The organism is Pseudomonas sp. 5Vm1k, assembly GCF_056161485.1.
This window is the reverse complement of the sequence record NZ_JBSPCZ010000018.1, coordinates 1-115,343: the sequence shown is the minus strand read 5'-3', so window position 1 is coordinate 115,343 and position 115,343 is coordinate 1. Positions and strand designations below refer to the sequence as shown.

At 61.1% G+C, this 115,343-nt stretch carries 71 protein-coding genes and 1 pseudogene (1 of these 72 running past the window's edge); 29 read left to right on the top strand and 43 right to left on the bottom strand.

Annotation, left to right across the window (positions count from 1 at the left end; translation table 11 throughout):
* Nucleotides 1–1,730, bottom strand: the 5' end (the start) of a protein-coding gene (locus ACWIKB_RS27550; RefSeq protein WP_475270661.1) for a hemagglutinin repeat-containing protein. Its footprint begins 2,758 nt before the window's first position; only the first 1,730 of its 4,488 coding nucleotides appear in the window; it begins with the start codon at nt 1,728–1,730; its stop codon lies off the left edge, out of view.
* Nucleotides 1,731–1,822: 92 nt separating this feature from the next.
* Nucleotides 1,823–3,541, bottom strand: coding sequence for a ShlB/FhaC/HecB family hemolysin secretion/activation protein (locus ACWIKB_RS27545; protein WP_475270644.1), 1,719 nt, complete (start codon nt 3,539–3,541; stop codon nt 1,823–1,825).
* Nucleotides 3,542–3,778: 237 nt separating this feature from the next.
* On the opposite strand from ACWIKB_RS27545, the gene ACWIKB_RS27540 reads away from it, so the two are divergent.
* Both ACWIKB_RS27540 and ACWIKB_RS27535 read left to right on the top strand, forming a co-directional pair.
* Nucleotides 3,779–4,900 carry an HlyD family secretion protein gene (locus ACWIKB_RS27540; protein WP_475270643.1) on the top strand — a complete coding sequence of 374 codons (1,122 nt, stop codon included), beginning with the start codon at nt 3,779–3,781 and terminating at the stop codon, nt 4,898–4,900.
* Nucleotides 4,897–6,486: a DHA2 family efflux MFS transporter permease subunit gene (locus ACWIKB_RS27535; RefSeq protein ID WP_475270642.1), complete on the top strand. Its 1,590-nt coding sequence runs from the start codon at nt 4,897–4,899 to the stop codon at nt 6,484–6,486. The genes ACWIKB_RS27540 and ACWIKB_RS27535 overlap by 4 nt, the downstream gene beginning before the upstream one ends.
* Here the strand turns inward: ACWIKB_RS27535 and ACWIKB_RS27530 are convergent, their stop codons facing one another.
* Entirely contained in the window at nt 6,487–6,927 is a 441-nt protein-coding gene (locus ACWIKB_RS27530) for a carboxymuconolactone decarboxylase family protein (protein ID WP_475270640.1), read from the bottom strand.
* 202 nt (nt 6,928–7,129) lie between these two features.
* Between ACWIKB_RS27530 and ACWIKB_RS27525 the strand changes: the two genes are divergently transcribed.
* The 3 genes from ACWIKB_RS27525 to ACWIKB_RS27515 all read left to right on the top strand — a co-directional run bounded on the left by ACWIKB_RS27525 (nt 7,130) and on the right by ACWIKB_RS27515 (nt 11,115).
* Nucleotides 7,130–7,636: a sigma-70 family RNA polymerase sigma factor gene (locus ACWIKB_RS27525; RefSeq protein ID WP_475270639.1), complete on the top strand. Its 507-nt coding sequence runs from the start codon at nt 7,130–7,132 to the stop codon at nt 7,634–7,636.
* Entirely contained in the window at nt 7,636–8,595 is a 960-nt protein-coding gene (locus ACWIKB_RS27520; RefSeq protein WP_475270637.1) for a FecR domain-containing protein, read from the top strand. Before ACWIKB_RS27525 ends, ACWIKB_RS27520 begins: the two co-directional genes overlap by 1 nt.
* A 99-nt stretch (nt 8,596–8,694) precedes the next feature.
* Nucleotides 8,695–11,115, top strand: coding sequence for a TonB-dependent siderophore receptor (locus tag ACWIKB_RS27515; protein ID WP_475270636.1), 2,421 nt, complete (start codon nt 8,695–8,697; stop codon nt 11,113–11,115).
* A 156-nt stretch (nt 11,116–11,271) separates the two neighbouring features.
* Here ACWIKB_RS27515 and ACWIKB_RS27510 read toward each other — a convergent pair whose 3' ends face one another.
* Both ACWIKB_RS27510 and ACWIKB_RS27505 read right to left on the bottom strand, forming a co-directional pair.
* Nucleotides 11,272–12,720 carry a mechanosensitive ion channel domain-containing protein gene (locus tag ACWIKB_RS27510; RefSeq protein ID WP_475270634.1) on the bottom strand — a complete coding sequence of 483 codons (1,449 nt, stop codon included), beginning with the start codon at nt 12,718–12,720 and terminating at the stop codon, nt 11,272–11,274.
* Between the two features lie 204 nt (nt 12,721–12,924).
* Nucleotides 12,925–13,791: a pirin family protein gene (locus ACWIKB_RS27505; RefSeq protein ID WP_475270632.1), complete on the bottom strand. Its 867-nt coding sequence runs from the start codon at nt 13,789–13,791 to the stop codon at nt 12,925–12,927.
* Nucleotides 13,792–13,983: 192 nt separating this feature from the next.
* On the opposite strand from ACWIKB_RS27505, the gene ACWIKB_RS27500 reads away from it, so the two are divergent.
* Nucleotides 13,984–14,523, top strand: coding sequence for a PaaI family thioesterase (locus ACWIKB_RS27500; protein ID WP_475270631.1), 540 nt, complete (start codon nt 13,984–13,986; stop codon nt 14,521–14,523).
* 258 nt (nt 14,524–14,781) lie between these two features.
* Nucleotides 14,782–15,585 (top strand): 2,5-didehydrogluconate reductase DkgB, encoded by an 804-nt coding sequence (dkgB, locus tag ACWIKB_RS27495; protein ID WP_475270630.1) that lies wholly within the window; start codon nt 14,782–14,784, stop codon nt 15,583–15,585.
* 3 nt (nt 15,586–15,588) lie between these two features.
* On the opposite strand, the gene ACWIKB_RS27490 is transcribed toward dkgB, so the two are convergent.
* From ACWIKB_RS27490 to ACWIKB_RS27465, 6 genes and pseudogenes are all read right to left on the bottom strand, one after another.
* Nucleotides 15,589–18,783 (bottom strand): transporter substrate-binding domain-containing protein, encoded by a 3,195-nt coding sequence (locus ACWIKB_RS27490; RefSeq protein WP_475270660.1) that lies wholly within the window; start codon nt 18,781–18,783, stop codon nt 15,589–15,591.
* A gap of 36 nt (nt 18,784–18,819) precedes the next feature.
* Nucleotides 18,820–19,440 carry a response regulator gene (locus ACWIKB_RS27485; RefSeq protein ID WP_475270658.1) on the bottom strand — a complete coding sequence of 207 codons (621 nt, stop codon included), beginning with the start codon at nt 19,438–19,440 and terminating at the stop codon, nt 18,820–18,822.
* 231 nt (nt 19,441–19,671) lie between these two features.
* Nucleotides 19,672–20,049: pseudogene (locus ACWIKB_RS27480) on the bottom strand (response regulator); the annotation flags it as partial.
* Between the two features lie 241 nt (nt 20,050–20,290).
* Entirely contained in the window at nt 20,291–22,996 is a 2,706-nt protein-coding gene (gene mgtA, locus ACWIKB_RS27475) for a magnesium-translocating P-type ATPase (RefSeq protein ID WP_475270657.1), read from the bottom strand.
* Between the two features lie 503 nt (nt 22,997–23,499).
* On the bottom strand, nt 23,500–24,837 hold the full coding sequence (locus tag ACWIKB_RS27470; RefSeq protein WP_475270629.1) for a lysine N(6)-hydroxylase/L-ornithine N(5)-oxygenase family protein: 1,338 nt from the start codon (nt 24,835–24,837) through the stop codon (nt 23,500–23,502).
* A gap of 131 nt (nt 24,838–24,968) precedes the next feature.
* Nucleotides 24,969–25,451: a sigma-70 family RNA polymerase sigma factor gene (locus ACWIKB_RS27465; protein ID WP_475270628.1), complete on the bottom strand. Its 483-nt coding sequence runs from the start codon at nt 25,449–25,451 to the stop codon at nt 24,969–24,971.
* Nucleotides 25,452–25,771: 320 nt separating this feature from the next.
* Between ACWIKB_RS27465 and ACWIKB_RS27460 the strand changes: the two genes are divergently transcribed.
* From ACWIKB_RS27460 to ACWIKB_RS27450, 3 genes are read left to right on the top strand one after another with little or no spacing between them, the layout of a single operon-like run.
* A complete protein-coding gene (locus tag ACWIKB_RS27460) occupies nt 25,772–26,944 on the top strand; it encodes an efflux RND transporter periplasmic adaptor subunit (RefSeq protein ID WP_475270626.1) in 1,173 nt (390 codons plus the stop codon).
* The gene (locus ACWIKB_RS27455) at nt 26,945–28,918 is read left to right on the top strand and encodes a MacB family efflux pump subunit (RefSeq protein WP_475270625.1); all 1,974 of its coding nucleotides are present in this window, start codon (nt 26,945–26,947) and stop codon (nt 28,916–28,918) included.
* A gap of 7 nt (nt 28,919–28,925) precedes the next feature.
* Nucleotides 28,926–30,320 carry an efflux transporter outer membrane subunit gene (locus ACWIKB_RS27450; protein WP_475270624.1) on the top strand — a complete coding sequence of 465 codons (1,395 nt, stop codon included), beginning with the start codon at nt 28,926–28,928 and terminating at the stop codon, nt 30,318–30,320.
* Between the two features lie 108 nt (nt 30,321–30,428).
* On the opposite strand, the gene pvdP is transcribed toward ACWIKB_RS27450, so the two are convergent.
* Complete coding sequence (gene pvdP / locus ACWIKB_RS27445; protein ID WP_475270622.1) at nt 30,429–32,039, bottom strand: pyoverdine maturation tyrosinase PvdP; 1,611 nt, start codon at nt 32,037–32,039, stop codon at nt 30,429–30,431.
* Nucleotides 32,040–32,291: 252 nt separating this feature from the next.
* On the opposite strand from pvdP, the gene pvdM reads away from it, so the two are divergent.
* From pvdM to ACWIKB_RS27420, 5 genes are all read left to right on the top strand, one after another.
* On the top strand, nt 32,292–33,662 hold the full coding sequence (gene pvdM, locus ACWIKB_RS27440; RefSeq protein WP_475270621.1) for a pyoverdine-tailoring dipeptidase-like protein PvdM: 1,371 nt from the start codon (nt 32,292–32,294) through the stop codon (nt 33,660–33,662).
* The gene (pvdN, locus tag ACWIKB_RS27435) at nt 33,659–34,939 is read left to right on the top strand and encodes a pyoverdine-tailoring periplasmic protein PvdN (RefSeq protein WP_475270619.1); all 1,281 of its coding nucleotides are present in this window, start codon (nt 33,659–33,661) and stop codon (nt 34,937–34,939) included. The genes pvdM and pvdN overlap by 4 nt, the downstream gene beginning before the upstream one ends.
* Before the next feature lie 38 nt (nt 34,940–34,977).
* Nucleotides 34,978–35,865: a dihydropyoverdine dehydrogenase gene (gene pvdO, locus ACWIKB_RS27430; RefSeq protein WP_475270618.1), complete on the top strand. Its 888-nt coding sequence runs from the start codon at nt 34,978–34,980 to the stop codon at nt 35,863–35,865.
* A 127-nt stretch (nt 35,866–35,992) separates the two neighbouring features.
* Nucleotides 35,993–37,642, top strand: a complete 1,650-nt coding sequence (locus ACWIKB_RS27425) for a cyclic peptide export ABC transporter (RefSeq protein WP_475270617.1) — start codon at nt 35,993–35,995, stop codon at nt 37,640–37,642.
* A gap of 116 nt (nt 37,643–37,758) precedes the next feature.
* The gene (locus ACWIKB_RS27420) at nt 37,759–40,221 is read left to right on the top strand and encodes a TonB-dependent siderophore receptor (protein ID WP_475270616.1); all 2,463 of its coding nucleotides are present in this window, start codon (nt 37,759–37,761) and stop codon (nt 40,219–40,221) included.
* A 400-nt stretch (nt 40,222–40,621) separates the two neighbouring features.
* Here ACWIKB_RS27420 and ACWIKB_RS27415 read toward each other — a convergent pair whose 3' ends face one another.
* The 5 genes from ACWIKB_RS27415 to ACWIKB_RS27395 form a co-directional block, all read right to left on the bottom strand.
* Complete coding sequence (locus tag ACWIKB_RS27415; RefSeq protein ID WP_475270615.1) at nt 40,622–40,990, bottom strand: DUF6124 family protein; 369 nt, start codon at nt 40,988–40,990, stop codon at nt 40,622–40,624.
* 678 nt (nt 40,991–41,668) lie between these two features.
* Nucleotides 41,669–42,619 carry an alpha/beta hydrolase gene (locus ACWIKB_RS27410; protein WP_475270614.1) on the bottom strand — a complete coding sequence of 317 codons (951 nt, stop codon included), beginning with the start codon at nt 42,617–42,619 and terminating at the stop codon, nt 41,669–41,671.
* A 48-nt stretch (nt 42,620–42,667) separates the two neighbouring features.
* Entirely contained in the window at nt 42,668–57,718 is a 15,051-nt protein-coding gene (locus ACWIKB_RS27405; RefSeq protein ID WP_475270613.1) for a non-ribosomal peptide synthase/polyketide synthase, read from the bottom strand.
* A complete protein-coding gene (locus tag ACWIKB_RS27400; protein WP_475270611.1) occupies nt 57,718–70,095 on the bottom strand; it encodes a non-ribosomal peptide synthetase in 12,378 nt (4,125 codons plus the stop codon). Before ACWIKB_RS27400 ends, ACWIKB_RS27405 begins: the two co-directional genes overlap by 1 nt.
* 236 nt (nt 70,096–70,331) lie before the next feature.
* Nucleotides 70,332–71,063, bottom strand: a complete 732-nt coding sequence (locus ACWIKB_RS27395) for a thioesterase II family protein (RefSeq protein WP_475270610.1) — start codon at nt 71,061–71,063, stop codon at nt 70,332–70,334.
* 132 nt (nt 71,064–71,195) lie between these two features.
* Between ACWIKB_RS27395 and ACWIKB_RS27390 the strand changes: the two genes are divergently transcribed.
* Nucleotides 71,196–72,329, top strand: coding sequence for a cupin-like domain-containing protein (locus ACWIKB_RS27390; RefSeq protein WP_475270609.1), 1,134 nt, complete (start codon nt 71,196–71,198; stop codon nt 72,327–72,329).
* A gap of 110 nt (nt 72,330–72,439) precedes the next feature.
* On the opposite strand, the gene ACWIKB_RS27385 is transcribed toward ACWIKB_RS27390, so the two are convergent.
* The gene (locus tag ACWIKB_RS27385) at nt 72,440–73,612 is read right to left on the bottom strand and encodes an MFS transporter (RefSeq protein ID WP_475270608.1); all 1,173 of its coding nucleotides are present in this window, start codon (nt 73,610–73,612) and stop codon (nt 72,440–72,442) included.
* Nucleotides 73,613–73,878: 266 nt separating this feature from the next.
* On the opposite strand from ACWIKB_RS27385, the gene ACWIKB_RS27380 reads away from it, so the two are divergent.
* From ACWIKB_RS27380 to ACWIKB_RS27365, 4 genes are all read left to right on the top strand, one after another.
* Complete coding sequence (locus ACWIKB_RS27380; RefSeq protein ID WP_475270607.1) at nt 73,879–74,679, top strand: glucose 1-dehydrogenase; 801 nt, start codon at nt 73,879–73,881, stop codon at nt 74,677–74,679.
* Nucleotides 74,672–76,498 carry a glycoside hydrolase family 15 protein gene (locus ACWIKB_RS27375; RefSeq protein ID WP_475270606.1) on the top strand — a complete coding sequence of 609 codons (1,827 nt, stop codon included), beginning with the start codon at nt 74,672–74,674 and terminating at the stop codon, nt 76,496–76,498. Before ACWIKB_RS27380 ends, ACWIKB_RS27375 begins: the two co-directional genes overlap by 8 nt.
* Nucleotides 76,499–77,040: 542 nt before the next feature.
* Nucleotides 77,041–77,430 carry a hypothetical protein gene (locus ACWIKB_RS27370; RefSeq protein ID WP_475270605.1) on the top strand — a complete coding sequence of 130 codons (390 nt, stop codon included), beginning with the start codon at nt 77,041–77,043 and terminating at the stop codon, nt 77,428–77,430.
* 192 nt (nt 77,431–77,622) lie between these two features.
* Nucleotides 77,623–78,525, top strand: coding sequence for an alpha/beta fold hydrolase (locus ACWIKB_RS27365; RefSeq protein WP_475270604.1), 903 nt, complete (start codon nt 77,623–77,625; stop codon nt 78,523–78,525).
* Here the strand turns inward: ACWIKB_RS27365 and ACWIKB_RS27360 are convergent.
* Nucleotides 78,494–79,477 carry a GlxA family transcriptional regulator gene (locus ACWIKB_RS27360; RefSeq protein ID WP_475270602.1) on the bottom strand — a complete coding sequence of 328 codons (984 nt, stop codon included), beginning with the start codon at nt 79,475–79,477 and terminating at the stop codon, nt 78,494–78,496. The genes ACWIKB_RS27365 and ACWIKB_RS27360 overlap by 32 nt on opposite strands.
* A 90-nt stretch (nt 79,478–79,567) precedes the next feature.
* Here ACWIKB_RS27360 and inhA point away from each other — a divergent pair, with 90 nt between their 5' ends.
* Entirely contained in the window at nt 79,568–80,254 is a 687-nt protein-coding gene (gene inhA, locus ACWIKB_RS27355; protein ID WP_475270601.1) for an isonitrile hydratase, read from the top strand.
* A gap of 81 nt (nt 80,255–80,335) precedes the next feature.
* On the opposite strand, the gene acpP is transcribed toward inhA, so the two are convergent.
* The 5 genes from acpP to ACWIKB_RS27330 all read right to left on the bottom strand — a co-directional run bounded on the left by acpP (nt 80,336) and on the right by ACWIKB_RS27330 (nt 85,011).
* Nucleotides 80,336–80,587 (bottom strand): acyl carrier protein, encoded by a 252-nt coding sequence (acpP, locus tag ACWIKB_RS27350; protein WP_475270600.1) that lies wholly within the window; start codon nt 80,585–80,587, stop codon nt 80,336–80,338.
* A 41-nt stretch (nt 80,588–80,628) separates the two neighbouring features.
* The gene (gene darB / locus ACWIKB_RS27345) at nt 80,629–81,780 is read right to left on the bottom strand and encodes a beta-ketoacyl synthase DarB (RefSeq protein ID WP_475270599.1); all 1,152 of its coding nucleotides are present in this window, start codon (nt 81,778–81,780) and stop codon (nt 80,629–80,631) included.
* Nucleotides 81,777–82,730, bottom strand: coding sequence for a dialkylrecorsinol condensing enzyme (locus ACWIKB_RS27340; protein ID WP_475270598.1), 954 nt, complete (start codon nt 82,728–82,730; stop codon nt 81,777–81,779). The genes darB and ACWIKB_RS27340 overlap by 4 nt, the downstream gene beginning before the upstream one ends.
* A gap of 991 nt (nt 82,731–83,721) precedes the next feature.
* Nucleotides 83,722–84,522 carry an aminoglycoside phosphotransferase family protein gene (locus ACWIKB_RS27335; RefSeq protein ID WP_475270597.1) on the bottom strand — a complete coding sequence of 267 codons (801 nt, stop codon included), beginning with the start codon at nt 84,520–84,522 and terminating at the stop codon, nt 83,722–83,724.
* Complete coding sequence (locus tag ACWIKB_RS27330; RefSeq protein ID WP_475270596.1) at nt 84,523–85,011, bottom strand: SRPBCC family protein; 489 nt, start codon at nt 85,009–85,011, stop codon at nt 84,523–84,525.
* A 197-nt stretch (nt 85,012–85,208) separates the two neighbouring features.
* Here ACWIKB_RS27330 and ACWIKB_RS27325 point away from each other — a divergent pair, with 197 nt between their 5' ends.
* The 3 genes from ACWIKB_RS27325 (at nt 85,209) to ACWIKB_RS27315 (ending at nt 87,130) form a co-directional block, all read left to right on the top strand.
* Complete coding sequence (locus tag ACWIKB_RS27325) at nt 85,209–86,153, top strand: ADP-ribosylglycohydrolase family protein (RefSeq protein WP_475270594.1); 945 nt, start codon at nt 85,209–85,211, stop codon at nt 86,151–86,153.
* A complete protein-coding gene (locus tag ACWIKB_RS27320; RefSeq protein ID WP_475270593.1) occupies nt 86,146–86,544 on the top strand; it encodes a GFA family protein in 399 nt (132 codons plus the stop codon). The genes ACWIKB_RS27325 and ACWIKB_RS27320 overlap by 8 nt, the downstream gene beginning before the upstream one ends.
* Nucleotides 86,545–86,728: 184 nt before the next feature.
* A complete protein-coding gene (locus ACWIKB_RS27315) occupies nt 86,729–87,130 on the top strand; it encodes a lysozyme inhibitor LprI family protein (protein WP_475270592.1) in 402 nt (133 codons plus the stop codon).
* A 141-nt stretch (nt 87,131–87,271) separates the two neighbouring features.
* Here the strand turns inward: ACWIKB_RS27315 and peaD are convergent, their stop codons facing one another.
* From peaD to peaA, 4 genes are all read right to left on the bottom strand, one after another.
* The gene (peaD, locus tag ACWIKB_RS27310) at nt 87,272–88,390 is read right to left on the bottom strand and encodes a quinohemoprotein amine dehydrogenase subunit beta (protein ID WP_475270590.1); all 1,119 of its coding nucleotides are present in this window, start codon (nt 88,388–88,390) and stop codon (nt 87,272–87,274) included.
* 24 nt (nt 88,391–88,414) lie between these two features.
* A complete protein-coding gene (gene qhpC, locus ACWIKB_RS27305) occupies nt 88,415–88,738 on the bottom strand; it encodes a quinohemoprotein amine dehydrogenase subunit gamma (RefSeq protein ID WP_475270589.1) in 324 nt (107 codons plus the stop codon).
* A 1-nt stretch (nt 88,739) separates the two neighbouring features.
* The gene (peaB, locus tag ACWIKB_RS27300; RefSeq protein ID WP_475270587.1) at nt 88,740–90,170 is read right to left on the bottom strand and encodes a quinohemoprotein amine dehydrogenase maturation protein; all 1,431 of its coding nucleotides are present in this window, start codon (nt 90,168–90,170) and stop codon (nt 88,740–88,742) included.
* Nucleotides 90,171–90,252: 82 nt separating this feature from the next.
* Nucleotides 90,253–91,833, bottom strand: coding sequence for a quinohemoprotein amine dehydrogenase subunit alpha (peaA, locus tag ACWIKB_RS27295; RefSeq protein WP_475270586.1), 1,581 nt, complete (start codon nt 91,831–91,833; stop codon nt 90,253–90,255).
* Between the two features lie 345 nt (nt 91,834–92,178).
* Here peaA and ACWIKB_RS27290 point away from each other — a divergent pair, with 345 nt between their 5' ends.
* The gene (locus ACWIKB_RS27290) at nt 92,179–92,535 is read left to right on the top strand and encodes a hypothetical protein (protein ID WP_475270585.1); all 357 of its coding nucleotides are present in this window, start codon (nt 92,179–92,181) and stop codon (nt 92,533–92,535) included.
* A 46-nt stretch (nt 92,536–92,581) separates the two neighbouring features.
* On the opposite strand, the gene ACWIKB_RS27285 is transcribed toward ACWIKB_RS27290, so the two are convergent.
* The gene (locus ACWIKB_RS27285) at nt 92,582–92,836 is read right to left on the bottom strand and encodes a DUF1652 domain-containing protein (protein WP_475270584.1); all 255 of its coding nucleotides are present in this window, start codon (nt 92,834–92,836) and stop codon (nt 92,582–92,584) included.
* A gap of 276 nt (nt 92,837–93,112) precedes the next feature.
* Here ACWIKB_RS27285 and ACWIKB_RS27280 point away from each other — a divergent pair, with 276 nt between their 5' ends.
* Nucleotides 93,113–94,603 (top strand): aldehyde dehydrogenase family protein, encoded by a 1,491-nt coding sequence (locus ACWIKB_RS27280; RefSeq protein ID WP_475270583.1) that lies wholly within the window; start codon nt 93,113–93,115, stop codon nt 94,601–94,603.
* Nucleotides 94,604–94,755: 152 nt separating this feature from the next.
* On the opposite strand, the gene qhpG is transcribed toward ACWIKB_RS27280, so the two are convergent.
* From qhpG to ACWIKB_RS27245, 7 genes are all read right to left on the bottom strand, one after another.
* Nucleotides 94,756–96,045, bottom strand: coding sequence for a flavin-dependent monooxygenase QhpG (qhpG, locus tag ACWIKB_RS27275; RefSeq protein ID WP_475270582.1), 1,290 nt, complete (start codon nt 96,043–96,045; stop codon nt 94,756–94,758).
* On the bottom strand, nt 96,042–96,719 hold the full coding sequence (gene qhpE / locus ACWIKB_RS27270; RefSeq protein ID WP_290028647.1) for a subtilisin-like serine protease QhpE: 678 nt from the start codon (nt 96,717–96,719) through the stop codon (nt 96,042–96,044). Before qhpE ends, qhpG begins: the two co-directional genes overlap by 4 nt.
* Nucleotides 96,709–98,427 carry an ABC transporter ATP-binding protein gene (locus ACWIKB_RS27265; protein WP_475270581.1) on the bottom strand — a complete coding sequence of 573 codons (1,719 nt, stop codon included), beginning with the start codon at nt 98,425–98,427 and terminating at the stop codon, nt 96,709–96,711. Before ACWIKB_RS27265 ends, qhpE begins: the two co-directional genes overlap by 11 nt.
* Nucleotides 98,427–100,331, bottom strand: coding sequence for a sigma-54-dependent Fis family transcriptional regulator (locus tag ACWIKB_RS27260; protein WP_054617376.1), 1,905 nt, complete (start codon nt 100,329–100,331; stop codon nt 98,427–98,429). The genes ACWIKB_RS27265 and ACWIKB_RS27260 overlap by 1 nt, the downstream gene beginning before the upstream one ends.
* Nucleotides 100,332–100,648: 317 nt before the next feature.
* On the bottom strand, nt 100,649–101,674 hold the full coding sequence (locus tag ACWIKB_RS27255) for a histone deacetylase family protein (protein WP_475270580.1): 1,026 nt from the start codon (nt 101,672–101,674) through the stop codon (nt 100,649–100,651).
* Between the two features lie 139 nt (nt 101,675–101,813).
* Nucleotides 101,814–103,043 (bottom strand): Zn-dependent hydrolase, encoded by a 1,230-nt coding sequence (locus ACWIKB_RS27250; RefSeq protein ID WP_163913358.1) that lies wholly within the window; start codon nt 103,041–103,043, stop codon nt 101,814–101,816.
* A 23-nt stretch (nt 103,044–103,066) separates the two neighbouring features.
* Nucleotides 103,067–104,377 carry an MFS transporter gene (locus ACWIKB_RS27245; RefSeq protein WP_475270579.1) on the bottom strand — a complete coding sequence of 437 codons (1,311 nt, stop codon included), beginning with the start codon at nt 104,375–104,377 and terminating at the stop codon, nt 103,067–103,069.
* 162 nt (nt 104,378–104,539) lie between these two features.
* Between ACWIKB_RS27245 and ACWIKB_RS27240 the strand changes: the two genes are divergently transcribed.
* Nucleotides 104,540–105,472, top strand: a complete 933-nt coding sequence (locus ACWIKB_RS27240) for a LysR family transcriptional regulator (RefSeq protein ID WP_475270577.1) — start codon at nt 104,540–104,542, stop codon at nt 105,470–105,472.
* Here ACWIKB_RS27240 and ACWIKB_RS27235 read toward each other — a convergent pair.
* From ACWIKB_RS27235 to ACWIKB_RS27210, 6 genes are all read right to left on the bottom strand, one after another.
* Nucleotides 105,469–106,080: an RraA family protein gene (locus ACWIKB_RS27235; protein ID WP_475270576.1), complete on the bottom strand. Its 612-nt coding sequence runs from the start codon at nt 106,078–106,080 to the stop codon at nt 105,469–105,471. The two genes, ACWIKB_RS27240 and ACWIKB_RS27235, sit on opposite strands and share 4 nt — an antisense overlap.
* On the bottom strand, nt 106,073–106,465 hold the full coding sequence (locus ACWIKB_RS27230; RefSeq protein WP_475270575.1) for a RidA family protein: 393 nt from the start codon (nt 106,463–106,465) through the stop codon (nt 106,073–106,075). Before ACWIKB_RS27230 ends, ACWIKB_RS27235 begins: the two co-directional genes overlap by 8 nt.
* A 14-nt stretch (nt 106,466–106,479) precedes the next feature.
* Nucleotides 106,480–107,853: an MFS transporter gene (locus ACWIKB_RS27225; protein WP_475270573.1), complete on the bottom strand. Its 1,374-nt coding sequence runs from the start codon at nt 107,851–107,853 to the stop codon at nt 106,480–106,482.
* A 104-nt stretch (nt 107,854–107,957) separates the two neighbouring features.
* The gene (locus ACWIKB_RS27220) at nt 107,958–108,887 is read right to left on the bottom strand and encodes a 2-hydroxyacid dehydrogenase (protein WP_475270571.1); all 930 of its coding nucleotides are present in this window, start codon (nt 108,885–108,887) and stop codon (nt 107,958–107,960) included.
* Nucleotides 108,884–109,639: a class II aldolase/adducin family protein gene (locus ACWIKB_RS27215; protein WP_475270570.1), complete on the bottom strand. Its 756-nt coding sequence runs from the start codon at nt 109,637–109,639 to the stop codon at nt 108,884–108,886. Before ACWIKB_RS27215 ends, ACWIKB_RS27220 begins: the two co-directional genes overlap by 4 nt.
* Nucleotides 109,636–110,937 carry an MFS transporter gene (locus ACWIKB_RS27210; RefSeq protein WP_475270569.1) on the bottom strand — a complete coding sequence of 434 codons (1,302 nt, stop codon included), beginning with the start codon at nt 110,935–110,937 and terminating at the stop codon, nt 109,636–109,638. The genes ACWIKB_RS27215 and ACWIKB_RS27210 overlap by 4 nt, the downstream gene beginning before the upstream one ends.
* A gap of 156 nt (nt 110,938–111,093) precedes the next feature.
* Here ACWIKB_RS27210 and ACWIKB_RS27205 point away from each other — a divergent pair, with 156 nt between their 5' ends.
* On the top strand, nt 111,094–112,053 hold the full coding sequence (locus ACWIKB_RS27205; RefSeq protein WP_163913340.1) for a LysR family transcriptional regulator: 960 nt from the start codon (nt 111,094–111,096) through the stop codon (nt 112,051–112,053).
* 12 nt (nt 112,054–112,065) lie between these two features.
* Here ACWIKB_RS27205 and mrdA read toward each other — a convergent pair whose 3' ends face one another.
* Nucleotides 112,066–113,958, bottom strand: coding sequence for a penicillin-binding protein 2 (mrdA, locus tag ACWIKB_RS27200; protein ID WP_475270568.1), 1,893 nt, complete (start codon nt 113,956–113,958; stop codon nt 112,066–112,068).
* Nucleotides 113,959–114,234: 276 nt separating this feature from the next.
* On the opposite strand from mrdA, the gene ACWIKB_RS27195 reads away from it, so the two are divergent.
* Complete coding sequence (locus tag ACWIKB_RS27195) at nt 114,235–115,158, top strand: TIGR03571 family LLM class oxidoreductase (protein WP_475270567.1); 924 nt, start codon at nt 114,235–114,237, stop codon at nt 115,156–115,158.
* Nucleotides 115,159–115,343: the final 185 nt, after the last annotated feature.

Genomic DNA, 115,343 nt, shown 5'->3' with positions numbered 1-115,343 from the left:
CCTTTGTCGCTGATGACGCTGGCCTCGGTGGCGCCGCGCACCTGGCTGCCGCTGATGCGTACGTCATCAGCCTTGACGATCAGTTTGCCCGCGGCGTTGACCTTGCTGCCGTGGTTCTGGGTCTTGCCTTGATCGGCGTCGCCAGTCTTGCCGAAGAAACCGCCGCCGACCAAATCGCCCGAATAGCGGTTGTCGCTCTTGCGCTGGGTGCGGCTGGCGCTGGTGATTTCGACGTGTTTGCCCGCAAGGTTGATGTCGCCCTTGCTGTTCAATTCAGCGCCTTCGGAACGCAGCAATGCCGCTGTGGCCAAGGCGATATTGTTGCCCTTCAACTGGCTGGTGACGCTGCGTTGCTCCTCGCTGCTGGTGTCCCAGTCGGCTTTCCACAGGTGTTTCCGGTGGTTGCCCTGATCAGTTGTGATGTGGCTTTCAGTGGCGGCGGTCAGGCGCAGATCGCCGCCGCTCTGGACGCTTAATGTGTTCGCCGCTTCGACTTTGGCTGCTTTGAGTTCGGTGTCGCCGCCAGACGACAATACCGCGTCACGGCTGGCGAGAATCTGGCTGCCGTGCTGGCGCGAGTCGCTGTCGGTCTGGGTCCGGTCGTAGGTTTCCCAAGTGATGCCGATGGTGCTGTTGTTCCAGTTTTCGCGTGTCTGCTGAAGCTTGCGGCTTTCGACGGTGCTCAGGGTCAGGTTGCGTTTGGCGTCGAGTTTGACGTCGCGGCCACTGACGTCGGTGGCGGCCAGGGTCAAGTCCTTGCCGCTGTGCAAGCCGACATCGCCCTGACTGCTGCGCACGCCAGCGCGGGTGACGTCGAGGCTGTCGGGAACGGCCTGACCGCTGATGCTCAAGTCACCCGCAGAACGAATCTGCACGCCATCACGGCCCGCCACTTGCACCGGGCCTACCCGCACGCCAGCACCTTCGGCGGTGCTGACGATGTTGATGCGTCCGGCCTGCATCGCGCCGAACAGACTGGCGTCGATGCGTTGCTCCTGGGTGTGGCCGGCCGGGTCGACGGTTTTCACTTGGCCACTGGCGTAATCCACCTGATTGCGCCCGACCGTGAGGTTCAGTTGATCCCGAGCCGTAAGGCTGCCCTGGCTGTCGATACGCGGGGCGATCAGGTTGATCGAGCCTTCGCGGTTTTGCAGGCCCGCGCCTTGAATCTGCAAGCTGCCAGTGGCGTCGCGGGTGCTCAGGGCTTGCAGTTTGCCGTCGTTCAATTCGGGACGACCGACCACCAGGTTGGCGTTCGGCGTGTTGATGAAACTGCCGCCGTTTACCGAAATACCGTTGGGGTTGGCCAACACGTAATCGGCGGATTTGCCGAAGATTTCCTGGGCGCCATTGAGGGTCGAGGCGTTGCGGCTGATCACTTCGTTGAGGATCACGCTCGCGGCCTGGCCCTGGAGCTGCGGGTTGGCCGCCAGTTGCCCGGCGAGTTGGGATTGCCCGGCCTGTAAGGCATTGTTCAGCACCAGGCCCTGGCGGTCGACGTTGTAGTCGAGAAACTGGTTATGCGACAGGCCGGAACCATTGGGCGCAACGATATTGACGATGGGCACGCCGCCCTGGGTTTGCAATTGCGCAGTGCCGCCGGGACCTGGCGCGACCACCACGCCACCCGCAAAAGCGCTGGGCAATTGCGCAATCAGGAACAGGCTGGCAATCGCCCAACGCAGTTTGCCCCGTGGGGAAAGATGAAACGCAAATGTCTGTGCAGGCATAAAAACCTCTCGATTAAAGTGCGGCATCACGTTGCGCGCCGAGTTGTTGGCCGTGGCTGAGGCGCTCAGGTCCGACGGCTGTTGTTGGGTGTTCACAGGGTTAATCCCACGCGCATCAGCCAGGTCTCGGGCTCATGCTGCAAACCGTCGGGCGTGTTGAGGCTGCGTTGGTAATCGACGTCCACTTGCAGGTTTTTCCAGCTCAGGTTGACCCCGGCACTGGCCCCGCTCAGGCGTTGGCCCTGGGCGCCGTGATCGGCCTTGACCCAGCCGTTGTCCAGGCCCAGGCGTGGGGTGATCTGCATGGGCAAACTGCTGCGCAACGGCAGGCGCAACGTGTTGCGCCAGATCGCGCCGCTGGCGCCCGAAGCACTGTTGACCCGGTAACCGCGCACGGCGGAATCGTCGGTACCCAGCAGTTGTTCAATGGCCGGTAGCGGATCGGGGCTGTATTGCACGTTGAACTGGCTCTGCCATTGCCACGCCTGCTGGCCGAATTGACCATTGCGCCACTGACTGAGGCCGGCGCGGTATTTGCGAAACTGCGCCTTGGGCTGGTTGTTGACCTGACGATTGGCGTCGTCATCGGCACCGAGCCAGCGCAGGCCCTGGGCGACATTGACGTCCAGGTTCCACACCGCGCTGTTGAGCCAGAACAGGTTCAACCCGGCCTCGGCCACGGTGAGGGTCGGGCTCTGAATGCCGAGGCGAACGTTCTCCAGGTAGCTGTCGACGTCCTTGTGCGCCAGTTGCAGGTTGGCGCTCAGTTGACGGCTTTGGTCGCGCCACAGCACTCGGTCGGCGCGCAGGCTGAGCTGGTCGGTGATGCCGGTGCTGTGAAACGTCACGCTGGGGAGTTTGAACGGCGCGCGGTATTCGGCGTGGCTGGCAAAAACGCTCCAGGTCCAGTAGCCGTAAGGGATGGCGTAATACAGGCTGGCGTTACGGCTGTAGCGATCACCGTGATTGAGGGTGTCGCTGGCGCTGAGGTTCAGTGAATCGTTGAGCTCCAGCGGGCTGTCGAGGCTCAGGCTCAAGGTGTCGCGATCACGCCCGGTGCTGGCGCTGCCGAGGTTGTCCGCGCCTAGGCCCAAGGCCCAGCGCGATTGGCCGCTGGTGCGCGAACGCAGGATGATGCGCGAGGCGCCGGGTTGGCTGCCGGGGGCGATGTCGGCGGTCAGGTCCACCGAGCGCAGCCGGTTCAACTGGTCCAGCCCCTGTTCCAGATCGCGCAGGTTCAGCGGTTTGCCGAGCATCCCGGGGAACGCGCCACCCAAGGACACCGGCAGGCTCTGATCAGCCAGCTCGATGGCCTCGACATAACCTTCATCGACCACGATATCCAGCGACTGCCCCGCCGCTGGCGCGCTGCTGAGGTAGGGCCGACTGGCGATATAACCGGCGTCCACGTACAACGCGGTGATGGTCGCCAGCAGATGGTTGATCTGACCGACGCCCATGCAGGCCGACAATTGCGGCTTGATTCGTTCGTTGAGCTTTTTGCTACTGATCAGGGTGACGCCGCCGATGCGCGTACCGCTCAAGGGCCAGCAGCGTTCATCAGGGGTGACTTGGGCGGGCAATGCGGGCGTGACTGGCGGCGCACCGAAACTGCCGCGTTCCAGTTGCCGGCGGCGCTCTTCCAGTTGCAGTTGCTGCAGGTCGCGCTGTTGCTGTTGCTGCTGGCGCAGCACTTCCTGGCCGGGGGCGGAAGGTTCTGCGGCCTGGAGGGACGAAACACTCAGGCTCAACAGCAACGCCGACAACAGCGTGCAACTAAAACGAGGAACAGCGCGAAGCGAATACGACACTCAACATCCTTGCGATCATCAAATGGCTCAATGCCATCCCATCAATTTTCGTGATAGTCAGATCGTTCCTACGCAAATGCAAGACGCGTCCTACAGCGCTTACATTTCTTAAACAATTGGTCAGTTTTCATTTTCTCGATCTTCCCAACTGACGACCGGCAGCAAAAATCAATTGTCAGTAAATATTACATGCGTCATATTACGCCCGTAATAACGATTCCCCCACAGGTATTTCCCATGACCAGCATGCCCACCGTTGAACCCGACCTGGCTGTCCCGGTGAACACCACCAGGCCGCCCGTGCTCAAACGCCTGCTTCTGCTGACCGTGGCCATCGCGGCGCTGGTCGGTATCGGTTTGTACGGTGCCCACTGGTGGACTGCCGGGCGTTTTCTTGAAGAAACCGACGATGCCTATATTGGCGGCGACGTCACGGTGATCGGGCCGAAAGTCGCGGGTTATATCGAAGAAGTGCTGGTCACCGACAACCAGAAGGTCAAGGCTGGCGACGTGCTGGTACGCCTGGATTCCCGGGACTACCGCGCCAACCTGGCCAAGGCTGAAGGCGCCGTCGCCGCCGAGCAGGCCCTGCTCGCCAACCTCGATGCCACCGAACAACTGCAACACGCAGTCATTGGCCAGGCTCGCGCCGGGATCGATGCCGCCGGTGCCGAAACCGCCCGTTCACGGGATGACGATGCGCGCTACAAAAAACTGGTCGGCAGCAATGCCGTCTCGGTGGAAAGCGCCCAACGGGCCAACGCCACATTCAAGACCGCCCAGGCAATCAGCGCCCGGGCCCAGGCTGAATTGCTGGCTTCGCAACGTCAGCTGGATGTGATCGAAACCCAGAAACAACAAGCCCGCGCCGCGCTGATGCAAGCCAAGGCTGAGCGTGATCTGGCGCAACTGAACGTCAGCTACACCGAACTCAAAGCGCCGGTGGACGGTGTGGTCGGCAATCGTCGCGCACGGGTCGGCGCTTATGCCCAGGCCGGTTCACAACTGCTGTCGGTGGTGCCGTCGAGCGGGCTGTGGGTCGATGCCAATTTCAAGGAAGACCAACTGGCGCGGATGACGTCCGGTCAGCGGGTGATCATCCGTGCTGACGTGCTGTCGGGCCAGGTGTTCCATGGTCATCTGGACAGCCTTGCCCCGGCCAGCGGCGCGCAGTTCAGCGTGTTGCCACCGGAAAACGCCACGGGCAACTTCACCAAAATCGTTCAGCGTGTACCGGTGCGCATCGTGCTCGATCCGGCGGATGGTGTGCTCGGTCATCTGCGTCCCGGCTTGTCGGTGACCGCTGAAGTCGACACCCGCGCCGAGGATAAAACCCCAGCCGTGGCCAGCGCACCATGAGCACCGTCGCCGCCCCTGCGCAACCGTTCAATGCCGCCAGCATGGCGACGGCGACCAAAGTCTTCGCCTTCGCCACCATGTGCATCGGCATGTTCATCGCACTGCTAGATATTCAGATTGTCTCCGCCTCGTTGCGCGACATCGGTGGCGGGCTCTCCGCCGGCACCGACGAAACCGCATGGGTGCAGACCAGTTACCTGATCGCTGAAATCATCGTGATCCCGTTGTCGGGCTGGTTGTCCCGGGTGTTCTCGACACGTTGGCTGTTCTGCGCCTCGGCGGTCGGTTTCACCTTGGCCAGCCTGCTTTGCGGCGCGGCCTGGAACATCCAGAGCATGATCGCCTTCCGTGCCCTGCAAGGTTTTCTCGGTGGCTCGATGATCCCGCTGGTGTTCACCACCGCGTTCTTTTTCTTCACCGGCAAACAACGGGTGATTGCTGCTGCGACCATTGGCGCGGTGGCGTCGTTGGCACCGACCCTGGGCCCTGTGATCGGTGGCTGGATCACCGACGTGTCGTCCTGGCACTGGCTGTTCTACATCAACCTGGTGCCGGGGATTTTCGTCGCCGTAGCGGTGCCGATGTTGGTGAAGATTGACCAGCCGGAACTGTCGCTGCTCAAGGGCGCTGACTACATCAGCATGGTGTTTATGGCGCTGTTTCTCGGCTGCCTGGAATACACCCTCGAAGAAGGCCCGCGTTGGAACTGGTTCAGCGACAGTACAATTCTGACCACGGCATGGATCAGCGGCCTCGCCGGTCTCGCGTTCATTGGGCGGACGCTGCACGTGGCCAATCCGATCGTCGATTTGCGTGCATTGAAGGATCGTAACTTCGCCCTCGGCTGCTTCTTTTCATTCGTGACCGGAATCGGCCTGTTCGCGACCATTTACCTGACGCCGCTGTTTCTCGGTCGGGTGCGGGGCTACGGCGCGCTGGACATTGGTCTGGCGGTTTTCTCCACCGGGGTGTTCCAGATCATGGCGATTCCGCTGTACGCCTTTCTGGCCAACCGCGTCGATCTGCGCTGGATCATGATGACCGGCCTGGGGCTGTTTGCGTTATCAATGTGGGATTTCAGCCCGATCACCCATGACTGGGGGGCCAGAGAGTTGATGCTGCCGCAAGCGTTGCGCGGGATTGCCCAGCAACTGGCGGTGCCTCCGGCGGTGACCCTGACCTTGGGAGGCCTGGCGCCGTCGCGGCTCAAACATGCTTCGGGGTTGTTCAACCTGATGCGTAACCTTGGCGGTGCGATCGGCATTGCGGCGTGCGCGACCATTCTCAACGACCGTACCAACCTGCACTTCACAAGGTTGGCGGAGCACTTGAACAGCACCAATGAAGCACTCAATCAGTGGCTGTCCCAGGTCGGCAACAACTTCGCCGCCCTAGGCCAAAGCGGTGACGCGGGTGTCACCGCCAGCCTGCACCAGCTGTGGTTGTTGACCTACCGCGAAGCCCAGACACAAACCTATGGCGACGCATTTCTGATGATCATGGTCTGCTTCATTATCGCCACGGCGATGGTGCCCTTGATGCGCAAGGTGCAACCACCGGCCGCGCCGTCAGCAGACGCTCATTGATCAGGCTTGAGGCATTTTGCGAAAGCCAATCGCCAGGCGGTTCCAGGCGTTGATGGTGGTAATGGCCACGGTCAGGTCGACCATTTCCTTGGAACTGAACTCGGAAACCGCCAGTTCATAGTCTTCATCCGGGGCGTGGGTCTGGCTCACCAGGGTCACGGATTCGGTCCAGGCCAGCGCCGCACGTTCACGCGGGGTGAAGAACGGCGTTTCACGCCAGGCCGACAAGGTGGCCAGGCGACGCTCGTCTTCACCGCCCTTGCGGGCATCGGCGCTGTGCATATCAAGGCAGAAAGCACAGCCGTTGATTTGCGAGGTGCGCAGCTTGACCAACTCGATCAGGTTTTTTTCCAACGGCAGTTTCGAGACGGCGGTTTCCAGGGCGATCATGGCTTTGAGGGCGTCAGGGGAAGCGGTGTAGAAATCGATACGAGGTTTCATGGTGGGGCTCCGTCACAAGTGGGTGTGGAGCTAAGTTAATCCCGCCCACGCCTGTGACAAATAGCCAATATTCGAGAAGACGAGGAGGCCATTGCGGCCAGACCTCAAAAGACAATTGCCAGCGCTCGGTCCGCGCCACTAGAATGCGATCAATTCTTAATTGCACTCAGGCCTGGACGCCCGAATCGAGTATCTGTCCGCCATGCCGTCAGTCGACCAGCCCTTGAATCAGCAAGTCCATCACCTCTACAGCGAACACCACGGCTGGCTCCAGGGATGGCTGCATCGAAAACTGGGCAACCGCTGCGATGCGGCCGACCTGGCCCACGATACCTTTTTGCGATTGCTGACCCGTCAAGTCGTCCGGCCGCTGGGCAGTGAACCCAGAGCGTTATTGACGCACATTGCCAAGGGTCTGGTGATCGATCGCTGGCGCCGCCAGGACCTCGAACGGGCTTACCTGGAGACCATTGCGCATTTGCCGGTGGCCGATGTGCCTTCTCCGGAAACCCGCTTTCTGATTCTCGAAACCTTGTGGCGTATCGAAGCCCTGTTGCGCGAATTGCCGGCCGCCACCCGCGACACCTTTCTGTTGTCACAGATTGAAGGCCTGACCTACGCCCAGATCGCCACCCGCCTGAATGTCTCGCTGATCACCGTCAAACGGCACATGCGCGCAGCGTTCATTGCCTGCCTGAGTGTCGCTTGATGAACTCATCAGTGATCAACCCGCAAATACTGGGCGAAGCCGCCGATTGGCTGGTGCAGTTGCACTCGGGCACCGCAACGCCGTCCGATCACCAGGCCATCGCTCAATGGCGCGCGCGCAGCACCGAGCACGCCCAAGCCTGGCAGCGGGCCGAGGCGATTCTCGGGGACTTTCGCAACGTCCCGGCCAATCTCGCCATCCAGACTTTGCAACGGGCCTCGCGCAAGGACGGCCTCACCCGGCGCCAGACCCTCACGCGCCTGGGCTTGCTGCTGATGGCCGGGCCTTTGGGCATCGCCTCGCAACATGTGCCGTGGCAGCAATGGACGGCCGATCAACGCACGGCCGTAGGTGAACAGAAAAACCTGCAACTGCCCGATGGCAGCCAGATCGTGCTCAACACCGAAAGTGCGGTGGATATCGCCTTCAATCTGCAAGAACGTCGACTTCTATTATTGGAAGGCGAAGTGCTGATCAGCACCGCCAAGGACCCTGCCGCCCGCCCCTTTCTTGTCGAAACCCCGCAGGGCACCGCCCGCGCTTTGGGCACGCGGTTTTGCGTGCGGATCAATGGCTCGCGCAGCCAGGTGTCGGTGCTCGAAGGACTGGTAGAGGTCACGCCACAGTTGCTGCAACAGAGCACCACCCTCAAGGCCGGTGAACGCCAGAGCTTCAAGCTCAACCGTTTCGACTCGCCGGAAAGCTTCGACACCAGTGTCCTGGCCTGGGACAAGGGCATGTTGCTGGCGAACAATATGCGCCTGGATGAACTGCTCGGTGAGTTGAGCCGCTATCGACCGGGTGTGTTGCGCTGTCATGCCGATGTCGCGGCGTTGCGGGTGTCGGGGGCCTTTTCCCTGCGTGATACCGACGCCAGCCTGCGCCTGCTCAGCGATACCTTGCCGCTGAAAATCAGCAGCCTGACACGCTATTGGTTGTCGGTAGAACCGAGAGCCTGATCGCGGCGAATTTTTTTCAATGTCCCCTGATACCTTTCTGCGTTTCGTTCGGTGTGTGGATAGACCTCTTCAATTCCACGCGCTCGACAGGAACGCCGAATGACTTCAACACCCCTGCACGATTTCCCGCTCAAGGCGTTAAGCCTGAGCGTCGCCCTCGCCTTCACGACGTTGCTGCCGTTCAGCAGTCAGGCCGCCGATGCCGTCAGCGAAAGCGCCAGCCGCAGCGTCAACATCGGGCCGGGGTTGCTCAGCCACACACTGGCGCAATTTGCCGTGAGTGTCGGGGTGCCGCTGTCGTTCGATCCGGCGCAACTGGGTGATCGTCAGAGTCCTGGTTTGCAAGGCAGCTACAGCGTGCAATCGGGCTTCGCGCAGTTGCTTGATGGCAGTGGTTTCGAGCTGATCGCCACGGGCGGCAACGGCTACACGACTGCACCTCGCGTCGCGGCTGGCGGCGCACTGGAACTGGGCGCCACCAGCGTCAGTGCGTTGCGTGACGAGAATGCCGAGACCTACGGCGGAGGCCAGGTCGCCAAAGTCGCGCAGGTCGGCATGTTGGGTAATCAGGCGCTGAAAGACCTGCCCTTCAGCGTCACCAGTTACACCGCCAAGACCATCGCCGACCAGCAAGCGCAAACCGTCGGCGATGTGCTGCTCAATGATGCCTCGGTGCGCCAGTCCGCCGGGTTTGGCAACTTCTCCCAAGTGTTCATGATTCGCGGTTTGCCGCTGGCCTCGGATGACATTTCCTATAACGGCCTGTACGGCGTGTTGCCCCGGCAGATCATCGCTACCGAAGCACTGGAACGGGTCGAGTTGTTCAAGGGCCCGAATGCTTTCATCAACGGCGTGACACCGAGCGGCAGCGGGATCGGCGGCGGGGTCAATCTGCAACCCAAACGTGCCAATGATGTACCGACCCGCAGTGTCACCCTCGATTACAGCGCCGATGGCCGGGTTGGCGGGCATCTAGATTTGGGTCAGCGCTTTGGCGAAGACAACCGCTTCGGCGCGCGGGTCAACCTGCTGCAACGCGAAGGTGACACCGCCGTCGATGATGAAGACCAGCGCTCCTCGCTGATCAGCCTGGGCCTGGACTATCGCGGCGATCGGCTGCGCATCTCCACGGATCTGGGCTACCAGAAACAGGTGATCAACCAGGGCCGTTCGGTGGTGTATGTCGATTCCAGCCTGAAAAAAGTACCCAAGGTGCCGGACGCCAACGCCGGTTATGCGCAGAGCTGGAGCTACTCGCAACTGGAAGACACCTTCGGCATGGCCCGCGCCGAATATGACCTGAGCGATAACTGGACTGCCTACGTGGCCGGCGGCGCCAAGCACACCCGGGAAAACGGCGTTTACTCGTCCCTGACCCTCACCGACCTCAACGGCAACGCCCGTGGCGGCATGCTGTATCCGCCCCACGACGAGGACAACCAAAGCCTGATGGCCGGACTCAACGGCCACTTGAACACCGGCCCGATCAGCCATCAACTCAACCTCGGTCTGGCGGGCATCTGGGGCGAACAGCGCTCGGCCTTCGAAACCATCGGCACCGCCGGGCGCTACAGCACCAACATCTACAACGTCACCGACAAGCCACGGCCACGGGCGACCTCGTTCGGCAGCGACATCCACGACCCGCGCATCGTCGGCAAAAACACCCTGCGCAGTGCGGCGGTCTCCGACACCTTGGGCTTTATCGATGATCGCGTGCTGCTGACCCTCGGCGTGCGGCGCCAGGATTTGAAAGTCGACGGCTGGAGCACCACCACCGGCGCACGCACCTCAAGTTACGAAGAATCGATCACCACGCCGGTCTACGGTTTGGTGATCAAGCCTTGGGAGCATGTGTCGTTCTACGCCAACCGCATCGAAGGCCTGGCGAAAGGCCCGACGCCGCCGACCAGCGCGATCAACCGTGACGAAACTTTCGCCCCGGTACGCAGCAAGCAAATCGAGGCAGGGGTGCGACTGGACATGGACAGCTACGGCGCCAGCCTTGGTGTGTATCGCATCGAACAACCGTCGAGCTACACCCAGGACGGGATTTTTCGGGTCGATGGCCAACAGCAAAACAAAGGGCTTGAACTCAACGTCTATGGCGAACCGCTGGATGGCCTGCGCCTGCTCAGCGGCGCGACCCTGATGAAAACCGAGATTGAAGGCAGCGCGAACGGTGTTAATGACGGCAACCGCGCCGTGGGTGTGCCGCGCTTTCAGTTGAATCTGGGGGCTGACTGGGATGTGCCGGGGATTGAAGGTGCGGCGCTGAGTGCGCGGATGTTGCGTACCGGTGGGCAGTATTTGAATGCGACCAACACCCAGAGCATTCCGGCGTGGAATCGCTTTGATGTGGGTTCGCGGTATGCCTTCAAACTGGATGAGAAGGAAATCACTTTGCGCGCCAATCTGGAGAACGTGGCGAACAAGGCTTATTGGGCTTCGGCGAATGGCGGGTACCTGACCCAGGGGACGCCGCGGACGTTGAAGGTGTCGGCGACTGTGGATTTCTGATTGATCCGGGATTTGTTGTGGGGCGGATATCGCCTTCGCGGGCAAGCCCGCTCCCACAGTAGATCTTCGTCGTACACAAATGTTGTGTCCGCTGGAGATCCACTGTGGGAGCGGGCTTGCTCGCGAAGAGGCCCGCCCAGGCGACACAAACCTTCGCTATCCGTGGTTACGATTACGCAACCACTGCAAAAACCCCTTCTTCTGCGCCACCACCGGTTCGTCCTGGGTCAACGTCCGGGCCTTGTGCAAACGGAAATCCAGTAAGGCTTTCATCGCATCGTTGATGTCGTGACGTGCGTCCAGGCACGGTTTCAGGTAAGCCTTTTCGATGCGGTACAGGGCACAGAAAGTCTTGGCGGTAAACGCGGCGGGCACCGAGGTATCGGACAGAATGCCAGCCTCGCCGATCACCTCGCCCGGCCCCATGCGCCCGGATTCGAACGGTGTGCCGTGGCGGATCAGGGTCACCGAAATCACCCCGGATTCGACGATGAACAAGTGATCGCTGACCTCCCCCGCCGCCAGGATCGTCTCGCCGGCGCGGAAAGTTTGCAGGGTCATGTTCTGGCTGAAGGTTTCTTTCTCTTCCTGGCGCAGGGTCGAGAAAATCGCCGAGCTTTCCAGCAGCGCCCGTGGCCGGGACACGTTGCTCGGCGGGTTGGGCTCCACGCTCGACAGCAGATTGATGCCGGACGCCTGCAAGTGCCGGTACGCCAGGTCGAACAGCAGATTGCGCACCGTGCGCTTCTGGTCCATCGAGACGACGAACCCGCTGATTTCGTATTCCACCCCGGCGCTGCTGGAGCTTTTCAGGGCGACATTCGGTGCCGGGTGATCCAGCAGCAGACGACAACCCTGCATCGCCCGCTCCAGGGCTTCGACCACGGTGTTGGGGCGCGCGTGCGGGCTCAGTTGCAGGCAGATGGACACGCCGAACATGTCGCTCGGCCGACTGAAGTTGATGATCTTGGCCTTCGCCGCGAGGGAGTTGGGAATCACCGCCATGCTGCCCTGGGCGGTCTGCATGCGCGTGGCGCGCCAGTCGATGTCGGTGACCCGGCCTTCGGTGCCGTCGATGGAGATCCAGTCATCGATTTGATAAGGCTTGGTGGTGTTCAGGACGATGCCGGAGAACACGTCGCTGAGGGTACTTTGCAGCGCCAGACCGACGATGATCGCCACCGCGCCGGAGGTGGCGAGTACGCCTTTGACCGGCAGCTCGAGCACGTAGGCCATGGCCGCGATGATCGCGATCAGGAAAATCACCGCGCCGAGCAAATCCTGGAGCAGGCGCCCGGTGTGCCCGACCCGCTGCATCATCACGGCGCCGATCAGCACTGTCAGGGTCCGCGCACCGAACAGCCACCAGCCGATCTGCAATCCAGTGGCGGCCAGATGCAGCGGCACATTGTCGGCCCAAGGCGCCGCCTCTAGCGGGTTCAGGCCTTCGTTGAACAGCAGGACGCTGAACAACGCGAAAATCACCAGCCGCACGACCAGTTTCCAGTTACTGCCATTGGTGCTGATCAACCGCCACAGCCCAAGATCGATCAGGATCAGGGCCAGCGCGGCAAGCAGCGGGTGATCGGTGAGCAGTGACAGCATCAAGCAACTCCAGCAAGGGCCAATGGCGCGAAGATCGCACGGATTGGGCACAGTGTAGGAGGATTTGCGGTCCTGAGAACACCGCAAACAACTGTGGGAGCGGGCTTGCTCGCGAAGGCGGCGTGCCCGTCGACATTGATAGTGACTGACACGACCTCTTCGCGAGCAAGCCCGCTCCCACAGGGTATTGCGGTGTTGCGGGATTTAACTGCTCATGCGCCCAAACCGGCCCGACTGGTAATCGGCAAACGCCTGGTGGATTTCCTGCTCACTGTTCATCACAAACGGGCCGTGACCGACGATGGGTTCGTCAATCGGCTCGCCGCTGAGCAGCAACACCACCGCGTCGTTATTGGCTTCCAGGCTGAGTTGCTGGCCGTCGCGCTCGAACAACGCCAACTGCCCTTCGCGCACCAATTCCAGACCATTGACCTGCACCGTGCCGCGCAGCACCACCAGCGCGGTGTTGCGACCTTCGTGCAAGTCCAGCGTCAGCAACTTGCCGGCATTCAAGCGGATGTCCCAGACATCAATCGGCGTGAAGGTGCGTGACGGGCCAGTATGGCCGTCGAACTCCCCGGCGATCAGGCGCAGGCTGCCGGCGTCGTCCTTGAGCGGGATGTTCGGGATGTCGCGGTCGAGAATCGTCTGGTAGCCGGCGTCAGCCATTTTGTCCTTGGCTGGCAGGTTGACCCACAGCTGCACCATTTCCAGGGTGCCGCCGGTTTTGGCGAAAGCTTCGGAGTGGAATTCCTCGTGGATGATCCCCGAGGCGGCGGTCATCCATTGCACATCGCCCGGCCCGATCGTGCCGCCACCGCCGCTGGAGTCGCGGTGTTGCACTTCGCCGTCGTAGACGATGGTCACGGTTTCAAAACCGCGATGTGGATGCTGGCCAACGCCACGCTGCTCGGTGGTCGGGGTGAATTCGGCGGGACCGGCGTGATCCAGCAGCAGAAACGGACTGATGTGTTTGCCCATCGTGTCGTAGGAAAACAACGTGCGAACCGGAAAACCGTCGCCGACCCAATGGGCCCGTGGACTGGTGTAGATACCGATGATGTTTTTCATCGCGCCTCCGAAATAGGTGGGTGAAGCATGAACCCAGCTTAAATCTGATATCAATTCTGCACTAGACAGCAACAACCAGCCTCAGCGTCCCACCAGTAGAACGATCCAGGTAAACGAGGACTGGCAAGGTTTTTATTTCGGACATAATATTGATGAAAATTACAGCCGTAATATCCGCCTAAGGAATTGACTATGCAAAGCCCTACCCGTGAAGCCACCCTCGCCCAATGGATCGCCCAGGAACAGGCGATACGCGCCCGCCTCGCCGGCCCTGGCAGCCTATCCATGACCGAGGTCAGCGCGCTGTCGCCCACCGAGTTTTTCGAAGGCATCGGCAACGGAGAACTGCCCTCGCCGCCGATTGGCACGTTGATGGATTTCATCCCGATCGAATGGTCGGCCGGGCTGTTCATCTTCCAGGGCACTCCGGATTCGCGGCACTACAACCCGCTGGGCAGCGTGCATGGCGGGTATGCGGCGACTTTGCTGGATTCGTGCATGGGGTGTGCGATTCACACGCAGTTGAAAAAAGGCCAGGGCTACACAACGCTGGATTTGCGCATCAGTTATGTCCGGGCGTTGACCGGTGCCAGTGGACCGGTGCGGGCCGAGGGCAAGATTGTGCATCTGGGGCGCTCGACGGCGCTGGCCGAGGGCCGGATTTATGATGTGGATGGGCGGTTGTATGCGACGGGATCGACGACTTGCATGATTCTTGAGGCGCGAGCGTAAAGCTTTGGACCGAGTCGCGGCCTTCGCGGGCAAGCCTCGCTCCTACAGGATGTGTGTCGTGCCGACATTTCGCGGCAAACCTCAAACCTGTAGGAGCGAGGCTTGCCCGCGAAGAGGCCGGACCAAACACCCACAATCTCACCAACCTGTCCCCATTCATGACTTTGAGTAAACATTGCTTTGCCCAACCAGCGGTTTTTCTCAAGGATACCGGCGCGGATACTCGTGCCCATTCCCACTGCAACCCTGGAGTCATCAATGTCTATTCCCGCATTCGGTCTTGGTACGTTTCGCCTGCAAGGCCAGGTGGTCATCGATTCGGTGAGTACCGGCCTTGAACTGGGCTATCGCGTCATCGACACCGCGCAGATCTACGAGAACGAAGCCGACGTCGGCCAGGCCATCGCCGCCAGCGGCATTCCCCGCCAAGAGCTGTTCATCACCAGCAAGATCTGGGTCGCCAACTTCGCCAAGGATCAACTGATCGCCAGCCTCAAAGAAAGCCTGCGCAACTTGCAGACCGACTACCTGGACCTGACGCTGATCCACTGGCCATCCCCGGAAAACCAGGTGCCGGTGGAAGAGTTCATGGGCGCCCTGCTCGAAGCCAAGCAGCTGGGCCTGACCCGCCAGATCGGCGTGTCCAACTTCACCGTGGACCTGATGAAACAGGCCATTGCCGCCGTCGGCGCCGAGAACATTGCCACCAACCAGATCGAGCTGCACCCGTACCTGCAAAACCGCAAGGTCGTCGAATTCGCGCAAAGCCAGGGCATCCAGATCACTTCCTACATGACCCTGGCCTACGGCGAAGTCCTCAAAGACCCGGTAATCCAGCAGATCGCCGAGCGCCTGCAAGCGACACCGGCCCAAGTCACCCTGGCCTGGGCCATGCAATCGGGTTACGCGGTGATTCCTTCATCGACCAAACGCGCCAACCTGGAAAGCAACCTGCAGGCCGTCAACCTGACCTTGAGCGAGGCCGACATGGCGTTGATCGCTGGCCTGGATCGTGGTCAGCGCCTGACCAGCCCTAAAGGCATCGCCCCGCACTGGGATTGATCATCAGCGCTGCCCGAGGCTTTTATCCAGGCGCGTCATGGTCTGCTGCAAGCACTCGACGGCGACGTCGATCAAGTCCGCCCGGCCTTCGGCGCAGGCCTGTTCCAGTTGCTCGCAACACTCGATCAGGCGCACCGCCCGGACCATGCGCGCACCGCCCTTGATGCGGTGCGCCAGGTCCTGGATATCCTGGCGATTACCCGCCGCGTGCGCCTCAAGCAGGTGTTCGCGGTCCTCGCGGTTGGTCACCGCCAGATCATGCACCAGGCGATCGATCAACGTGCGGTCACTGTCGACGTAGCTTTCCAGACCGCTCAAGTCGATGTGCGCCTCAGGCTGTTCTTCCTGCAGCCTCGGTGATTCACCGGCAAACCTGACCGCCAGCCAGGCACTCAGGTCGCCCAGGCGAATCGGTTTGAACAGGCAGTCATCCATGCCGGCTTCCTGGCAACGCACTATTTCCTCGGGCTGGGCATTGGCGGTAAACCCCAGGATCAGTGTCGCGGGCAACGCATAAGCCCGTTCTTCATCACGAATCGCCATCGCCAGTTCATAACCACTAAGCACCGGCATGTTGCAGTCGGTGATAAGCACGTCCAGCGCCTGTGTGCGCCATTGTGCCAGCCCCTGCGCGCCATCCTCGGCCTCCAGCACCCGGTGCCCCAGATAACTGAGCTGACGCGACAACAACAGTCGATTGGCCGGGTAATCGTCGACCACCAGAATCGTCAATGACCGGGTCGGCAGTGGCAATCCGTCTGACGGTTCCTCGTTGGCCAGTAACGGTTGCAGGGCTGGAAACTCTAGACTGACCTCCACCTGCGTCCCCCAACCCAGCTCACTGTGAAGCTGCAACCGTCCGCCCATCATTTCGCACAAGGAGCGGCTGATCACCAACCCCAATCCAGAACCATTACGGTCCGATTGCGGGTTGTTGTCAGCCTGGACAAACGGACTGAACAGCCGCAGCTGATCGGCGGCGCTGATGCCGATGCCGCTGTCTTCAATCGTCACGGTCACCCTCAAATGACCGGTCGGGCCAGGTTCTACGCTCAGGATCAGGCTCACTTCCCCCTCTTCGGTGAACTTGATGGCATTGCTCAACAGGTTGGACAGTATTTGCTTGAACCGCAGAGGGTCGATCAGCACATCACAGTCGCTGTGCTCATCCAGCTCGACCCGCCAATTCAGCGCTTTCTGCCGCGCCAGGCCTTCGAAAACCCGACACACCGACTCCGTCAGTGCGCGTAAATTGGCCCGTTCCGGCGCCAGGGACAAATGCCCGGACTCGATGCGGGCGATGTCGAGGATATCGCCGATCAACACCAGCAGTTGCTGCGCGGAACTGGACGCCACTTCAATGGCGAAACGGTCGGTAACGCCCTCTTCCGAACGTTTGAGCGCGAGTTCGAGCATGCCGATCAAGGCGTTCATCGGCGTGCGGATTTCATGGCTCATGGTCGCCAGAAACGTGGTTTTCGCCCGGTTGGCATCATCGGCGGCGTCCTTGGCGTCCTGCAATTGCTGCAACCACTGCTGACGCTGGCGAATCTGCCGGCGTTGCCAGGCAATCCAGCCCAGCGCCAGCAACAGCAAGGCACCGGCGGCGGCAAAACCCTGGAGAATGGCTTGCCGATGACGCAGCCAATAACTGTCATCCACCGTTACGTCATTGCTCCAGCGGGCCACCAACTCATCCATTTCCTGGGGCGAGATGCCCAGCAACGCCTTGTTCAGGATCGACTGCAACTCCACCGCACTGCGATCAGTGGCCAGGGTGATGAGTGCCGGTTCATTCCCCACCGTACTGTTGATCTGCAGACGGTCGCCATAGTGCCGGGTAATCAGGTAGCGGGTCAGGATCAGTGAGCTGAGCGCCGCATCCGCTTGCCCCTTTATCACCAGTTCCAGACCCTGGGCCGGACTTTGCACGTCTACCAGCCGAATACCCGGTACCCGCGCGAGAATGAACCCGCGCAGTGGAAGACTGTGATTGATCGCCAAGCGTTTGCCGGCCAGATCATTCAGGGTCTTCGGGCTGCCGGGTGAATTTGTGCTGACCAGCACGAACGGGTTACTCAGATAAGCGCGGGTGAAGCGCACGTCAGCCTCGCGCTCGGTGCTGGGAATAATCACCGGCACCAGATCAATCTCTCCGGCCTTGAGTTGCTGGATCTGCTGATCCAGTGAACGACTGCGTTGCACCTTGAAGGTCAAGCCGCTGCGTTGGCTGATCAAGGTCAGCAGCTGCGCCGTCAGCCCGCTGAACCGGCCCTTGGCATCGAAAAACGTCAGCGGTGCGAAGTCCTCGACGACGCCCACGGTGAGTGTCGGATGCTGCGTCATCCAGCGCCGTTCACTGGCGCTCAAGCGTACGCTTTGCTGACCGGAAAGATTGGCCCGACCGGCGCTCCAGCGCTGCTCGATGGCCGTACGCTGATCCATGGGAATCGCCGCCAGTGCCTGATCGACGATGCCCGACAGGCGCGAATTGCTCCGGGCCAGGGCAAACCCGAAAGGATTGGCGTCCAGCCCCGAGGGCCCGGCCAGGTGAACGTTGTTGAGGTAGTTATTGTTGATCAGGTAATTGGCGCTGATGAAGTCGCCGAGGTACACGTCATCCTGTCCGAACGCTACCGCGCCGAGAGCCTCAAGCGTCGACGGATACAGGTGCAACTTCGCCTCGGGATAGAACGCCTCGACGCTCGACGCCGGCAGATAGTCATCGACCATGGCAATACGCTTGTCGGCCAGATCGTCTGGCATGCGCTCGTCCAGCCGGGTGACCAGCATCGGCTGGTCTTCGGCGTAGGCGCGGGAGCGGATCAGTTCGGGATCGGCCACCTCGAAATTATTCGACGTCCCGAGCAGGTCCAGCTCATCGTGTTTGAGCGCCTGCATCGCTTCCTCGCGAGTGGCGTAACGCAACACCTCGACCTTGACGTGCAGCAGCTGCGCCAACAGATCGGCGTAATCGGCGGTGATGCCTTCCAGTTCATCGTGGTTACGCGTCACCTCGAATGGCGGGTAGTCCGGCCCAGATACACCGAGGTGCAAGACCCGTTTGTTGCGCAGCCATTGCCAGTCGGTTTCGTCCAGCCGGACCTCATAACGCTCCACTGTCGAGCGTCCCAGCAGATGAAGGGGTTGCGGCTCCTCAGCCATCACCGCCGCAGCGTGCAGCACCATGAACAGCATCGGCACGAACAGACAGGTACGCACGGTCTGGCCCCTTCAAATCAGACGATTGCGCAAGCAGAATTCGCGCAGGTGCACCGCCGAATGCACCCTGAGCTTTTCGATCAACCGCGTCTTGTAAGTGCTGACGGTCTTGTGGCTCAGGTGCATGACCACGGCGATCTCTTTATTGCTCGTGCCCCGGGCCAGGTGTTGGCAGATGGTCAGTTCGCGATTGGAGAGTGAGTCGATCATCTGTTTTTCACTGTGCTGCATAGTGTCCAGCAGCACCGAAGGCAATCGGGCGAAATAGGTGTAGCCAGCCATGAGTGCCTGGATCGCTTTGTGTAATTGGTCCAAGTCGTTGCTTTTCGAGACATAGGCCAAGGCCCCCGAACGCATGCAACGCTCCTGAAAAAACAGCGGATCGAGGGAGGTGAAGGCCAGCACTCGACAGGTAAAATCACTGAGTTTGATGCGCTCCAGAACCTCCAGCCCATCGAGGGAGGGCATGACCAGATCCAGCACAAGCAGGTCGGGGGTATGCTCGCGAAGCATCGCCATGACCTCGTTACCGCTGGCCACCTCGTAAATCCGTTTGAAACCCTCCTGTTCAAGGACAATTCTGATGGCGGCGCGTACCACCGGATGATCGTCCGCAATCAGTGCTGACCTCATGGCGCGTTGCTGCGCAAACTGCGCGGACTTCATGGCAACTCCCTCTGCAAAAAAAAGACGATTACGCGACACAAGGCCATGGGACAGTCCGGGATAGGCACGACGGCTGCGCTATGACTTTTGCATGGGTGTGCAGACAAAACTACCTGTCAGATCTGACAGTAGCGACGAACGGTCAATCGATCTTTTGCCGTATGGCGGACTCAGCCCGGGCTGATTGTCCTCGTGCATCGGTGGGTCGATGATTGCCATCAACCGCTGAATACAAGGCAGATCAGGCAGCAGCGCATGACTCACCTGCAATTTCTGCCACTCGCAAAGCGGAATCGCTGGTAACCGGGCCTGCTGACCGTTGAAGACCAGCGCGTGATGAACTTGCGGGTTATCGAGGAGAAATCCTTGCAGGTCCAATGCCCCGCTCGTCAGCGACGCATTGATGACCACCAGGTCGAAAGGCTCGTAACCGTATTCGATGACAGTCAGCATCTGCGCAAGGCTCTGCACCGGCGCCACCCGGTAGTAATCGAGCGCATTGAACAGCCGCTCGATTGTCATCCGGTGAAAATGCTGCTCGTCGGCGATCAGGATACGTAAGGCTTTGTTCGGCATCGTGGCCCCCATGAGAGTGACAAACTCGTGAGGGCGCAAGGCTACGGAACACTTGCTGTTGTTTCTGTAGGACCTTTCCTAAAGTTGGCGATTTCTGTAGGAGCTAGGCTTGCCCGCGAAAGCGGAGTGTCAGCCGGCATGCCTGTTGAATGACACACCGCCTGCGCGAGCAAGCCTCGCTTCTACATTCAGAAGTGGGGCGTCCATGAAGGTATTCCCGCGCAAAACGCGGGAATAATCGTCATTGCCAGCCAAACCGGCGGATATAGAAGCCCTTCACTGCCTGAGTCAGGCCCATGTACGCCAGCAAAATCACCGGCAGGAACACGAAGTACAGCGACGGCAGCGCCTGCAACTTAAAGTAGTGCGCCAGCGGTCCCATCGGCAGGAAGATGCCGACGGCCATGATGATCCCGGTCATGACCATCAATGGCATGGCCGCGCGGCTTTGCAGGAACGGAATCTTCGGCGTGCGGATCATGTGCACGATCAACGTCTGGGTCAGCAACCCCACCACGAACCAGCCGGACTGGAACAGGGTCTGGTGGTCCGGGGTGTTGGCGTCGAACACGTACCACATCAAGGCAAACGTGGTGATGTCGAAGATCGAGCTGATCGGGCCGAAGAACAGCATGAAGCGCCCAACATCAGCCGGTTGCCAGCGCTGGGGTTTTCTCAGCATTTCCTCATCAACGTTATCGAACGGGATGGCGATCTGCGAAATGTCATACAGCAGGTTCTGCACCAGCAGGTGCATCGGCAGCATTGGCAGGAACGGGATGAACGCACTGGCCACCAGCACCGAGAACACGTTGCCGAAGTTCGAGCTGGCGGTCATTTTGATGTACTTGAGCATGTTGGCGAAGGTCCGGCGCCCTTCCAGCACGCCCTCCTCCAGCACCATCAGGCTCTTTTCCAGCAGGATGATATCGGCCGCTTCCTTGGCGATGTCCACCGCGCTGTCCACCGAAATACCGATGTCGGCAGCACGCAGCGCCGGGGCGTCGTTGATGCCGTCGCCCATGAAACCGACCACGTGGCCGTTGCCTTTGAGCAAACGCACAATGCGTTCCTTGTGCGATGGCGTCAGTTTGGCGAAGACGTTGGTGGTTTCCACAGCCACCGCCAGTTCGGCGTCGCTCATGCGCTCGACGTCGTTGCCCATCAGCAGGCCTTGTTGTTCCAGGCCGACTTCGCGGCAGATCTTCGCCGTCACCAGTTCGTTGTCGCCGGTCAGCACCTTCACCGCAATGCCGTGGGCCGCCAACGCGCGCAGGGCCGGCGCGGTGCTTTCCTTGGGCGGATCGAGGAAGGCCACGTAGCCGATCAAGGTCATTTGCTGCTCATCGGCGATGCTGTAGACCGCCTGCTCCTTCGGCGTGTGCCGTGCCGCCACCGCCACCACGCGCAAGCCTTCTTCGTTGAAAGAAGCCGTCACTTCGCGAATCCGCGCCAACAGTTCATCCGTCAATGGCTCATCGTTATCGCCATGACGAACCCGGGTGCAACCGGCGAGGATTTCTTCTACCGCACCTTTGCACACCAGCAAGTGATGAGATTGATCGTGCTCAGCCACCACCACCGACATGCGCCGCCGGGTGAAATCGAACGGCACTTCATCGACCTTGGCGAACGCCGTCGCCACTTCCAGTTCACGGTGCACCTCGACGTGTTGCAGCACCGCCACGTCCAGCAGGTTTTTCAGGCCGGTCTGGTAGTAGCTGTTGAGATACGCCATTTCCAGCACGTCATCGGACTCTTCGCCCCAGACGTCCACATGCCGGGCGAGGAAGATTTTGTCCTGGGTCAGGGTGCCGGTCTTGTCGGTGCACAGCACGTCCATCGCGCCGAAGTTCTGGATCGCGTCCAGGCGTTTGACGATGACTTTCTTGCGCGACAGGAACACCGCGCCCTTGGCCAGGGTCGAGGTGACGATCATCGGCAGCATTTCCGGCGTCAGGCCGACGGCGATGGACAGAGCGAACAGCAGCGCCTGCATCCAGTCGCCTTTGGTGAAACCGTTGATGAACAGCACCAGCGGCGCCATCACGAACATGAAGCGGATCAGCAACCAGCTGACTTTGTTGACCCCGGTCTGAAACGACGTCGGCGCCCGGTCAGTGGCACTGACCCGCTGCGCCAAAGCACCAAAATAGGTGCTGTTGCCGGTGGTCAGGATCACCGCGATGGCCGAACCCGAGACCACGTTAGTGCCCATGAACAGGATGTTGTCCAAGTCCAGCGGGTTGCTGGTGTCGCTGTCCTGCTGGCGGGGGAATTTTTCCACCGGCATCGATTCACCGGTCATCGCGGCCTGGCTGACGAACAGGTCCTTGGCACTGAGCACCCGGCAATCGGCGGGAATCATGTCGCCGGCCGAGAGCACGATCAGGTCGCCGGGCACCAATTGCTTGATTGGCAATTCGATGCGCTGCGCGCCCTGACGCATGACGGTCGCGGTGTTGCTCACCATTGCCTTGAGCGCATCGGCCGCCTGGTTCGACTTGGCTTCCTGCCAGAACCGCAGCAAGGTCGAGAGCACCACCATGGAGAAAATCACCACGGCGGCCTTGATGTCTTCAGTGAACCAGGAGACCACCGCCAACAAGGTCAGCAGCAGGTTGAACGGGTTTTTGTAGCAGTGCCACAGGTGCACCCACCACGGCAGCGGCTGCTCATGCTCGACTTCGTTGAGGCCGAATTGCTCGCGCAGGGCCTCGGCTTCGAGCTCGCTCAAACCATCGCTGTGACTGCCGAGGTTATCCAGCAACTGGCCGGTGTCGCTGTTGGCCGCGGACACCAGGGTTTGCGCCAAGGTGGGCGGTACTTCACGGCTGACCGTGGTGTCGTTGATGCTTTCCAGCAACGCCAGGCGACGGAAGTGCCGGGCGATGTGGCGGGTGCGCAGGAATCCGGCGAAGAATTCCTTGAGCAAGGTCAGGTTCATGGCAGTTGCCCCCAGGGTCAGCCGGGAAACCGTCGAGCAGGCGCGTCGAGTCGCCGCGATGACGACTGGCAAGTCGACCATCACGCACGGTTCAGCGTCGATGAGAGGGACGTCGGGAATCGGGCCGCCACTGGCCACGATCGGGATGCCGCTACTCGCTTTTCAGCAAGGTAACGGCACAAAAAAGCTGCGCGTTAGCTTGCCGAGAAGGTGCCGGTTACTGAAACCGGCCGACTACTGTCACTCGAACAAGTACCCACTGTGGGTCTCCGCTATTGATGAAAACGCGCGAAGCTTACGCCCCGATTTCTGGAGAGTAAACGATGCCGGGACGTGTGCAGGGGGAATCGACGGGTTCTTCAGGAAGGGTTCAGGATTGAGCATTTGTAGTGCTCTTGTGGCCCCTATCGCGAGCAAGCTCGCTCCCACATTTGTCCTGTAAACACAGGTCCATTGTGGGAGCGAGCTTGCTCGCGATGACGGCCTTGCAGACGCTGAAGAACTTAGCTGGCTGTGGCCAACAACAAATCCATCACCGAGCGCGCATGCCCGCGGGATTTGCCATGGTCATACAGCGACCCGGCAATCTCATCGGCGCGGATCGGCAGGATCGACAGCAAGGTGTCGCTCAAGCCGTGGCTGGCCTGGCAGAAGCCCTGCATGTAGATGCCGGCCTTGCAGCGTTCGTCGGTGATCAGTTTGTAGTTACGATCGACTTCGAAGTCGCCCAGGTACTGTTCCAGCGGCGCCAGCAGTTTGCGGTGCATCTGGCGCTCGTAACCGGTGGCCAGCACCACGGCGTCGTAATGCCGAACCGAGACTTCGCCGGTGGCGTTGTTGCGCACTGCCAGTTCGATGCCGCGCTCGGTGGCGGTGGCTTTTTCGATGGTGGTCAGGGTGCGGAACGCGTGACGGGCGATCCCGGAAACCTTCTGGCGATAGAAGATGCCGTAGATGCGTTCGATCAGGTCGATGTCCACCACCGAATAGTTGGTGTTGTGGTACTCGTTGACCAGGCGCTCGCGTTCGCTGCTGGCCTGCTGGAACACCAGGTCGGTGAACTCCGGCGAGAACACTTCGTTGACGAACGGGCTGTCATCCGCCGGTTTCAGGGCCGAGCCGCGCAGGATCATGTCCACTTGCACCGACGGGAAGCTGTCGTTCAAGTCGATGAAAGCCTCCGCCGCGCTCTGCCCGCCGCCGATGATCGCAATGCTCATCGGTTGATTGTTCACGCATGGCTGCTTGGCCATCTGCGCCAGGTACTGGGAGTGGTGGAACACGCGGCTGTCATCCTTGAGCGCCTTGAACGCTTCGGGGATACGCGGAGTGCCGCCAGCGCTGACCACCACCGAACGGGCGGTGCGCACGTGTTGCTGACCTTGCGTGTCACGGGAGATCACGCGCAACGCTTCGACCTGCTGGTTGTGCAGCACCGGCTCGATGGTCAGCACTTCTTCGCCGTAACGGCTTTGCGCTTCAAATTGCCCGGCGACCCAGCGCAGGTAGTCGTTGTACTCCATGCGGCACGGGTAGAAGGTGCCCAGGTTGATGAAGTCCACCAGACGCCCGTGATGCTTGAGGTAATTGACGAACGAGTACGGGCTGGTCGGGTTGCGCAGGGTCACCAGATCCTTGAGGAAGGAAATCTGCAACTCGCTCTGGGTCGACAACGTGTTGCCGTGCCAGCTGTAGGTGGCCTGCTTGTCGAGAAACAGTACATCCAGTTCACCCTGGCTCGGCCCGCGCTCTTGCAGGGCGATGGCCAGTGCCAGGTTCGAAGGGCCGAAACCGATGCCGATCAGGTCGTGAACGATGGGCGATGCAATTGCCTGTGTCATTTCCAGTGTCCTCTGGATGAACCCCTCAACAAGGGGAGGAAGCCTAAGTGACCTGGCCGGCCTTGAGCAGGACAGCAGATCGTCTGTTGAGTAGGAACGAGGACAATGAAAAAAAATTTAGCGAGACAGGATCAATGGGCATCCCATTGCTTGATGCGCACCCGGCAATGCTTCATCGCATTAACGATGTGCTTCTCCACCAGCGCCCGGGAAATCCCCAGGTGTTCGGCGATCTCTGGGTGCGACAGGCCATCGATCTTGCGCAGCAAAAAACTCTCGCGGCACAGCCTTGGCAATTCCGCCAGCGCGCGCTGCAGCATGGCCAGGCGTTGGCCGTGATCGAGGCTGGTGTGCGGCGATGGGGTGAAGTAGCGTTCTTCACTATCGAGCACTTCGAGGGATTCGACCTGACGCAAGGCGTTGCGCCGATGGTCATCGATTACCAGGTTGAGTGCGGTGCGATAAAGGAAGGCCCGAGGCTGCTCGATCGGCGTGTCGCTGGAGCGCTCCAGTACCCGCAGATAAGCGTCATGCACCACATCTTCGGCCACCTGACGGTTGCCCAGCTTGGCGTTCAGGAAACACACCAGCTCGCGATAGTAGTTTTCCAACATGACTCCCGGCCGCACAGGGTGCGGTTTCTGTCCTTGAGCCAGATCCGCGACCGCCAAATGGGCGGCGGCACGATGGTGGCAATTTGAGTCGCGTAATTTATAGTAATTCTCATATAGATTTAAAGTGCTGTTTCGGTTTGCCCGATAAATAGTGCTGCTCTATACCTGTAACTCCGTGTTTCCGCGCTTAAATTCCGCCCTTCCCGCCTCGTTTACAGGACAGCTCCCCGTCTCTGTCGGCCCACCGACAGCGCTCAGCTGTCGCCTTATTGTGTGCGTCATCTGGGTGACGGGCCGAATTCCATTGGCCGGAACCCTGCATGAAACGTCCCCGCACCGCACGACGCGCCCTGCTTGTTGCACTGTGTCTGATCCCCGTTATCGCCGTCGCTGCCTGGCAGATCCTCCCGCCCGGCCGCGACCAGTTCGCCACGGTGCAAGTCATCCGCGGCGACATCGAAAGCAGCGTCACGGCCCTGGGCACTCTGCAACCGCGGCGTTATGTCGATGTCGGCGCCCAGGCGTCGGGGCAGATCCACAAGATCCACGTGGAAGTCGGCGATGTGGTCAAGGAAGGCGATTTGCTGGTGGAAATCGATCCGTCCACCCAGCAGGCCAAACTCGATGCCGGGCGTTTTTCCATCGACAACCTCAAGGCCCAGCTCCAGGAGCAAAAGGCGCAACACGAACTGGCCTGGCAAAAATTCCAGCGCCAGCAAAACCTCGCGGCCGGCGGCGCCACCCGCGCCGAAGACGTGCAAACCGCCCAGGCCGAACTGCGCGCCACCCAGGCCCGTGTCGAGATGTTCCAGGCGCAAATCCGCCAGGCTCAGGCCAGCCTGCGCAGCGATCAGGCCGAACTCGGCTACACGCGCATTTATGCACCGATGAATGGAACGGTGGTTGCCCTCGATGCCCGGGAAGGCCAGACGCTTAATGCCCAGCAGCAGACGCCGTTGATTCTGCGCATCGCCAAACTGTCGCCGATGACGGTCTGGGCCGAGGTCTCGGAAGCGGACATAGGCCACGTCAAACCCGGCATGAACGCCTGGTTCACCACCTTGAGCGGCGGCAACCGGCGCTGGAACAGCACCGTGCGGCAGATCTTGCCGATCCCGCCCAAACCCCTGGACCAGACCAGTCAGGGTGGCGGCAGCCCCGCCAGTTCGAGCAAAAGCGGGACCGGGCGCGTGGTGCTGTACACCGTGTTGCTCGACGTCGATAACGCCGACAACGCCTTGATGGCCGAAATGACCACGCAAGTTTTCTTTGTCTCCGATCAGGCGAAAAACGTTCTTACCGCGCCAATTGCCGCATTGCAGGGCGGCCCACAGGCCGACAGCCAGACTGCGCAAGTCGTCGCAAAAAACGGCGCCATCCAGCAACGGCAGGTGCGCACCGGTATCAGCGATCGCCTGAAAGTGCAGATCCTCGATGGCCTCGACGAAGGCGATCACCTGTTGATCGGCCCGGCTGACGGGAGTGGCGGCTGAATGCAGACACCCCTGATCGACCTGCAGGACATCCGCAAAGCCTATGGCGGCGGCGATGCCCCGGAAGTTCACGTATTGCGCGGCATCGACCTGGCGATTCATGCCGGTGAGTTTGTCGCGATTGTCGGGGCCTCCGGCTCGGGCAAATCGACACTGATGAACATTCTTGGCTGCCTCGACCGACCGACCTCAGGCGAATACCGTTTTGCCGGGGAAAACGTCGCCGGGCTCGACAGCGATGAATTGGCCTGGCTGCGCCGCGAAGCGTTCGGGTTCGTGTTCCAGGGCTATCACCTGATTCCGTCTGGCTCGGCCCAGGAAAACGTCGAGATGCCGGCCATCTACGCAGGCACCCCGGCCGCCGAACGCCACGCCCGTGCCGCCGCCCTGCTCGACCGTCTGGGGCTGGCCACGCGCACCGGCAACCGTCCGCACCAGCTCTCCGGCGGCCAGCAACAACGGGTATCGATTGCCCGCGCCTTGATGAACGGCGGCCACATCATCCTCGCCGACGAACCCACCGGCGCCCTCGACAGCCACAGTGGCGCCGAGGTCATGACCTTGCTCGACGAACTGGCAAGCCAGGGCCACGTGGTGATTCTGATCACCCACGACCGCGAAGTGGCGGCCCGTGCCAAGCGCATCATCGAAATCCGCGACGGCCTGATCATCAGTGACAGCGCCCATGACAACCCCGCCGCACAAACCTCGGCCAACCCCGGCGCGTTGCAAGCGGTGGACCTGCGCAAGCGCCTCAGCGAAGGCGCCGAGGCCACCGGTGCCTGGAAAGGCGAACTGGTCGATGCGGTGCACGCGGCCTGGCGGGTGATGTGGATCAACCGGTTCCGCACCGCCCTCACGCTGCTGGGGATCATCATCGGCGTGGCGTCGGTGGTGGTGATGCTGGCGGTCGGTGAAGGCAGCAAGCGTCAGGTCATGGCGCAGATGGGCGCCTTCGGCTCGAACATTATTTACCTCAGCGGCTCGGCACCGAACCCGCGCACGCCGCCGGGCGTGGTGACGCTGGACGACGTCGCCGCGCTGGCCAGCCTGCCGCAAGTACGGCGGATCATGCCGGTCAATGGCGCGGAGGCCGGGGTGCGTTTCGGCAACGTCGACCACATGAGCTATGTCGGTGGCAATGACACCAATTTCCCGGCGATCTTCAACTGGCCCGTGGTCCAGGGTAGTTACTTCACCGAGGCTGACGAACAAAACGCCGCGGCGGTCGCAGTGATTGGCCACAAGGTGCGCAGCAAATTGCTCAAGGACGTGGCCAACCCCATCGGCCAGTACATCCTGATCGAAAACGTGCCGTTTCAAGTCGTCGGCGTACTCGGCGAAAAAGGCGCCAGCTCCGGCGATTCCGACAGCGACAACCGCATCGCCATTCCGTATTCGGCAGCCAGTGTCCGGCTATTCGGCACCCACAATCCGGAGTACGTGGCGATCGCCGCGGCTGATGCGCGCAAGGTCAAGGAAGCGGAAACCGCGATCAAGCAATTGATGCTGCGCCTGCACAACGGCAAGCAGGATTTCGAATTGACCAACAACGCCGCAATGATCCAGGCCGAGGCCCGGACCCAGAACACCCTGTCGCTGATGCTCGGCTCGATTGCTGCGATCTCGCTGCTGGTGGGCGGTATCGGCGTGATGAACATCATGCTCATGACCGTGCGCGAACGCACCCGCGAGATCGGTATCCGCATGGCTACCGGCGCCCGTCAACGCGACATCCTGCGCCAGTTCCTCACCGAAGCGGTGATGCTCTCGGTGGTCGGCGGCCTGGCCGGGATTGCCCTGGCGCTGATCGTCGGCGGTGTGCTGGTACTCAGCGAAGTCGCCGTCGCATTTTCCTTGATGGCGGTGCTTGGTGCCTTCGGCTGCGCCCTTGTTACCGGTGTTGTCTTCGGCTTCATGCCGGCCCGCAAAGCTGCCCGGCTCGACCCGGTCACGGCCCTTACCAGTGAATGATCGACCTATGAAGCCGCCATTGAGCCTGTTAACCCTCTGCCTGCTGCTCAGCGCCTGCAGCAGCCCTGCCCCGCGCCCGGACAGCGGGCTTGCACCGCCTGCGTCCTGGCAATCACCGCACAGTGAAAGCGCCACGGTTAATAACCGGCAATGGTGGACGCAGTTCGGCAGTCCACAACTGGATCGCCTGATCGAACAGGCGCGAGTCGGCAGTTTTGACCTGGCAGCCGCCGTCGCCCGGGTGCAGCAGGCCCAGGCCGGGACGGTGATTGCCGGTGGTTCGCAACTGCCGGAGATTAAAGCGGCGGGGAATGCCAATCGGCAAAAACTGCTGCGGGGCAATGGCTACAGTCAGCTCGATGCCGACAGCAGCAATGAGGCAGTGGACTATTTCGATGCCAACCTCAGTGCGAGTTATGAGATCGATTTCTGGGGCGGCAAACGCGCGTCCCGGGACAGCGCGCAACTGGGCTTGAAAGCCAGCGAGTTCGATCAAGCCACGGTGGAGCTGACCTTGCTCAGCGGCGTGGCCAACAGTTATGCGCAAACCTTGTCGCTGCGAGAGCAAAGTCGTATCGCCGGGTTGAACCTGGCCAATGCGCAAAACGTCTTGAAGCTGGTGCAGACCCGTTTTGATTCGGGCTCGGCCACGGCACTGGAACTGGCCCAGCAGAAAAGCCTGGTGGCCGCCCAGCAACGGCAATTGCCGCTGGTGCAGCAACAAGCCCAGGACGCCTTGATCAGCCTCGCCGCCCTCCTCGGCCGGCCGGTTCAGCAACTGGCCCTGAATCAGGAAACGTTCGATGGACTGCAATGGCCGAGCATCTGCGCCGGCCTGCCCAGCGAACTGCTGAGCCGCCGCCCGGACATTGCCCGCGCCGAAGCGCAACTGGCGGCGGCCCAGGCTGACGTCACCGTTGCCCGCGCGGCGATGCTGCCGACCCTCACCTTGAGCGCCAACATCGGTTCAGGCGCCAACAGCTTCTCCGACATCATGCGCAGCCCGTTCTACAACCTCACCGCCGGGCTGGCCGCCCCCATCTTCAACAACGGCCGCCTCGGCGCCGAGCGCGATAAGGCCACGGCGCGTCAGGAAGAACTGCTGGAGATCTATCGCGGCGCGATCATCAATGGCTTCGCCGACGTCGAAAAAGCCCTCAACAGCATTCGTGGGCTGGATGAACAGCGGCAGTGGCAAAGCGAGGAACTCAACCAGGCGCAGACCGCGTTCAACATCGCCCAAAGCCGCTACCAGGCTGGCGCCGAGGATTTGCTGACCGTACTGGAGACCCAACGCACGCTGTACGCGGCGCAGGATTTGAATGTGCAGCTGAGGTTATCGAGGTTGCAGGCCAGTATTGCGTTGTACAAGGCGTTGGGGGGCGGGTGGCAGAAACTCTGAAGATCAAGAGATCGCAGCCTTCGGCTGCTCCTACAGGTTATGTGTTGTGCCCAAAATATGCGGCAAACATAACCTGGTAGGAGCTGCCGAAGGCTGCGATCTTTTGCTCTAGACCTTGGCCTTCAGATTGCGCGCATACCACGGCCGCTTCGGCACGCGGCGGAACAGGTCGGCAAGTTTCTTTTCGTCCTCGCCAAAGGTGATGCGCAGCGCCAGCTTCATGGTTTCCGGGTCCATTTCCACTGACTTGCCGGCCTGCAACCCCGGCGTGGTGCTGCAGCCGTGAGTGGTCGGGCCCAGCCATGGGTCATCGACCTCGACCCAGCGCCCCGGAGCAAACCAGTGCACGCCGTTGACTTGCAGACGACTGACTTCACCCGGATGAAAACGCTCATGGGCGCGGAACCAGTCTTCGACCCGATCATCGATCCAGCCGTGGAAATGCCAGAACACCGGATTGACGTGGGACGAAAACGGATCACCGAGAAAGTCGTTTTCCGGGGCAAACCAGCGCGCGGCAAAGTCGTCCAGGTCCCGGGCGAGTGGCACCGGCGCGCCATTCGAAGGGTCGCGCGGCACCGAGGCCCAGCGCATGTGCAGCCAGTCGTGCAGGCCCAGCTCCACCTCGGAACCGAACTGCCCCAAGGTTAACTTCGACAGGTACTGCGGATCGCGGTATTGCGATTCCCAGACCTGGAAATTGGTTTGATAGGTCTCGGCGGTCTTGAGATCGGCAACCCACTGGGTGTACTCGTCATCGCCTTCGGCCAGCCAGGTCGGCGGCAGCGCCGTACCGTCGTGGTTATCGAAATAGCGGGCGAAACCGGCGCGGTCACGCACCAGTTCCGGCTGTGGCAGCGGGAAGTACTGCCAGGACGGCAAGTCCTGCATCGAACGCGCCGTGCCAAGCATGTGCCGGTGCATGAAAAAGAAATCGATCCCGGAACCGTTGCGATCCTTGTGTTTGCCCCGGGCATCGCGCTCCTGATCACGGGGGCCGGGCTGCCAGCCGATACCGCGCAGGGCATTGCGCTTGTCCTCGGACAGGGTGTGCCATTTGTCCCGGGAGGCATGCCAGAGCTGGTGAAACAAGCGATGCTCAGGAGACACCAGCCAGGCCAGCAGCGTAGGGTTCAGCGCCGTGCGCTCCCGGGCTTCGGGGAACAGGTGTTTGACGGCGATGAAGCGGTTGTCCTGCATTGGCAAGGCCAATGGGCGATCCAGACGTGAAACCCGGCCACTGAGGGTGCCGCTGCCGGCATTGCCAAACGCGGCCCAGACTTCGTCCAGGCGCATATTGAATTCGTAATCCGTTGCACCACCGGGGCCAACCAGCCGCCAGCTCAGTTGCGCGGCATTGGCGTCGGCCAGGTCGCCGAAGAGCCGGTAACGCGCAGCATCAGCGCTGCGCAAACGCTCGGCGGTGTCGAGAAAACCACTGACCCCGCGGCCCTTGTGGCCAATGTCGATGAACACTTCGAGGCCGTCCCGGGGCAAGCCATCGAGGCCGGCGTCGCTGCCTTCGAAACGAATCGTCCAGACGCCGCGCAAGGCATCCGCCAGTCGCTGACCGGCGACGTCCGCCACATCGAACGACGCCTCACCGGGGGTGATCGTCGGGTCCGGCTTCGTCCATTCGCGATGCCCATAAAAAGCCGCAGGCACGGCGGCGCCGGTCAGCGCCAGGCCCGCCATGAACCATCGTCGAGAAATCGTCATTGCCCTACCTGTGTCAGCCATGAAGCAGGCTTTATCCAAGCTAGAACGTTCGTCCCCTTCATAAATTTATGGTGTTCCCAAAAGATCGCAGCCTTCGGCAGCTCCTACATGGGAATACGTACCCCTGTAGGAGCTGCCGAAGGCTGCGATCTTTTAAGACGCCACCTAAATTCCTGTGCCGATCACTCGTTCTTCCCAGATAGCAAAGGCCCCTGCGCCCGCACCGGGGCGGCGAACCTGACTGAGATGGCAATGACAAAACCACGTTCGAAAAAGGCTCTTTACATCGGCCTGCCGCTGGCCCTGGCGATCAGCGCCGGTGCAGGCTTTGCGGTTTGGGATCACTGGTTCAAGGACAATCCCGGCTACCCGGCCAAGGTGATGCAACAGGCCGATGAGCTGCACGAACGCATGCTCTCTTTCGACAGCCACATCACCGTGCCCCAGGACTTCGGCACCGTCGGCAACGAAATCGACAAGGACGGCACTGGCCAGTTCGACCTGGTCAAGGCCAATCGCGGACGGCTGTCCGGTGCGGCGCTGACGATCTTCGGCTGGCCAGAACTGTGGAACGGCCCCAACGCCCCGCACAAACCCACCGCCGGGTTCGTCGCCGAAGCACGCAACCAGCAGGAGATCCGCTACAAGATCATCTCTGGCATGGTCCGCGACTTCCCCAACCAGGTCGCCATCGCCTACACCCCCGCCGACTTCCGGCGTCTGCACGGTGAAGGCAAGTTCGCGATTTTCATGAGCATGCTCAACGCCTATCCATTGGGCCATGACCTGAACCTGCTGGACCTGTGGGCCGCCCGTGGCATGCGCATGTTCGGCTTCAGTTACGTGGGCAACAACGACTGGGCCGATTCTTCGCGCCCGCTACCGTTCTTCAATGATTCGCCGGACGCCCTCGATGGCTTGTCGGACATCGGCAAGCAAGCGGTACAGCGCCTGAACGATTTAGGCGTGATCATCGACGTGTCGCAAATGTCGACCAAGGCCCTGGAGCAAGTCGCGCAATTGAGCCGCGCACCGTTGGTGGCCTCGCACTCGGCGCCGCGCGCCATGGTCGATATCCCGCGCAATCTCAGCGATAAAGAATTGCAGTTGATCAAGAACAGCGGCGGCGTGGTGCAAATCGTCGGGTTCTCCCAATACCTGCGGCCGCTGACCCAAGGCACCCAAGACAAACTCAACGCCCTGCGTGCCCGATTCGACCTGCCGCCACTGCCTAACCTCGCGTACGCCCTGATGCCCGGCGACCCGATCATTGCCGCGTGGTCCGAGCAGAAATTCGGCGAATACGCCGGCCAGCTCTACGCCATCCTCGACGAAGAACCCAAGGCCAGCCTCAAGGACCTGGGCGACGCTATCGATTACACGGTGCGCAAGATCGGTATCGATCACGTGGGCATCAGCTCCGACTTCAACGAAGGTGGCGGCGTCAAAGGCTGGGAAAACGTCGGTGAAATCCGCAACGTCACCGCTGAGCTGCTGTCACGCGGCTACTCCGAGGCAGACATTGCCAAGCTGTGGGGCGGCAACTTCCTGCGGGTCTGGGACCAGGTGGAAAAACTGTCGAAACCGGCGCTAATTTCTGCCCGGGAAGCCGCCAAGCCATGAACAACCGTCGAGACTTTCTCAAGCAGGCCGGGATTCTCGCGGCCGCCCTGCCGCTTGGCGCGGGCCTCAATAACGTCGCCAACGCCACCACAAACTCACCGTTGCCTCGGGACAAATGGGCGCAATTGCGCCAGTTGTTCAATCAGGACCCGGACTACCTGCACTTCTCCAATTTCCTGATCACCACGCACCCAAAACCAGTGCGAGAAGCCATCGAGATGCACCGCGCCGCGCTGGATAAAAATCCGGGGCTGGCGATGGATTGGGACCTGGGCGTGATCGAACAGCGCGAAGAAAACGTGCGGGTCTGGGCCGGTAAATATTTGCAAGCCGATCCGAAACAGATCGCCCTCACCGGCAGCACCACCGAAGGGTTGGCGATGATTTACGGCGGCGTGCACGTGCGCCCGGACCAGGAAATCCTCACCACCGAGCACGAACACTACGCGACCCACACCATCCTCGAATTGCGTACGCAACGGGACGGCACCAAGGTGCGCAAGATCAGGCTGTTCAAGGACCCGCAGACGGTCACCCAGGCAGAAATCCTCGCCGCCATCGACCGCAGCATCAAACCCGAAACCCGCGTTCTCGGCATGACCTGGGTGCAATCGGGCAGCGGCGTGAAAACCCCGATCAGCGAGATCGGCGCCTTGGTGGACAAGCACAATCGCAATCGCAGCGACGAGGACCGGATCATCTACCTGGTCGATGGTGTCCACGGCTTTGGCGTCGAGGACCTGAGCTTCCCGGCCATGAACTGCGACTTCTTTATTGCCGGCACTCACAAATGGATGTTCGGCCCGCGCGGTACCGGCATCGTCTGCAGCCGCAGTACCGAGGTCAAATACGTCACGCCGATCATCCCGACCTTCTCCGAAGCCGAGCATTTTTCCACCACCATGACCCCCGGCGGCTATCACGCTTTCGAGCACCGCTGGGCACTGGACGAAGCTTTCAAGTTGCACCTGCAATTGGGCAAGGCTGCGGTTCAGGCGCGCATCCACGAACTGAACAGCTACCTGAAAAAACGCCTGCAAGAGCGCCCGCAGGTCGAGCTGGTCACACCGTTGAGCCCGGCGCTGTCTGCCGGCTTCACCTTCTTCCGGGTCAAGGGCAAGGACAGCGACAAAATCGCCGCCTACTTGATGAAAAACCACGTGGTCGCCGATGCCGTCGAGCGCGATGTCGGGCCGGTGATTCGCACCGCGCCGGGCTTGCTCAATACCGAAGCGCAAATCGACCAGTTGCTGGCGCTGCTCGACAAAACCCTTTGACCCCAGACGATGCCTTTTACCTTTTATCGAGATCAATGATGAACAGTGACCTGCGAAGTTTTTCCTTGAAGGCGCTCCCGGCCCTGCTGTTGGCTGCCTTGGCCGCCAGCCTGTTGCCGGGCATCGCCCAGGCCGCCGAACCGGCGAAACCGGGCAAGGTATTCAAGGACTGCAAGGACTGCCCGGAAATGGTCGTGCTCCCCACCGGCACCTTCACCATGGGCACCCCGGATGATGAAGTCGGCCGAGAGCCCGATGAAGGCCCGATGCACCCGGTGACCTTCGCCAAGCCGTTGGCGATCAGCCGCTTCCAGGTGTTGAAGGGCGAATGGGACGCCTACATCCGCGACACGGGCTACGTCATGCCCGACGGCGACGACCGCCCGGGCCGCGAATGCAAGGCCGGCATCCCGCGTTACGAATACACCAACAAACACCCGGCCGTGTGCATGGACTTCGCCGAGGTCAACGCCTACGTGGCATGGCTGTCGAAGAAAACCGGGCAGCAATACCGTTTGGTCAGTGAGTCCCTGCGCGAGTACGCCGCACGTGGCGGCACCACGGGTCCGTTCCCCTTCCCGTTCGATGAGGGCAAGGAGTACAGCATCGCCAAACACGCCAATACCTACGGCGCGGCCGACGGCTACAACTTCACCGCGCCGGCCGGCAGCTTTCCAGCCAACGCTTTTGGCGTGTACGACATGCACGGTAACGTCTATGAATGGACCGCCGATTGCTACAACGAAAACTACGTCGGCGCCCCGAGCGATGGCAGTGCCTGGCTGACCGGCAAGTGCGAATTCAAGCGTATTCGCGGCAATGACTGGGGCGAAGCGCCGGTGTTCTCCCGCTCCGGCAACCGCAACGCGCTGGTGCCCGGTGATCGTGGTGACTGGATCGGCTTCCGCGTCGCCCGCGACCTGTAAGGTCCGCTAAATTAGCCATCCCGCCAGTCGTTCTATAGGTGTGCGCGTCCGTCTGTGGCGCGCCACCGCCCTCTATGTCCTCCAGCGATGCCCGGCCGTCGCCACTCTTTTCAAGCAGGGAACCTCCATGAGCAAACCAACACGCGGGGTGATCAATGAATTGTTCACCCTGCTCAAACCCTTTCGGCTGATCGTCGCCGGCTCCATCCTGCTCGGCATGGTCGGCGGTCTGAGCGTCACTGCGTTGCTGGCGACCATCAACAACGTGCTGCACTCCGAGGGCGGCCTGACCAACACCGTGGTCGCCGCTTTTGCCGCGCTGTGCCTGCTGGCGTTGATCAGTTCGATTTTCTCCGACATCGGCACCAACTACGTCGGCCAGCACATCATCGCCAAGCTGCGCAAAGAGCTGGGTGAAAAAGTGCTGTCGGCGCCCATCGAGCAGATCGAACGCTACCGCAGCCATCGCCTGATCCCGGTGCTGACCCACGACGTCGACACCATCAGCGACTTCGCCTTCGCCTTCGCGCCGCTGGCGATTTCCCTGACCGTGACCCTGGGTTGCATGGGTTACCTGGCGATGCTGTCGTGGCCGATGTTCCTGATGATGGTGGTCGCTATCGTGATCGGCACGGTCATCCAATACATCGCCCGCGGGCGCGGCATGATGGGGTTCATGAAGGCCCGGGATTACGAAGACGAGCTGCAAAAGCACTACAACGCAGTGGCCGAAGGCGCCAAGGAACTGCGCATTCACCGCCCGCGTCGGCACCGCATGTTTGTCTCGGGCATTGAGGCCACAGCGGACAAGATCTGCGACACCCAAGTGCGTTCGGTAAACATTTTCGTGGTGGCCAAGACTCTCGGCTCGATGCTGTTCTTCGTGGTGATCGGCCTCGCCCTGGCCCTGCAATCGCTGTGGCCGAGCGCGGACAAAGCGGTAATGAGCGGTTTCGTCCTGGTGCTGCTGTACATGAAAGGCCCGCTGGAACACTTGATCGGCACCTTGCCGATTGTCAGCCGCGCGCAGATCGCGTTCCGCCGCATTGCCGATTTGTCCGAACAGTTTTCTTCGCCAGAGCCGCACCTGCTGCTCAGCGATCAGGGGCACAAGAGCACCGTGGTGCACAGCCTGGAATTGAACGAGGTGTCTTATAGCTTCCCGGCCACCGAAGGCAGCGCACCGTTTCGCCTGGGGCCGGTGAACCTGAAGATTGATCAGGGCGACATCATTTTCATCGTCGGCGAAAACGGCTGCGGCAAAACCACGTTGATCAAACTGCTGCTGGGCCTGTATGCGCCGCAGCACGGCGAGATCCGCCTCAACGATCAAGTGGTCAGCGCCGTGACCCGCGACGACTACCGTCAATTGTTCACCACAATCTTCGCCGACTATTACCTGTTCGATGATGTGGTGCAGGGCGACACGCACATCCCGGAAGACGCCAACAAATACCTGCAACGCCTGGAAATCGCGCACAAGGTCAGCGTGCGCGACGGCTCGTTCACCACCACCGATCTGTCCACCGGCCAGCGCAAGCGCCTGGCGCTGGTCAATGCGTGGCTGGAGGAGCGTCCGGTGCTGGTGTTCGACGAATGGGCCGCCGACCAGGACCCGACCTTCCGGCGCATTTTCTACACCGAGTTGCTGCCGGACCTGAAGCGTCTGGGCAAGACCATCATCGTCATTTCCCACGACGATCGTTACTTCGATGTCGCCGATCAACTGGTGCGCATGGACGCCGGCAAAGTCGTCACCGAGCTTCAAACTGTCTGATTGTGAAAATTTCATAAAAAAAGACGTTGAGGCTTTCCGGTTTCGGGAGGGCTCAACGTCTCACTAACAGTTAATAGAAATAGTTCTCAGTCAACACTTTGAAGAGTAGAAGAATAATGCCCGCACCGCACGGACTCAACCCGCTCGCCAAGGCTCTGCTGATCCGCCATTCACTTCGCCCGACGCTGCCAGCCCTTTGCGCTCTGGCACTGACATTGCCGATGATCGGCCAGGCTCAGGCCCAGACCGCCGCGATCAATATCCCCGCGCAATCGCTGGGTAGCGCCCTGCAGGAATTCGGTCGCCAGACCAACCTGCAAGTGCTCTACAGTCCGGATGAAGTCAGCGGCCTGCGCAGCACTGCTGTCAATGGCAGCCTGGAACCCGCCGCCGCCATGGCCCAGTTGCTCCAGGGCACCGGCATCGCTTACTCCGTAGAAGGCAACAGCGTTGCCCTGCGTGCGCGCAGCAGCGGTGGCAATACCCTGGACCTGGCGCCGACCAGCATTTCCGCCACCCAGGAATCGGCCTATGGCCCGGTGGACGGGATCGTCGCCAAGCGCAGCGGCAGCGGCACCAAAACCGATACACCGCTGAATGAAATCCCGCAGACCGTCAACGTGATCACGGCAGATGAAGTGAAGATGCGCGGCGCGCAATCGGTCACCGAGGCCCTGCGCTACACCGCCGGCATGACCGGTGGCGGCTTCTCCGACCGCGTCAAGATGTTCGACGAGCCGACCTCACGTGGCTTCTCCCCTACCCCGCTGTACCTCAACGGCCTGCACCTGCCTTACGGCGGCGGCAGCACCGGCGGTTCGCTGCAGATCGACCCGTACACCCTGGAGCGCATCGAAGTGCTCAAAGGCCCGGCCTCGGTGCTGTATGGCCAGAACCAGCCCGGCGGTATCGTCAACATGGTCGGCAAGCGTCCGACGGCCACCCCGTTGCACGAAATCGTGCTGGGCACCGGCAGCTACGACCGCAAGTACGGCGCCTTCGACCTCGGCGGCCCGATCGACGATCAGGGCGAATTCCTCTATCGCCTGACCGGCCTGGTCAACGACAGCAACTCGGAAATCAACTACGCCGACCAGAACCGCATGCTGCTGGCGCCGAGCCTGACCTGGCTGCCGAACGATCGCACCAGCGTCACTGTGTTCGCCCAGTATCAAAAGGATCGCGATACCCCGGAAGCACAAGGTCTGCCGGCTGAAGGCACCGTGTTCAAAGGCCCGAATGGCCGGATCAGCCGCAAGCTGTTCATCGGCGAGCCTGGCCTGAACAAATACGATCGCGAGCAGTTCGTGACCGGCTACGACGTGTCCTACGAGCTGAACGACGTCTGGACCCTCAAGCAACGCGGCAGCTACGCCTACCTCGACGACCAGTACGTCGCGCCATTGCACGGCTACTCGTTCTCGACCAACCCGGTCACCGGCCGGGATGACAACAGCTACCAGAGCCGCTTCGGCGTGGACTGGTCGCAGACCAACAAGGTCTACGGCATCGATAGCACCGCGCAAGCCAAATTCAAGACCGGTGAGCTGGACCACACCGTGCTGCTGGGCGTGGATTACTACCACTTCAACACCAAGTTCCTCGGTCTGTATGACCGTCAAGGGCCGGGCATTGACCTGTACCACCCGGTGTATGGCAGTGAGTTCAACTTCACCCAACCGTATCGCTGGGACAACACCATCAAGCAGACCGGCCTGTACGCACAGGATCAACTGCGCTGGAACCAGTGGTTCCTGACTCTGGGCGGTCGTTATGACTTTGCCGAGACCGACAACAAAGAGCCGCTGGCCGGCACTCACTCCAACATCAAGGATGAGAAGTTCACGGGCCGTGCGGGCCTAGGCTATGAGTTCGAAAACGGCCTGACGCCGTATGTGAGCTATTCGGAATCGTTCCTGCCGCAAACCGGCGTCGACATGAACTCCAAGCCGTTCAAGCCGACCACCGGCAAGCAGTACGAAGCGGGCATCAAGTATGAACCGAAGGCTATCGACGGTTTCATTCAGTTGTCGGTGTACCAGATCGACCAGGACAACATGCTGACCAACGACCTGCAAAACCCGGGTTTCAGCAGCCAGAGCGGTTCGGTTCGTTCACGCGGCGTGGAACTGGAAGGCAAGGTCAACGTCACGCAGAACCTGCGCGTGCTGGCCGCGGTGTCGCGTAACCAGAACAAATGGCGCAGCGTCAACGATGGGCGCGAAGGTCGCACCCTGGCCATGAGCCCGCCGCTGACAGCGTCCACGTGGGTCAACTACGACTTCGACAACTCCACCGTGCTGGCCGGTTTGGGCGCGGGCCTGGGCTTGCGTTATGTGCGTAGCAGCTACGGTTCGGACTACGAGGAAGATTCCTTCCAGATTCCGTCCTACACCGTGTATGACGCGATGGTCTCCTACGACCTGCAAAAATCGCCGCTGCACATCAAGGGCACCAAAGTTAAGCTGAACCTGGAAAACCTCCAGGACAAGAAATACGTCGCCAGCTGCAACAGCACCCTGGACTGCTACTACGGCGAAGGCCGTACCGTGACAGCCGATGTGACTTACAACTGGTAACACGCACCACGCAATACAAAACGCCGGCTAATGCCGGCGTTTTGCTGTCCACGTAAAAATCCTGAAACCCGCGACAACCCCGTAGGAGCGAGCGGTGCGGCGATCCGACTTGCTCGCCAAGAACGATAACGCGGTGCGTCAGGCCTGACGCCTTCGCGGGCAAGCCTCGCTCCTACAAGGGATTGAGCGTGGTTTTTGTGTAGGAGCAAAGCTTGCTCGCGAAGAACGATGACGTGGTGTGTCAGGCCTGACGCCTTCGCGGGCAAGCCTCGCTCCTACAAGGGATTGGGCGTGGTTTTTGTGTAGGAGCAAAGCTTGCTCGCGAAGAACGATGACGTGGTGTGTCAGGCCTGACGCCTTCGCGGGCAAGCCTCGCTCCTACAAGGGATGCGCTTGGCTGCTACGCAGGCTTGTGGTTGTCCAGTACGCGATTGACCGCTAACTCACCCATCAATATGACCCGTTGCAGCACCAGCATCGAATAGCGTCGCGGGCCTTCCGACAGGTCGACGAGATCGTTGACCATCTCGCGGGCTGAGGCCAACGATTCGCAGGCATCGACCAGCAACGTTTCGTCATCCACCGCTGCGCCGATGGTGAAAATGGCGCTGGGCTTGCAGGGCGGTATCTGCGTTTTCGTCGCATCGGGGTTGAGGTAGAACTTAAGTGCACGGTCGGCCGCAGCTTTCATTTTCTTGGGGTCGAGAGCAAAAGATGCAACGCTGGGTTCTGGATCGGTATCTGGGGGATTGGGTGTTGGTTTGAACATGGATAGAACCTCTAGTACGAATATTTAAAGGAGCCATCACCCTCGCTACCAAACGAAGGGTGGCGGCCATACGCGGGTTGGTAGACCGGTCGCACTAGAACCCGGCGCCCATAAAGGGCCCCACGCATGACCACCATGAAAGCAAAGTCTTGTGAAACAACTGTGCGAGGTGATGCCATGCATCTAGAAACGAAATGGGCTACCAAACCCGATCACTGTTTTTCAGTGACCCAGTAACGATAAAACCCGTGCTCTAGACGCACAAGCCGGCGGATTCTGGCGTACGCGTAGGTAACGGCGCAAGGTGTTGTAGCCGTTTATGACGTAACACCGAGTGTCTTTAAACACGCTATCGGAAACGTGTTTATCACCATCAAAAATCGGGATTTTCTTTGTCCGTTTTTGATGGGGGTTTGCCCCAATGCCAGCGAGCTAAGGAAAGCATGCGGCGAACACTGAACCTGTGGCGAGGGGGTTTACCCCCGTTCGGCTGCGAAGCAGTCGTAAAACCATTCAACACGGTGTGTCTACGGCACCGCGTTGTCTGGTTTTGAGGGGCTGCTGCGCAGCCCAACGGGGGTAAACCCCCTCGCCACAGGGTTTTCGTTTGCTGGAGATTGTTCAGTAGGCAGCAAAACGCCGGCAATCGCCGGCGTTTGTTTGTTACTGACGCAACGATCAACCCGCCGCAAACACCTGCACCAACCGCTCGGCAATGTGCTGCTGCGCTTCTTCCGCCTCGTCGATGATCGCGCCCATGCGCATGAAGTCGTGGGTCATGCCTTCGTAGATCTTCAGCTCCACATCCACTCCCACTGCCTGCAAATGGCGGGCATAGGCCACGCCTTCGTCGTGCAGCGGATCGCATTCGGCGAGGATCAGCAGCACCGGCGCCATGGTCGCCGACACCTCGGCCAGCAATGGCGAAAAACGCGGATCAAGTCGATCGCTGACGTCGCGCTGATAGTGCTGATAAAACCAGCTCAGGGAATCCTTCTCCAGCAAATGCCCCACGCCATAACGCTCAATGGACGGCGTGCCCTGACTGGCGTCGGTGACCGGGTAGATCAGCACCTGCAACAACGGCTGCACCGACGGCTGTGCCGCCAGCACCGTGGCCAGGCTGCCGCCGACACTGTCGCCACCCACCGCCAGGCGTTGCGCATCAATGCCCAATTCATCCGCGTTGGCCACCAGCCAGTTCCAGGCATCCAGCGCATCATCGGCAGCGGTCGGAAAGCGAAACTCCGGCGCCAGGCGATAGGCCACCGACAACACCACGCAATCGGCCATCACCGCCAATGCGCGACACAGCGAATCATGGGAATCGAGGCTGCCGACCACATAACCGCCGCCATGGAAGTACAACAGCGCCGGACGCTTGGCGCCCTTCTCCAGTGAATGATTGCTGTAGATCCGCGCGTTCAGTTGCGTGCCGTCACGCACCGGCAGTTGCAGTTCGTCGACCACTTCCAGCGCTTCACCGCCGGCATCCATTAACAGCGATGACTGATCGAACTGCTGACGCGCCTGCTCCGGGCTCAGCTCATGCATGCCCACGCGTTTGCCGCTGGCCCGGCCGTTGCCGACCAGCTCCAGAAACGCGGCGATATCAGGGTTCAACGACATTCCGAATTCTCCAAACCGGTCGAGCACAACGCTCGACCGGTTCCAGGTTTATGACAAGGCTACTGATTCAACGATCTCACCGAGCATTTCTTCAGCCTCGGCCAGGAAAGTTTCATCACGGGGGATCTGGAAGTGCCCGCAATCGATCCACTCACCCGCCAGCACCGGTTGCGCCAGTTGGCTGGCCAATTCGAGCGCTTCGTCTTCACGTCCCAGGGTCCACCAACAGGTCGGCTCGACGTTCAACGCTGTGCAGCGATCCAGCTTGAGGGACAACAGCTTGAGGCGCCGCGCGACGCTGAACACATGGGCCAACTCATCGGCGCCGAGTGCCACGTAGTTCGAAGCCGCAGCGTTGCGCGCCGCTGTCATCGCCGTGGCCAGCAACGTCCGCAGGTTGTGCGGCGTCTCCTCGCCCTCGATCAGCAAACCGTGCGCGGCATCGCCCAAGGTCACCCGCAGGAAGTCCCGCAGGTCGGCTTGCCAGTCATCCACCGCGCCGGCATTGATTGCCGCCGACGGCACGAAACTGTCCACCAGCCCGACAAACTCCACGCGCTGACCTGCTTGTTCCAGTTGCGCCGCCATCAGCATCGCCAATGTGCCGCCCAACGACCAGCCGAGCAGGTGATACGGCCCTTGCGGCTGTTTCTCGCGGATCTGCGCCACGTAAGCGCTGGCCATTTGTTCCAGCGACACATCGTTCCAAGCCGGATCGAGCAACATCCGACACTGGATCGCCAACACCTGACGCTGACCGCTCAAGCGGCGGGCCAATGGCTCGTAGTCGAACACCGTACCGAAGCCTGCGTGAATGCAGAACAGCGGCGCGACTCCTTTGACTTCCGCGCTCATCGCCAACAACCCGGAGGTTTTCTCGGCGGCGCCCTGAGTGCTGGCCACCAGTTCGGCGATGGTCGGTTTTTGCATCAGGTCGCGCAGTTTCAAGCTCAAGCCCTGGGCCTTCAGCGGTCGGCTGCGGGCAATCACTTGCAGGCTGAGAATCGAATCGCCGCCCAATTCGAAGAAGTTATCGGTCAGGCCCACACGCTCGATTTTCAGCACGTCCTGCCAGATGTTCGCCAAGGCTTTTTCCAGCTCGGTGCTCGGCGCCAGGTATTCCTGACGCTGATCCGCCTCAGGACTTGGCAAGGCCTTGCGGTCGAGTTTGCCGTTCGGCGTCAGCGGCATACGTTCCAGCAACACCAGGTGCGTCGGCACCATGTAGTCCGGCAGGCTGGCCTTGAGCTGTTCGCGCAATTGCTCGCACAAACCGCTCGCTGGAGCGTCGGCATTGGCCAGCACATAACCGATCAGTTGCTTGCCGCTGACTCCTTCGCGAGCCACTACGGCGGCGTCGCGCACGCCCGGTTGCTGCTTGAGGCGAGCTTCGATTTCACCCAGCTCGATGCGGAAACCACGAATCTTCACTTGATGGTCGATGCGCCCCAGGTAGTCGATGGTGCCGTCCTCGCGCTGGCGAACCAGGTCGCCGGTGCGGTACAGGCGACTGCCATCGGCGCTGAACGGATTGGCGACGAAGCGTTCGGCGGTGCCGCCCGAGCGTCCCAGATAACCGCGAGCCAGCGCGCCGCCCAGGTACAGCTCACCGGCAATCCCGGCCGGCAAACGGTTGAGGTCGCTGTCCAGCACATAGCCGCTGCGCTCACCGACCACACTGCCGATCGGGGCGTAAGCCGCACCACATTCATCATCGACACCAGCCTTCCAGATCAGTGGCGTGACCACGGTTTCGGTCGGGCCGTAGCCGTTGATGATGTGTTGTGGTTTCAGTGCACGCTTGGCCAGTTCGAAACTCGCCGCTGGCACTGCATCACCACCGAAGCAGTAAATGCGCACCGCCGGCGGATTGCCTTGCTGCTCGGCATGCTCGGCCAATTGCTGCAAGTACACCGGCGGGAATGCCGCCACGGTGACGCCATGTTCATGCAACGCGGCGTAGGTCTGCTCGGCAGTCCACAGGTTGTCGTCACGAATCAGCAAACGCCCACCATGGGTCAGGGTGGTCAACCAGCGCTCGTGGGCACCGTCGAAAGCGAACGACATAAAGTGCAATTCGCAATCGGCTTCGCTCATTTCATAGCGTTGACCGATGGCCTGGCAGTGCATCGCCAACGGTCCATGAGCCACACCGACACCCTTCGGTTGCCCGGTGGAGCCGGAGGTGTAGATCACATAGGCGAGGTTGTCCGGTTGCACGTCAACCTGCGGCGCACTGCTTGGCTGCGCGTCGAGGTCGAGTTGATCCAGCGCCATCACGTGCAGGTTGTCCTGGCTCGGCAGCACGTTGTGCAAACTCGAATCACTGAGCAGCAAAGCGATCCCTGAATCACGCATCAAATAGCTCAATCGCTCCGGTGGGTACGTCGCATCCAGCGGCACATAAGCGCCACCGGCCTTGAGCACCGCGAGCAAGGCGACAATCATGTTTTCACTGCGGGGCAACGCCACGCCGACCCGCACTTCCGGGCCGACACCTTCGGCGATCAGCGCATGGGCCAGACGATTGGCCCGGGCTTCGATCTGCCCGTAGCTGAACGATTGACCGTTGAAAATCACGGCGGTCTGCTCGTTGCGTTGGCCTGCCCATTGCGCGATGCGCTGATGAACCGGCGCCGCCACTGTTTGCGTCTCGGGCGTTGTCACCGGCAATGCCTGACCGGTGACCAGACCAATACGGCCCAATGGTTGCGCCGCATCCTGCGCCAGCGCCGCGAGCAAGCCTTCCATATTGCTGCGGATGCCTTCCACAGTCGCCAGGTCGAAATGCTCGCGCAGGAACATGTACTCGATCACCAGGCCTTCTTCGAGGGTGACCATCAGGTCCATCGGGAAGTTGGTCAGGCCGGCGCTGTTGGTCTCGCCAAACTTCAGCGAGTCGTCGCGCCACTCGCGCAGGGCCTGGTCGATCGGGTGGTTCTCGAACACGATGATGCTGTCGAACAGCGATTGCCCGGCCCGTCCGGCCCAACGCTGCACGTCGCTGAGCGGGGTGTATTCACGCTCGCGCATTTCCAGGTTGAAGTCCTGCAAGTCGCGCAACCAGTCACCAACCGCTTGCTCGGCGCGCACGTCCTTGATCACCGGCAAGGTGTTGATGAACAGCCCGAGGATCGACTCCGACGCCGGCAGGCTCGCCGGACGCCCCGCCACCGTGGCGCCGAACGCCACGCAGCGCTGGCCGCTATAACGGCTGAGCAGCACCAGCCACGCGCCCTGGACCAAGGTGTTGAGGGTGATCTGCTGGGATTGCGCGAAGGCCTTGAGTTGCTCGGTGCGGGTTTCGCCCAGGCGACTGTAAAGCGCTTCGTGACCGTGACCCTGGCCGACGCGCGGCACGGCGTCAGCCAGATAAGTCGGTTCATCCAGTTGCGCCAGTTGCTCACGCCAGAACCCTTCGCTGGCGTTGGCATCCTGTTGTTGCAGCCAGTTGATGTAACGACGGTAAGGCACCGCCTCGGGCAAGCTCTGGCCGGAATATTGGCTGAGCACTTCGCCAATCAGTTGCGAGGAACTCCAACCGTCGATGAGGATGTGGTGGTAGGTCCAGATCAGCTGATAGCTGTCCTCCCCCACTTGCACCAGGGTCAGGCGTTGCAGCGGCGGACGATCCAGGTCGAAACCCTTGGCCCGTTCGCTGTCGGCCAGTTGCTGCAAGGCCTCGGGCGAATGGTCCTGGTCGCGCCAGTCGAGCAGGCTGATCGGCAACAGCGGGTTGGCAAGGACGAATTGCAGCGGCTCGGCCATGTCCTGCCAGAGGAAACCGGTGCGCAGGATGTCGTGACGCAGGCTCACCGCCTCCCAGGCAGCCTTGAACCGCAGCGGCTCCAGGCCTTGCACCGGAATGCACAACTGGTTGATGTACAGGTCGGCGTCCGGCGAATTCAAGCCGAGGAACAACATCCCCTGCTGCATCGGCGACAAGCGATACAAACCGTCCAGTTGACCTGCCGGCAATGGCAGCTCAGCCAATTGCACGTCACTCAAACCGTGCAGCGGCATGTCGATCAGTGCCGCCGGTTGTTGCAGCGTGCCTTCGGTGGCTTGAGCACGCAGGGCCAATTGCTGGATGGTCGGCTGCTGGAACAGGTCTTTGGGGCTTAGCTCAATCCCTTGTTGGCGCGCACGGCTGACCACCTGAATCGAGATGATCGAGTCGCCGCCCAAGGCAAAGAAGTTATCCGTCGTGCTGATGCGCTCCAGGCCGAGCACCGCTTGCCAGATGTCCACCAGCGTTTGCTCGGTGGCGTTGGCCGGTTCGACATGTTGCTGCGAAGCAGCGAACTCCAGCGCCGGCAGACGCTTGCGGTCAAGCTTGCCATTGGGGCTGAGTGGCATCTGCGCCAGCCACACCCGGTGGGCCGGGACCATGTAGTCCGGCAGGCTTTCGCCCAGCCACGTGGTCAGGTCGTCGTGCAGCGCTTCGGCCGTCTCCAGGGTCGCCGGATCGACCGGCACCAGGTACGCCACCAATTGCTTGCTGCCCAATACATCTTGAGCAACCACCACCGCTTCACGCACGGCGGTATGCTCCATCAGCCGGGCTTCGATTTCCCCCAGTTCAATCCGCAGGCCACGCAGCTTGACCTGATGGTCGATACGCCCAACGTATTCGATCACGCCGTCAGCGCGATAACGCGCCAGGTCACCCGTGCGGTACAGGCGCTGGCCGTCACCGAACGGACTGGCGACGAAACGTTCGGCGCTCAACCCGGCGCGGCGATGGTAACCACGGGCCAGGCCGACGCCGCCGAGGTACAGCTCACCGGCCACGCCGATTGGCAGCGGATTGAGGCCGCTGTCGAGGATGTACGTGGCCAGGTTGGCAATCGGTTGTCCGATCGGCACCCCATCGCGACCTTCGTCGCGGCAGGTCCAGTGGGTCACGTCGATGGCCGCTTCGGTCGGGCCATACAGGTTGTACAACCCGGCGCCCGGCAGTTTGGCGAACACTTGAATTTGCGCATCCACCGGCAGTGCTTCACCGCTGCACACAATCCGCGTCAGGCTGCTGCAACTGCTGATGTTGGCGTCTTGCAGGAAGGCCTGAAGCATCGACGGCACGAAGTGCAGCGTACTGACGTGTTGCTGATTGATCAGTGCGATCAGTTTCGCCGGATCGCGGTGATCGCCAGGGGCCGCCACCACCAAACGTGCGCCGGTCATCAGTGGCCAGAAGAATTCCCAGACCGAGACGTCGAAGCTGAATGGCGTCTTCTGCAACACAGTGTCGGCAGCGCCCAGACCGTAGGCCTGTTGCATCCACAGCAAGCGGTTGGTCAGTGCCTGATGGCTGTTGCCCGCGCCTTTCGGCATGCCGGTGGAGCCAGAGGTGTAGATCACGTAAGCGAGGTTGCTCGCCTCGTAGCTGACCTGCGGATCGCTGCTCGGGAACGCGGCGAAGTCTGCGCCGGACGGTTCCAGGCACAGGGTCTGTACGCCGTCGGGGATCGGCAGGCTTGCCAGCAAATGCGCCTGAGTCAGCAGTTGTTCGATGCCGCTGTCGGTGATCATGTAGCTCAAGCGATCACGCGGGTATTCCGGGTCCAGCGGTACGTAGGCGCCGCCAGCCTTGAGGATCGCCAGCAGGCCGACGACCATTTCCAGGCTGCGCTCAACCGCAATTCCCACCAGCACATCCGGGCCGACGTTACGTGAGATCAAGGCATGGGCCAACTGGTTGGCGCGCGCGTTGAGCTGGGCGTAACTCAAGGATTGGTCGCCAAACACCAGCGCCGGCGCATCCGGTGTGCGTCGGGCCTGGGCTTCGATCAGGCTGTGGACGCCCTGCTCCAGTGGATAGGCAACGCCAGTCGCATTCCATTGCTCGACCATCAATTGCTGCTCGGCCGTGCCCAGCAAATTCAGCTCACCGAGGGTGGCGTCGCCCGACTGCACGATCTGCTGCAACAAGGTGTCGAGGTGTTGGCTCAACTGCACGATCACCGAATCGGCGAATTGTGCGCGCTGGTAGCTGTAATGCAGCGACAGTTCATCGCTGACATTCACCGCCAGGGTCAGCGGGTAGTTGGTCTGCTCGTGGTTGTTGACGTTGCCAAAGCGCAGATCTGAAGGAGACCCCTGCTCCAGCGCCTCGGACACCGGGTAGTTCTCGAACACCAGGATGTTGTCGAACAGCGCTTCGCCGCTCTTGCCGGCCCAACGCTGGATGTCGAACAACGGCGTGTGTTCATGCTCACGCAAGGTGATGTTTTGCGCCTGCACGCTCTGCAACCACTCGCCCACGGTGAGTTCCGAGCGCGGGCTGGCGATGACTGGCAGGGTGTTGATGAACAGGCCGATTTGCTGCTCGACGCCTTTTAGCTCGCTCGGGCGACCGGAAACGGTGGCGCCGAACGCTACGCTTTCCTGGCCGGTCAGGCGTTGCAAGAGCAACAGCCACGCGGCCTGGATCAAGGTGTTGAGGGTGACTTTCTGCTGACGGGCGAACTCGCTCAGTGCACGAGTCTGCTCGGCGCTCAGGAAGCAATAACGCTCGCCATGACCATCAAGGTGTTCTTCGACTGGCTGGCGCTGGATCGCCTGGGCCAGACGCGTCGGTTCCTGCAGGTTGGCCAGTTGGCCTTTCCAGTAGCTTTCGCTGACCGCCACGTCCTGGCGTTGCAGCCAGGCGATGTAATCGCGGTAACGCCCGGCCAGGGCCGGCATCGGCTCGCCGCTGTAGCGTTGCAACACTTCACCGAGCAACTGCGAGTTGCTCCAGCCATCCATCAGGATGTGATGGTTGGTGTAGATCAAATGGCAGCGCTGGTCATCGAGGCGCACCACAACCATGCGCAGCAGCGGCCCTTGGGCCAGGTCAAAACCTTGCGCCTGTTCAGCGGCGGCCCGTTCATCGAGGGCCGTTTGCACATCGCCTCGGTCACGCCAGTCAAGCACGCTGAACGGCATGTCCAGTTGCTTGTGCACCACTTGCACCGGACGCGCCACCTGCCCTTGCCAGACAAAACTGGTGCGCAGGATGTCATGACTATCCACCGCCGCTTGCCAGGCTTGCTGGAAGCGCTGAGGGTCGAGGCCTTCGGCATCGAGGCGGACCTGGTTGATGTAATCGCCGGTCGATTGCTCGTAGAGGCTGTGGAACAACATGCCCTGCTGCATCGCCGACAGCGGATAGACATCAGCGATCTGCTGCGCGGCCACCGGCAGGCTGTCGAGTTGCACCTGGGTCAGGCCGGCCAGCGGGAAGTCCGACGGTGTCAGACCCTGTACGCCCGGGGTTACGCAATGGGCGATCAGCGCCGCCAGTTCTGCGGCGTAGTCTGCGGCCAGACGTTCGATGGTTGCCGTGTCGAAGCGCTCGCTGCTGAAACTCCAGCCAACACTCAGCTCGCCGCCATACACCTGACCATTGAGGGTCAGCCAGTTGCCCATTGGTGCGTCGAGGCTCTGCTCCAGCCCGGCGTTTTCCTGGGCCGGAGTGAAAAACGCGCCGTCATCGCCCTCGAAGCTGCCGTCGAACTGGCCGAGGTAGTTGAAGGTGATTCGCGGGCTCGGCAAGGCGCGCAAGGTTTGCTGCGCCGGGGCATCGCCGAGGTGACGCAATGCGCCGAAGCCGATGCCCTTGTGCGGGATCGAACGCAGTTGTTCCTTGATCTGCTTGATCGAGTCGCCGGGCTCGGCGGCAGGCGTCAAGCGTACCGGGAACAGGCTGGTGAACCAACCGACGGTGCGGGTCAGGTCAACGCCATCGAACAGTTCTTCGCGGCCATGGCCTTCGAGCTGGATCAGCGTCGAAGCCTGACCGGTCCAGCGCCCTATTACCCGCGCCAATGCCGTCAGCAGCAGGTCGTTGACCTGTGTGCGATAGGCCGCCGGGGCTTCTTGCAGCAACTGGCGGGTCAGGTCCTGATTGAGGCGCGTCTGCACGTTCAACGCCAGGCGATTTTGCTGGCCGGCGTCGAGGCGCTTGCACGGCAGATCGGTGCTGACATCGCTCAAGCAGGCTTGCCAGTAAGCTAACTCTTGCTGCAACGCCGGGCTGTTGGCGTGGCGCTGCAAGTGTTCACTAAAGTCCTTGAAGGCACTGGTCTTGGCCGGCAGGTTCAAGGGCTGGCCGTCGAGCAGTTGCTGATACGTGTTTTGCAGGTCTTCCAGCAGAATCCGCCACGACACGCCGTCCACCGCCAGGTGATGGATCACCAGCAACAGCCGCTGGCTGCCATCAGCCAATGTCGCCAAAACGGCGCGCAGCAGTTGACCTTGTTGCAGATCGAGGCTGCGCTGGGCGCGGTTGCCCAGGGCTTCGAGCGCGGCGGCATCGGCCACCGCTTCCTGCCACAGCAACGGCTGTTGCAGCTGTTCAATCGACTGATGTTCCGCCATCCACACATCGTTGTGCCGGGTGAAGCTCAGGCGCAAGGCATCGTGATGGGCCACCAGGGCACGCAATACTTGCTCGACTTTTTCAGCGTCCAGCGACAACCGCGGCTTGAGCAGCACCGACTGGTTCCAGTGATGACGCTCAGGGATTTCATCGTCGAAGAACTGCTGCTGGATCGGCAACAACAACGCCGCGCCGCTCACCGCTTGTTGATCGATGCCGGACTCGCTTTCCCCCACCTGCGCCACCAGCGCCAGACGTTGCACGGTCTGATGCTGGAAAAGGTCTTTGGGGCTCAGGCGAATGCCCAGTTGACGGGCGCGGCTGACCACCTGGATCGAGATGATCGAATCGCCGCCGAGTTCGAAGAAGTTGTCGTTGAGGCCCACTTGCGGCAGCTTCAGCACGTCTTGCCAAATGGCGGCAATGCGTTGCTCCAGCTCGCTTTGCGGTGCCTGATAAGCCTGCTGCGCCTGACTGGCGTCCGGGGACGGCAAGGCGTTGCGGTTGAGTTTACCGTTGGCGGTCAACGGCAGCTGCGCCAGCAACAACAGGTGCGCCGGGACCATGTGATCCGGCAGGTTTTCCTTGAGCGCGGCGCGCACGCTGTCACGCCATTGACCTTGCTCGGTCGGGCTGGCATCCAGCAACGCGGCATCGGCTGGCACCAGATACGCCACCAACTGCTGGCCGCTGAGGCCCGGCTGCGCCAGAACAACCGCCTGACGGATGACATCCTGCTCCAGCAGTTGCGTTTCGATTTCGCCGAGTTCGATACGGAAGCCGCGAATTTTCACTTGATGGTCGATGCGCCCGATGTACTCGATCACGCCGTCCGCGCGATAACGCGCGAGGTCGCCGGTACGGTACAAGCGGCCGCCGTCAGCGGCAAACGGGTCCGGGATAAACCGCAGGCAGGTCAGGTCGGCACGGTTCAGATAACCCCGGGCCAGACCGGCGCGACCGACGTACAGCTCGCCGATGCAGCCTTTAGCGACCGGGTTCAGATCACCGTCGAGCAAGTACCAGGACAGGTCCGGGATCGGCTCACCAATCGGGCTGCTGGCCTCACGTTGCAGGTCGGCCAGGGTCAATGGCCGGTAGGTCACGTGGACGGTGGTTTCAGTGATGCCATACATGTTGATCAGTTGCGGGGCCTGGTCACCAAAGCGCTCGAACCAGGGGCGCAGGCTCTTGACCTCCAGTGCCTCGCCGCCGAACACCACATAACGCAGGGACGGTTGCAGTGCCGAGTGTTCCGGCGCGCAAGCGACTTGCATCAACTGCTTGAACGCCGACGGCGTCTGGTTAAGCACGCTGATGCGCTCGCGGCACAGCAAGGCGTAGAAATCTTCCGGCGAGCGACTGACCTCGTAGGGCACCACCACCAGTTTGCCGCCGTACAGCAGCGCACCGAAGATTTCCCAGACCGAGAAATCGAACGCGTAGGAATGGAACAGGCTCCAGACATCCTGCGGGCCGAAACTGAACCAGTCCTGGGTCGCATCGAACAGTCGCAGTACGTTGTGGTGTGCCAGCAAGGTGCCTTTCGGCTGACCGGTGGAGCCGGAGGTGTAGATCACATAAGCCAGGTTGTCCGGGCTCATGACCACCTGCGGATTGGCATCGCTATAGCCTTCGAGGCCGTCGCGATCCTGATCCAGCATCAGGCTGCGCACCGAGTCCGGCACCGGCAGACGACCGAGCAGATGGCTTTGGGTCAACAGCAGGCCAATGCCGCTGTCACCGATCATGTAGGCCAGGCGTTCTTCTGGATACGTCGGATCCAGCGGCACGTAGGCGCCGCCAGCCTTGAGGATCGCCACTAGCCCAATCAGCATCTCCAGGCTGCGCTCGACCGCCAGGCCAACGCGCACGTCCGGGCCGACGCCGCTGTCGATCAGCTTGTGCGCCAATTGGTTAGCACGGGTATTCAGTTCACCGTAGCTCAGGGTCAGCTCGTTGTAGCTCACGGCAATTGCTTGGGGCGTGCGCAACGCTTGAGCTTCGATCAGTTCATGCAGGCAACGCTGGCTCGGGAAATCGGCCACCGCCGGGTTCCACTGCAACAGCGTGGCCGCGTGTTCGGCGGCGTCTTGCAACGGCAACTCGGCGATGCGCTGGCCGCAATCGGCGACGATGGCGTTCAGCAGGTTCGTCCAGTGCTGTGCCAGGCGCTGCATGGTTTCGGCGTCGAACAGGTCGGTGGCGTAGGTCAGTTCGGCCCAGACGTTATCGCTGGACTCGAAGGTGTCCAGGGTCAGGTCGAACTGAGCGGTGTGCGAGACCCAGCTCAAACCTTCAATCGCGATCTGCGGCAAACGTGCCGCGCCCCGCCCTTCCCGAGCCTGGCTCTGGTGGTTGTGCATCACCTGGAACAGCGGACTGTGACTCAGGCTGCGCTCCGGTTGCAGCGCATCCACCAGTTGCTCGAACGGCAGGTCCTGATGAGCCTGGGCGCCGAGCACGGTGTTTTTCACCTGGGCCAACAGGCTGCGGAACGTCTGCTGACTGTCGATCTCGGCCTTCAGCACCTGGGTGTTGACGAAGAAACCGATCAAGCCTTCGGTTTCAATGCGGTTGCGGTTGGCCACCGGCACACCCACGCGAATATCGGCCTGACCGCTGTAGCGATGCAGCAAAGTCTGGAACGAAGCCAGCAACAGCGCGAACAGGGTGACATTTTCCTGCTGCGCCAGGTGCTTGAGGCCTACGGCCAGTTCAGCACTCAGCGGGATGTCCTGACGAGCGCCGCGATAGCTTTGCTCGGCGGGACGTGGACGGTCAGTCGGCAGTTCCAGCAACGGCTGATCGCTGCCCAGTTGTGCGGTCCAGTAAGCCAGTTGGCGCTCACGCTCACCGGCCTCCATCCACTGCCGTTGCCACACGGCATAGTCGGCGTATTGCACTGGCAGCGCGGGCAATTGCGGCGTCAGGCCTTGGCTGAAACCGGCATACAGGGCGATCAATTCATCGACCATGATGCCCATCGACCAGCCATCGGAAACGATGTGGTGCAGGGTGATGACCAGCGCGTGGTCATCGACGGCCAGGCGCAACAGCTTGACCCGCAGCAGCGGGCCTTGTTGCAGGTTGAACAGGTGCAGGGTTTCTTCGGCCACCAGGGCCTGGAGTGCGGCATCGTCGAGTTCACTGTCGAGCGCCACAACTTGCAGATCCAGCGAGGTGTTGGCCTGGATCAGTTGCAAGGTCTGGCCCTGCTCTTCAACGAAGCAGGTGCGCAGGGATTCGTGACGGGCGATCAAGCTGTCAAAGCTGCGTTGCAGCGCCGACAAGTCCAGCTCGCCGCGCAGTCGCAGCGCCGCCGGCACGTGGTAAGCGGTGCTGGTCGGTTCCAGTTGCCAGAGGAACCACTGACGTTCCTGGGCATAGGACAGCGCCATCGGTTGCAGGCGCGGCAACGCCACAATCGGCGGCTCCTGGTTCGCCTGTTCAACACCCAGGGCGGCAACGAAATCCTGCAAAGTGCTGTGTTCGAACAGCGTGCGCAGCGGCACTTGCACATTCAACGCCTGACGCACCCGCGAGACCACTTGGGTCACCAGCAGCGAGTGGCCACCAAGTTCGAAGAAGTTGTCGCTCAAACCGACTTGATCAAGCTTGAGCACCGCTTGCCAGATCTCGGCAACGGTGTGCTGGGTGACGGTTTGCGGGGCGATGTAGGTGGATTGCAACTGACTGGCATCGGGGGCCGGCAATGCCTTGCGATCAACCTTGCCGTTGGGGGTTAGCGGCAGTTGCGCAAGGAACAACAGGTGCGCAGGCACCATGTATTCCGGCAGCTCAGCCTTGAGGCTGGCCTTGAGTGCGGCGCGCAACGCGGCTTCATCATCAACAGCCGCAGCAGCCACCACGTAGGCCACCAGTTGTGGACCGGTGGCACCGTCCTGCGCCACCACCACAGTTTCGCGCACGCTATCCAGTGCCAGCAGGCGTGCTTCGATCTCGCCGAGCTCGATACGGAAACCACGGATTTTCACCTGATGGTCGATCCGGCCGATGTACTCGATCACGCCATCGGCGCGATAACGGGTCAGGTCACCGGTGCGGTACAAACGCTCGCCGCTGAAGGAAAACGGGTCCGGCACGAAGCGTTCGGCGGTCAGCGATGGGCGTTCGAAGTAGCCGCGAGCCAGGCCTTCGCCGCCAATCAGCAGCTCACCCGGTGCGCCGATCGGGTTGAGCTCCAGGTCGCTGCCAAAGATGTACAGCGCCGTGTTGTCGATCGGTTTGCCAAGAAATGGCCGACTGTTTTCGGCGGACAACGGGTGCAATGCCGACCAAATGGTGGTCTCGGTCGGGCCATAAAGGTTCCAGACCTTCGGTGTCAGCGCGAGCATGCGTTGGGCCAGCTCTTGCGGCAGCGCTTCGCCGCCGCACAGGAACATGCGACCCGCCAGAATCGGTGCCTGCTCGTTGTCGAGCAGCATGCGCCAGGTCGATGGCGTGGCTTGCAATACGGTCACGCCGTGGCGCTCGATCAGTTCGAGCACCGCTTGTGGATCTTGATGCACGTCTTTGCCGGTCAGCACCACGCCGGCGCCGGCCAGCAGCGGGCCATAGATTTCCAGGCCAAAAATATCGAACGAGAAGGTGGTCAGCGACAGCATGCGGTCCTGGGCGCTGAGGCCCGGCTGATCGACCATGCTTGCGACGAAGTTGCACAGGGCCGCGTGGCGCACCATCACGCCTTTCGGCTTGCCGGTGGAACCCGAGGTGTAGATCACGTAAGCCAGGTGTTCGCCGTTCAGTTCCACCGTCGGGCAAGTCTGCGGATAAGCCGCCAGCCACGCTTGCGGCTGATCGAGCAGCAAGGTGTTGAGCCCCGCCGGAATCGGCAATTGCGCTTGCAAATGGGACTGGGTCAGCAGCAGTTCGAGGCCGCTGTCTTCGATCATGTACGCCAGGCGATCCTCGGGATACGCCGGGTCCAGCGGCACATAAGCGCCGCCGGCCTTGAGGATCGCCAGCAGGCCGACGATCATTTCCACGCTGCGTTCGACGGCAATGCCCACCAGCCGATCCGGGCCGACGCCCGCTTCGATCAGTTTGTGCGCGAGCTGGTTGGCGCGGGCGTCCAGCTGAGCGTAGGTCAGGGATTCTTCGCCGACGATCAGGGCCATCGCGTCCGGCGATTGTTCAGCCGCAGCGGCGATGCGCTGTTGCACGCACGGTGCTTCAGCCGTGTGTTCGACCACGCGATGCCAGTCCTGCAGGAGAGCCGTTTGCTCGGTGCTGTCGAGCAGCGGCAGTTCGCCGATGCGTTGGCTCGGCTCGTCGACGATGCCTTGCAACAGGTTCTGCCAATGCCGCGCCAGGCGCTCGACCGTGGCGGGCTCAAACAAATCCGTGGCGTAAGTCAGTTCGGCAGCGACGCCCTCGCTCGACTCGTAAGTGCCCAGAGTCAGATCAAATTGCGCGGTGCGACCTTCCCAGACAATGTCTTCGACGCTCAGTTGCGGCAGTTGCACCTGGCTTTGGCGTTGGGTCTGATCGTTGACTGCCTGGTGGTTGTACATCACCTGGAACACCGGGCTGTGGCTCAGGCTGCGTTCCGGTTGCAGGGCTTCGATCAGTTGCTCGAAGGGTAAATCCTGGTGGGCCTGGGCGGCCATGGCCGACTGCTTGACCTGGGCCAGCAGCTGGTTGAACGGCAGTTGCCCATTGATCTGGGCACTCAGGACTTGGGTGTTGACGAAGAAGCCGATCAGGCCTTCGGTCTCGACCCGGTTGCGGTTGGCCACCGGCACGCCGACGCGGATTTGCGCCTGGCCGCTGTAGCGATGGAGCAAGGCCTGGAACGAGGCCAGCAACACCATGAACAGGCTCGCGCCTTCGCGCTGGGCCAATTGCTTGAGGGCTTCGCCGAGCTCCGCCGGCAGGTTCAGGTCCAGGCGCGCGCCGCGATAACTTTGCACCGCAGGGCGTGGATAATCGATCGGCAATTCCAGCACCGGCTGCTCGCCGCCCAACGTTTCCATCCAGTAGGCGAGTTGACGCTCGCGCTCACCGGCCTCCAGCCAGTGACGCTGCCAGATGGCATAGTCGGCGTATTGCACTTCCAGTTCCGGCAGGGTCAACGACTGCCCGCTGGTGTCGGCGGCGTAGTGTTTGATCAATTCGCCGACCAGCACCTGCATCGACCAGCCATCGGAAATGATGTGGTGCTGGATCAGCGCCAGCACGTGATCGTCTTCGGCAATTTTCAGCAGCGATACCCGCAGCAACGGCCCTTGTTGCAGATTGAACGGGCGCGCGGTTTCGTTTTCGACGAAGGCCTTGATGTGTGCTTCGACGCCGTCGGCATCCAGGCCTTCTGGCAACGGTTGCAACGCGATGCTCAACGGCATCTGCGGATGAATCACCTGGCAGGTTTTCTCATCCTGCTCGACGAAGGTGGTACGCAAGCTTTCGTGGCGGCGCACCAGGGCATTGAAGCTGCGCTCCAGTGCCGCGACATCCAGCCGTCCCCTGAGGCGCAATGCGCTGGGAATGTGGTACGCGGTGCTGTGCGGGTCCATCTGCCAGAGGAACAACTGGCGTTCCTGGGCGTAGGACAGCGGGATCGCCTCGAACCCGAAGCGGGTCTCCGGGATCGGCAGGTTCGCCGGGGACACGCCCTCTTCCAGCATCTTGGCCAGGTACAGCTTACGTTTGTCCAGCGGCAGAGTGATAAAGCGCTTGGCAATCCTCAAAGCAACACTCTTGTCCATTAGACTTCCTCCATTTCGTCAAGCAGGGCTTCCAGCTTGTTCAGTTTCTGTTCATCGATGGCCCCGTCTTCGGTGGCGAGGTGAGCGACGAAATCGCTCAGGACGGGGTGCTGGAATAACAATTGCGGTGTCAGCGTCAGCCCCAGTTCAAGAGCGATGCGCGACACCACGTTGACCGCCAGCAGCGAATGCCCGCCCAGTTCGAAGAAGTGGTCGTTCAAGCCGATGCGCTCAACGGTAAGGACTTGCTGCCAGATCGCCGCGACCTGTTGTTCAAGCTCGCTGACCGGCGCTACATAACTGGCTTGCATCTGGCTGACATCCACCGCCGGCAGGGCCTTGCGGTCGAGTTTGCCGTTGGGGGTCAGCGGCAATTGCCCGAGGAACAACAGATGCGCCGGAATCATGTAGTCAGGTAACGAAGACTTGAGCGCAGTCTTTAGTCCTTCGCGCAGTTGTCGTTGTGCTTCGCCGTCTTCCAGCTCCAGTTGTGGGGCGACCACATAGGCCACCAATTGCGCGCCACCCTCGGCGTCGAGCGCCAACACCGCCGCTTCGCTGATCGCTGGTTGGGCCAGCAGCCGCGCTTCGATTTCGCCCAGTTCGATGCGGAAACCGCGGATCTTCACCTGATGGTCGATGCGGCCCATGTACTCCAGTTCGCCGTCCTCGCGATAACGGGTCAGGTCGCCGGTGCGGTACAAGCGCTCACCATTGCTCGCAAACGGGTTGGGCACGAACTTCTCGGCGGTCATGCCCGGCCGCGCCAGGTAACCACGGGTAATACCGGCGCCGGCCAGGTACAACTCCGCCGAAACGCCGTGGGGTACGGGTTGCAAATCGGCGTCCAGCAGATGACTGCTGGTGTGCTTCAGTGCACGGCCGATACTCGCCGTGCCGCCAGCCTCGCGGCGGGTCCAGGTGGAGTAAGTGGTGTCTTCCGACGGGCCGTAGAGGTCGTAGACGTGCTCAATGCTCGCCTGTTCGTACAACGTGTCCACCAGCGCCTGTTTCAGCGGTTCGCCGGCCAGGTTGATGATGCGCACGCTGGCCGGAATCTGTCCGGCGCGCTGCAATGCGGCAATTGCCGATGGCACGGTGTTGATCAGGCGCACCTGATCCCGGGCCGGCAGTTGCGGCAGTTCCAGGGCGTTACGGGCGATGATCAGCGAGCCGCCATTGGCCAGGGTCACAAACAGTTCCCACACCGACAGGTCGAAGCACACTGAGGTCGAAGCCAGCACGCCTTGAATATCGTCGCGGCTGTAGACCGACTGCGACCAGTCGATCAGCGCCATGACGTTGCGGTGGGCGATGGCCACGCCTTTTGGTTTGCCGGTGGAACCGGAGGTGTAGATCACGTAGGCGAGGTTGTCCGGCGTGACTGCCGTGACCGGAGCGCTGGCCGAATAGTTACCGAGCCAGGTTTGAGCCTGATCCATCAGCAGCACTTGCGTGCCAGTGCCGATTTGCAACGTCGCAGCCACTGCCTGCTCGGTCAGCAACACCAAGGCGCGGCTGTCTTCCAGCATGTAAGCCACGCGTTCGGCCGGGTAATCCGGGTCGAGCGGCACGTAGGCACCACCGGCCTTGAGCACCGCCAGCAATGCGATCAACAGCTGATCGGAACGCTGCATCGCGACACCGACCCGCACTTCCGGGCCAACGCCCAGCTCGATCAGCTTGTGCGCCAGTCGATTGGCCTGGCCGTCGAGTTCGGCGTAGGTCAGTTGTTCTGTGCCGAAGATCACGGCCAAGGCATCGGGCGTCGCGGCAACCTGGCGAGCAATGCGCTGATGAATGCACAGGTCAGTCGCGAAGTTCGCCTGCGCGGTCGGGACGACAGAATCCTGCAAGGTCAACTCGCTGAGCGAACGCTCCCCCGCCTCGGTCATCTGAGCCAGCAGATGCTGCAAATGCGTGCCCAGTTGTGCCACGCTGGACGAGGCAAAACTGTCGTTCTGGTAACTGAAGTGCACCGATAGCTGATTGCCAAGGCTCACCAACAAGGTCATCGGGTAGTTGGTCTGTTCATGGTTGGCCACCGGACCAAAGCGCAAGCCTTGCGGCGCGCCCTGCTCCAGGGCTTCGGAGATCGGGTAGTTCTCGAACACCATCAAGGTGTCGAACAGCGCTTCACCGCCCTGCCCGGCCCAGCGCTGGATATCCGCCAGCGGCGTGTGTTCGAACTCGCGCAGCGCCAGGTTCTGCGCCTGCACGCCTTGCAGCCAACTGGCCAGGCTCTGCTGTGGGCGCGGGCCGGCAATCACCGGCAGGGTGTTGATGAACAATCCGATCTGCTGCTCGGAACCCGGCAGGTCCGCCGGACGCCCGGCCACCGTCGCGCCGAATGCCACGCTGTCCTTACCGGTGTAACGCTGCAACAGCAGCAACCACGCGGCTTGGACCAAGGTGTTGATGGTGACTTTCGAGGCACGGGCAAACTCGGCCAGACGCTGGGTCAGGTCGGCGTCGAGCACTTGATAGTGGTCGCCATAACCGACGTTGACGTCTTTCGGCCGGGCGATGGCGTGGGCCAGTCGGGTCGGTTCTTCCAGCGTGCTCAGTGCCGCCAGCCAGAACGCTTCGCTGACCGCTGCATCCTGACGTTGCAGCCAGGCGATGTAGTCGCGATAACGTCCAGCCTGGCGCGCTACGCCTTGGCCGCTGTAGTGCTGCAACACCTCGCCGAGCAACTGCGCGCTGCTCCAGCCGTCCATCAGGATGTGATGGTTGGTGTAGATCAGGTGATGACGGTCGGCAGCGGTTTGCACCAGCACCAGACGCAACAGCGGCGCCTGGGTCAGGTCCAGGCCCTGGGCCCGTTCTTCATCGGCCAGCGTTTTCAGCGAAGCGTCCAGTTCGACTTGATCACGCCAATCCAATACACGGAACGGCACGTCGATATGGCGATGAACAACCTGCACCGGCTGCTCAAGATCGCCCTGCCAATGGAACGCCGAGCGCAGGATGTCGTGGGCGTCGAGCACTGATTGCCAAGCGTCGCGGAAGCGTTGCGGGTCGACGCCATCGACGTCCAGACGCATCTGGTTGATGTAGTCGCCGGTGCCGTGCTCCAGCAGCGTATGGAACAGCATGCCTTGCTGCATTGGCGACAGCGGATAGATGTCGTCGATCGCTTGCGGCTGCACCACCAGCGCATCCAATTGCGCTTGGGACAGCTGCGCCAACGGGAAGTCCGACGGCGTCACGCCTCGGTTAGTGCTGTCGCAGCAATGGGCAATCAGCGACGTGAGTTCTTGCAGGTAGTCATCCGCCAGGCGCTGGATGGTCGGCGCGTTGAACATCTCGCCGCTGAAGGTCCAGCTCAGGTCCAGCTCGCCGCCGAACACCTGGCCGTCAAGGGCCAACTGGTTGCCCAGCGGGCCTTGCATGTTCACTTCCTGGCCGCCGGACTCGCTGGTCGGCACGAACAAGGCCTCGTCCGCGGCATCGAAACTGCCATCGAACTGGCCGAGGTAGTTGAAGGTCAGGCGAGGTTTGGGCAGTGCTTGCAGGGTTTGCCGCGCGTGGTCGTCGCCCAGGTGCGCGAGGGCGCCGAAGCCGATGCCTTTGTTCGGGATGGCGCGCAGTTGTTCCTTGATCTGCTTGAGCGAAGCGCCAAGTTCAGCGACCGGTGTCAATTTCGCCGGGAACAGGCTGGTGAACCAGCCCACGGTGCGGGTCAGGTCCACTGCATCGAACAGGTCTTCGCGACCGTGACCTTCGAGCTGCACCAGCACACTGTCGTCACCGGTCCAGCGCACCATCACCCGCACCAGCGCCGTCAGCAGCAGGTCGTTGACCTGGGTGCGATAGGCCGCCGGGGCTTCTTGCAGCAGTTTCTGGGTCAGGGTTTTATCAAGTCGGCTACGGATCACCACCGCTTGTTGATGTTGCTGCCCGCCATCCGGGTTGTCGCACGGCAACGCGACCGGCGCGCCGTGCAACTCTTGCTGCCAATAATTGAGCTCGGCCTGCAAGGGTGCGCTGGCCGCATAACCTTGCAGCGCTTGAGCCCACGCCTTAACGGCGCTGGTCTTGGACGGCAATTGGCCTTGGCGATAGGCGGTTTGCAGGTCTTCGAAGAGGATGCGCCACGACACGCCATCGACCACCAGATGGTGAACGATCAACAGCAAGCGCTGAGTACCATCGGCCAGGTTCGCCAGCACAGCACGGATCAGCGAGCCGTCGCTCAGTTGCAGGCTGCGCTGGGCCTCGTTGCCCAAGGTTTCGAGAGCGGCCAGATCGGCGACGTCGGCCTGCCAAAGGATCGGCTCGGCCTTGTTATCGCGATACTGCGCAGACCAGCCTTCGCCCTGTTCGACGAAGTTCAAACGCAGGCTGTCGTGATGCATCACCAGCGCACCCAAGGCCTGCTGCAAAACTTCAGGATTCAGCGCTTGAGTCGGCTTGAGCATCACCGACTGGTTCCAGTGATGACGATCAGGAATCGCCTGGGCGAAGAACACCTGATGCACGGGCAGCAACGGCATATCCCCGGTCACTGGGCCTTGATCGATCAGTTGCAAAGGTTCGCCGGTCTGCACCACCGCCACCAGTGCCTGAATGGTCTGGTGCTGGAACAGGTCTTTGGGCGTGAGGCGTAAACCGGCCTGCCGAGCGCGGCTGACCACTTGAATGGAGATGATCGAGTCGCCGCCCAGCTCAAAGAAGTTGTCGCTCAAACCGACGCGCTCCAGCTTCAGCACGTCTTGCCAAATGGTTGCCAGTTGCTGTTCCAGCGCGCTTTGCGGCGCCACATAGGCTTGCTGCAATTGGCTGACATCAGGACGTGGCAGGTTCTTGCGGTCGAGCTTGCCGTTGGGGGTCAGCGGCATGCGTTCAAGCAGCAGCACGTAAGCCGGGACCATGTGCGCCGGCAACGCGGCCTTGAGTTGATCGCGCAGCGATTGCGCAAAATCTTTGCCTTGGGCATCGCCGACCACGTAAGCGACCAGGCGTTTGCTGCCGGCGCTTTCCTGAGCCACCACCACGGCCTCACGGACGCCGTCGAAGGTCTGCAAGCGCGCTTCGATTTCGCCCAGTTCGATGCGGAAACCACGGATCTTCACCTGGTTGTCGATACGTTCCAGGTAGTCGAACGTGCCATCGGCGCGTTGGCGCACCAGGTCACCGGTGCGGTAGAGCAAACCGCCCGTAATGCTGAACGGATCAGCAACAAAACGCTCCGCCGTCAGCCCCGGACGATTCAGGTAACCCCGGGCCAGCCCGGTGCCGCCGAGGTACAGCTCACCGGCCATGCCTTGGGGCAGCAGGTTCAGATCGGCGTCGAGCACGTAGGCGCTGCGATCACCGATGCGGCTGCCGATCGGCGCATAGGCCGCGCCGCACTGCACCTCACGCCCGGCCTTCCAGATCAGCGGCGTGACCACGGTTTCGGTCGGGCCGTAGCCGTTGATGATGTACTCCGGGTTCAGCGCACGCTTGACCCGTTCGAAACTCGCGTTCGGCACCGCATCGCCGCCGAAGCAGTAGATGCGCACCTGCGGCGGATTGCCTTCGCGCTCGGCGTGTTCGGCCAGTTGTTGCAGGTACACCGGCGGGAACGCGACCACGGTCACGCCGTGTTCGATCATGGCGTTGTAGGTCTGCTCCGGGGTCCACAGGCTGTCGTCGCGAATCAGCAGCGAGGCGCCGTGGGTCAGGCTGGTCAGCCAGCGTTCATGGGCGCCGTCGAAGGCGAACGACATGAAGTGGAATTCGCAGTCGCTGTCACGCATTTCATAACGCTCACCGATGGCCTGGCAATGCATCGCCAGAGGCCCGTGGGTCACGCTCACGCCTTTCGGATTACCGGTGGAGCCGGAGGTGTAGATCACGTAGGCGAGGTTGTCCGGATCGAGGCTTACCGTCGGTGCCGTGACCGGCCGTGAACTCAGGTCAAGGCGATCCAGCTCCAGCACATTCAGCATGTCTTCAATCGGTAATTGCGCCGAGATTCGCGAGTCGGTCAGCAGCAGCGCCAGCCCCGAATCCTGCATCAGGTAGGCCAGGCGTTCGCGCGGGTAACTGGTGTCCAGCGGCACATAGGCGCCACCGGCCTTGAGCACCGCCAGCAGCGCCACGATCAAGCCTTCACCACGGGGCATGGCCACGCCGACGCGCACTTCCGGGCCGACGCCTTGGGTCACCAGCTCATGGGCGAGGCGGTTGGCTCGCAGGTCCAGTTCGCCGTAGCTGAAACGCTGATCGTCGAAGATCACCGCCGTGCGCTCGGGGCGCTGCTCTGCAAGCTGCGCGAAACGCTGATGCACCGCGACATTCACCGGGTAAGGTTGTGGCTGGTTGTTCGCTTGTTGCAGGGCTTGTTCTGGAGCCGTAACCAGGGCGATTTCACCCAGGCGTCGCTCGGCGGACTCGGCAAAAGTGTCGAGCAGGTGCAGCAAATGAGCGCTGAGACGCTCGACAGTCGCGACGCTGAATTTCGCCTGATCAAAACTCAAATGCAGCGCCAGGGTTTCACCGAGGGTCACGCCAACAGTCAGCGGGTAATGGGTTTGATCCTGGTTGGCGACTTCGCCGAAGACCACGCCTTGGGCAGTGCCGTGTTGCAGGGCTTCGGAAATCGGGAAGTTTTCGAACACCAGCAACGTGTCGAACAGCGACTCGCCGCCCTGCCCGGCCCAGCGCTGGATGTTTGCCAGCGGCGTGTGTTCAAACTCGCGCAGGCTGAGGTTTTGCGCCTGCACAGCGGCCAGCCAGGCACCCACGCTCTGGTCCGGACGCGAGCCGGCAATCACCGGCAAGGTGTTGATGAACAGGCCGACTTGTTGCTCGATGCCCACCAAATCCGCCGGCCGCCCGGCCACGGTGGTGCCGAATGCCACGCACTCGCTGCCGGTGTAGCGCTGCAACAGCAGCAGCCACGCGGCCTGGACCAAGGTGTTGACGGTAACTTTCTGCTGACGGGCAAAGTCGTTCAGGCGCCGGGTACGTGCAGCATCAAGTTCGTGATGACGCAGTGTATGACCGCTTTCAGTCAGCACCTCACCGCCGCTCGCCGCCGCCTGGGCCAACACGGTCGGCTCCTGGAAATCCCCTAGCTGCGCCAGCCAGAACGCTTCGCTGACGGCGCCGTCCTGGCGTTGCAGCCACTGGATGTAATCGCGATAACGCCCCACCGGACGCGGCGGCTGTTGCCCGCTGTAACGCTGCAACACCTCGCCGAGCATCTGCGCGCTGCTCCAGCCATCCATCAGGATGTGGTGGTTGGTGAAGATCAGGTGATGACGGCTGTCGCCGGTCTGGATCAGCGTCAGGCGCAGCAGCCCGGCCTGGGTAAGGTCGAAGCCTTGGGCGAGGTCCGCAGCAGTGAAAGCGCTGAGTGCCTGGGCGATGTCGCTGCGTTCGCGCCAGTCGAGCAGTACGTAAGGCAGCTCCAGGTGACGATGGATAATTTGCAACTGTTCCTGCAACTCGCCCTGCCAGATAAAACCACTGCGCAGGATGTCGTGGGCGTCCATGGTCGCCTGCCAGGCATCACGGAAACGCTCGGCATCGAGGCCATCGACATCGACGCACAACTGGTTGATGTAAGTGCCGGTGCCCTGTTCGTACAAGGTGTGGAACAGCATGCCTTGCTGCATCGGCGACAGCGGATAGATGTCCTCGATGCCCGCGGCGGCTACGGGAATCGCGTCCAGTTGTGCTTGATCGATGTGGGCCAGGGGGAAGTCCGACGGCGTGACGCCCATGGATTCCGGCAGGCAACAATGACTGATCAGTGCTTCAAGTTCGCGAGCGTATTCATCGGCCAGGCGGGCAATGGTCGCTTCGTTGAACACCTCGCGGCTGAAGGTCCAGCGCAGGTCGAGTTCGCCCTCGAACACCTGGCCTTCAACGCCCAGCCAATTGTCCAGCGGCGCCTCGGCGCTTTGCTCACCGCCCGCACTTTCACCGGCCGGACTGAACAGCGCCCCGTCTTCGGCTGCGAAACTGCCGTCGAACTGGCCAAGGTAATTGAAGGTGATGCGCGGCGTTGGCAAGGCCTTGAGACTGGATTGCACGGCCTCATCACTGAGGTATTTCAGCACGCCGAAACCGAGGCCCTTGTTCGGGATAGCGCGCAGTTGTTCCTTGATTTGCTTGAGCGCGACCGCGAGGGAATCGGCAGGCGTCAGGCGCACCGGGAACAGGCTGGTGAACCAGCCGACGGTGCGGGTCAGGTCGATGTCGTCGAACAGGTCTTCACGACCGTGGCCTTCGAGCTGGATCAGGGTGTCGGCGTGGCCGGTCCAGCGGCAGATCACCCGGGCCAGGGCGGTCAGCAGCAAATCATTGACCTGGGTGCGGTATGCCGCCGGCGCCTGCTGCAACAGTTGCCGGGTAAAAGCCTTGTCCAATCGACTGTGAAGCACAAGGGCATGACGGCTTTGTTGGCTACCTTGCGGGTTGTCGCACGGCAGGTTCACGGTGGCGCCGCTCAGTTGCTGATGCCAGAAGCTCAGCTCCGCTTGCACCGCTTCCGTGCGGGCGTAAGCCTGCAGATGTTCGCCCCAGGCCTTGTAAGAACTGGTTTTGGCCGGGAGTTTTACACGGGCGCCCAGCGACGCTTGTTCATAAGCGAACTGCAAGTCTTCCAGCAGAATGCGCCAGGACACCCCGTCCACCGCCAAGTGGTGGATCGCCAGCAACAGGCGCTGGCTACCATCGGTCAAGGTCGCCAACACGCCGCGTAGCAACGGGCCGTTTTGCAGGTCCAGGCTGCGCTGGGCCTTGGCGTAGAGTTCGTCCAGTTCGGCGGCACTGACGTTGTCGGCAGTCCACAGCAACTCGTTGTCGGCAGCGATAACCGCCACTTCTGCACGCCCCGCGATAAAGCGCGAACGCAACACATCGTGGTGCGCCAACAGTGCATTCAGCGCTTTAATCAACGGCGCGGCCTGCAACCCTTGATGGGCGCGCAGCAACACGGCCTGGTTCCAGTGATGACGCTGCGGAATCGATTCTTCGAAGAACGTCTGCTGGATCGGCAGCAACGGCAATTCGCCGCTCACCGGGCCTTGATCGATGGTCAGTGCAGCGACGCCTTGCTGTGCCACGCTCGCCAAACCCTGCACCGTCTGATGCTGGAACAGGTCACGCGGGCTGAAATGAATCCCGGCCTGGCGCGAGCGGCTGACCACTTGAATGGAGATGATCGAGTCGCCGCCCAGCTCGAAGAAGTTATCGGTCAGGCCGACTTTCTCCAGCTTGAGCACGTCCTGCCAGATCCCGGCGATTTTCTGTTCCAGCTCACTGCGTGGTGCCACATAGGCCTGCTGCATCTGGCTGGCATCCGGGACCGGCAAAGCCTTGCGGTCGAGTTTGCCGTTCGGGCTCAACGGCAAGGCCGCGAGGAACAACAGGTGCGTGGGCACCATGTAATCGGGCAGATTATCTTTGAGTTGCACCTTGATCGCTTCGCGGATCGCGTTTTGCTCGTCGGCGGACGCTTGCACCAGCGAAGCGTCTTTCGGTACGACATAGCCGACCAGTTGCAAGCTGCTACCGCCCTGCACCGCCAGCACTACCGCATCGCCAACGGATTCCAATTCCAATAGCCGCGCTTCAACCTCGCCCAGCTCGATGCGGAAACCGCGAATTTTCACCTGATGGTCAACACGACCGACGTATTCGATCACCCCGTGGCTATTGAATCGGGCCAGGTCGCCGGTGCGGTACAAGCGTGCGCCGGAACCGGAAAACGGATCGGGAATAAACCGCTCGGCGCTCAGGTCCGGGCGTTGGAAATAACCGCGAGCCAGCAGCTCGCCGCCGATCACCAGCTCACCGATTACCCCCACCGGAGCAGGCTGACCGTTTTCATCGAGCAGGTACGTGTGGCGGCCCGGCAGCGGTTTGCCGATGGGCAGGGTCAGCGGCAACGGTTGACGCCCGAAGATGTAATCGCTGCAATCCAGGGTGGTGGCGGTCACGGTCGCTTCGGTCGGGCCGTAGGTGTTCAGCAGTTTGACGTGCTCAAGCCCAGCCTGACGCCAGGCCAGCACACCTTCCGGCGGCATCGCTTCGCCACCGCTGTGCACCTGGCGCAGCGCCGCGTAGTCACGCGGGCCGACGGCGGCGAATTCCTTGGCGATCATGTTCCAGTAGGCCGTGGTCAGGTCCATCACGGTGATGCCCTGCTCGACGATCTGCCGGTAGAGGGTTTCGCTGTCCCAAATGTCGTTACCGCGCAGCACCACCGAGGCGCCGCAGGTCAGCGGACCGAAGAGTTGCTCGCCGAAAGCATCGAAGTTGAACGTGGCGAATTGCAACGCGCAATCGGCGGCGCTCAGGTTGTAGTAATGCTGCGAGGCAAACGCGTGCTTGCTCAGCGCGCCGTGGCTGATGCCGACGCCTTTCGGGCGCCCGGTCGAACCCGAGGTGAACATGACGTAAGCGAGGTTATCCGCCCACACCGGGCGAGCCAGGTTGCTTTCATCCGGGGACATCCAGGCATCGGCCTGATCCAGGCACAGGCAAGCCACGCCGTCCGGCACCGGCAGGCGCTCAAGCAAATGGCTCTGACTGAGGATCAACTGCGTGCCGCTGTCTTCGATCATGCACAGCAAGCGGTCGCGAGGGTATTGCGGGTCCAGCGGCACGTAGGCGCCACCGGCCTTGAGCACCGCGAGAATGCCAACGATCAGGTCCAGCCCACGATCAACCGCGATCCCCACCAACCCATCGGGACCGACGCCTTGCGCCACCAACCGACGCGCCAGACGATTGGCCCGGGCGTTGAGCTGGCCGTAAACCAGCCGTTGGCCGTCGAAGATCAACGCAGTGGCGTCGGGGGTTTTCTCAGCCGCAATCTCGAACAGCTCATGCACCGGACGCTCGCTCGGCCAAGCCATGTCGTGGCGGCCCCAGTCAGCGACCAGTTGTTGATATTCGCCAGCCTCCAGCAGCGGGATTTCGCCGACCCGTTGCTGCGGGTCATTGACGATGCTGCGCAGCAGATGCGTCCAGTGTCGGGCCAGGCGTTCGATGGTTTGCGGCTCGAACAGGTCGCTGGCATAGGTGAAGGCTGCGTGCAGTTGCCCGGCCTTTTCGTAGGTGTCCAGGCTCAGGTCGAACTGAGTGCTGCGGCTTTCCCACTCGATCACGCCCAGTTCCAGACCGGTGCCGACCTTCAGCGTGGTGACATCTGCCACTTGCGGCTGATGGTTGTACATCACCTGGAACAGCGGGTTGTAGCTCAGGCTGCGCTCCAGTTTCAGCGCTTCGACCAGGCGTTCGAACGGCAGGTCCTGATGGGCCTGGGCGCCGAGGGCGGCCTCTTTAAGGTCGCGCAACAGATCGCCAAGACGGGTCTGCCCATCCAGTTGTACGCGCAGCACCTGGGTGTTGACGAAGAATCCGATCAGCCCTTCGATTTCCCAGCGATTGCGGTTGGCGATCGGCACGCCAATGCGCAAGTCGTTCTGGCCGGTGTAACGGTGCAGCAGAATATTGAAGGTGCCCAGCAACAGCATAAACAGTGTGACGCCGTGCTGACGGGCAACGCCGCGCAGTTGCTCGGCCAGTGCCGCATCGACCACGTGTTCATGGCGCCGACCGCGATAGCTTGGCAACACCGGGCGCGGATGATCCAGCGGCAGCTCCATCACCGGGTGTTCGTCACCCAATTGCGCCAACCAGTAATCCAGCTGCTTTTGCTGCTCCCCGGCTTCCAGCCAGCGGCGCTGCCACAGGGCGTAGTCGCTGTACTGAATCGGCAGCGGAGCGAAATCCGGGGTCTTGCCGTGATCATGGGCGTCATAGAAGCGGCAGAACTCATCGATCAAGACGTTCATCGACCAGCCGTCGGAAACGATGTGGTGCAAGGTCAGCAGCAGCACGTGTTCCTGCTCGTCCAGCTTCAATAAGCGCACCCGCAGCAGCGGGCCTTGGGCCAGATCGAATGGAATCAGCGATTGCTCTTCAGCCGCTTCGGCCACGCGCGATTCACGTCCCGTGGGTGGCAAGGCACTCAGATCAATGCGTTCGATGTCCAGCGGTTGCTGCACCGAGACCTGGAGCAAGCTGTCGTCGGCTTGTTGCTGGAACACCGTGCGCAGGGTTTCGTGACGCTCGATCAGGCTGGCGAACGCTTGCTCAAGCGCAACCTGATTCAAGCGACCGGTCAGGCGCACCGCCGCCGGCAGGTTATAGGCGCCGCTTTGCGGGTCCAGGTGCCAAAGAAACCACATGCGTTGCTGGGCGTAGGACAGCGCCTGGCGATCTTCGGCCTCTACCCCTGCCGGGATCGGGAACTGGGAAAAATCCACGCCTTCCTTGTGCAAGGCCGCGAGGAACATCTGGCGCTTTTCCAGGGGCAACCCGATAAACCGGCGAGCAAGTTTCAAGGAGTCTTCAGCATTCATTTCTTAGCATCCGGATCAGTAGGCAGGAAGCACAAAGGCACGTCGTCCCTATAAAACGAATGCAGACCGGAAAAATTAGCGAATGAGAACAAGTATCAGAAGGGAGGTTGGTGCAGGGTGAAGCGGGGGAATTCGGTCACTGTAGGAGCTGCCGAAGGCTGTGATCTTTTGATCTTGATTTTAAGAAGCACAATCAAAAGATCGCAGCCTTCGGCAGCTCCTATAGGAAGTCGGGGTTACGCGACGGCCATGGCATGCCGCCGATGATGCACTTCGAGCTGATCCTTGATCACCCGCAGCACCTTGGCTTCGTGTTCATGAATAAAGAAGTGCCCGCCCGCCAGCATGTCCACCGAGAAGCTGCCGTGGGTTTCTTTGCTCCAGCCGATCAGTTGTTCGGTGGTGGCCTTGTCGGCCTTGCCGCCGAGCACGTGCACCGGGCATTTGAGCAAGGGCCGCTGCACTGGATGGAAGCGCCCGCACAACAGAAAGTCGGCGCGCAGGATCGGCAGGGTCAGGCTCATCAGCTCATCGTTGGCCAGCACTTCTTCGCTGGTGCCATTGAGGGTGCGCAACTGGTCGATCAGCTCGGCATCGGTCTTGGGCTCGGCAAAACCGCGATCATAATCGGCGCGCATCGTCGGCGCCGCAGTGCCCGAGGCGAACAGCGCCACCGGCTCCGGGCAACCGAGCGCGCGCAAGGCATGGGCCAGTTCACAGGCCATCAAGGCGCCCAGGCTGTGCCCGAACAAGGCATACGGCGCTTTCAACGTCGGACGCAGTTCCTTGGCCAATTGCATGGCCAGCGCGCGCATATCGGTGTGCAAGGGTTCATCGAAACGGGCGCCGCGACCCGGCAACTCGACCGGTTGCAGTTGCAGCCACTCCGGCAACTTGCGCCGCCAGCGGCTGTAGACCATGGCGCTGGCGCCGGAATACGGCAGGCACAGCAGAGTCAGCTTGGTCACCGTGGGCTCCTCGAAAAAATAGGTCTGTACTAGGGAACGGTCCGGCGCCGGCGCAAATTAGTCGCGGCGGGTTAAATTTCCCGCGCAAGTGCTCGTTCCCTCTTCAGACCAAAACCAACAAGAGTGAACGTCGTGGACCTGCAGACCATCCTGGGCAAACTCTTCGCTAATGCCGGCGCCGTCGGTATCGAAGGGGTTTTTCAATTCGTCTTTGGCCCGCACCAGGCGTACTGGTCCGAGGTCAAGGCCAGCAGCCGCACTGAAGCCGGGCGACACGCCAGCCCCGACGTGACCATTGAAGTGGCGGAAAAAGACTTTCTGGGGATCATGGGCGGCATGGCCAACGTCGAGGAACTGTTCGCCAGCGGCCGCTTGAAGATCGGTGGCAACATGGGCCTGGCGACGATGCTGCCGCAGATCATCGACCACGCCCGGCATGGCGGCGCCGTGGTGGAAAAGGTCGACATGAACAAGCGTTACCCGACCCCGCCACGCCTGAGCGAACGCCTCACCGCCAGCCTGCCGACCCAACGCACCGTGGAGCGGCGGCCGCGCAGCGAACTGTCCAAGCGCGAATTCGACACCCATTATTTGCCCCATGGCATTCCGCTGGTCATCAGTGACGCTTTGCAGGACTGGCCGCTGTTCAAGCTCAGCCGGGAAGAATCCCTGGTGCATTTCGCCGAGTTGCAGGGCATCACCCGCCATGGCGATTACGTGAAGAAAACCTTCTCCACCGAGCGGGATTTCCGCTCCACGTCCATGGCCGAGTTCATTGCTTCGCTGGACAGCCCGGCGGTCAGGGGCGCAAGCGGTGAACCACCGGCCTACATGGGCAACAACATCCTGCCGGCGCAGTTGATGCAACAGATCAAGTACCCGCCCTACTTCGATCAGTCGCTGTTCATCCCGCCACGGATCTGGATCGGCCCCAAAGGCACCCTGACACCGCTGCATCGCGACGACACCGACAACCTGTTCGCTCAGGTCTGGGGCCAGAAAACCTTCACCCTCGCCGCACCTCATCATCGCGAAGCGCTGGGTACCTGGTCCACCGCGCCCGAGGGCGGGTTGGACGGCTGCGACTTCAATCCGGATGCGCCGGACTATCAGCGTTTTCCAAAGGCACGCGATGTGACGTTTATGCGGGTGACTCTGGAGGCTGGTGATTTGCTGTTTTTGCCGGAGGGCTGGTTCCATCAGGTGGAATCGGTGTCGACCTCATTGTCGGTGAATTTCTGGGTTAGCTCAGGAAGAGGCTGGTAACCCCCAATCCCCCTGTGGGAGTGGGCTTGCTCACGAAGGCGGTGTGTCATTCAGGATATTCGTCAACTGACACACCGCCTTCGCGAGCAAGCCCGCTCCCACAGGGGTGATTATTTCAAATGGCGGAAGCTCTGGATGGCTGACCCCAGCACCACAACCCCCGCCGCTATCGCCACCCAGAACCCGCTGCGCGCCCCGAACGCATCCACCAGCCAACCGGAACTCGCCGCGCCAATTGCCACGCCAATGCTCAACCCGGTGATCAGCCAGGTCAGGCCTTCGGTCAGTTTGGCCGGGGTGACAATGCGCTCTACCAACGCCATCGCCACAATCAACGTTGGCGCGAAGAACAACCCCGCCACAAATACCGCCAGCGCCAGCCCGAAAATGTTCGTCGCCAACAGCAACGGTAACGTGGTCACTGCGGTCATCACTCCGCCATACAGGAACAGTCGCGGCAACGGCAGTTTCGAGCGCAATGCACCAAACGCCAACCCGGCCAGACACGAGCCGATGGCGTACACCGACAGCACGATACTCGCCGCCGCGGGTTGGCCCTGTTGCTGGGCGAAGGCGACGCTGACCACGTCCACCACGCCGACAATCACACCCATGGCGGTCATCAACAGCATCAGCAGGCGAATTTCCCCGGAGCGAATGATCGAACCCTGATGATGAACTTCGTGGGGATGCACTGGCGGTTCGGTGCTCCGTTGCAAAACAAACGCCGTGACCCCGATCGCCAGCATCAGCAGCGCCGCCAATGGCCCCGCCTCGGGGAACGCCACCACGCACAACCCCACCGACAACGGCGGCCCGACGATAAAGCAGACCTCGTCCAGCACCGATTCCAGGGCATACGCGGTTTGCAGTTGCGGCTGGCCGCGATAGAGCTCGGTCCAGCGCGCCCGGACCATCGCCGACATGCTCGGCATGCACCCGGCCAGGGCGGCGAACACGAACAGCGTCCAGTGCGGTGCCTGCAACCGGGTGCAGAGCAACAGCAGCAACAGCGAACCCCCCCCCACCAACGCCGACACCGGCAAGATCCGGCTCTGGCCGTAGCGATCCACCAAGCGCGATACCTGAGGTGCACAGAATGCCGTGGCCAGGGCGAAGGTCGCCGCCACGGCTCCGGCCAATCCGTAGCCGCCCTTTAACTGCGAGAGCATGGTGATCAGGCCGATACCAGTCATGGATATCGGCATGCGCGCGATCATCCCGGCCAGCACAAAGGCGCCGGCGCCAGGGGCTTTGAACAGTTCGCGGTAGGGGTTTGCCATGGGTTGCAGGTCTCGATTTGGGTCTGCAAGTTGCCATAAGGCGGGTTGAGGGGAAAGCGGGGAATTGTTGGGGGAATGTGAAGGCCTCTTCGCGAGCAGGCTCGCTCCCACAGGGGACTTGTGTCTGGCACAAATGGGTGCACGACGCCGATCAATTGTGGGAGCGAGTCTGCTCGCGAAGTGGCCCGCCCAGTCACCCACAAATGAACTCTCTGCCCCGTAAGCAAGTCAGCTAATTAGGCCCTCCCTTCAAGGCGCTAACGTTCATGCAGATTTCCCTCGAGCAACAAGTGGCACTGGTCACCGGTGCCAGTTCCGGCATCGGTGCCGGCGCCGCCAAAGCCCTGGCGGCTGCCGGTGCAGCCGTCGTGATCAACTACAACTCCCAGGCTGAACCTGCCGAAGCACTGGCCCGGCAGATCAATGACAGCGGCGGTCGCGCCATTGCCATCGGCGCCGATGTTTCGAAAGAAGAAGACGTCGAACGGCTGTTCGCCCAAACCCTCGATGCCTTTGGGTTCCTCGACATTCTGGTGGCCAATTCCGGGATGCAAAAAGACGCCAAAGCCGTGGACATGAGCCTCGCCGACTGGAACCAGGTGATCGGCGTCAACCTCACCGGCCAGTTCCTCTGCGCCCGCGCCGCCCTGCGGATTTTCAACCGACAGGGCATTCGCGAAGGCGTGTCCCGGGCCGCCGGCAAGATCATCCACATGAGTTCGGTGCATCAGCGCATTCCGTGGGCCGGCCATGTCAATTACGCCGCGTCCAAGGGTGGTGTCGACATGCTGATGCAGACCCTGGCCCAGGAAGTCAGCCAGCAGAAAATCCGCATCAACGGCATCGCCCCCGGGGCGATTCGCACGGCGATCAACCGTGCCGCCACCGAGGGCGACGCCGCGCAAGAGCTGCTCAAACTCATCCCTTACGGCCGCATCGGTGATGTCGAAGACGTTGCCAACGCGGTGGTGTTTCTCGCTTCCGATGCCTCCGACTACATCGTCGGCACCACCCTGTTTATCGACGGCGGCATGAGCCTCTATCCGGAGTTCCGTGGCAATGGCTGATCATCATCCCGAACGACAAAGCGCCATTGACGCCCACGGCATCATTGGCGACATGCGCAGTGCGGCGCTGGTCAACGACAAAGGCAGCGTGGATTTCTTCTGCTGGCCGGAGTTCGACAGCCCGTCGATCTTCTGCTCGCTGCTGGACACGCCCGAGGCCGGGATTTTCCAATTATCCCCGGACCTGCCCGACGCCCGCCGCGAACAAATCTACCTGCCAGACACCAACGTGTTGCAAACCCGCTGGCTGAGCGACCGCGCCGTGGTCGAAGTCACCGACCTGCTGCCCATCGGCGACAGCGAAGATGATCTGCCGATGTTGATGCGCCGGGTGCGGGTGGTCAGCGGCACCGCGACAATGCGCATGCGTTGCGCAGTGCGGCATGACTACGCACGGGCCAAGACCCGCGCGCGCCTGGATGAAAAGGATGTGGCCTTCGAGGCGGCAGATCAGCCATCCCTGCGCTTGTCGTCAGATCAGGTACTGAGCATCGATGGCAACGCCGCCATCGCCGAGTTCACCCTCAAACAGGGTGAAAGCGCGGCGTTTCTGCTGGGTGCCATCGACGACTCACGCTTCAAGGAAGGCGCCGCCGAATTGTGCATGGAACGCACCCTGAAGTTCTGGCGCGACTGGATCGGCCAGTCCAACTACCGTGGTCGCTGGCGGGAAATGGTCAACCGCTCGGCCCTCGCCTTGAAGCTGCTGACTTCGCGCAAACATGGCGCGATTCTCGCCGCCGCGACCTTCGGCCTGCCGGAAACACCCGGCGGCGAACGCAACTGGGATTACCGCTACACCTGGATCCGCGACGCCTCGTTCACCGTGTATGCCTTTATGCGCCTGGGTTTCGTCGATGAAGCCAACGCCTACATGAAATGGATGCGCCATCGGGTCAGCGATTGCCACGGCCAGTCGATGAAAATCAACATCCTCTACGCCATCGACGGCCGCCAGGAACTGCCGGAAACCGAACTCACGCACCTGGCAGGCCACGGCGGCGCGAAACCGGTGCGCATCGGCAATGGCGCCTACAACCAGGTCCAGCTCGACATCTTTGGCGAGCTGATGGACGCGGTTTATCTCGTCAACAAGTACGGCGAGGCCATCTCCCATGAAGGCTGGAAACACGTCGTGGAAGTGGTCGATCAGGTCTGCGAAACCTGGCAGACCGAAGACGTCGGCATCTGGGAAATGCGCGGCGAGCAGCATCACTTTTTGCACTCGCGATTGATGTGCTGGGTGGCCGTGGACCGGGCCATTCGCCTGGCCTCCAAACGCTCCCTGCCCGCCCCGTTCGCCCGCTGGGACCAGACCCGTCAGGCGATCTACGCCGACATCTGGGAAAACTTCTGGAGCGAAGAACACGGGCATTTCGTGCAGCACATCGGCGGTACTGCCCTCGACGGCTCGATGCTGCTGATGCCGCTGGTACGTTTCGTCAGCGCCAAGGACCCGCGCTGGCTATCAACTCTGGAAGCGATTCAGAAAAACCTGGTGCGCGACGGCATGGTCTATCGCTACCACAACGACGACAGCCAGATCGACGGCCTGTCCGGCACCGAAGGCGCCTTCGCCGCGTGCTCGTTCTGGTACGTCGAATGTTTGGCCCGGGCCGGTCAGGTCGAGAAAGCGCATCTGGAGTTTGAACAGCTGCTGCGGTATGCCAACCCGCTGGGCTTGTATGCCGAAGAGTTCGACAGCCATGCGCGGCATCTGGGCAATACGCCGCAGGCGTTGACGCATCTGGCACTTATTAGCGCGGCGAGTTTTCTCGATCGGAAATTGAGTGGGGAGAAGAATTACTGGCAGCCTTGAGACTGAGTCGCCTGCATTCGCGAGCAGGCTCGCTCCCACATTGGAATGCATCCCCTTGTTGGAATGCATTCCCCCTGTGGGAGCGGGCTTGCTCGCGAAGAGGCCATCCGCCAAAACGCAAAACCAGCGACCTGAACCCCGTCATCCAAAACCGACAGATCTCGTCAGAAATTTCCCCTTTCCAGCACAGTTATTAAACAAAACGCGCCCTTACTGAACACCACACATCCCCTGTGGCGAGGGGGCTTGCCCCCGTTGGGTCGCACAGCGGCCCCGTCTAACCAGTCACCTAATCGCGCCAGAAGTACCGCATTTGCTGGTTTTACGGCTGCTACGCAGCCGAACGGGGGCAAGCCCCCTCGCCACAAAGGTGTGTAGGCCAGGGACCTACGACAGCCAAACAAACCTCGTCGCCTAACCCTCCTTCTGATGTGTCCTACAGCCGGAAATACCTTGTTGCCAGCTGTTACATCCGCCCCTAACATCCACCGTCAACGGGTACAGCGGAGCTGTCCAACAAAACCCGAATTCAAGGAAACAGAATGACCCAGCGCATCCACCGCACCATCGACGCCCCACTGCGCTCCGGCCTGAACCGGGATGAACTGTGGGAAGCCCACGACAAGGGCCTGATCAAATGCTGGGAAATCGGCCGCCAACGCGCCGCCAGATTCCCCGACCTCGCCCAACAGTGCCTCGCCGGCGAACTACCGGTGCTGGGCTGGAAAGGTGGCGTGAGCCGCAGCCTGAAAAAACTCGAAAAATACGGATCGCTCAAATACCTGGCGCAGTGGCAGGGGTTGCGGGGGGAGGATCTTGATATTGATTTGACGGTGGAACAGGCGTTGACGTGTTCACGGACCAGAATGGTGGTGACGTTTACGCCGGATCGGTCGAAGTACTTTAATCAGGTGGCGGAAGTGGAAGTCTGAGACTGACCCACCCCCTGTGGCGAGGGAGCTTGCTCCCGCTGGAGCGCGAAGCGGTCCCCTTATTAGCCTTTGCGACTGTTTCGCAGTCGAACGGGAGCAAGCTCCCTCGCCACAGCAAGCCCTCTCACTACAGATTCAGCGCGCGGCTTCAAGTTTCCAGTGTTCTCGAATGCCAATGCTCAGGAGCTCCCCGTGACCCAGCCACATGCCATTCACTCTGTTGAAACCTCGACCCTGAAAATCGCCTACGAACAACACGGCCCCACCACCGGCACCCCCATCATCCTGCTCCACGGCTTCCCCTACTCGCCCCGCGCCTACGACGAAATCGCTCCGGCGCTCGCCGCGCAAGGCTATCGCGTCATCGTCCCGTACCTGCGTGGCTACGGCCCGACCCGTTTCAACAGCCCCGACACCCTGCGCTCCGGCCAGCAAGCGGCCCTCGCTCAGGATCTGCTGGACCTGATGGATGCCCTCGCCCTCCCGCAAGCCGCGCTTTGCGGTTATGACTGGGGTGGGCGCGCGGCGTGCATTGTCGCGGCGTTGTGGCCGGAGCGGATTCGCTGCCTGGTCACCGGTGATGGCTACAACTTGCAGAACATTCCCGGCTCAATCCAGCCTCTGGACCCGGAGACAGAGCATCGTCTTTGGTATCAGTACTACTTTCACACCCCGCGCGGCGTTGAAGGTTTGACCCAGAATCGCCGCGCTTTTTGCGAATTACTCTGGCGCCTGTGGTCGCCGACATGGGCCAGAAACGCGCAGCGTTATCCCTTGAGTGCCCCGGCCTTCGATAACCCGGATTTCGTCGAGGTAGTGATTCACTCGTATCGGCATCGGTTCATGTATGTCTCGGGCGATCCGGCGCTGGAGTGGATGGAAGAAGCCCTGGCCAAACAACCACCGATCAGCGTACCGACAATTTCCCTGTGCGGGGCCGACGATGGTGTAGGACCGGCGACGGAGACCGACGAAGACATTGAACACTTCACCGGCCACTACGAGCGCCGGGTGTTGGCGGGCGTCGGGCATAACATTCCCGAGGAAGCACCCGAAGCGACGATCAGGGCGTTACTGGATCTACTGAAAGGCTGACACTGAAGCGCTCGCGATAGGCCTGCGGCGTCACGCCCATGGCCCGCAGGAAACTGCGGCGCAAGGTTTCTTCGCTGCCAAACCCGCATTGCACCGCCACCCGTTTGATCGGCACGCCGGTGTCGCTCAGCAGCCGTCGCGCGGTTTCGACCCGAATCAGTTCGATGGCCCGGGCCGGGGTCTGGCCAGTGTCGGTGCGGTAATGGCGGATAAAGCTGCGCTCACTCATGCCGGCCTGCAGGGCCAGGGTCGGGACGCCGAGGTCTTTGGTGAGATTCTCGCTGATCCAGGCATGAAGTTCGTCGAAGCGGTTGCCTTCCTGTTGCAGGGACAGGGTCACGCTGAACTGCGACTGACCGCCCGGACGCTTGAGAAACACCACCAGTTGCCGGGCGACGTCCAGGGCCATGGCGCGGCCGAGGTCTGCTTCGACCATGGCCAGCGCCAGGTCGATGCCGGCGGTGACCCCGGCCGAGGTCCAGACCGGGCCGTCGTTAATGAAGATCGGGTTGGGTTCGACATGCAGGCGCGGGTGCTTTTGCGCGAGCTCCTCGCAACGGGTCCAGTGGGTCACCACCCGCCGACCGTCGAGCCAGCCACTGGCCGCCAACAAAAATGCGCCGGTGCACACCGAAGACACACGCCGGCAATCCGCCGCGTGTTCACGCACCCACTCCACCAACCGCGCGTCGTCCGCCGCCGCATACACGCCCCAGCCTCCGGCGATGATCAATGTGTCGCTACCGCCCTTCGGCAGCGGCTCGGCCAGAAGCGCCAGCCCCGCCGACGACATCACCGCCCCGCCACCGCTCGCGATCACCGACGGCGCATAAGGCGCGGGCAAACCCTGTTGACGGGCAATGTCATTGGCCGAAGCGAACACCTGCAACGGCCCGGTGACGTCCAGCAGTTGAACATTGGCAAACGCAAGCACATGAATGGGTTTCGGCATGATTGGCGTAATTCGTGGGGTGATTGGCGGATACGCCAGATCCTACGAGCCTAGAGTGAAGCCGTCCACCTCATCAGGAGAATAAACGCCATGACGTTGCAGATCGGTTTTCTGTTGTTTCCACAGGTTCAACAATTGGACCTGACCGGCCCTTATGACGTGCTGGCCTCGCTGCCGGACGTGAAGGTGCATTTGATCTGGAAGGACTTGATGCCAGTCACTGCCAGTACCGGCCTGGTGCTGAAACCGACCACCACTTTCGACGATTGCCCGGCGCTGGATGTGATCTGCATTCCCGGCGGCAGCGGTGTCGGGCCGTTGATGGAAGATGAGCAGACCCTGGCGTTCATCAAGGCTCAGGCGGCCAATGCCCGTTACGTTACGTCGATCTGCACCGGTTCGCTGGTGCTCGGTGCGGCGGGCCTGCTCAAGGGTAAACGCGCCACCACTCATTGGGCTTATCACGATTTGCTCGAGACGTTGGGGGCGATTGCGGTGAAAGATCGGGTGGTACGTGACGGTAATCTATTTACCGGAGGCGGGATCACGGCGGGCATCGACTTTGCGCTGACCCTGGCGGCGGAGTTGTTCGATAAGGCAACCGCGCAACTGGTGCAGTTGCAGCTTGAATACGCCCCGGCGCCACCGTTTGCTTCGGGCAGTCCTGAGACCGCACCGGCCACGGTGCTGGAGGAAGCCCGGCGGCGCGCAGCCGGATCGTTGAAATTGCGCGCCGAGATTACCGATCGCGTTGCGACACGCCTGGCCCAGGCATAACGCGAATATTCCCGGAGCCAACAGATGACCTGGTCAACCACACTGGCCAGCCAACCTGACCAGGTCATCTGCGGCCGTGCATCAGGCGCTGACTTCGGCCTCACTCACCTGACGGGCGTAGTCGATCGCTTGCTGAACGGTCTGCAACTGATCAGCCTGGTCATCAGGAATGTTCATCTCGAACTCGGCCTCCAGCGCCAATACCAATTCGACCCTGGCCAGCGAATCCGCTTCCAGGTCCTCGGCAAACGAATGGGCATTCTGGAGCTTTGCCTCATCGACCCCAAGTTCGGTTGCCACCACCCTTCTTACCCGTTGCTCAATAGTGTCCATTTTCAATCCTTGAAATGATCAATCATCGTCGGTGTTGCGGTTTACACCACTGTCAGGTGCATGAAGCCGCCGGAAAAACGCCCGCTCTCAGGCACAAAGCACAAAAGCTTCTGCCCCAGGCGAAGCCGACCCGACTCGAGCAACTCATGAATCATGATGTAGATCGACGCCGCGCCGGTGTTACCGCGCTCGGACAAGTTGGTGAACCAGCGTTCCTGAGGAATCGCAAACTCGGAATCTTCCAGGCATTGGGCAATCGGCTTGCGGAAGTATTCCGACGACATGTGAGGCAGAAACCAGTCGATGGCTTCCGGCGACAGGTTGCGTTTGACCATGACTTGCCGCAGCGGTTTGCCCAAGGTGAAGTTCACCACGTTCTCGTTCAACAGGCGCACATCCTGCTTGACCGCAAAAATCGAGCGATCGGCCCAATCCTTGGGACTGAGCAGCTTCCAACTGGTGAGATCATCACCCCCGGTCTTTTCCGCCCCGGCGTACATGCACGTCGGCAGTTCATTGGCGTAGGAAAAAATGTCCACCCAGTCGATTCGTAACGAGAAGCCATGGGCTTTAGGTTTGTTTTCGATGAGAAAGGCACCGGCACCGTCAGACAGCATCCAGCGCAGGAAATCTTTTTCGAACGCAATTTCCGGCCGTGCTTCCAACTGAGCGACAAGGGCTTCGTTTTCACTGTCGAAGTTGCGCGCCTGCAGGACCGGGGAAATCACCTCCGATGCAGTCGCCACCGCATTTTTGGTCGCGCCGGAAAGTACCGACAAATAGGCATACTTGAGCGCCGTCAGACCGGCCAGGCAGATACCTGCGGTGGACACGACTTCACACGGCTTGTTGCCCAGTACCCCATGCACCATCACGCCATGGTTGGGCATGATCTGGTCGGGCAGCGTGGTACCGGTCGACAGGCATTCCATGTCATCCAGGGCAAAGTCATTGCCTACCAGACCTTTGATGGCCAGCGCGGTGATATCGGCGTTGGAAAAGCGCGCTTCGCCCGTCTTGGGGTCCAGCACGTAATAACGCTGTTTAATGCCGTTATTGCGCAGAACCACTTGACGTGATCGGGAGGGGCGTCCACCGACATAACCCAGGATACTTTCCATCGTCTCGTTATCCACGGCCTCACCCGGCATGAAAGTAGACGTCTTTGTGATATAGGCAAACGATTCACTCATAGCGCTTTACTCTTTTCAGTTTCATTATTTAGTTGCGAGCCGGACGGTTGTTCGTAATAACGTTGCAAAGCGTCAATACGTGTCCGAATGATGGGTTGCAGCAAACGACGTAACACTAACGAAATCGGTAGAACCGTACAGATCACCAACATCAAATAAACAATAAACAGCGATAACAACAGCGTTCTAAGCCATCGACCATGTTGCCCTGCGCGCACAATAAGCCCTGACCAAAACTTGAAGCCCCGGTGTGCGGCCCGTTCGCTAAGTATCAGGCCCGGGTTCACGATCGCGGCGCCAAGGCCATCTAACATGGGGGCATCAAGTGTCTCTCGGTCATCAAACAACGCATCGCGCAGCGCCCTGCCAAAACGCCCTGCACCTTGAATGTCTTCATCGCTGATACCGGCTCGCGGCAGACCGAAAAATGACTCGCGTCGCCCCGTGAACATCCAGCGGGGCGTGGTAATCAGCGTCGCAAACGTGTTGGCCCGGTCCGTAAACACAACGTTGTCGCGCAGCACCGCGCCGGCCTCGGCCAGCAGGCGCTTGACGGCCTCCTGGGCCATCAACCACATGTTTCGGCAGGCAATGACCGTGACCACTGGCCGCCCGGCGATCAGGCGCTTGCCCTCGGCACTTTTGAGGAACGCGGTGATCAGCGGCGAAGGCGACAGGTACCAGACCTGATAGGCCAGGATGACCAGATCGAACGGGGCTTCCTGTTCCAGATGAAAAGGTTCGATGGCCGGTGGCGACAATTGAACCGTTTCAGGAAACACATCAAAGAACCGCGTGACCGGCCAGGGAAATGGATAAGGCTGGGCAGGTTTTAATTCCAGCTCATGAATGGAAACATGATGGGCGGCGCGCAATGGCGCAATGAAACTTTCAATCACTGCATTAAGTTGACCACTTTGGGAATAGCGCACTACCAGCACTTTTTTCATACCGATGCAGTCCTTTTATTTGAACCAGCAAAACGAGCAACACCCTGTCACTCGCTAAAAGACAAACCCACGACAATTTGATTTTTTATTAGTCACACGCTGTTCGCCACCCGACTGAAATCGAGCAAAGCACTGCAACTTGGCAGATGGCACTTCAGCATATTAATTCGACTTAAACACGCCCACTCTTCATTTCAAACCCCCATACCCTTTGCAGGCATGAAAATAAGGAACGGGACTTCGCCGGGGGTTGACCCCCTGTTGTTGAAACGGAATGTACGCGGAATTTTAGTGTGCACAACCTACCAATATTGGTAGTCAGGAAAAGCTGTTCTCAATCAACAGTTCGTGTTTTGATCACGAATTTTTTGGGCGGTGGATTCATCTTTCGTTGATCAATGTCGGGCTCGCCCTACCGGCAATATCACCGATCAACTTTTTTGCAGACGAAAAAAAACCCGCCGAAGCGGGTTTCTCAAGACCATTGCGACATCCTGTCGGCAGCCATCCTGGCTAATGGTCGATCATCCGTGATCCTGAGCACTTCCTGTGCTTCAGTTGATGGGTCCAGAATAAACGTATCGATAAGGCTTAAACAGACGACATACCCGCGAGTGCGTGTAAGCGATTGACCATCCGTGATCGGAATGCTGGTCCCTGTGGGAGCAGCCTTGCTCGCGAAAACGGTCTGTCAGCCAACACCAATGTTGAATGTGCCGGCCTCTTCGCGAGCAATCTCACACAAAGCTAAAAATCAAATTTTCGACAGACCAAAAAAAACCCGCCGAAGCGGGTTTTTCCCAAGACCATTGCGACTCCCTGTCGGCAGCGATTCCTTGCTTATGGTCGATCATCCATGATCCTGAGCACTTCCTGTGCTTCAGTTGATGAGGCTAGATTACGCTTCGGATCCAATATGCAATAGACGACATAGCTACTACCGCGTGTAAGACATTCGCCATACCGCCCCTTCCGAAAACCCTTAGTCGCCTCAGGTATTCAGCATGGAAGCCGCGAGTTCAGCGACTTGCAGCTGACCTTCCGCCGCCAGGGTGGCGTCATCCTCAAGAAACCAGGCAGCCGACAATCCGGCAAATGCCAACACCCACAGCAGCAAGCGTCGACGCTCAAGCCCTGCCGCCTTGGCCACGACTTTGATTTGTCGCGCAAAGCGCAGCGCATCCGTCGCCGTGGGCAATTCGGGGTTGCAAATCAGGTTGGCGTAATCGAAACCGCGCTCACCGGTCACCCGCTTGGGGTCGATGGCCAGCCAGCCTCGCGGGCCGAAATCCAGAATGTTGTCGTGATGGATATCGCCGTGCAGTACGACCACGTCTTGCGGTGCGGCCAGCAAGGCTTCGGCAGTGGAAAGGCTGAGGGCATAGAGGCCGCCGTGCTGCGCGGCAGCCAGGCGTAACGATGTGAACCATTGCGCCAACGGCACCAGCGGCGGTAAGGGCGAAAAGCGCGGTGCATGTAACCGCGCCACCGCAGCACACATAATCTGGCTGGCTTCATCGTCCTGGCCGTTGAGCGCCATGTTCATCAGTGAACGCCGGCCCATGGCACGTTCCATCAACAAGCCGTCGCCGTGATGGGCAAACACCTGGGCGGCGCCCTCTCCATCCCACCAAGTCATCAGCAGATTGCCGAACTTCTCCTCGGCATCCACCGCCACCTTCAACATCGCCGGCACTTCACCCATCCGTACCGGCAGCAAACGACTGCCGGGCGTGATGATCGGCGCGCCGTCCGGCACCAGCGCCCAGCGCTTCAACCAGGGTTCAAACATTCATTCGCCCTGATGTTCGCGGGCCTTTTCGCTGACTTTCAGAAACTCTTCGATATTGCTCATCTGCTCGTCCCAGCCGCGACTGTCCATGCGGAAGGCCTTGAGCCGACGGTTTTGGGGGATGTGATCGAAACCGGACTCGGTGACCTTCAGCAAGGTGCCGTTATCCATGTCTTCGAGCTCGAACAACACCAGCGTAGTCGGCTCTTGGGAGTAATCGACGTCTGGCTCAACGGCATACGGATGCCAGCGAAACGAAAACACCCGTTCCGGCTCGACCCGTTCCACCAGCACATTCCACAGCAAGTGCTCATAACCAGGGTAGGTAATCTGCCCCTGGGTCCACTCACCGGCAACAAAGCGCTTGCCCTCAAGCGCCACGCCAAACCACTGGCCAAACGCCTCGGCATTGGCCAACACGCGCCAGACGTGCGAACGCGGCGCCTTGAGCAAAATCTTTCTTTCGATGCGATCTGATGCTGGATTCATAAGTCACCTCCTGTACTGAACAGTAGGCCTGTAAGACCACAAGACCAACCCTAAAGTTGTATCAAGCCAGTGCGACTATCAACATAGTCTGAAATATTAGGCTGTATTTTGGACCCTCGGTTCTGGATTAAGGACGAGAGTTGGCCGATCGAAACTGCTAACGTTTGCAGCGAAGTTGAACCAGACAAGGACGATTCATGCAGCCTTCACTCTCGGAGCGTTATCGCGGGGCCATGCTGGGACTGGCGTGCGGCGATGCCATTGGAACCAGCGTCGAATTCCAGCCGCGCGGCTCGTTCCCCAGCCTGACCGACATGGTGGGCGGCGGCCCTTTCAATTTGAAGCCGGGGCAATGGACCGATGACACCTCAATGGCGCTTTGCCTCGCGGAAAGCCTGCTGACCAAAACCGGATTCAACGCGACCGATCAAATGGGCCGTTACCTCAACTGGTGGCATTGGGGTTACCTGAGTTCAACCGGCGAATGCTTCGACATCGGCATCACCGTGCGTGACGCCCTTACCCGCTACCAGGAAACCGGCGACCCTTTTGCTGGCTCAACCGATCCCGCTAGCGCCGGCAACGGCTCGTTGATGAGATTGGTGCCGGTGGTGCTGTATTACTTTCCCGACATAGAACGCATCAGGGCCTTTGCCGCCGACAGTTCCCGGACCACCCACGCCGCTCCAGAAGCGATCGAATGCTGCCAGTTGTTTGCCGAATTGATTGGCAAGGCGCTGCAAGGTGCGTCCAAAGCAGGTTTTCGGAGTCTGCCGGAAACGACTTTCCTTGAACCCAAGGTCGCGGCCATCGCCCGAGGGGATTACCTGGGTAAACCAAAAAATGAGATCCGCGGCAGTGGGTACTGCGTTGCATCGCTGGAAGCGGCTTTGTGGTGTTTTCATCACACCGACAGTTTTGAAGCCGCCATCCTGGAAGCCGCAAATCTGGGCGATGATGCGGATACGACTGCCGCAATCGTCGGTCAGTTGGCCGGAGCCTATTACGGTGTGCAGGCGATTCCCGAGGGTTGGCTGACAAAGTTGCATCAGCGAGATGACATTGAAACCACAGCTGAAGCTCTGTATCAGACGGCAAAAGATCACGCCCCACTCACTCAGTCAGAGCATGGTAATGAATAACCTGCGCGGAAGCTGCCTGTGCAAAACCATCGAGTACCAGCTCGACAGCCTCGACATGCCGATCAGCCATTGTCACTGCCAGACCTGCCGCAAGGCCCACGCTGCAGCGTTCGCCTCGACTGCCGGGGTGATGCGCGAGCATTTTCGCTGGACCAAGGGGCAGGATCGGTTGAGCAGTTATGAATCGTCGCCGGGCAAGCTGCGGCATTTTTGTTCGGTGTGTGGCTCGCAGTTGATGGCGGAGCGCTTGGCTCAGTCGCATGTGATTGTGCGGGTGGCGACGCTGGATGATGATCCGGGGATAAGGCCGCAGGCGCATATCTGGACGGCGCATGATGTGCCTTGGCTTGAATATGAATCGAATGAAAAGTGTCTGGAGTGGCAGACATAAATCTGCTGGGCGACGCAGTCCTGAATGTGGGAGCGGGCTTGCTCGCGAAAGCGGTGTGCCAGGCAACATTGATGTCGACTGACACGCCCCCTTCGCGAGCAAGCCCGCTCCCACAGGGGTAGTGGTGAATTGCGGATTCGCTACACTGCCCCCAACATTTCCAATGTCATCGTGAGAATCCCTTATGCCCCCTCGCTTTCTCCTGGCGCTGATCCCGCTGTTGTTTACCACCGTTGCGCATGCCGTGGACTGTGACAATGCCAGTAACCAGGGCGATATGAATCAGTGCGCCGCCCAGCAATTCAAAGCGGCGGATAAAGAGTTGAATGCGCTTTACCAGCAGATCACCCAACGGTTGAAGGACAGTCCCGATGCCAAGAAGCTGCTGGTCAGCGCGCAGCGGAGTTGGGTGGCGTTCCGGGATGCTGAGTGCAAATTCTCGGCCTCCGGGGTGGAGGGTGGCAGTGTGTATCCGCTGATTTACAGCAACTGCACCACCGGGCTGACCAAGGCGCGGGTCGAGACGTTCAAGACTTACTTGAAGTGCGAGGAAGGGGATTTGAGTTGTCCGGTGCCTGGGGCTTGATGCTGCGGTGTCAGTGAGGGCCTCTTCGCGGGCAAGCCTCGCTCCTACAAGGGGTTTCGGTCGTACGCAAATGATGCGCACACCGACAATCCCCTGTAGGAGCGAGGCTTGCCCGCGAAGGCGTCCGCTCAGGCGCCGCCGTTACCGAACAAACACCTGCGCCGTGGTTATCGCCATATCCCCTCCGGGCATTTTGATGCTGCCGATCTGCTTCAAACTCTCGGCATCAAAAATCGCCACGTCATTAAACGTCCCCGCCAGATAAATCTTGCTGCCGTCCTTGTTGAAGGAAATGCAGTAGTAGGAGTGATCCAGTGTCGCCGCCTGGAGCATTTTCTTCTGCTTGATGTCGTATTTGGCCAAGCGGTTGAGCACGCCGAACATCAGGTTCGGGTCCTTGGGTGAACGCATGCCGCTGAAGTAGATCTCCGTCAGTGGGCCGAAATCGGTGGTTTCGGTCTTGCCGGTTTTCAGGTCGATGCTGAACAGCCCGTAGAGGTATTCGGCGGTCAATGGGTCCTGCTTCTTGTCCTTGAATTTCGCCGCGGTGTAGAGCAGCGAGAAGTCATGGCGATAGGTCTGCTGGTTCCACACGTAGAGCACGTCCGGTGCGCTGTAGTTCTCGCGTTTCCAGTGACGGCTGGGGATCAGCACGTCGAACTTGCCGGTCTTCACATCGACCTTGTAGACGTCCGCCCCCGCCACATACAGCGTGCCGTCGTCACCGCTCTGCATGATGGTCAACTGCCGTGGCGCCGGGAAACTGCGCACCGGTTTGGCGTCCATGCCGGCATCGGTGGGATAGACATCCAACCGTGGCTGCTGCACTTCATAGCGGTCGTTGAGCATCAATGTCGGATTGGCGATGGCGAACAATTCCTTGCCATCGTGGCTGAGGGTGAAGGCGAACATCGAACGCGCTTTCTCCCCCGGTTTCTGGGTGATGCTGGCGTGGAAGACTTGCTTGCAGCTGTCCAGCTCGACGCCGTAGATGTCCGCGTAGTGATTATTCAGCACATAGGCGGTCTTGCGATCCGGTGACAGCTGCACGGTGCCCGGACCGAAAGCGTCCGGCATCTTGCAGGTCTTGAATAACGTGTCGTTGGCCAGGTCAATCACGTGCAGGTTGTTCGGGTAATTGGTGGTCAACATGTACTCGTGACCGTCTTGCAACGCAGTGTTTTCATCGGCCAGAACGTTGAGCGAACAAGCACCCAGGACGGCGAATGCGGCCAGGCCGCAGGCTTTGATACGAAGCATGCTGGAATCCTTCTCTCTGTCCGATTATTTGTCTTTGGGGAAGACAGTCCCGAGGTTGCGCCAGTTTTCGTTGGAGGCCTGCGCGTCCTTGTTCCAGTCCGGGTAGGTACTCATCATGTCGGGCACCTGGGCCGGCCACCAGCAAGGGTCGGAACAACCATACAAGTCGGCTTCCATCGGCTGGCACAGCGACGACACACCACCAAACGCATCGATTTCCCAGCCCGGGTCAGTGGTCGAGGCGCAACCCGCGACGGAGCTCATCGCCACCACTTCTTCGATGCGGTTTTCCTCCGCGGCCTTGTCCATTTTCAGCGCTTTATTATTGATTGCCTTGAGATGTTTCATATCAGTGAGCCTTGCGCGGAGTGATGTAGCTGCTGATAAACGCAGGGTTGTGGGCCATGATCCGGGTGTAGACCTCGATGCCGAAGTCGACCCAGTCACGCATCAGTTCGCAGTAGTGATAGGTCGGGTGGGTCGGGTCGCCGTAACGGGCATAGCTTTCGTGATAGCAGCCGCCGGAGCACAGGTTGCGGATCTGACAGTCCTCGCACCCGGTGTTGGTGCGGTCCAGGCGCTGGGACAGGAAGTCGTTCAACTCGACCTGTTTCACGCCGCTGTGGACGTTGCCAAACGTCGGCAGTGAAGAACCGGTAAAGCGGTGGCACAGGTTCAACTCACCCTTGTGATCCACCGCCAGCATCTTCAGGCCCGCGCCGCACGGCAGGGCTTTTTTGTGGCCTTCATGGATGTCGGTGATCAACTGGTGCAGGTTGGAGAAACCGATATTGCGATGCTCCAGCGCTGCTTCCAGGTAGCGCCGACCGAGCTTCTTCATATTGGCGAAGACTTCGATCAACTCGTCGCTGGACAGGTTGAAGGTGCTGATGTCGCCGGAAGTCACCGGGGCGAAACCGACTTCGGCAAACCCCAGTTCGTTGAACAGGTGATCCCAGATGGTTTCCACGTCGGTGACGCCGGTGGTCAGGGTCACCCGCGCGCCCACCGGACGGCTGTTGTAGCGCGACAACAGCATCTCGGCTTTGCGCCGCACCACGTCATACGTGCCCTGCCCGCCCACGGTGATGCGGTTGCGGTCGTGCACGGTTTTCGGCCCGTCGATACTCACCGACAGCCCGAAACGGTGGGCGTTGAGGTAGTCCACGGTGTCTTCGGTGAGCAGCGTGGCGTTGGTGGTCATGACGAATTCGACGAACTTGCCCGCCTCGCTGAACCGCTTCTCGCAATAGTCGACCATGTACTCGATCAGCTTGCGATTGCTCAACGGCTCGCCACCGAAAAACACCACGGTGAAACGCTCTTCGTCAGGTGATTCGCGCAACAGCATTTCCACCGAAGCGACCGCCGTTTCGATGTCCATTTTCTTGCCCGCCGACGGCTTGTCGAGGTCTTCCTTGTAGCAGTAGGTGCAACTCAGGTTGCAACCGGTGTTGACGTTGAGCACCACGGTGTTGATCGCCGTGCGCTCGACCCGTTTGGTGCCGATGTCCGGGGTCAGGGGCGAGCCGTCGCTGACCAGTTCCAGGGCCATCAACTCGCGCAGGGTTTCGGTGATTTCTTCACCGTTGAAACGTGCAGCCAAGCGCTGGATCAGGTCGTCCGAGGAGCAACCGGGGCCGCGCAAGGTGTCGATGATGGTGCCCGTCAGTTCATCACTGGCGAACAGCGAACTGCTGGGAATGTGAAACAGCATGCGGTCGGCATCGACGTGCACTTCGTGCAGATTCCGTTCGACCAGATTCAAAATAGCGCCCATTGCAACCTCCTGTGCAAACCCCGTTTTACGGGGCCTGCGGTCATTCCAAAAAGATGTCTGAAACCGTGAGAGATCAGCCAACTCATGGAATGGGTGGATTGTTCCAGCGTTGCACGGTGACGATCATGTGGCCCTCGCCGGTCAGGGATTTCCCTGCATCGTCGACGGCGGCAATCACCTTGAGGTTGCCGGCATTGTTGGTGGACATTTTGCGTTGCGGGTTCGGCCCGGCATCGCCTGGGGTGAACACGCCGCTGTCGGCCTGCATGGTGCCGGCAAACTTGACGTCTTCGTCTTCCTTGGCGCGGTCGTCGAAGGCTTCGACCTTCCACTGCGCCGGGAACACGCCGATGCGATATGGCTTGCCATCGGCGCCCTTGCCCCAGGCTTCGGCGTCGAAACGGCCCTGGACTTTCGGCGTCGAACCACCGCCCTCACCGATCCGTGCCACGGAGAATTCCGGCACGACTTTAACGGTGGCAATCGAGTTGTAAACCGACAGGGTCGGGCCTTTCAGCGTACCGACGGTGACGTTGCGCAGGCCCGGCTGGGCGTTGGCGGCAGCCTTGAGTTTTACGCGCATGCGCTCAGGGCTTTGCTCGACGACGGCGACCACTTCCACGCCTTTACCGAAATTCGGTTTGCCGGTGAGACCGCTACCGACCAACGTCACCTCAGTTTCAACACCCGCCTTCAGATAGCCAGGTTGAACGGCCAGCAAACGACTGCTGCCCTGCTTCGCCGCAACGAAATCCAGGCCTCGCTCATCATGCTCAGCCTCGAACATCCGGCCTTGCATCGCATTGCCTTGGGCGGCGAACACCTGGCGCATGGTCACGCCATCGACGGTCACGTTGCCGCGCCATTCATAGCCGCTGTAGAGAATCGCGCTACCGTCGCCGTTGAACGGGCTGCCATCGGCGTATTGGCCTTTGACGCTGACCTTGAAGGTGTCGCTGCCATCGGCGGTGACGCTCATTACGCCAGCCAATTCACCTTTGCCCGGCAAGTGACCGCTGAAGCTCCAGTCGCCGACCAATACGTCGCTTTTCGGCGCGCTGCTCAGCCATTTTTTCCAGGCCGGATTGTCCAGCGGATAACGCTTGGCCAGCAGCGGCACCATGTCTTTGCGGGCGATATCAAACCAGTCGCGATCCCGGGCCAGGGCCTGGTATTCGAGGGACGGCCATTGGCCGAGGTGGAAGTTGACCAGACGCTCCCATTCCTGGGCCGGACGGCGTTGCAGGGCGACCCGCGCGCCGGAGTGGCAGCGGCCGCACATCTGGCTGGTCTGGTCGTCGAAATGCTCGACTGTATTGAGCCGACGCTCCAGCGCATAGCGCACGCCATCGGTTTCACTCGGCGCCAGGCCCTGGGTGTCGGCCAGGTATTTGACCAGGGTTCGGCGGTCATCATCGCTGATCTGCAAACCGTGCATGGTCTGCATCCGGGCGATGCTCATCAGCCAGCCTTCCGGGGTCTTGCGCTGGTGGCTGATGCGGCTCAGGGCGTTATCGGCTTCGGGGGTGTGACAGCCCTGACAGGTTTCCTTGAGGATGGTCTGGGCGTCGCGGGCTGCCAGGCTGTAAGGCGAATGCAGCGCCACACAAGCGGCCACGGCCAGCAGGCCGGCGCTCATGCCTGATCGGAGTCTTCTCTTCATCAACGTCGAACCTCGCACGGTGCTTTCTTATTGTTGTGGCTTATCGTTTTTATGGTTTCTGCCGCCGGCGGCGCACCGCTGACGGAGGCAAGAGAAACGTCTGCGATGAGCAATACACGGAGCGTGCCAGCTTACCGATATCCTTTTTTATCAAGCAGTTGCGTGAAGAAGCCTGCCCAAAGCGCGGTCTGGACACGATCACCTGCGTCTAATATCGCGACAGCTGTTGCAGTCTGAGACAAGCGTAGCTGTCCCGGTGCGGACAGTTCATCGCCCGGCAATTGACGTCTGACCGGCAGGGGCGCGAAATGGTCGTTCACCGATTGCCAAGCAGGGGATACACCAATGGCAAGCATCACTGTCCTGGCGGGGGACTTTCTGCAGGGTGATGGAGAATACGTGAACGGCGTTTTTACCCTTAGGACGTCGCTTCATCCGTGGCCCGGCATCACCCTCCCCCTCTCATCATTCAAGTCCGTGGAAGTGGCCAACGAGGATTCGATCAACAACATCAAGGATGCCATCGGCTTTGGCGTGGCCGGGGCGATGCTGCTGGGCCCGATCGGCGCGATCGCCGGGTTTATGCTGGCGGGGAAGGAAACCGAAGTGACGTTCCTGGCAACGTTCAAAGACGACAGAAAACTACTCGCGGCGGTAGATGGCCGCACGTTTGAAGAGATTTCCCGGAAAATCGCGTCTTGAGTCTATGGCGGCATGCCGCCCGCAAGAGGGGCGGCATGCCGTCGATTCAGATATAAAAGGTGGGATGAACGCCTTTGTGAACCTCGATTTCCTGCCGCATGTCCGCCACCAACGAGGCGATCGCATGGGGACTGTCCAGCGTCCAGAGGGGGACGTGGGTCGCCACCATGTCGACTTTGCCGGTCATGCAGTCGCAGACCCGAATCGTCAGGGACTGATCGGCCTCCATGTTGCAGGTGCAAACCGACGGCAGAAAGCTGTGTTCAATGATGTTTTGAATTTCCAGGGTTGAAAGGAACATCGTGACCTCCCTTAACGCCAGGTGTGTGGCCGGACGCATGCTCCCTCATTTCGCCCGTTTAGCCTGAAAATTCTAGTCCTCAAAGGTCAGTGCCTCAAGGGAGCAATCCGGTTGCTCGTCGTCTCAGTGCCTGTCGCAATTTGCGAAAAAATCCTGGCCCTCGTCATCGTCTACAACCGGCGAAACCCGGTCAATTCAAGGGCCAGCCCGCTTTTCCCGGCACTTGGCACAGCCATTGCGAAAGTCCTGATCTCACGAACAACAAGAGTTCTCGCCATGTCCCTCCCTTATCTGCTTCCCGCCACGTCGGCGTTCATCCAGCGCGCACCGCGCATGCTGATCGGCGGTGACTGGGTCGAGGCCGCCGACGGCCAGACCATGCCCCTGAACAACCCGGCCACCGGTGAAGTGCTGTGCGTGGTGCCACGCGCCACGCCGGAGGATATGGATCGCGCCGTACTCGCCGCGCGCCGGGCCTTCGATGATTCAGCCTGGACCCGCACTCGCCCGCGTGAACGACAAAACCTGCTGTGGAAACTCGCCGACCTGATGGAGCGAGACGCCGAGCTGCTGGCGCAACTGGAATGCCTGAACAACGGCAAAAGTGCGGCGGTGGCCCAGGTGATGGACGTGCAACTGTCCATCGATTTTCTGCGCTACATGGCCGGTTGGGCGACCAAGATTGAAGGCTCCAGCGTCGAGGTGTCGTTGCCGCTGATGCCCAACGATCAATTCCACAGTTTCATTCGTCGCGAGGCGGTGGGCGTGGTCGGCGCCATCGTCGCCTGGAACTTCCCGCTGCTGCTGGCCTGCTGGAAACTCGGCCCGGCCCTGGCGACCGGTTGCACCGTGGTGCTCAAACCCGCCGACGAAACCCCGCTGAGCGCGCTGAAACTCGCCGAATTGGTGCTGGAAGCCGGGTATCCCGAAGGCGTGTTCAACGTGGTCACCGGCACTGGCATCACCGCAGGTTCTGCCCTGACGCACAACCCGTTGGTCGACAAGCTGACCTTCACCGGCTCCACCGCCGTCGGCAAGCAGATCGGCAAGATCGCCATGGAGTCCATGACCCGGGTGACCCTGGAACTGGGCGGCAAATCGCCGACCATCGTTATGGCCGACGCCGATCTGAAGACGGCCGCCGCCGGTGCCGCCAGCGCGATTTTCTTCAACCAGGGCCAGGTCTGCTGCGCCGGTTCGCGGCTGTATGTGCAGCGCAAGCACTTCGACAATGTGGTGGCGGACATCGCCGACATCGCCAACGCCATGAAGCTCGGCAACGGTATGGACCCGACGGTCGACATGGGGCCGTTGATCTCCAAGCGTCAGCAGGAGCGGGTTTACGGCTACATCGAACAGGGCCGGGAAAGCGGCGCGACCATTGCCTGTGGTGGCGAGCAGTTCGGGCCGGGGTTCTTCGTCAAACCGACGGTGATTGTCGATGTCGATCAGAAGCATTCATTGGTCCAGGAAGAGATTTTCGGGCCGGTGCTGGTGGCGATTCCGTTTGATGACGAGGCCGACGCGCTGCGCATGGCCAATGACAGTCCCTACGGGCTTGGAGCGAGCATTTGGTCCAATGATCTGGCGGCGGTGCACCGGATGATTCCGCGGATCAAGTCGGGGTCGGTGTGGGTCAATTGCCACAGTGCGCTGGACCCGGCATTGCCGTTTGGCGGGTACAAGATGTCCGGGGTTGGACGGGAGATGGGGTATGCGGCGATTGAGCATTACACCGAGTTGAAGTCGGTGTTGATCAAGTTGTAGTGGCTTTGATCGTTCCCACGCTCCGCGTGGGAACGATCAGTCAGCTCTGAATTTTTGTCGTTCTTTAGGCCGCATTCGCGGGCAAGCCTCGCTCCTACAGGGAATTGCATTCCAATGTGGGAGCGGGCTTGCTCGCGAAGGGGCCGGCAAGGTCAAGGCTTAAATCCCTGACTCAACAACCACCCCCGAACCACCCGCCCCTGCTCCGCCGTCAACCCGGCCAAGGCCTGCTCAACAGGTTCATTCCACAACCGCCGCAGCAACGGCGCCAACTCAACCCCTTGCACATGCCAGATCCCCAGCGGCTGATCCGCCGTGATCACCACCTCCGCCTCATCCACAAACCCGTCGCGCAACACCGGTGCCCGCTCAATCTTCAGCGCCGCGAAATCCGCCTCGGCATGCGCCACCTCCACATCCGGCCACTGCCGCCGCGCCTGCCAGAATGGCTGTTCCAGCCACCGCTGCTCATCGGCATAAAAATCCCGGCCGATCCGCGCGAAACGCAAAAACAACTGCTCCACCCGCTGCTGATGAAAGCGCTGGGCCAACGCCGCTCGCTCAGGTTTGCGCAACAGGGTGTTGATCACCGTCGGCGCCTGTAAGGCCGAGGACAAGGATTGGAAAATCCCGTTGCCTGACAACGGGTCCACGGCCATCGCCGCATCGCCCACCCGAATCCAGTTATCGCCACACACTTGCGGGCTCAAGATCGCGGTGCTGCTGCGGGCGTGCAGTTGTAGTTCAGTTTCCGGCCCATCACCAAAAAACACCCGGGCCACTTCCGAAGCGTGGCGCCGTTGACGGCAGTAATCGAGCAACTGCGCCTTGCCCGGCAACTCGGCACTGGCCACGTCCACCGTCCATTGCCAATAACACTGACCGTCGGCCCGGCGTGCCATCCAGGCCCAGCCGTCCTCAAGGCTTTCCACGGCGCTGGCGGTGTCGCCCGGCGCGGCTTGCCAGCGGTTGAGCAGGCTGACCGTCTCCGGCCCGCGCAGGCCTTTGCCGAGGGCTGGCGCCGAACGCCCGCGAGCTTCCACCAGGAAATCCGCGACCAGCGCTTCGTGCCCTTCAATCTCGATCCAATGCCCCGCCGCTGTAGTCTGCACCGTGAGCACCCGCCCTTCGATCAACTCGACCCCGGCCACACGCAAATCCTCGCGCAGGCCTCGATCAAAGCTCGGACGGTCCAGCAAAAATTCGATGTTTTGCGCATGCTGCTGGCCGTTCCACGACACCTGTCGTTGGGAAGGCAGCGCCGCATCCGCCAACGCGTGGTTCAACCCCGCGCCGCGCAAAGCCTCCAGCACCCGCACGGAAACGCCTTCCAGCGCGGCAAAGCGCCGCCATTCACTGACCAGCGTCACCGGGTAACCAAGCCGACGCAAACCCAAGGCCACCGCCGCACCCGCAGGCCCGGCGCCAAGAATCAGGATCACGGGCCGAATCGCCGTTCAGGGCCGCGATAACGGGCGTGATCCCGCAGCCATTCGATGACATGTTGATTGCTCGCCTCGGGATGCGCGACGAGGAACCCGGCGATGTGCCCGCTCAACGCGGCACAGCCCAGACTGGCCCCCGACTGCCCCGGATAGGTGCCATGCACACACGCCGCAAAATCCGCCTGGGCACTGTTGAGCCACGACCATTCGTTTTCTGCGCAACGGGCATCGCCGGTGACCCGCAGCACCTGTGGATAATTCGCCGGATACACGCCCTCGCCCTGGGCCGGACTCGATGCACAAAGCAACACGCCTCGCGCCACCGCTGCCGCACAGGCTTCACGCAACAGGCTGCGATCCTGACGCAAACCCAGGCTCAGATTGATCAGCCGCACGTCCTGCGTCACCAACCAGTCAATCGCCGTGGCGATCTGCAACGCGCTGGTCACGCCACGCTGATCAAACACCTGAGCCACACAAAACACCGCCGCCGGAGCGCGTCGCCCGATGGCCTCGATCACCGCGCTGCCGTGGCCCAGTGGATCGTCGCGCAAGTCACTTTCCGCCAGCCCATCCTCCAGTAGCGAAAACCGCCGCCCCGCAACAACCTGCACCCGTTGCGCCGCCGAGTGACCGCTGTCCACCACGCCAATCCGCAGTTCAGGCTTCATGCAGCACCGTTTTCGAAATGAGCACGCCGTCGAGCAATTCGAAGCGCAGATCGGCGTCCGCCAGGGTCGAGGGACGATGGCTGATCAGGATGCGCGTGCGTCCGGCAAACAGTCGGTCGATGGCTTCGATCACTTCGCGCTCGGTGGCCTCATCCACCGCCGAAGTGGCTTCGTCCAGCACCAAAATTAATGGGTCTTGCAACAAGGCACGGGCGATGGCGATCCGTTGCTTCTGCCCGCCGGACAACTGCTGGCCGCGCTCACCCAACGGGCTGTCGAGGCCTTCGGGCAAGGACGCGATCAGGCTGTCGAGTTGCGCCAGCCGCGCCACTTCGGCAATCGCCTCGCGACTGGCGTTCGGCACCGCATAGGCCAGGTTGTCTGCGAGGCTGCCGCGAAACAGCACGATGTCTTGACTGACGATGGCAATCCGTCTGCGCAGGTCGAACAGGTCCAGCTCGCGTAGATCGACCTCCCCAAGCAACACCCGGCCAGACTGCGGATCGTGGTGCCGTTGCAGCAGGTCGATCAGGGTTGATTTACCGACACCGGAGCCGCCGCTCAGGGCCACTTTCAAACCATAGGGAATGCGCGCGTCAATCCCGCTTAACGTACTCGGACGACCCGGATGACTGAAATGCACGTCGTCGAAACGCAGCTCTCCAGAGGCCGGCATCGGCTGCGGCGTGACCGGTGTAAGCACGGTCGGTTCTTCCCCGCGCAGTTCCATCACGCGCCCGAGGCTGACGGTCATCCGCTGGATCGCCACATACAGCCCGAGCAAACTCTGAACCGGCCCCACCGCCATCCCGAGGTAGGTGGAAAACGCGATCAGCGCGCCGAGTTGCCACGTGCCCTGCACCACCCAATAACCGCCGATCAAAAACGCACAGGCCCGGGACAATGACGTCAGCGTGCCCGGCACAGCCTGGGTGAAAAACTCGGTGACTTGCAGGCGCAGCAACTGGCTCATATAGCCCTGGCCCAAACTCTCCAGACGTCGCGCTTCACGCTGTTGCTGGCCGGCGGACTGGATGAATTTCATCACCGGCAAGGTCTCGACCATGAACGACGACATGTCCGCCGAACGCTCGCGCAACTGCCGCACATCGCGCTCGACCTTGCGCCGCATCCAGCGCAGCCACAGCACGTCGAGGGGAATCAGCACCAGCGCCAACAGCGAGAGTTTCCATGACAGGGTCAACAGCATCGCGATGGAGAAGACCAGGCCGATCACGCTAGACACCGCCGAGAACAGCGAGTCCACGGCAAAGCGCTGGATCTCCGCGACGTCACCGTCGAGGCGCGACATCAAATCACCGATGCGCCGCTGGCCGTAGAAGCTCGGCGACAAGGTTTGCAAGTGCCGATACAGGTCATCTCGCAGGGCAAACAGAATCCGCCCGGACAACCGCGTGTGCAGGTATCGGTTGATCCCCGACAACGCGGTGCCGAGCAGGCCGGCAACGATCATCAACCCGGCGATCAGCACCAGCACCGGGAAATTACGCCCCAGCAGGCCGTCGTCGATCAGCAGTTTGGTCAGCCACGGTTGCACCAGCACCAACAACGACGCGCAGACCGACAACCCGAGCAACCCGGCAATCGCCAGCCGATGGGGGCGCACGAAGCTGTACAGCCAGCGCAACGCCGCTTGCAGGGCTTGCGGGTTCGGGCTGTCGATCAGCCGCACGATCAGGCGCTGCATCACAGGCGCAACTGTTTGAGCTTGCGATACAGGGTCGCGCGACTGATGCCGAGGGCGTCGGCGGCGGCCGAGACGTTGCCCTGATGCGCGTCCAGGGATTGGCGGATCAGCTCCAGTTCGTTTTCGCGAATGCTGCCGGCCTGGGGCCGCTCGGTGGCGGTCAGGTCGTCGAGCATGCTGTCGGGCAAGTGGTCGAGGGTGAGCACGCTGTCACCTGCCTCGCGCATCGCCAACGCGGTGCGCAACACCATTTCCAGTTGGCGAATGTTGCCCGGCCAGTGATAGCCGCCGAGCAGTTTGCTCAGGTCGTCATGCAAGGTCACCGTCGGGGCGTCGAGCTTGGCCAGCAAGCGACCGACCAGGCCGCTGAAATCCTCGCGTTCGCGCAGGGCCGGGAGCATCACGCTGATGCCGTTGACCCGGTAGAACAGGTCTTCGCGAAAGTGTTTGTCTTCCACCAGGCGCTTGAGGTCGCGGTGGGTGGCGCAGATCAGCGCGACGTCGATGTCCTGCTCTTCACCGGCGCCCAGGGGCGCGACTTTGCGATCCTGCAACACGCGCAACAACCGCGCCTGCAAGGCCAGCGGCATGTCGCCGATTTCATCGAGGAACAAGGTGCCGCCGTGGGCCTGTTGCAAGCGCCCGACCATGCCGCCACGGCGAGAACCAGTGAACGCGCCTTCACGGTAGCCGAACAGTTCCGACTCGATCAGGCCTTCGGGTATCGCCGCACAATTCACCGCGACGAAGGGTTTGTCGCAACGTGTGCCAGCCATGTGCAGGGCGCGGGCAATCACCTCTTTACCGGTGCCGGTTTCGCCGAGCAGCAACACCGGTAATTCATTGGCCAAGCCTTGGCGGGCCATGCGCAAGGCGCGGGCGTAACGCACATTGCTGCCGGCCAGGGATTCAAGATCCGGTTGCGGTTTGGCCGGTTTCGCGACCGGGCGCGGCGTGGTGCCGACGTTGATCGAACGCTGGGGCGCGCGCAGGGTTTTGTAGAAGAATTCGCCCTTGGCGGTTTGCAAACTGCCGACGCCGCCCTGTTGCAGCCGCGCCAGCAGTTGCAGGCCATCGACCCCGAGAAACTCTTCGCAGCGATGCCCGACCAATGCCGAACGCTCGGCGCGCAGCAACTGACAGGCCTGGGCGCTGACCGCGAGGATCTGTCCGCCGAGGCTCACTGCCAACAGGCCCTGCCATGGAGATTCGAGGTACTGCCGACGGCTGTGGAACGCGAGGACGATCTGGTCCGGATAGCTGGCGTTAAACACCCGGCTTTCGATCTGGCTGACCGCCATGGCCAGCAGCGCGGTGCTATCGTGGACGCGCCCGAGGGGGCCTTCGCGGGTCAGGTCGAGGACGCCGAGGATATCGCCTTGGGGGCAATGAATCGGCACCGAAGTGCAGGAGAAATCGCTCAGGCGATCCAGGTAATGTTCGCCGCAATCGATCAGGGTCGGGCGGGCTTCCACCAGTGCGGTGCCGAGGGCATTGGTGCCGCGCGCCGCTTCGCTCCAGCAGGCGCCGAGGGTGATGTCTTGCAGGCCGGAACCCTTGAGGCGATCGGCGCGGCCTTCGACGGCGAGGATGGTGGCGTCGGAATTGGCGAGGATGATCAGGCCTTCTTTACCTTGGCGTTCGGCCAGGTAATCGATGGCCGGCATTGCGGCGTCGATCAGCAAGCGGTTGCTCGCCAGCAGCACTTCGAGGCTGGCGCTGGATTCCAGGGTCAGCTCATGCTTGCCGTTGAAATGCACGCCATGGCTGAGGCTGCGCCGCCATGAGGCATCGATTTCCGCACGCAATACGCCATCGGGCACTTCGCCTTCGAGGTGAAGTTTTTCCCGGGCCAGCCGGGCTTCCTGATGGGGCTTAGGGTGTGTTGTTTTTATTAGCGTCATCAAGCGCTCCGCAGCGGTCCGCTTTGCGCTTTATGAAATCAGCGCCGTGGCGTCAATCTTTACGTTAACGTCAGGGCGATGGCAAGAGCCGTAGGGCGCTTGTGTCGTATCTGGGGGACCGCGTTATCGTTCTTCGCGGGCAAGCCTCGCTCCTACAGGGTTCGAGCGGGCCGGGGATTCGCGCTTCGCCGGTAGACCGCGTTATCGTTCTTCGCGAGCAGGCTCGCTCCCACAGGTGACCGAGTTGCCTCATGGGAATGCGGTTAACCTGTGGGAGCGGGCTTGCTCGCGAAGGCTATTTACCAGACACCCTCATCTCAGAGCTGCCACACCTCGGCACTCACAAAAAACGCCCGGGCATTATCTTCAAGGCTCTCCAGGTGATACCCACCCTCCTGCACAATCAGACACGGCAACCCAAGGCTGCGAATCCGCTCGCCCAACAGCGCAAAGCCTTCCCGGGTCACTGCGACTTTGCTCTGCGGGTCCAGTTCGAAAATATCGAAGCCCAAGGACAACACCAGCACCTCGGCGCCGAAGTCCTTCACCGCCGCCAACGCTATTTCAAGTTGCCCGAGGAAATCCGCCTCACTGGCGCCATGGGCCATCGGCAGATTCAGGTTGAAACCCTCCCCTGCCCCAACGCCGCGCTCATCAGCAAACCCGGCGACACCGGGGTAGAAGTTGGTCGGATCGCCATGCACCGAGACGTACAACACGTCATCGCGATCATAGAAAATCTCTTGAATCCCCTGACCGTGATGCATATCGGTATCCAGCACCGCCACCCGCGCAAACCTGCCACGTAACACCTGAGCAGCCACCGCTGCGTTATTCACATAACAGAAACCACCCGCCGCTTCGGCTCGGGCATGGTGACCCGGCGGACGGCACAAGGCATACGCCGCCGGTTCGCCATCGAGCAACGCCTGGGCGCCGGCAATTGCGCTTTGCGCCGACCAATAGGCCGAACGCCAGGTCTGCTCGCCCACCGGGCAACTGCCGTCCGCCAGATAACGCGCGGCCTGGGCGAGAATCCCGCGCAGAGCATTGGGTTCGCGGACGAAGATGTTCGACATGACTTCATCGCCCCAGTCCTCGGGAATTTCTTTCCAGCGCTGATGGGCTTCCTGCAGGAACGTCAGGTACGGCGCGCCGTGGACGGCCAGTAATGGCGCCAGTCCGGCGTCGGCCGGCTGCTCGACGCTGAAGCCCAGGGCATGCGAGGCCTGCACCAGACGCTGAGCGCGCTCGGGGACTTCCTGCGGTGTACGCATCTGCCCGCGGGAGTAGTAGCTGCGGGGATGGTGGAGCAATTGTTCGGGGTGGAAAAAACTGCGCATGGGATAAATTCCTGTTCTTGGAGCTGGCGCGCACTCCTGTAGGAGCGAGGCTTGCCCGCGAAGGCGGTGTGTCAGGCAGCATCGATGTTGAATGTACTGACGCCTTCGCGGGCAAGCCTCGCTCCTACAGGGGTTGGGGTTATTCAGTGATTTCGGCGCGAGCCAGGACGGCGTTGAGCAACACGTCAGTGCCCTGGCGCACATCTTCCGGCAACACATCTTCCGCTTCGTTATGGCTCAACCCGCCCACACACGGGATAAACACCATCGCCGTCGGGCAGTACCGCGCCAGGTGAATTGCGTCGTGCCCGGCGCCGCTGACAATCGATTGCTGAGCGTAGCCTAGCGCATCCACCGCGTGCTGCACCGCCGCCACGCACTCGGCGTCGAACGGTGTGGCCGGGCTGATCCAGTGCGGGGTGATGGTCAGGTTCAAGCCGCGACCGTCGGCAATCGCCTGCAGTCGCGCGCGCACTTGCTGCTCCATCGCCTCAATCGCTTCGTCACGGTGATGACGCAAATCGACGGTGAAATTCACCAGCCCCGGAATGGTGTTGCGCGAAGATTTGTTGATGCTCAACTCGCCCACGGTGGTCAGGCCTTCGGGGGCGAAATCCGTGGCCAACACTTCAATCGCCTGAATCATCCGCGCCACGCCATAGAGGGCGTCCTTGCGCAGCGGCATCGGCGTGGTGCCGGCGTGGGCGGCCATGCCTTCGACTCGCACGTCGAGCCAGCGAATCGCCTGGCCGCCGGTGACCACGCCGATACTCTTGGCGTTGTCTTCGAGGATCGGGCCTTGCTCGATGTGCGCTTCAAAGTACGCATCCACCGCGCCGCCCAGCGCACGTTCACCGGCATAACCAGTGCGTTGCAGGGCCTCGGCGACGCTGATGCCGTCGATGTCACGCACCGCCAGCGCCGCGTCTAGCGACATGATCCCGGTGAACACCGCCGAGCCGAACATCGCCGGGGTGAAGCGCGCGCCTTCTTCGTTGGTCCACACCGCCACTTCCAGCGGTTTGCGGGTCTGGATGCCGAGGTCATTGAGGCAACGCACCACTTCCAGGCCGGCGAGCACACCGTAGACGCCATCGAAGCGGCCGCCTTCCGGTTGGGTGTCGAGATGGCTGCCCATCATCACCGGCGCAGCGTCCGGGTCGGTGCCTTCGCGGCGGGCGAACAGGTTGCCGATGGCGTCAACGCTCAGGCTCATGCCAGCCTCGCGGCACCAGTGGGAAAACAGTTCACGACCTGCCTTGTCTTCATCGCTAAGTGCTAACCGGCAGCTACCGCCCCGGGCTGTGGCGCCGATTTCGGCCATGGCCATCAGGCTTGCCCACAGGCGTTCACCATTGATTTTCAACATACGTTACTCCTGGAAATCGGGGATTAAGCGTTGGCCAATTCGACGCGTTCAGCGCTGGCATGACGACGGGCAAGGGACAAGACGCAGATCAGAGAAGTCGCGGCGATCAGGCTGTAGAACACCGCCAGCGGCCACCATTGGCCGGCGAACTTGTGCGCCAGCATCGTGCCGATCAGCGGCGTCAGGCCACCGGCCACGGCACCGCAAATCTGATAGGCCAATGAGATCGCGGTGTAGCGCACCCGCGTCTCGAACATGCCGCTGACGTACCCGGCGATAACCGCGTAGAACGAGGCCATGCACACCACCGCCAGGGCGATGCCGAGGATGATCAGCGGCGCCTGGGCCGAGCTGACCAAAACGAACATCGGGTACGGCGAGGCCATTGCCAGCAGCGACATCAGGCACAGGAAACGGGTCGCACCGATCTTCTCCGCGACCCATGCCGCCAACGGTTGAATGCAGAACTGAATAATCGCCACCACAAACAGGCACTCAAGGATCAGCGAGCGCGGCAATTCGAGTTGCTGGGTGGTGTAGGCGATCATGAAGGTGTTGGTGAAATACACCCCGGCGATCCCGAGGGTGTTGGCGCCGATACACAGCAGCAGCGGACGCCACGCAGTACGCAGCACTTCCATGACCGGCGCCTGTTCCTTGCGTGTGCTTTTGCTGGCGAGTTCGCGGCTGGCGAGGAATTCCGGGGATTCATTCACACCGAGACGAATCGCCAAGCCCACGATCAGTAACAGCGAACTGGCGAGGAATGGCAGGCGCCAGCCCCAGCTCATTAAGTCGGCTTCCGGCAAACGGGTGACCGCGCTGAACGCCAGCAGCGACAGAATCAAACCCGCCGGGCTACCCAGTTGCGCAAAGGAAGCGAAGAAATTGCGTCGACCTTTCGGCGCATGCTCACCCGCCATCAACACCGCCCCGCCCCACTCGCCACCGACGGCGATGCCCTGGACGATGCGCAGCAGAATCAGCAACACCGGCGCGGCAACACCAATTTGTGCGTAGGTCGGCAGCAAACCGATGCACACCGTGACCACGCCCATCATCAGCAAGGTGATGATCAGCGATTTCTTGCGCCCGATGCGGTCGCCAATATGGCCGAAGATAATCCCGCCCAACGGCCGCGCGAAGAAGCCCACGGCGAAGGTGCCGAACGCGGCCATGGTGCTGAACAGTTTGTCGTCGGAGGGGAAAAACAGCGCGCCGAACACCAGCGCGGCGGCGGTGGCGTAGATGTAAAAGTCGTACCACTCGATCATGGTGCCGATAAAGGCTGCGGCTGCCGCACGGCGCGGCTGTGACGAAGCTTGGGGCTTCATGGGTCGGGCTCCTTTGATTGTTTTTTTGGCAGGAGAAAATCGGATGTATCAAGGCACTCTGGCGGCGCCTGTCTTGGAGGTGATTTATCGTCCCGGGGCTATGATTAGTCAATTTTCTATTTATTATGCCGACTATTACGCCCGCTTATAATCGAGAGCCCCATGGCCGAACGCGAAGTGCAACGCCTGCTCAATGACCGCCTCGACTGGAACCTGCTGCGCACCTTCCGGGTGATCGGCCAGGAACTGAGCATCAGCCGCGCCGCCGCCCGCCTTCACCTCACGCAACCAGCGGTGAGCCAGGCGTTGAAACGCCTGGAAGAGCAACTGGGCCGGCAACTGATCGCCCGTCGCGGGCCACGGTTTGCCCTGACCGAAGTCGGCGAGCAGATTTTCGAACTGGCCGGTGAAATCTACGGGCAGATGTCCCAGGTCAGCAGCGTGCTGGAGCAACCGGCCGACGAAGTGATCGGCAAGGTGCGGCTGTTGATCATCAGCCGGATCTTCTCCGAGCGGTTCGATGACTTCCTCGCCGACTTCCACCGCCAGCATCCACGGGTGGATCTGGAAGTGGACGTGATGCGCAGTTCCGACATCGTCAGCGCCTTGCAGGAGAAAACCGCGACCCTCGGTTTGAGCCTCAATCGTCGCCCGCAACCGCGCCTGGAACAGCGGCTGTTCCTGCGTCAGCGCTATGCGTTTTTCTGCGGTAAGCACCATGCGCTGTTCGGACAGCAGGACGTCGCCGAAGGGGATTTGCAGCGGGAAAATTTCGTCAGTTTTACCAGCGACCAGATCGGCGGCATGCTCTCGCCGCTAACGATTTTTCGCGATCAGCAGGGCTTCAGCGGACGCATCGTGGCGACGTCGCCAAGCCTGGAAGAAGTCCGGCGACTGGTGATCGCCGGGTTCGGCATCGGCTGTTTGCCCGAGCACGTGGTGGCGGCGGACGTTGATGCCGGATTGCTCTGGCGTCTGCCGCCCCACGAAGGGATTGCCGATGTGGACATTCATTTGCTGTGGAACCGCGAGCAGCGCATGAGCCGCGCGGAGACGTTGTTTATCGAGAGTTTGCAGGCGTGTCTGACGGCCTAGATCTTTAACACCTGCGCAACCGGCTCGCCTGAACGCAATCGCTCAAGCAGGCGTGGTTCGGCGCGGTCGGACGCCAAGGCTTGATCGATGACAGAAGCCGCCGTTGGCCAGTCGAGGAACAGCACGCCGTTGTCATCCGCCAGCACCAGATCCCCGGGGTTTACCGTGACGCCAGCGCAGTGGATCGGCTGATTGATCTGGCTGTCGCCACGACCATGCAGCTTGGTGGTCAACAGGCTGGTGCCGCGAGCGAAGATTGGCAGCCCGGCTTCGCGCAGTTCCAGCAGGTCAGTCACCGCGCCGTCGACCACAATGCCCACGGCACCGGCGCAGCTAGCCGCGCAACTGGTCACCGCGCCGACCGGGGCGTGTTGCCAGTCGCCCCCGGTGTCGATCACCAGTACGTCACCGGGCTGGATCAGCACCAAGGCCTGGTTGACCGCGATGGCGTCGGCGCCGACCAGTTTCAGGGTCAATGCGCGGCCGATCACTTTCACATTCGGCACCATGGCCCGCAGTTGCGAATCGGCGAAACCCTGCTCCAGGAAATGCCCGACGGTTGGAAAGCTCACTTCTTTGAGCTGCCCGATCAGTTTCGACTCATCCATTTTGCTGCTCCTTCGCTATCAACTCGGCGACACAATCGATTTCCAGCGAAACGCCCCACAACGCCACGCACACCGTGGTGCGCGCCGGTGGCGCATGGCCAAGGAATTCGCGGTACACGGCGTTGAACGGCTCCAGTTGCGCCGGATCGGTGAGGTAGGCGTTGACCTTGATCACATGGCTGAAATCGGACCCGGCTTCAATCAGGATCGCCTCCAGGTTGCGCAAGGTCTGTCGCACTTGCTCGGTGAAATCGGCGGGTTGGTCATTCAGGTCGCTTTGGGCCGGAATCTGCCCGGCGGTGAATACCAGATGACCGCTGACCACCGCTTGGGAGTAAGGCCCGACCGGGCCGATAAAGCCCGGGGCGGAGTTAATTCTGCGCATGGTTTGAACTCCGTTCAGGCTGCTGCGGATTTGAAGGATTTGTTCGGCGTGTCGGCCGTTTTTTCAACCGGGATTTCGCTGATGTCGCGCTTGAAGGTCTCGGTCAGCAACAACAACGCCAGTAAAGAAATCAACGCCGCGCCGATCATGTACCAGGCCACCGAAGAACCTTTGCCGGTCGCCGCCAGCAATGCGGTGGTGACGATCGGTGTCGCCGCACTGCCCAGCAAACCGGACAACATGTAGCTGATCGACAACCCTGAATAGCGCACTCGCGTGCCGAACAACTCGGCGAGGAAGGTCGCGATCGGCCCGTAGTTGGCGGCGAACGCGGTCATCAGCAACAGGTAACCGAAGATCACCAGTGGCAGCTCTTTGGTGTCCATCAACCAGAACATCGGGAACGCCACCAAGGCTTCAGCAACGATGCCGGCGACGATGATCGGCTTGCGTCCGAAACGGTCCGACAGCGCCCCGAACACCGGCAACATGACGATGCACCAGGCACAGGACAACAGCACCACGCCGAGCATCGTGCTGCGGCTGAAACCGAGATTCTGCGTGCCGTAGGTCAGGCCGAACGCGACGATGATGTTGAATGAAGCCCCGGTCGACATGGTGGCTATACCGCCCAACACCACTTGCTTCCAGTACTTGCGAAAGACTTCTGCCAGGGGCATTTTCACCTGCACTTCGGCTTCCTTGACCTTGTTGAAGGCCGGGGTTTCGGCGATGTTCAAGCGGATGTACAAACCCACGGCGATCAGCAACACGCTGGCCAGGAACGGGATACGCCAGCCCCAGGCCAACAGGTCTTCCGGGGACAGATAAGCGGCGATCAACAGGAAGGCCAGGTTGGCAATCATGGTCCCGGCCGGCACGCCAATTTGCACCCACGAACCATACAAGCCGCGCTTGTTGGCCGGCGCATGTTCCACCGCCATCAACACCGCCCCGCCCCACTCGCCGCCAAGCGCCAGGCCTTGAATCACCCTGAGTAACAGCAACAGGATCGGCGCCCAGATGCCAATGGCGGCGTAGTTGGGCAACAGGCCGATGGCGAAGGTCGCGGCGCCCATGGTCAGCAGCGAAATCAACAGCATCGACTTGCGGCCCAGCTTGTCGCCGAAATGCCCGAACAATGCGGCGCCGACGATCCGCGCCAGATACGCCGAGGCGAAGGTGCCGAAGGCCAGCAACGTGCCGATCAACGGCACGAAATCCGGGAAGAACACTTTGTTGAACACCAGCGCCGAAGCGGTGGCGAAGACAAACAAGTCGTACCATTCCACGGTGGTGCCGATGACACTGGCCACGGCGACTTTTTTCATGCTGATGGCAACTTCCGGCGGTGCGCCGGACTTTTCTGCGGACGATAGATCGCTCATCACTGACTCCAGGAATTGGTTTAATTGTTTTTTACTGGCAGTAAATCGTTTGAGAGTGAGGGATTGTTGTTATGCCTCGCCCAACTTAGTGGGCGAGTTTGTGGTTAGTAACCGAGTGTTCGGTCGGCGCAATTCAATAGCGGTTCATCAGCGTTCAAGCGGCGGAAGTTCTCCGCGACTTGTTCGGCAATGCAGTCGTGGGACGCGGCTGATGCCATGTGTGGCGTAATGGTGACGCCGGGCATTGTCCAGAGACGATGATCGGTTGGCAGCGGTTCTTGTTCGAATACATCCAGCAAGGCACCGCGCAGTTTTCCGGTTTGCAGGGCTTGTTCGAGGTCGTCGATATTCAGGTGACCGCCGCGACCGCAGTTGACCAGTGCGGCGCCATTGGCCAGGTGTTCGAAGGTTGCGTTGCCGAGGATGCCGCGGGTTTCACTGGTCAGCGGGAGCAGGTTGATCAACAGCTCCACGCCGTCGAGAAACGGGTTCAGTTGTTCGGCACCGGCGAAGGTTTGGACACCGTTCAGATCTTTGCGACGGCGCGCCCAGCCACGAACGTCGTAACCGGCGGCGGCCAGGTCCTGGGCAATCGCGCTGCCCAACGAGCCCAGCCCCATCACCCCGACTTTGAACTGCCCCGCCGCCCGTTGCAGCGGTCGTTCCCAGTGCTGTTGGCGCTGTTGCTGCAGCACCTGATCAAAGCCACGGTGATAGTGAATCACCGCCCAGCGCACGTACTCGGTCATCCCTTGGCGGTGGCCGGGATCGACCACTCGACACACCGGCAAGTCCGGGCACGACGGGTCGTGTTCCAGGTGATCGATACCGGCGGCCACCGAGTGAATCACTTGCAGGTTTGGCAGCGCACCAAGGCTGCCCGGCAACGGAAACCAGCACGCCGCGATTTGTGCATTTTTGGCCAGCGGATCGTCGGCCAGCACCGTGGTGAGTTGCGGCGCGCTGCGGGCAAACGCGGTTTGCAGTTGTTTGAGCAACAGGTTGTCGCGGGACAGCAGGACCACGGTATTCATGAAAGATAGGACTCGCGCTGGGATTCGATCAGGGTCAGAGCGGCCTCCCAGGCCAGGTCGATGATGTTGTCCTGTTCATCACGGTCAAACTGTTCGGCGGTGTGGGCGCAGACTTCCGGGGACGGGTAATGCAACGCCGAACCACCGGCCAGCGCCGCGACTTGCGCCTGGCAGGCACGCTCCAGAAAGTGGATTTCCTGGAACGCCTGGGCCACGCCGGAACCGCCAACCAGCAAGCCGTGATTGCGCAGGATCATCGCCCGGTGCGGTCCCAAATCCGCGATCAAACGCTCGCGCTCGTCCAGCGACAGGGCGATGCCTTCATAGGTGTGATAGGCCAACTTGCCGTAGAACTTCAGCGCGTGTTGGCTGATCGGCAACAAGCCTTGTTTTTGCGCCGCCACCGCCATACCCGCTGCGGTGTGGGTGTGGATCACGCAGTTCAGATCCGGGCGGGCCATGTGGATCGCCGAGTGAATAACGAAGCCTGCGGCGTTGACCCGATGACCGGCGTATTCGGGATCAACGATGCGCCCGTCCTGATCAATGCGCACCAGATCCGAGGCGCGCATGCGGTCGAAAATCACCCCGTAGCGATTGATCAGGAAGTGATGCTCCGGCCCTGGAATGCGCAGGGTGATGTGGGTGTCGATCAGGTCGGTCATGCGAAAGTGCGCGATGAGGCGATACAGCGCTGCCAGTTCGCAGCGGGCTTGCCATTCAACCGGGTCGATGTGTGCAGGTTTACTCACGAATACACCTCTTTAGCAGCGTGGGTGACGACCGGGTTGGCGCGCAGGCGGGCCAGGCCGCAAACACCGATCAGGGACAGGGCCGAGAGCAAGGTGAAGAACACCGCCAGCGGCCACCATTGTCCGGAAAACTTGCTCGCCAGCAGCGTACCGATCAGCGGCGTGGTGCCGCCGGCCAGGGCGCAGCTCAACTGGTAAGCGATAGAAATGCCCGAGTAGCGCAGGTGCACCGGGAACGCCTGGGTCATGTACCCGGCAATCACCGCGTACAGCGCCGAGAGGATCACCACCGCCAGCGCAATGCCAACGGTCATCAGCAGGATGTTTTGCGTGCCCACCAGGAGAAACATCGGGTACGGCGTGACCATGCACAACAGCGCGACGAGTTTGAGGAAGCGACCTTCGCCGATGCGTTCGGCCAGAAGTGCGGAGAGCGGTTGCGAGAGCAACTGAATGACGGTCACCAGGAACAGGCAATCGAGGATCGTCGAGCGGGCGATGCCTTGGTATTGGGTGACGTAAGTGATCATGAACGTGTTGGTGAAGAAGAATCCGGCCGAACCGATGGTCACGGCGGCAGCGGCAAACAGGATCTGCCGCCAGCAGGTGCGGATCACGTCCTTCACCGGGTATTTGGCGGTTTCGTTGTTGTCCCGGGCCTTGGCGAATTCCGGTGATTCGTGAACCCCGGAACGGATCATCAGGCCGACCATCATCAGTACACCGCTGGCGAGGAACGGGAATCGCCAGCCCCAGGCGAGGAAGTCTTCCGGCTCAAGGGATGTCACCAGACGAAAAGCAATCAACGCCAACAGCAAACCCGCCGGGCTGCCGAGTTGAGCGAAGGACGCGTAGAAGGTTTTGCGCTTGGCCGGTGCGTGCTCGCTGGCCATCAGCACCGCCCCGCCCCACTCGCCGCCGACGGAAATCCCCTGGATCAGTCGCAACACGATCAAACCGACCGGCGCCCAGATGCCAACGCTGGCGTAGCTCGGCAGCAAACCGATGCCGGCGGTGGCCAGGCCCATCAGCGCCATGGTCACCAGCAACATTTTCTTGCGGCCCAAGCGATCCCCCAGGTGACCGAAGACCATGCCGGCCATGGGACGGGCGATGAAGCCGACGGCGAAGCTGCCAAAGGCTGCCAGGGTGCTCATCACCGGGTCACTGCTGGGAAAGAACACTTGCCCGAGCACCAGCGCCGCCGCGGTGGCGTAGATGTAGAAGTCGTAGAACTCGATGGTCGTGCCAATGAAGGCAGCGGCCGCGGCGCGTCGCGGTTGAGGGGTAGTGTGCATGCAAGGACCCTGTGTATTTATAGTTTTGGGCAGGTACTGAAGGCTGTTTACGGTTGCACTCTGTGGCGCTTGTGGGCTTTATCGCTTCCATGCCAGGATTAGTCAATTTTCAAATTCTTATCTTTACTATTAGCCGTGCTACTACATGGACGCTTTATGCCCTCCACTTCGAACCCTTGGGTCGGTCGTCGTTTTCTCAATGATCGCCTCGACTGGAACCTGCTACGCACCTACCTGGTGATCGGCCAGGAAGGCAGCATGAGCCGCGCCGCCGCACGCTTGCATATCACCCAGTCGGCGGTTAGCCAGGCGCTGAAACGCCTGGAAGAACAACTGGAATGTGTGTTGATTGCCCGCAGCGGGCGGCGCTTTGACCTGACGGAAACCGGGGAAGAAGTCCTGCGCATCGCGGCGGATATCTACGGCGATATCTCCCGTTTGGGCACAGTGGTGGAAAGTCGGCATGACGATGTGGTGGGCAAGATCCGCATCCTCACCGTCAGCGGCGTGCAGGCGCGGCACTACGATGAATTCCTCGCCGATTTCCATGAAACCCACCCGAAAATCGAACTTGAAGTCGAGGTGATGGGCAGTTCGAACATCATCAGTTCATTGCTGCAAAAGACCGCGACCATTGGTGTCGGCCTGTGCCGTTTACCCCAGCCACGGCTGGAGCAGCGGGTGCTATTCCGCGAGCGATATGCGTATTTTTGCGGCCAGCGTCATCGCCTGTTCGGGCAAGAGAATCTGACCCTGGAACAACTGGCGGCGGAGAACTTCGTAAGCTTCACCAGCGATCAATTGGGCGGCAATCTTTCGCCTCTGACGCTGTTTCGCGACGAGCAAGGCTTTACCGGCAAGATCGTCGCCTCCTCCACCAGTTTCGAAGAGATTTACCGCTTGATCTGCGCAGGGTTCGGGATTGGTTGTTTGCCGGTGCACTTGGTGCGGCGAGATGTCGAGCAGGGTTTGCTCTGGCGTTTGCCGCCGGAAGACGGCGTGGTGGATTTCGATATCCAGCTGCTGTGGAATCGCGAACAGAAGATGACTCAGGCCGAAACGGTGTTCCTGGAAAGCTTCCAGCACATGCTCAGCATCCGTGAGCCTGTGCTGTGAAGCCTCTCAGGTTTAGACGTGGGGATCGCCCGGCGGTTTGGCGGGCGTGGCGTATTGCGGCTTGAGATGGCCGTCCTGATCAAGTAGCCAGGCGTCCATGATCTGCCGCACTACAGGGCCCGCCACACGACCACCGGCCTCGCCGTTTTCGATCATCACCGAGATGACAATCTTCGGATGCTCGGCCGGGGCGAAGCCGACGAACAAGGCGTTATCGCGGTTACGCTCCAGGGTTTTCGCCCGGTTGTAACGCTCGCCCTGTTTGATCGCCACCACCTGCGCGGTACCACTCTTGCCGGCTATACGGTACTGGGCGCCCACCGCCGCTGCCCGGGCAATCCCGCGCGCATCGTGCATCACCATTTGCATGCCGTGGTTGACCTGTTCCCAATCACGCGGGTCCTTGAGCAGGATGTTCGGCATCGGGTTCTCGTCCACCGGCGCTACGCCGTCGACGGTCTTGGCCAGGTGCGGTCGGTTCCACACACCTTTGTTGGCGATTAACGCGGTGGCCTGGGCCAGTTGCAGCGGCGTGACCTGCATGTAGCCCTGGCCGATGCCGAGGATCACGGTTTCGCCGGGGAACCATGGCTGACGGCGCGTCGCGCGTTTCCAGGCCTGGGACGGCATCAGGCCAGCAGACTCTTCGAACATGTCCAGGGACACTTTCTCACCGAGCCCGAACATGGCCATGTAGTCGTGCAGACGGTCGATGCCGAGTTTGTGCGCCAGATCGTAGAAATAGGTGTCATTGGAACGCATGATCGCCGCGTCCATGTCCACCCAGCCGTCGCCGCTGTGGTTCCAGTTGCGGTATTTGTGATCGAAGTCCGGCAGTTGGTAGTAACCAGGGTCGAAGACGCGGGTCTGTGGGGTGACCACGCCGGCGTCGAGTCCGGCAATCGCCACTTCCGGCTTGATGGTCGAGCCCGGCGCATAGAGGCCGCGCAGGACGCGGTTAAACAGCGGTCGGTCGATGGAGTCATGTAGCGCCGCGTATTCCTTGAAGCTGATGCCGGTCACGAACATGTTCGGGTCGAAGCTTGGCTTGCTGACCATCGCCAGCACTTCGCCGGTCGACGGATCGAGGGCAACCACCGAGCCACGGCGATCCCCCAAGGCATCCTCGGCGGCTTCCTGAAGGTGGACGTCCAGGCTCAGGACGATGTTTTTGCCGGGTGTCGGATCGGTATGCTTGAGCACGCGCAGTACGCGGCCCTGGGCGTTGGTTTCGACTTCTTCGTAACCCACGTGGCCGTGCAACTCGGACTCGTAGAATTTTTCGATACCGGTCTTGCCGATGGATTGGGTGCCGCGGTACTCCACACCATCCAGGGCCTTGGATTCTTTCTCGTTGATGCGACCGACGTAACCGATCGAGTGGGCGAAGTGCGCACCCATCGGGTAGTGACGGACGAACTGCGGCTCGACATCCAGCCCCGGCAGGCGGAACTCGTTGACCGCAAGGACGGCGATCTGTTGTTCGGTGAGTTCGTAGAACAAAGTCACTGGGACGAAAGGATGCCGCGCCTGTTTCATGGCCTTATCGAACAACGTTCGGTCTTCGGCCGGCAAGTGCAGGAGGTTGATCACCTCATCCAGTTCTTCTTTGACATCCGTGGCGCGTTCGCGGGTGATGGTCAGGTTGAAGCTGGGCCGATTGTCTGCCAGGACCACGCCATTGCGGTCATAGATCAGCCCTCGGGTCGGGGTGATCGGCAAAACGTGGACTCGGTTGTTTTCGGAGATGGTCGAGTGGTAATCGAATTCGACCACTTGCAGCACGTACATACGCACTACCAGCGCGCAGGTGATGGCGACCACAAACAAGGCGCAGGCCATCAGTCTTTTATTGACCAGGCGCGTCTCTTTTTCGTGATCCTTGATCGGTATCGGTTCGGGCATTTCTGCAGCAGCTCTTTGACTATGAAGGGGGGCCGATCCTCAGCGTTGTAATCAGTCCATTAAAAAACGAGCTGCACCATACCAAAAATGACGCCGGCACTTTAGCGCGATTTCCTCGAACGGTTGTCCTTGAAGGCCAAAACGACGGTCGGACGTGTTGGGTGATGTGATGTACTCGTGCGTTTTACTCAAGATTGATATTCCTATTCATGCATTTTTCTTGCAGTTGGGCCTGTAGATACTGGGTGCATGACATTCCCTTTCCGGAGTTTTTTTATGCACTCGCGTTTTCAACGATTACTGGGTTCGAACGGGTTTTCTATAGGTCTTGAATTGCCGCTGGATAACGATTGGTCCAGTGATGGACAACGGCTGCGAACGGTTGAGGATAGGCCTTTTGGTGTTCCCGACCTGAAGCAACATGCGGCTATGGCACGTTTGGCCGACAAGGCTGGGTTTCGTGCACTTTGGGTGCGCGACGTACCGGTGTATGACCCGAATTTCGGCGATGCAGCCCAGGTGTTTGAAGCCTTTTCGTATCTTGGCTACCTGGCGGGGATTACCGACAACATCATGTTGGGTACGGCTGCGGTGGTGCTGCCATTGCGTCAACCGTGGCTGACGCTCAAGGCTGCCAACAGTGTCGATGAACTGAGTGACGGACGCTTGCTCCTTGGCGTGGCCAGTGGCGACCGCCCGATGGAGTATCCGTTGTTTGGCGTGGATTACGCTCAGCGTGGCGAGATCTTTCGCGATACGGTTGAGTTGTTGCGCAGCCAAGGAGCGGGTCGCTTGCCTGAGGGTGCGCGATTGCTGCCGGAGCGTGATCAGGCGGTGCCGCTGCTGGTGGCGGGGCTTGGTCAGCAGTCACCGGCATGGATTGGCCAGCACATGGACGGCTGGCTCGCCTACCCTGGTACGCCGGATGAGCATCGTCGTCGAGTGGGGTTATGGCGAGAGGTCGGTGGTGATAAGCCCTACCTCAGCTTTGTTCATCTGGATCTGGAAGCCAATCCGTATGCGCCGATGCGGCGTGTGCGCTTCGGTGGCAGTTGCGGGCGTCTGGCATTGGTTGATGAGCTTCAGGCTTTGCGTGACGCGGGGGTGCAGCATGTGGGCTTGCATATGCGTCGTAGCGAACGACCGGTGGCGGAAGTGATTGAGGAGATCGCTGAACACATCCTGCCGATGTTTCACTGACAGTGCCTCGGGCTGTCACCAGGGACAGCCAATGAGCTGTCCCTTTTTTTGCAGACACTTTTCTGCGGGCAAAAACAAAACCCCTACCTGCATACGCAGATAGGGGTTTCGGAATTTAATCTTGACGATGACCTACTCTCACATGGGGAAACCCCACACTACCATCGGCGATGCATCGTTTCACT

What these genes read in the sequence shown, in the direction of transcription:
- ACWIKB_RS27540 (WP_475270643.1), top strand. Translation starts at nt 3,779, where the DNA reads ATGACCAGCATGCCCACCGTTGAACCCGACCTGGCTGTCCCGGTGAAC.
- ACWIKB_RS27535 (WP_475270642.1), top strand. Translation starts at nt 4,897, where the DNA reads ATGAGCACCGTCGCCGCCCCTGCGCAACCGTTCAATGCCGCCAGCATG.
- ACWIKB_RS27530 (WP_475270640.1), bottom strand. Translation starts at nt 6,927, where the DNA reads ATGAAACCTCGTATCGATTTCTACACCGCTTCCCCTGACGCCCTCAAA.
- ACWIKB_RS27525 (WP_475270639.1), top strand. Translation starts at nt 7,130, where the DNA reads ATGCCGTCAGTCGACCAGCCCTTGAATCAGCAAGTCCATCACCTCTAC.
- ACWIKB_RS27520 (WP_475270637.1), top strand. Translation starts at nt 7,636, where the DNA reads ATGAACTCATCAGTGATCAACCCGCAAATACTGGGCGAAGCCGCCGAT.
- ACWIKB_RS27515 (WP_475270636.1), top strand. Translation starts at nt 8,695, where the DNA reads ATGACTTCAACACCCCTGCACGATTTCCCGCTCAAGGCGTTAAGCCTG.
- ACWIKB_RS27510 (WP_475270634.1), bottom strand. Translation starts at nt 12,720, where the DNA reads ATGCTGTCACTGCTCACCGATCACCCGCTGCTTGCCGCGCTGGCCCTG.
- ACWIKB_RS27505 (WP_475270632.1), bottom strand. Translation starts at nt 13,791, where the DNA reads ATGAAAAACATCATCGGTATCTACACCAGTCCACGGGCCCATTGGGTC.
- ACWIKB_RS27500 (WP_475270631.1), top strand. Translation starts at nt 13,984, where the DNA reads ATGCAAAGCCCTACCCGTGAAGCCACCCTCGCCCAATGGATCGCCCAG.
- dkgB (WP_475270630.1), top strand. Translation starts at nt 14,782, where the DNA reads ATGTCTATTCCCGCATTCGGTCTTGGTACGTTTCGCCTGCAAGGCCAG.
- ACWIKB_RS27490 (WP_475270660.1), bottom strand. Translation starts at nt 18,783, where the DNA reads ATGCTGTTCATGGTGCTGCACGCTGCGGCGGTGATGGCTGAGGAGCCG.
- ACWIKB_RS27485 (WP_475270658.1), bottom strand. Translation starts at nt 19,440, where the DNA reads ATGAGGTCAGCACTGATTGCGGACGATCATCCGGTGGTACGCGCCGCC.
- mgtA (WP_475270657.1), bottom strand. Translation starts at nt 22,996, where the DNA reads ATGAACCTGACCTTGCTCAAGGAATTCTTCGCCGGATTCCTGCGCACC.
- ACWIKB_RS27470 (WP_475270629.1), bottom strand. Translation starts at nt 24,837, where the DNA reads ATGACACAGGCAATTGCATCGCCCATCGTTCACGACCTGATCGGCATC.
- ACWIKB_RS27465 (WP_475270628.1), bottom strand. Translation starts at nt 25,451, where the DNA reads ATGTTGGAAAACTACTATCGCGAGCTGGTGTGTTTCCTGAACGCCAAG.
- ACWIKB_RS27460 (WP_475270626.1), top strand. Translation starts at nt 25,772, where the DNA reads ATGAAACGTCCCCGCACCGCACGACGCGCCCTGCTTGTTGCACTGTGT.
- ACWIKB_RS27455 (WP_475270625.1), top strand. Translation starts at nt 26,945, where the DNA reads ATGCAGACACCCCTGATCGACCTGCAGGACATCCGCAAAGCCTATGGC.
- ACWIKB_RS27450 (WP_475270624.1), top strand. Translation starts at nt 28,926, where the DNA reads ATGAAGCCGCCATTGAGCCTGTTAACCCTCTGCCTGCTGCTCAGCGCC.
- pvdP (WP_475270622.1), bottom strand. Translation starts at nt 32,039, where the DNA reads ATGACGATTTCTCGACGATGGTTCATGGCGGGCCTGGCGCTGACCGGC.
- pvdM (WP_475270621.1), top strand. Translation starts at nt 32,292, where the DNA reads ATGACAAAACCACGTTCGAAAAAGGCTCTTTACATCGGCCTGCCGCTG.
- pvdN (WP_475270619.1), top strand. Translation starts at nt 33,659, where the DNA reads ATGAACAACCGTCGAGACTTTCTCAAGCAGGCCGGGATTCTCGCGGCC.
- pvdO (WP_475270618.1), top strand. Translation starts at nt 34,978, where the DNA reads ATGAACAGTGACCTGCGAAGTTTTTCCTTGAAGGCGCTCCCGGCCCTG.
- ACWIKB_RS27425 (WP_475270617.1), top strand. Translation starts at nt 35,993, where the DNA reads ATGAGCAAACCAACACGCGGGGTGATCAATGAATTGTTCACCCTGCTC.
- ACWIKB_RS27420 (WP_475270616.1), top strand. Translation starts at nt 37,759, where the DNA reads ATGCCCGCACCGCACGGACTCAACCCGCTCGCCAAGGCTCTGCTGATC.
- ACWIKB_RS27415 (WP_475270615.1), bottom strand. Translation starts at nt 40,990, where the DNA reads ATGTTCAAACCAACACCCAATCCCCCAGATACCGATCCAGAACCCAGC.
- ACWIKB_RS27410 (WP_475270614.1), bottom strand. Translation starts at nt 42,619, where the DNA reads ATGTCGTTGAACCCTGATATCGCCGCGTTTCTGGAGCTGGTCGGCAAC.
- ACWIKB_RS27405 (WP_475270613.1), bottom strand. Translation starts at nt 57,718, where the DNA reads ATGGACAAGAGTGTTGCTTTGAGGATTGCCAAGCGCTTTATCACTCTG.
- ACWIKB_RS27400 (WP_475270611.1), bottom strand. Translation starts at nt 70,095, where the DNA reads ATGAATGCTGAAGACTCCTTGAAACTTGCTCGCCGGTTTATCGGGTTG.
- ACWIKB_RS27385 (WP_475270608.1), bottom strand. Translation starts at nt 73,612, where the DNA reads ATGGCAAACCCCTACCGCGAACTGTTCAAAGCCCCTGGCGCCGGCGCC.
- ACWIKB_RS27380 (WP_475270607.1), top strand. Translation starts at nt 73,879, where the DNA reads ATGCAGATTTCCCTCGAGCAACAAGTGGCACTGGTCACCGGTGCCAGT.
- ACWIKB_RS27375 (WP_475270606.1), top strand. Translation starts at nt 74,672, where the DNA reads ATGGCTGATCATCATCCCGAACGACAAAGCGCCATTGACGCCCACGGC.
- ACWIKB_RS27370 (WP_475270605.1), top strand. Translation starts at nt 77,041, where the DNA reads ATGACCCAGCGCATCCACCGCACCATCGACGCCCCACTGCGCTCCGGC.
- ACWIKB_RS27360 (WP_475270602.1), bottom strand. Translation starts at nt 79,477, where the DNA reads ATGCCGAAACCCATTCATGTGCTTGCGTTTGCCAATGTTCAACTGCTG.
- inhA (WP_475270601.1), top strand. Translation starts at nt 79,568, where the DNA reads ATGACGTTGCAGATCGGTTTTCTGTTGTTTCCACAGGTTCAACAATTG.
- acpP (WP_475270600.1), bottom strand. Translation starts at nt 80,587, where the DNA reads ATGGACACTATTGAGCAACGGGTAAGAAGGGTGGTGGCAACCGAACTT.
- darB (WP_475270599.1), bottom strand. Translation starts at nt 81,780, where the DNA reads ATGAGTGAATCGTTTGCCTATATCACAAAGACGTCTACTTTCATGCCG.
- ACWIKB_RS27340 (WP_475270598.1), bottom strand. Translation starts at nt 82,730, where the DNA reads ATGAAAAAAGTGCTGGTAGTGCGCTATTCCCAAAGTGGTCAACTTAAT.
- ACWIKB_RS27335 (WP_475270597.1), bottom strand. Translation starts at nt 84,522, where the DNA reads ATGTTTGAACCCTGGTTGAAGCGCTGGGCGCTGGTGCCGGACGGCGCG.
- ACWIKB_RS27330 (WP_475270596.1), bottom strand. Translation starts at nt 85,011, where the DNA reads ATGAATCCAGCATCAGATCGCATCGAAAGAAAGATTTTGCTCAAGGCG.
- ACWIKB_RS27325 (WP_475270594.1), top strand. Translation starts at nt 85,209, where the DNA reads ATGCAGCCTTCACTCTCGGAGCGTTATCGCGGGGCCATGCTGGGACTG.
- ACWIKB_RS27320 (WP_475270593.1), top strand. Translation starts at nt 86,146, where the DNA reads ATGAATAACCTGCGCGGAAGCTGCCTGTGCAAAACCATCGAGTACCAG.
- ACWIKB_RS27315 (WP_475270592.1), top strand. Translation starts at nt 86,729, where the DNA reads ATGCCCCCTCGCTTTCTCCTGGCGCTGATCCCGCTGTTGTTTACCACC.
- peaD (WP_475270590.1), bottom strand. Translation starts at nt 88,390, where the DNA reads ATGCTTCGTATCAAAGCCTGCGGCCTGGCCGCATTCGCCGTCCTGGGT.
- qhpC (WP_475270589.1), bottom strand. Translation starts at nt 88,738, where the DNA reads ATGAAACATCTCAAGGCAATCAATAATAAAGCGCTGAAAATGGACAAG.
- peaB (WP_475270587.1), bottom strand. Translation starts at nt 90,170, where the DNA reads ATGGGCGCTATTTTGAATCTGGTCGAACGGAATCTGCACGAAGTGCAC.
- peaA (WP_475270586.1), bottom strand. Translation starts at nt 91,833, where the DNA reads ATGAAGAGAAGACTCCGATCAGGCATGAGCGCCGGCCTGCTGGCCGTG.
- ACWIKB_RS27290 (WP_475270585.1), top strand. Translation starts at nt 92,179, where the DNA reads ATGGCAAGCATCACTGTCCTGGCGGGGGACTTTCTGCAGGGTGATGGA.
- ACWIKB_RS27285 (WP_475270584.1), bottom strand. Translation starts at nt 92,836, where the DNA reads ATGTTCCTTTCAACCCTGGAAATTCAAAACATCATTGAACACAGCTTT.
- ACWIKB_RS27280 (WP_475270583.1), top strand. Translation starts at nt 93,113, where the DNA reads ATGTCCCTCCCTTATCTGCTTCCCGCCACGTCGGCGTTCATCCAGCGC.
- qhpE (WP_290028647.1), bottom strand. Translation starts at nt 96,719, where the DNA reads ATGAAGCCTGAACTGCGGATTGGCGTGGTGGACAGCGGTCACTCGGCG.
- ACWIKB_RS27265 (WP_475270581.1), bottom strand. Translation starts at nt 98,427, where the DNA reads ATGCAGCGCCTGATCGTGCGGCTGATCGACAGCCCGAACCCGCAAGCC.
- ACWIKB_RS27260 (WP_054617376.1), bottom strand. Translation starts at nt 100,331, where the DNA reads ATGACGCTAATAAAAACAACACACCCTAAGCCCCATCAGGAAGCCCGG.
- ACWIKB_RS27255 (WP_475270580.1), bottom strand. Translation starts at nt 101,674, where the DNA reads ATGCGCAGTTTTTTCCACCCCGAACAATTGCTCCACCATCCCCGCAGC.
- ACWIKB_RS27250 (WP_163913358.1), bottom strand. Translation starts at nt 103,043, where the DNA reads ATGTTGAAAATCAATGGTGAACGCCTGTGGGCAAGCCTGATGGCCATG.
- ACWIKB_RS27245 (WP_475270579.1), bottom strand. Translation starts at nt 104,377, where the DNA reads ATGAAGCCCCAAGCTTCGTCACAGCCGCGCCGTGCGGCAGCCGCAGCC.
- ACWIKB_RS27240 (WP_475270577.1), top strand. Translation starts at nt 104,540, where the DNA reads ATGGCCGAACGCGAAGTGCAACGCCTGCTCAATGACCGCCTCGACTGG.
- ACWIKB_RS27235 (WP_475270576.1), bottom strand. Translation starts at nt 106,080, where the DNA reads ATGGATGAGTCGAAACTGATCGGGCAGCTCAAAGAAGTGAGCTTTCCA.
- ACWIKB_RS27230 (WP_475270575.1), bottom strand. Translation starts at nt 106,465, where the DNA reads ATGCGCAGAATTAACTCCGCCCCGGGCTTTATCGGCCCGGTCGGGCCT.
- ACWIKB_RS27225 (WP_475270573.1), bottom strand. Translation starts at nt 107,853, where the DNA reads ATGAGCGATCTATCGTCCGCAGAAAAGTCCGGCGCACCGCCGGAAGTT.
- ACWIKB_RS27220 (WP_475270571.1), bottom strand. Translation starts at nt 108,887, where the DNA reads ATGAATACCGTGGTCCTGCTGTCCCGCGACAACCTGTTGCTCAAACAA.
- ACWIKB_RS27210 (WP_475270569.1), bottom strand. Translation starts at nt 110,937, where the DNA reads ATGCACACTACCCCTCAACCGCGACGCGCCGCGGCCGCTGCCTTCATT.
- ACWIKB_RS27205 (WP_163913340.1), top strand. Translation starts at nt 111,094, where the DNA reads ATGCCCTCCACTTCGAACCCTTGGGTCGGTCGTCGTTTTCTCAATGAT.
- mrdA (WP_475270568.1), bottom strand. Translation starts at nt 113,958, where the DNA reads ATGCCCGAACCGATACCGATCAAGGATCACGAAAAAGAGACGCGCCTG.
- ACWIKB_RS27195 (WP_475270567.1), top strand. Translation starts at nt 114,235, where the DNA reads ATGCACTCGCGTTTTCAACGATTACTGGGTTCGAACGGGTTTTCTATA.